131 protein-coding genes, 2 tRNA genes and 2 other annotated features (2 of these 135 running past the window's edge) are annotated in these 115,343 nt (G+C 37.5%); of the genes, 111 read left to right on the top strand and 22 right to left on the bottom strand.

The features are described 5' to 3' along the window. The 22 genes from CC204_RS07535 to CC204_RS07430 form a co-directional block, all read left to right on the top strand. Window positions 1-1,663 carry the 3' portion of a C39 family peptidase gene (locus tag CC204_RS07535; protein ID WP_088269627.1) on the top strand. Its footprint begins 719 nt before the window's first position, so only the last 1,663 of its 2,382 coding nucleotides appear in the window; its start codon lies off the left edge, out of view; the stop codon is at window positions 1,661-1,663. A 15-nt stretch (window positions 1,664-1,678) separates the two neighbouring features. After that, window positions 1,679-2,197, top strand: coding sequence for a hypothetical protein (locus CC204_RS07530; protein ID WP_088269626.1), 519 nt, complete (start codon window positions 1,679-1,681; stop codon window positions 2,195-2,197). Window positions 2,198-2,358: 161 nt separating this feature from the next. Beyond that, entirely contained in the window at window positions 2,359-3,321 is a 963-nt protein-coding gene (locus CC204_RS07525; protein WP_088269625.1) for an NAD-dependent epimerase/dehydratase family protein, read from the top strand. 126 nt (window positions 3,322-3,447) lie between these two features. Next, window positions 3,448-4,188: a glycerophosphodiester phosphodiesterase gene (locus CC204_RS07520; protein WP_088269624.1), complete on the top strand. Its 741-nt coding sequence runs from the start codon at window positions 3,448-3,450 to the stop codon at window positions 4,186-4,188. Between the two features lie 5 nt (window positions 4,189-4,193). After that, window positions 4,194-5,114 (top strand): tRNA (adenosine(37)-N6)-dimethylallyltransferase MiaA, encoded by a 921-nt coding sequence (gene miaA, locus CC204_RS07515; protein WP_162288331.1) that lies wholly within the window; start codon window positions 4,194-4,196, stop codon window positions 5,112-5,114. Window positions 5,115-5,117: 3 nt separating this feature from the next. Further along, a complete protein-coding gene (gene hflX / locus CC204_RS07510; RefSeq protein WP_088269622.1) occupies window positions 5,118-6,359 on the top strand; it encodes a GTPase HflX in 1,242 nt (413 codons plus the stop codon). Between the two features lie 119 nt (window positions 6,360-6,478). Continuing rightward, on the top strand, window positions 6,479-7,804 hold the full coding sequence (locus CC204_RS07505; RefSeq protein ID WP_088269621.1) for a DUF6056 family protein: 1,326 nt from the start codon (window positions 6,479-6,481) through the stop codon (window positions 7,802-7,804). A gap of 135 nt (window positions 7,805-7,939) precedes the next feature. After that, the gene (locus tag CC204_RS07500; protein WP_088269620.1) at window positions 7,940-8,323 is read left to right on the top strand and encodes a MerR family transcriptional regulator; all 384 of its coding nucleotides are present in this window, start codon (window positions 7,940-7,942) and stop codon (window positions 8,321-8,323) included. Window positions 8,324-8,366: 43 nt separating this feature from the next. Beyond that, a complete protein-coding gene (gene glnA, locus CC204_RS07495) occupies window positions 8,367-9,707 on the top strand; it encodes a type I glutamate--ammonia ligase (RefSeq protein WP_088269619.1) in 1,341 nt (446 codons plus the stop codon). 676 nt (window positions 9,708-10,383) lie between these two features. Beyond that, on the top strand, window positions 10,384-11,055 hold the full coding sequence (locus CC204_RS07490) for a type II secretion system protein (protein ID WP_088269618.1): 672 nt from the start codon (window positions 10,384-10,386) through the stop codon (window positions 11,053-11,055). Window positions 11,056-11,072: 17 nt separating this feature from the next. Then, the gene (locus tag CC204_RS07485) at window positions 11,073-11,795 is read left to right on the top strand and encodes a PulJ/GspJ family protein (RefSeq protein WP_088269617.1); all 723 of its coding nucleotides are present in this window, start codon (window positions 11,073-11,075) and stop codon (window positions 11,793-11,795) included. Further along, entirely contained in the window at window positions 11,779-13,815 is a 2,037-nt protein-coding gene (locus tag CC204_RS07480; RefSeq protein WP_088269616.1) for a hypothetical protein, read from the top strand. Before CC204_RS07485 ends, CC204_RS07480 begins: the two co-directional genes overlap by 17 nt. A gap of 28 nt (window positions 13,816-13,843) precedes the next feature. After that, window positions 13,844-15,589, top strand: coding sequence for a GspE/PulE family protein (locus CC204_RS07475; protein ID WP_227011242.1), 1,746 nt, complete (start codon window positions 13,844-13,846; stop codon window positions 15,587-15,589). 23 nt (window positions 15,590-15,612) lie between these two features. Further along, the gene (locus CC204_RS07470; protein WP_227011241.1) at window positions 15,613-16,743 is read left to right on the top strand and encodes a type IV pilus twitching motility protein PilT; all 1,131 of its coding nucleotides are present in this window, start codon (window positions 15,613-15,615) and stop codon (window positions 16,741-16,743) included. A 3-nt stretch (window positions 16,744-16,746) separates the two neighbouring features. Then, window positions 16,747-17,958: a type II secretion system F family protein gene (locus CC204_RS07465; protein WP_088269615.1), complete on the top strand. Its 1,212-nt coding sequence runs from the start codon at window positions 16,747-16,749 to the stop codon at window positions 17,956-17,958. Between the two features lie 94 nt (window positions 17,959-18,052). Continuing rightward, on the top strand, window positions 18,053-18,532 hold the full coding sequence (locus CC204_RS07460) for a prepilin-type N-terminal cleavage/methylation domain-containing protein (protein WP_088269614.1): 480 nt from the start codon (window positions 18,053-18,055) through the stop codon (window positions 18,530-18,532). Between the two features lie 64 nt (window positions 18,533-18,596). Continuing rightward, a complete protein-coding gene (locus tag CC204_RS07455; protein WP_162288330.1) occupies window positions 18,597-19,391 on the top strand; it encodes a prepilin peptidase in 795 nt (264 codons plus the stop codon). 28 nt (window positions 19,392-19,419) lie between these two features. After that, window positions 19,420-20,460, top strand: a complete 1,041-nt coding sequence (gene pilM, locus CC204_RS07450; RefSeq protein WP_088269612.1) for a type IV pilus biogenesis protein PilM — start codon at window positions 19,420-19,422, stop codon at window positions 20,458-20,460. Between the two features lie 6 nt (window positions 20,461-20,466). Then, window positions 20,467-21,099 carry a hypothetical protein gene (locus CC204_RS07445; RefSeq protein ID WP_088269611.1) on the top strand — a complete coding sequence of 211 codons (633 nt, stop codon included), beginning with the start codon at window positions 20,467-20,469 and terminating at the stop codon, window positions 21,097-21,099. Continuing rightward, window positions 21,096-21,683 carry a hypothetical protein gene (locus tag CC204_RS07440; RefSeq protein ID WP_088269610.1) on the top strand — a complete coding sequence of 196 codons (588 nt, stop codon included), beginning with the start codon at window positions 21,096-21,098 and terminating at the stop codon, window positions 21,681-21,683. Before CC204_RS07445 ends, CC204_RS07440 begins: the two co-directional genes overlap by 4 nt. A 28-nt stretch (window positions 21,684-21,711) precedes the next feature. After that, window positions 21,712-25,725 carry a pectate lyase-like adhesive domain-containing protein gene (locus CC204_RS07435; RefSeq protein WP_088269609.1) on the top strand — a complete coding sequence of 1,338 codons (4,014 nt, stop codon included), beginning with the start codon at window positions 21,712-21,714 and terminating at the stop codon, window positions 25,723-25,725. Window positions 25,726-25,833: 108 nt separating this feature from the next. Next, window positions 25,834-27,138: a hypothetical protein gene (locus CC204_RS07430; protein WP_088269608.1), complete on the top strand. Its 1,305-nt coding sequence runs from the start codon at window positions 25,834-25,836 to the stop codon at window positions 27,136-27,138. 127 nt (window positions 27,139-27,265) lie between these two features. Here CC204_RS07430 and CC204_RS07425 read toward each other — a convergent pair. Further along, window positions 27,266-28,350 (bottom strand): IS3 family transposase gene (locus CC204_RS07425; protein WP_120308903.1). Its coding sequence is split into 2 segments (ribosomal slippage): window positions 27,266-28,113 and window positions 28,113-28,350, totalling 1,086 coding nucleotides; the frame shifts between segments, so codons are not numbered across the junction. Between the two features lie 121 nt (window positions 28,351-28,471). Here CC204_RS07425 and CC204_RS07415 point away from each other — a divergent pair. From CC204_RS07415 to glmS, 12 genes are all read left to right on the top strand, one after another. Continuing rightward, the gene (locus CC204_RS07415; protein WP_157894257.1) at window positions 28,472-28,870 is read left to right on the top strand and encodes a hypothetical protein; all 399 of its coding nucleotides are present in this window, start codon (window positions 28,472-28,474) and stop codon (window positions 28,868-28,870) included. Between the two features lie 101 nt (window positions 28,871-28,971). Continuing rightward, window positions 28,972-30,087 (top strand): DUF3114 domain-containing protein, encoded by a 1,116-nt coding sequence (locus tag CC204_RS07410; protein WP_088269604.1) that lies wholly within the window; start codon window positions 28,972-28,974, stop codon window positions 30,085-30,087. A gap of 235 nt (window positions 30,088-30,322) precedes the next feature. Beyond that, entirely contained in the window at window positions 30,323-33,988 is a 3,666-nt protein-coding gene (gene nifJ / locus CC204_RS07405; protein ID WP_088269603.1) for a pyruvate:ferredoxin (flavodoxin) oxidoreductase, read from the top strand. Window positions 33,989-34,064: 76 nt separating this feature from the next. Beyond that, complete coding sequence (locus CC204_RS21150; protein ID WP_157894256.1) at window positions 34,065-34,238, top strand: hypothetical protein; 174 nt, start codon at window positions 34,065-34,067, stop codon at window positions 34,236-34,238. A gap of 145 nt (window positions 34,239-34,383) precedes the next feature. Further along, window positions 34,384-35,271, top strand: coding sequence for a diadenylate cyclase CdaA (gene cdaA / locus CC204_RS07400; RefSeq protein WP_088269602.1), 888 nt, complete (start codon window positions 34,384-34,386; stop codon window positions 35,269-35,271). Continuing rightward, window positions 35,268-36,416: a CdaR family protein gene (locus CC204_RS07395; protein WP_088269601.1), complete on the top strand. Its 1,149-nt coding sequence runs from the start codon at window positions 35,268-35,270 to the stop codon at window positions 36,414-36,416. Before cdaA ends, CC204_RS07395 begins: the two co-directional genes overlap by 4 nt. Before the next feature lie 77 nt (window positions 36,417-36,493). Next, window positions 36,494-37,849 carry a phosphoglucosamine mutase gene (gene glmM, locus CC204_RS07390; protein WP_088269600.1) on the top strand — a complete coding sequence of 452 codons (1,356 nt, stop codon included), beginning with the start codon at window positions 36,494-36,496 and terminating at the stop codon, window positions 37,847-37,849. 234 nt (window positions 37,850-38,083) lie between these two features. Further along, complete coding sequence (locus tag CC204_RS07385; RefSeq protein WP_088269599.1) at window positions 38,084-38,941, top strand: SAM hydrolase/SAM-dependent halogenase family protein; 858 nt, start codon at window positions 38,084-38,086, stop codon at window positions 38,939-38,941. Window positions 38,942-38,952: 11 nt separating this feature from the next. Next, window positions 38,953-39,504 carry an ECF-type riboflavin transporter substrate-binding protein gene (locus CC204_RS07380; RefSeq protein ID WP_087641134.1) on the top strand — a complete coding sequence of 184 codons (552 nt, stop codon included), beginning with the start codon at window positions 38,953-38,955 and terminating at the stop codon, window positions 39,502-39,504. A gap of 97 nt (window positions 39,505-39,601) precedes the next feature. Continuing rightward, window positions 39,602-41,311, top strand: a complete 1,710-nt coding sequence (locus tag CC204_RS07375) for an ABC transporter ATP-binding protein (protein ID WP_088269598.1) — start codon at window positions 39,602-39,604, stop codon at window positions 41,309-41,311. Then, entirely contained in the window at window positions 41,308-42,138 is an 831-nt protein-coding gene (locus CC204_RS07370) for an energy-coupling factor transporter transmembrane component T family protein (protein WP_088269597.1), read from the top strand. Before CC204_RS07375 ends, CC204_RS07370 begins: the two co-directional genes overlap by 4 nt. 651 nt (window positions 42,139-42,789) lie before the next feature. Continuing rightward, window positions 42,790-44,601 carry a glutamine--fructose-6-phosphate transaminase (isomerizing) gene (glmS, locus tag CC204_RS07365; RefSeq protein WP_088269596.1) on the top strand — a complete coding sequence of 604 codons (1,812 nt, stop codon included), beginning with the start codon at window positions 42,790-42,792 and terminating at the stop codon, window positions 44,599-44,601. Between the two features lie 117 nt (window positions 44,602-44,718). Here the strand turns inward: glmS and CC204_RS07360 are convergent, their stop codons facing one another. Continuing rightward, entirely contained in the window at window positions 44,719-46,218 is a 1,500-nt protein-coding gene (locus CC204_RS07360) for a sensor histidine kinase (RefSeq protein WP_088269595.1), read from the bottom strand. Beyond that, window positions 46,215-46,907: a response regulator transcription factor gene (locus CC204_RS07355; RefSeq protein WP_088269594.1), complete on the bottom strand. Its 693-nt coding sequence runs from the start codon at window positions 46,905-46,907 to the stop codon at window positions 46,215-46,217. The genes CC204_RS07360 and CC204_RS07355 overlap by 4 nt, the downstream gene beginning before the upstream one ends. A 122-nt stretch (window positions 46,908-47,029) precedes the next feature. Here CC204_RS07355 and CC204_RS07350 point away from each other — a divergent pair, with 122 nt between their 5' ends. Next, a complete protein-coding gene (locus tag CC204_RS07350) occupies window positions 47,030-47,242 on the top strand; it encodes a hypothetical protein (protein WP_088269593.1) in 213 nt (70 codons plus the stop codon). Between the two features lie 322 nt (window positions 47,243-47,564). On the opposite strand, the gene CC204_RS07345 is transcribed toward CC204_RS07350, so the two are convergent. Continuing rightward, a complete protein-coding gene (locus CC204_RS07345) occupies window positions 47,565-48,467 on the bottom strand; it encodes a C40 family peptidase (protein ID WP_088269592.1) in 903 nt (300 codons plus the stop codon). 368 nt (window positions 48,468-48,835) lie between these two features. Between CC204_RS07345 and CC204_RS07340 the strand changes: the two genes are divergently transcribed. The 5 genes from CC204_RS07340 (at window position 48,836) to CC204_RS07320 (ending at window position 52,879) form a co-directional block, all read left to right on the top strand. Beyond that, on the top strand, window positions 48,836-49,417 hold the full coding sequence (locus CC204_RS07340) for a TetR/AcrR family transcriptional regulator (protein ID WP_088269591.1): 582 nt from the start codon (window positions 48,836-48,838) through the stop codon (window positions 49,415-49,417). Between the two features lie 137 nt (window positions 49,418-49,554). Then, entirely contained in the window at window positions 49,555-50,646 is a 1,092-nt protein-coding gene (locus CC204_RS07335) for an ABC transporter permease (protein ID WP_088269590.1), read from the top strand. Between the two features lie 4 nt (window positions 50,647-50,650). Further along, on the top strand, window positions 50,651-51,322 hold the full coding sequence (locus tag CC204_RS07330) for an ABC transporter ATP-binding protein (protein WP_088269589.1): 672 nt from the start codon (window positions 50,651-50,653) through the stop codon (window positions 51,320-51,322). Between the two features lie 157 nt (window positions 51,323-51,479). After that, window positions 51,480-51,770, top strand: coding sequence for a hypothetical protein (locus CC204_RS07325; RefSeq protein ID WP_088269588.1), 291 nt, complete (start codon window positions 51,480-51,482; stop codon window positions 51,768-51,770). 131 nt (window positions 51,771-51,901) lie between these two features. Beyond that, window positions 51,902-52,879, top strand: coding sequence for a tetratricopeptide repeat protein (locus CC204_RS07320; protein ID WP_227011261.1), 978 nt, complete (start codon window positions 51,902-51,904; stop codon window positions 52,877-52,879). Between the two features lie 623 nt (window positions 52,880-53,502). Here the strand turns inward: CC204_RS07320 and CC204_RS07315 are convergent. The 4 genes from CC204_RS07315 to CC204_RS07300 form a co-directional block, all read right to left on the bottom strand. Next, window positions 53,503-54,639, bottom strand: coding sequence for a tyrosine-type recombinase/integrase (locus CC204_RS07315; protein ID WP_088269586.1), 1,137 nt, complete (start codon window positions 54,637-54,639; stop codon window positions 53,503-53,505). Window positions 54,640-54,825: 186 nt separating this feature from the next. After that, a complete protein-coding gene (locus tag CC204_RS07310) occupies window positions 54,826-55,110 on the bottom strand; it encodes a hypothetical protein (protein ID WP_088269585.1) in 285 nt (94 codons plus the stop codon). 95 nt (window positions 55,111-55,205) lie between these two features. Further along, entirely contained in the window at window positions 55,206-56,114 is a 909-nt protein-coding gene (locus tag CC204_RS07305) for an Rgg family transcriptional regulator (RefSeq protein ID WP_088269584.1), read from the bottom strand. Window positions 56,115-56,703: 589 nt separating this feature from the next. After that, window positions 56,704-57,075, bottom strand: coding sequence for a helix-turn-helix domain-containing protein (locus tag CC204_RS07300; RefSeq protein WP_088269583.1), 372 nt, complete (start codon window positions 57,073-57,075; stop codon window positions 56,704-56,706). Window positions 57,076-57,364: 289 nt separating this feature from the next. On the opposite strand from CC204_RS07300, the gene CC204_RS07295 reads away from it, so the two are divergent. Both CC204_RS07295 and CC204_RS21145 read left to right on the top strand, forming a co-directional pair. After that, the gene (locus tag CC204_RS07295; RefSeq protein ID WP_088269582.1) at window positions 57,365-57,547 is read left to right on the top strand and encodes a helix-turn-helix transcriptional regulator; all 183 of its coding nucleotides are present in this window, start codon (window positions 57,365-57,367) and stop codon (window positions 57,545-57,547) included. Window positions 57,548-57,559: 12 nt separating this feature from the next. Further along, window positions 57,560-57,706, top strand: a complete 147-nt coding sequence (locus CC204_RS21145) for a hypothetical protein (RefSeq protein ID WP_157894255.1) — start codon at window positions 57,560-57,562, stop codon at window positions 57,704-57,706. On the opposite strand, the gene CC204_RS07290 is transcribed toward CC204_RS21145, so the two are convergent. Next, window positions 57,687-57,878, bottom strand: coding sequence for a hypothetical protein (locus CC204_RS07290; protein WP_088269581.1), 192 nt, complete (start codon window positions 57,876-57,878; stop codon window positions 57,687-57,689). The two genes, CC204_RS21145 and CC204_RS07290, sit on opposite strands and share 20 nt — an antisense overlap. A gap of 109 nt (window positions 57,879-57,987) precedes the next feature. Between CC204_RS07290 and CC204_RS07285 the strand changes: the two genes are divergently transcribed. The 4 genes from CC204_RS07285 to CC204_RS21360 all read left to right on the top strand — a co-directional run bounded on the left by CC204_RS07285 (window position 57,988) and on the right by CC204_RS21360 (window position 59,954). Continuing rightward, window positions 57,988-58,704, top strand: coding sequence for a phage antirepressor KilAC domain-containing protein (locus tag CC204_RS07285; RefSeq protein WP_088269580.1), 717 nt, complete (start codon window positions 57,988-57,990; stop codon window positions 58,702-58,704). Then, window positions 58,704-59,357, top strand: coding sequence for a hypothetical protein (locus CC204_RS07280; RefSeq protein WP_088269579.1), 654 nt, complete (start codon window positions 58,704-58,706; stop codon window positions 59,355-59,357). Before CC204_RS07285 ends, CC204_RS07280 begins: the two co-directional genes overlap by 1 nt. 34 nt (window positions 59,358-59,391) lie before the next feature. Beyond that, the gene (locus CC204_RS07275; RefSeq protein WP_088269578.1) at window positions 59,392-59,649 is read left to right on the top strand and encodes a hypothetical protein; all 258 of its coding nucleotides are present in this window, start codon (window positions 59,392-59,394) and stop codon (window positions 59,647-59,649) included. 152 nt (window positions 59,650-59,801) lie between these two features. Next, a complete protein-coding gene (locus tag CC204_RS21360; protein WP_188634562.1) occupies window positions 59,802-59,954 on the top strand; it encodes a hypothetical protein in 153 nt (50 codons plus the stop codon). Here CC204_RS21360 and CC204_RS07270 read toward each other — a convergent pair. Together CC204_RS07270 and CC204_RS07265 are read right to left on the bottom strand one after the other, a co-directional pair. Beyond that, window positions 59,941-60,594: a hypothetical protein gene (locus CC204_RS07270; protein WP_088269577.1), complete on the bottom strand. Its 654-nt coding sequence runs from the start codon at window positions 60,592-60,594 to the stop codon at window positions 59,941-59,943. The genes CC204_RS21360 and CC204_RS07270 overlap by 14 nt on opposite strands. Window positions 60,595-60,692: 98 nt before the next feature. Next, window positions 60,693-60,908 carry a hypothetical protein gene (locus tag CC204_RS07265; protein WP_088269576.1) on the bottom strand — a complete coding sequence of 72 codons (216 nt, stop codon included), beginning with the start codon at window positions 60,906-60,908 and terminating at the stop codon, window positions 60,693-60,695. Window positions 60,909-60,981: 73 nt separating this feature from the next. Here CC204_RS07265 and CC204_RS21690 point away from each other — a divergent pair, with 73 nt between their 5' ends. Beyond that, on the top strand, window positions 60,982-61,116 hold the full coding sequence (locus CC204_RS21690) for a hypothetical protein (RefSeq protein WP_257790114.1): 135 nt from the start codon (window positions 60,982-60,984) through the stop codon (window positions 61,114-61,116). Here CC204_RS21690 and CC204_RS07260 read toward each other — a convergent pair. Next, a complete protein-coding gene (locus CC204_RS07260; RefSeq protein WP_088269575.1) occupies window positions 61,113-61,322 on the bottom strand; it encodes a hypothetical protein in 210 nt (69 codons plus the stop codon). The genes CC204_RS21690 and CC204_RS07260 overlap by 4 nt on opposite strands. A gap of 93 nt (window positions 61,323-61,415) precedes the next feature. Here CC204_RS07260 and CC204_RS21140 point away from each other — a divergent pair, with 93 nt between their 5' ends. The 52 genes from CC204_RS21140 (at window position 61,416) to CC204_RS07020 (ending at window position 97,057) form a co-directional block, all read left to right on the top strand. Beyond that, window positions 61,416-61,586 carry a hypothetical protein gene (locus tag CC204_RS21140; protein WP_157894254.1) on the top strand — a complete coding sequence of 57 codons (171 nt, stop codon included), beginning with the start codon at window positions 61,416-61,418 and terminating at the stop codon, window positions 61,584-61,586. Window positions 61,587-61,599: 13 nt separating this feature from the next. Further along, window positions 61,600-61,878, top strand: coding sequence for a hypothetical protein (locus CC204_RS07255; RefSeq protein ID WP_088269574.1), 279 nt, complete (start codon window positions 61,600-61,602; stop codon window positions 61,876-61,878). A gap of 214 nt (window positions 61,879-62,092) precedes the next feature. Beyond that, the gene (locus tag CC204_RS07250; RefSeq protein ID WP_088269573.1) at window positions 62,093-62,383 is read left to right on the top strand and encodes a hypothetical protein; all 291 of its coding nucleotides are present in this window, start codon (window positions 62,093-62,095) and stop codon (window positions 62,381-62,383) included. Beyond that, window positions 62,340-62,696: a winged helix-turn-helix transcriptional regulator gene (locus tag CC204_RS07245; RefSeq protein ID WP_088269572.1), complete on the top strand. Its 357-nt coding sequence runs from the start codon at window positions 62,340-62,342 to the stop codon at window positions 62,694-62,696. The genes CC204_RS07250 and CC204_RS07245 overlap by 44 nt, the downstream gene beginning before the upstream one ends. Window positions 62,697-62,710: 14 nt before the next feature. Beyond that, a complete protein-coding gene (locus tag CC204_RS07240) occupies window positions 62,711-63,496 on the top strand; it encodes a PD-(D/E)XK nuclease-like domain-containing protein (protein ID WP_088269571.1) in 786 nt (261 codons plus the stop codon). A gap of 11 nt (window positions 63,497-63,507) precedes the next feature. Then, window positions 63,508-64,212: an AAA family ATPase gene (locus tag CC204_RS07235; protein ID WP_088269570.1), complete on the top strand. Its 705-nt coding sequence runs from the start codon at window positions 63,508-63,510 to the stop codon at window positions 64,210-64,212. A 2-nt stretch (window positions 64,213-64,214) separates the two neighbouring features. Beyond that, the gene (locus CC204_RS07230; protein WP_088269569.1) at window positions 64,215-64,736 is read left to right on the top strand and encodes a hypothetical protein; all 522 of its coding nucleotides are present in this window, start codon (window positions 64,215-64,217) and stop codon (window positions 64,734-64,736) included. A 502-nt stretch (window positions 64,737-65,238) separates the two neighbouring features. After that, window positions 65,239-66,951, top strand: coding sequence for a hypothetical protein (locus CC204_RS07225; protein WP_157894253.1), 1,713 nt, complete (start codon window positions 65,239-65,241; stop codon window positions 66,949-66,951). Further along, on the top strand, window positions 66,948-68,408 hold the full coding sequence (locus CC204_RS07220; RefSeq protein WP_088269567.1) for an ATP-dependent DNA helicase: 1,461 nt from the start codon (window positions 66,948-66,950) through the stop codon (window positions 68,406-68,408). Before CC204_RS07225 ends, CC204_RS07220 begins: the two co-directional genes overlap by 4 nt. Further along, window positions 68,405-68,875, top strand: coding sequence for a crossover junction endodeoxyribonuclease RuvC (locus CC204_RS07215; RefSeq protein WP_088269566.1), 471 nt, complete (start codon window positions 68,405-68,407; stop codon window positions 68,873-68,875). Before CC204_RS07220 ends, CC204_RS07215 begins: the two co-directional genes overlap by 4 nt. 3 nt (window positions 68,876-68,878) lie before the next feature. Beyond that, window positions 68,879-69,271, top strand: coding sequence for a YopX family protein (locus tag CC204_RS07210; protein ID WP_088269565.1), 393 nt, complete (start codon window positions 68,879-68,881; stop codon window positions 69,269-69,271). Continuing rightward, entirely contained in the window at window positions 69,272-69,472 is a 201-nt protein-coding gene (locus tag CC204_RS07205; RefSeq protein ID WP_088269564.1) for a hypothetical protein, read from the top strand. It abuts the gene before it with no gap. A 115-nt stretch (window positions 69,473-69,587) separates the two neighbouring features. After that, window positions 69,588-69,785 carry a hypothetical protein gene (locus tag CC204_RS07200; RefSeq protein WP_088270639.1) on the top strand — a complete coding sequence of 66 codons (198 nt, stop codon included), beginning with the start codon at window positions 69,588-69,590 and terminating at the stop codon, window positions 69,783-69,785. Next, entirely contained in the window at window positions 69,772-70,296 is a 525-nt protein-coding gene (locus CC204_RS07195; protein ID WP_088269562.1) for a DUF1642 domain-containing protein, read from the top strand. Before CC204_RS07200 ends, CC204_RS07195 begins: the two co-directional genes overlap by 14 nt. Beyond that, window positions 70,293-70,487 (top strand): hypothetical protein, encoded by a 195-nt coding sequence (locus tag CC204_RS07190; RefSeq protein WP_088269561.1) that lies wholly within the window; start codon window positions 70,293-70,295, stop codon window positions 70,485-70,487. The genes CC204_RS07195 and CC204_RS07190 overlap by 4 nt, the downstream gene beginning before the upstream one ends. After that, a complete protein-coding gene (locus CC204_RS07185) occupies window positions 70,484-70,945 on the top strand; it encodes a hypothetical protein (RefSeq protein WP_088269560.1) in 462 nt (153 codons plus the stop codon). Before CC204_RS07190 ends, CC204_RS07185 begins: the two co-directional genes overlap by 4 nt. 496 nt (window positions 70,946-71,441) lie before the next feature. Further along, window positions 71,442-71,621, top strand: a complete 180-nt coding sequence (locus CC204_RS07175) for a hypothetical protein (protein ID WP_088271677.1) — start codon at window positions 71,442-71,444, stop codon at window positions 71,619-71,621. A gap of 31 nt (window positions 71,622-71,652) precedes the next feature. After that, window positions 71,653-72,081, top strand: a complete 429-nt coding sequence (locus CC204_RS07170) for a class I SAM-dependent methyltransferase (RefSeq protein ID WP_227011260.1) — start codon at window positions 71,653-71,655, stop codon at window positions 72,079-72,081. A 33-nt stretch (window positions 72,082-72,114) separates the two neighbouring features. Continuing rightward, complete coding sequence (locus CC204_RS07165; protein ID WP_088269557.1) at window positions 72,115-72,321, top strand: hypothetical protein; 207 nt, start codon at window positions 72,115-72,117, stop codon at window positions 72,319-72,321. Next, window positions 72,318-72,536 (top strand): hypothetical protein, encoded by a 219-nt coding sequence (locus CC204_RS07160; RefSeq protein WP_088269556.1) that lies wholly within the window; start codon window positions 72,318-72,320, stop codon window positions 72,534-72,536. Before CC204_RS07165 ends, CC204_RS07160 begins: the two co-directional genes overlap by 4 nt. A gap of 4 nt (window positions 72,537-72,540) precedes the next feature. Continuing rightward, window positions 72,541-72,984 (top strand): sigma factor-like helix-turn-helix DNA-binding protein, encoded by a 444-nt coding sequence (locus tag CC204_RS07155; protein ID WP_088269555.1) that lies wholly within the window; start codon window positions 72,541-72,543, stop codon window positions 72,982-72,984. A gap of 1,011 nt (window positions 72,985-73,995) precedes the next feature. Continuing rightward, window positions 73,996-74,163, top strand: coding sequence for a hypothetical protein (locus CC204_RS21135; protein ID WP_157894252.1), 168 nt, complete (start codon window positions 73,996-73,998; stop codon window positions 74,161-74,163). Beyond that, entirely contained in the window at window positions 74,160-74,363 is a 204-nt protein-coding gene (locus CC204_RS07150) for a hypothetical protein (protein WP_088269554.1), read from the top strand. Before CC204_RS21135 ends, CC204_RS07150 begins: the two co-directional genes overlap by 4 nt. Before the next feature lie 225 nt (window positions 74,364-74,588). Then, window positions 74,589-75,440, top strand: coding sequence for a phage terminase small subunit (terS, locus tag CC204_RS07145; RefSeq protein ID WP_088269553.1), 852 nt, complete (start codon window positions 74,589-74,591; stop codon window positions 75,438-75,440). Continuing rightward, entirely contained in the window at window positions 75,433-76,863 is a 1,431-nt protein-coding gene (locus CC204_RS07140) for a DEAD/DEAH box helicase family protein (RefSeq protein WP_088269552.1), read from the top strand. The genes terS and CC204_RS07140 overlap by 8 nt, the downstream gene beginning before the upstream one ends. A 12-nt stretch (window positions 76,864-76,875) precedes the next feature. Then, window positions 76,876-78,294 carry a phage portal protein gene (locus CC204_RS07135; protein WP_088269551.1) on the top strand — a complete coding sequence of 473 codons (1,419 nt, stop codon included), beginning with the start codon at window positions 76,876-76,878 and terminating at the stop codon, window positions 78,292-78,294. Continuing rightward, a complete protein-coding gene (locus tag CC204_RS21130; RefSeq protein WP_157894251.1) occupies window positions 78,284-78,424 on the top strand; it encodes a hypothetical protein in 141 nt (46 codons plus the stop codon). Before CC204_RS07135 ends, CC204_RS21130 begins: the two co-directional genes overlap by 11 nt. 25 nt (window positions 78,425-78,449) lie before the next feature. Then, a complete protein-coding gene (locus CC204_RS07130; RefSeq protein WP_088269550.1) occupies window positions 78,450-78,815 on the top strand; it encodes a ribosomal-processing cysteine protease Prp in 366 nt (121 codons plus the stop codon). 28 nt (window positions 78,816-78,843) lie between these two features. Further along, complete coding sequence (locus CC204_RS07125) at window positions 78,844-80,007, top strand: minor capsid protein (RefSeq protein ID WP_088269549.1); 1,164 nt, start codon at window positions 78,844-78,846, stop codon at window positions 80,005-80,007. 164 nt (window positions 80,008-80,171) lie between these two features. After that, entirely contained in the window at window positions 80,172-80,807 is a 636-nt protein-coding gene (locus CC204_RS07120) for a DUF4355 domain-containing protein (protein WP_157894250.1), read from the top strand. 21 nt (window positions 80,808-80,828) lie between these two features. Further along, window positions 80,829-81,212, top strand: a complete 384-nt coding sequence (locus CC204_RS07115; RefSeq protein ID WP_227011240.1) for a hypothetical protein — start codon at window positions 80,829-80,831, stop codon at window positions 81,210-81,212. Between the two features lie 11 nt (window positions 81,213-81,223). After that, window positions 81,224-82,312 (top strand): major capsid protein, encoded by a 1,089-nt coding sequence (locus CC204_RS07110; RefSeq protein ID WP_088269546.1) that lies wholly within the window; start codon window positions 81,224-81,226, stop codon window positions 82,310-82,312. 15 nt (window positions 82,313-82,327) lie between these two features. Beyond that, on the top strand, window positions 82,328-82,663 hold the full coding sequence (locus CC204_RS07105; protein ID WP_088269545.1) for a hypothetical protein: 336 nt from the start codon (window positions 82,328-82,330) through the stop codon (window positions 82,661-82,663). A gap of 15 nt (window positions 82,664-82,678) precedes the next feature. Beyond that, complete coding sequence (locus CC204_RS07100) at window positions 82,679-83,014, top strand: phage head-tail connector protein (protein ID WP_088269544.1); 336 nt, start codon at window positions 82,679-82,681, stop codon at window positions 83,012-83,014. Continuing rightward, entirely contained in the window at window positions 83,011-83,361 is a 351-nt protein-coding gene (locus CC204_RS07095) for a hypothetical protein (RefSeq protein ID WP_088269543.1), read from the top strand. The genes CC204_RS07100 and CC204_RS07095 overlap by 4 nt, the downstream gene beginning before the upstream one ends. Then, window positions 83,351-83,890, top strand: coding sequence for a hypothetical protein (locus tag CC204_RS07090; protein WP_088269542.1), 540 nt, complete (start codon window positions 83,351-83,353; stop codon window positions 83,888-83,890). Before CC204_RS07095 ends, CC204_RS07090 begins: the two co-directional genes overlap by 11 nt. Then, window positions 83,887-84,249 carry a hypothetical protein gene (locus tag CC204_RS07085; RefSeq protein ID WP_088269541.1) on the top strand — a complete coding sequence of 121 codons (363 nt, stop codon included), beginning with the start codon at window positions 83,887-83,889 and terminating at the stop codon, window positions 84,247-84,249. Before CC204_RS07090 ends, CC204_RS07085 begins: the two co-directional genes overlap by 4 nt. 17 nt (window positions 84,250-84,266) lie before the next feature. Next, on the top strand, window positions 84,267-84,710 hold the full coding sequence (locus tag CC204_RS07080) for a phage tail tube protein (protein ID WP_088269540.1): 444 nt from the start codon (window positions 84,267-84,269) through the stop codon (window positions 84,708-84,710). 49 nt (window positions 84,711-84,759) lie between these two features. Continuing rightward, window positions 84,760-84,996 carry a hypothetical protein gene (locus CC204_RS21125; RefSeq protein WP_162288329.1) on the top strand — a complete coding sequence of 79 codons (237 nt, stop codon included), beginning with the start codon at window positions 84,760-84,762 and terminating at the stop codon, window positions 84,994-84,996. Between the two features lie 17 nt (window positions 84,997-85,013). Further along, window positions 85,014-85,376, top strand: coding sequence for a DUF6096 family protein (locus CC204_RS07075; RefSeq protein ID WP_088269539.1), 363 nt, complete (start codon window positions 85,014-85,016; stop codon window positions 85,374-85,376). Window positions 85,377-85,411: 35 nt separating this feature from the next. After that, window positions 85,412-85,762: a hypothetical protein gene (locus CC204_RS07070; RefSeq protein ID WP_088269538.1), complete on the top strand. Its 351-nt coding sequence runs from the start codon at window positions 85,412-85,414 to the stop codon at window positions 85,760-85,762. Window positions 85,763-85,765: 3 nt separating this feature from the next. Then, window positions 85,766-90,148 (top strand): hypothetical protein, encoded by a 4,383-nt coding sequence (locus CC204_RS07065; protein WP_088269537.1) that lies wholly within the window; start codon window positions 85,766-85,768, stop codon window positions 90,146-90,148. Window positions 90,149-90,164: 16 nt separating this feature from the next. Continuing rightward, the gene (locus CC204_RS07060; RefSeq protein WP_088269536.1) at window positions 90,165-90,530 is read left to right on the top strand and encodes a DUF6711 family protein; all 366 of its coding nucleotides are present in this window, start codon (window positions 90,165-90,167) and stop codon (window positions 90,528-90,530) included. 15 nt (window positions 90,531-90,545) lie between these two features. Continuing rightward, entirely contained in the window at window positions 90,546-93,233 is a 2,688-nt protein-coding gene (locus CC204_RS07055; RefSeq protein ID WP_088269535.1) for a gp58-like family protein, read from the top strand. A 1-nt stretch (window position 93,234) separates the two neighbouring features. Beyond that, complete coding sequence (locus CC204_RS21120; RefSeq protein ID WP_157894248.1) at window positions 93,235-93,384, top strand: hypothetical protein; 150 nt, start codon at window positions 93,235-93,237, stop codon at window positions 93,382-93,384. After that, a complete protein-coding gene (locus tag CC204_RS07050) occupies window positions 93,384-94,712 on the top strand; it encodes a glycerophosphodiester phosphodiesterase (protein ID WP_088269534.1) in 1,329 nt (442 codons plus the stop codon). The genes CC204_RS21120 and CC204_RS07050 overlap by 1 nt, the downstream gene beginning before the upstream one ends. 75 nt (window positions 94,713-94,787) lie before the next feature. Beyond that, complete coding sequence (locus CC204_RS07045) at window positions 94,788-95,174, top strand: hypothetical protein (protein WP_157894247.1); 387 nt, start codon at window positions 94,788-94,790, stop codon at window positions 95,172-95,174. Beyond that, entirely contained in the window at window positions 95,174-95,488 is a 315-nt protein-coding gene (locus tag CC204_RS07040; RefSeq protein WP_088269532.1) for a hypothetical protein, read from the top strand. The genes CC204_RS07045 and CC204_RS07040 overlap by 1 nt, the downstream gene beginning before the upstream one ends. Beyond that, on the top strand, window positions 95,475-95,744 hold the full coding sequence (locus tag CC204_RS07035; protein WP_088269531.1) for a phage holin family protein: 270 nt from the start codon (window positions 95,475-95,477) through the stop codon (window positions 95,742-95,744). The genes CC204_RS07040 and CC204_RS07035 overlap by 14 nt, the downstream gene beginning before the upstream one ends. Then, window positions 95,737-95,931 carry a hypothetical protein gene (locus CC204_RS07030; RefSeq protein ID WP_088269530.1) on the top strand — a complete coding sequence of 65 codons (195 nt, stop codon included), beginning with the start codon at window positions 95,737-95,739 and terminating at the stop codon, window positions 95,929-95,931. Before CC204_RS07035 ends, CC204_RS07030 begins: the two co-directional genes overlap by 8 nt. After that, window positions 95,921-96,754, top strand: coding sequence for a lytic exoenzyme target recognition domain-containing protein (locus CC204_RS07025; RefSeq protein WP_088269529.1), 834 nt, complete (start codon window positions 95,921-95,923; stop codon window positions 96,752-96,754). Before CC204_RS07030 ends, CC204_RS07025 begins: the two co-directional genes overlap by 11 nt. A gap of 114 nt (window positions 96,755-96,868) precedes the next feature. Continuing rightward, a complete protein-coding gene (locus CC204_RS07020) occupies window positions 96,869-97,057 on the top strand; it encodes a hypothetical protein (RefSeq protein ID WP_373285315.1) in 189 nt (62 codons plus the stop codon). A gap of 99 nt (window positions 97,058-97,156) precedes the next feature. Here the strand turns inward: CC204_RS07020 and CC204_RS07015 are convergent, their stop codons facing one another. From CC204_RS07015 to CC204_RS07005, 4 genes are all read right to left on the bottom strand, one after another. Further along, window positions 97,157-97,444, bottom strand: a complete 288-nt coding sequence (locus CC204_RS07015) for a hypothetical protein (protein WP_088269528.1) — start codon at window positions 97,442-97,444, stop codon at window positions 97,157-97,159. After that, on the bottom strand, window positions 97,431-97,589 hold the full coding sequence (locus CC204_RS21355; protein ID WP_188634485.1) for a hypothetical protein: 159 nt from the start codon (window positions 97,587-97,589) through the stop codon (window positions 97,431-97,433). Before CC204_RS21355 ends, CC204_RS07015 begins: the two co-directional genes overlap by 14 nt. A gap of 17 nt (window positions 97,590-97,606) precedes the next feature. Continuing rightward, complete coding sequence (locus CC204_RS07010; protein ID WP_088269527.1) at window positions 97,607-97,933, bottom strand: hypothetical protein; 327 nt, start codon at window positions 97,931-97,933, stop codon at window positions 97,607-97,609. A 565-nt stretch (window positions 97,934-98,498) separates the two neighbouring features. Then, a tRNA-Arg gene (locus tag CC204_RS07005) sits at window positions 98,499-98,570 on the bottom strand. A gap of 59 nt (window positions 98,571-98,629) precedes the next feature. Between CC204_RS07005 and rpoN the strand changes: the two genes are divergently transcribed. Next, window positions 98,630-99,955, top strand: coding sequence for an RNA polymerase factor sigma-54 (rpoN, locus tag CC204_RS07000; protein WP_088269526.1), 1,326 nt, complete (start codon window positions 98,630-98,632; stop codon window positions 99,953-99,955). Between the two features lie 38 nt (window positions 99,956-99,993). On the opposite strand, the gene CC204_RS06995 is transcribed toward rpoN, so the two are convergent. The 3 genes from CC204_RS06995 to CC204_RS06985 form a co-directional block, all read right to left on the bottom strand. Further along, the gene (locus CC204_RS06995; protein ID WP_088269525.1) at window positions 99,994-100,482 is read right to left on the bottom strand and encodes a GNAT family N-acetyltransferase; all 489 of its coding nucleotides are present in this window, start codon (window positions 100,480-100,482) and stop codon (window positions 99,994-99,996) included. A gap of 84 nt (window positions 100,483-100,566) precedes the next feature. Further along, window positions 100,567-100,639 (bottom strand) — tRNA-Thr (locus tag CC204_RS06990). A 491-nt stretch (window positions 100,640-101,130) separates the two neighbouring features. Next, window positions 101,131-101,538, bottom strand: a complete 408-nt coding sequence (locus tag CC204_RS06985) for a DUF4234 domain-containing protein (RefSeq protein ID WP_088269524.1) — start codon at window positions 101,536-101,538, stop codon at window positions 101,131-101,133. 261 nt (window positions 101,539-101,799) lie between these two features. Then, window positions 101,800-102,031: a binding site (T-box leader), on the top strand. A gap of 70 nt (window positions 102,032-102,101) precedes the next feature. Next, window positions 102,102-102,351: a binding site (T-box leader), on the top strand. A gap of 64 nt (window positions 102,352-102,415) precedes the next feature. On the opposite strand from CC204_RS06985, the gene CC204_RS06980 reads away from it, so the two are divergent. The 11 genes from CC204_RS06980 to CC204_RS06930 all read left to right on the top strand — a co-directional run bounded on the left by CC204_RS06980 (window position 102,416) and on the right by CC204_RS06930 (window position 112,619). Next, a complete protein-coding gene (locus CC204_RS06980) occupies window positions 102,416-103,249 on the top strand; it encodes a MetQ/NlpA family ABC transporter substrate-binding protein (protein ID WP_088269523.1) in 834 nt (277 codons plus the stop codon). Window positions 103,250-103,251: 2 nt separating this feature from the next. After that, window positions 103,252-104,328 carry a methionine ABC transporter ATP-binding protein gene (locus CC204_RS06975; RefSeq protein ID WP_088269522.1) on the top strand — a complete coding sequence of 359 codons (1,077 nt, stop codon included), beginning with the start codon at window positions 103,252-103,254 and terminating at the stop codon, window positions 104,326-104,328. Between the two features lie 16 nt (window positions 104,329-104,344). After that, window positions 104,345-105,025 carry a methionine ABC transporter permease gene (locus CC204_RS06970; protein ID WP_088269521.1) on the top strand — a complete coding sequence of 227 codons (681 nt, stop codon included), beginning with the start codon at window positions 104,345-104,347 and terminating at the stop codon, window positions 105,023-105,025. A 53-nt stretch (window positions 105,026-105,078) separates the two neighbouring features. Then, window positions 105,079-105,912, top strand: a complete 834-nt coding sequence (locus CC204_RS06965; RefSeq protein WP_088269520.1) for a MetQ/NlpA family ABC transporter substrate-binding protein — start codon at window positions 105,079-105,081, stop codon at window positions 105,910-105,912. 15 nt (window positions 105,913-105,927) lie between these two features. Continuing rightward, window positions 105,928-107,127, top strand: a complete 1,200-nt coding sequence (locus tag CC204_RS06960) for an amidohydrolase (RefSeq protein ID WP_088269519.1) — start codon at window positions 105,928-105,930, stop codon at window positions 107,125-107,127. 550 nt (window positions 107,128-107,677) lie between these two features. After that, window positions 107,678-109,216: an ABC-F family ATP-binding cassette domain-containing protein gene (locus tag CC204_RS06955; protein ID WP_088269518.1), complete on the top strand. Its 1,539-nt coding sequence runs from the start codon at window positions 107,678-107,680 to the stop codon at window positions 109,214-109,216. A gap of 743 nt (window positions 109,217-109,959) precedes the next feature. Then, window positions 109,960-110,232: a TIGR04197 family type VII secretion effector gene (locus CC204_RS06950; RefSeq protein WP_088269517.1), complete on the top strand. Its 273-nt coding sequence runs from the start codon at window positions 109,960-109,962 to the stop codon at window positions 110,230-110,232. A gap of 15 nt (window positions 110,233-110,247) precedes the next feature. Continuing rightward, a complete protein-coding gene (locus CC204_RS06945; RefSeq protein ID WP_088269516.1) occupies window positions 110,248-110,613 on the top strand; it encodes a DUF3958 family protein in 366 nt (121 codons plus the stop codon). Beyond that, window positions 110,591-112,075: a hypothetical protein gene (locus tag CC204_RS06940; protein WP_088269515.1), complete on the top strand. Its 1,485-nt coding sequence runs from the start codon at window positions 110,591-110,593 to the stop codon at window positions 112,073-112,075. Before CC204_RS06945 ends, CC204_RS06940 begins: the two co-directional genes overlap by 23 nt. Window positions 112,076-112,109: 34 nt before the next feature. Beyond that, entirely contained in the window at window positions 112,110-112,334 is a 225-nt protein-coding gene (locus tag CC204_RS06935; RefSeq protein ID WP_088269514.1) for a hypothetical protein, read from the top strand. A gap of 48 nt (window positions 112,335-112,382) precedes the next feature. Continuing rightward, entirely contained in the window at window positions 112,383-112,619 is a 237-nt protein-coding gene (locus tag CC204_RS06930; RefSeq protein ID WP_088269513.1) for a hypothetical protein, read from the top strand. A 305-nt stretch (window positions 112,620-112,924) separates the two neighbouring features. Here CC204_RS06930 and CC204_RS06925 read toward each other — a convergent pair whose 3' ends face one another. The 3 genes in view from CC204_RS06925 to CC204_RS06915 are tightly spaced (each overlapping or abutting the next) and all read right to left on the bottom strand, a layout consistent with a single transcriptional unit that may run on beyond the window. After that, on the bottom strand, window positions 112,925-113,854 hold the full coding sequence (locus CC204_RS06925; protein WP_088269512.1) for a metal ABC transporter substrate-binding protein: 930 nt from the start codon (window positions 113,852-113,854) through the stop codon (window positions 112,925-112,927). Continuing rightward, the gene (locus tag CC204_RS06920; protein ID WP_088269511.1) at window positions 113,851-114,705 is read right to left on the bottom strand and encodes a metal ABC transporter permease; all 855 of its coding nucleotides are present in this window, start codon (window positions 114,703-114,705) and stop codon (window positions 113,851-113,853) included. The genes CC204_RS06925 and CC204_RS06920 overlap by 4 nt, the downstream gene beginning before the upstream one ends. Then, window positions 114,702-115,343, bottom strand: partial view of a metal ABC transporter ATP-binding protein gene (locus tag CC204_RS06915; protein WP_088269510.1) — the 3' portion only. The gene runs 114 nt beyond the window's last position; 642 of the gene's 756 nt are visible here — the last part of the coding sequence; its start codon lies off the right edge, out of view; its stop codon occupies window positions 114,702-114,704. Before CC204_RS06915 ends, CC204_RS06920 begins: the two co-directional genes overlap by 4 nt.

Here is a 115,343-nt window from a genome sequence, read left to right as displayed (position 1 = left end):
TATTCAGGACATCGGTTGGCAAGGTGTGAAGTCCAATGGACAATTGAGCGGAACAACTGGTCAGTCGAAACGGATGGAAGCAATGAAACTCACAGTCGATAATCTTCCTGTGTCAGGCGGAATTGAATATCGAAGTCATGTTCAGGATGTTGGCTGGCAGGACTATGTAGCAAATAATGCGGTGACTGGAACAGTGAAACAATCTAAGCGGATGGAAGCATTAAGCATTCGTTTGACGGGTGAGTTAGCTCAGCACTTTGATGTTTATTACCGTGTGCATGCGAGAAACTTTGGCTGGCTGGATTGGGCAAGCAATGGTCAAAACTCAGGGACAGCAGGATTCAGTTATCAATTAGAATCAGTTGCAGTCCAATTGGTGAAAAAAGGAGCGGTTGCACCTGGTTCCGTGACACGCTATTTCGTTCAATATAAACAACCGAATATTATTTACCAAAGTCATGTACAAGATAAAGGCTGGCAAACACCAAGCAAAAATGGACAAACAAATGGCTCGATGGGCCAAAGCAAACGAGTAGAAGCAATCAAAGTCAAAATTGAAAACGCCCCAGTTTCAGGCGGTGTTGAATATAGAACACATGTACAGGACAAAGGGTGGCAAAGCTATGTCTCCAACAACCAATTAAGCGGAACGACTGGGGAATCTAAACGTGTAGAAGCTTATGACATTCGCTTGACGGGTGAGCTAGCAAAACATTTCGATGTGTATTATCGAACACATGCTGAGTATTTTGGCTGGCTAGGCTGGAATAAAAACGGGGGAATTAGCGGGACATCAGGTTATCGTTTCCGAATGGAAGCCTTTGATATCGTTCTAGTCAGAAAGATGTTGAATGGTCCGGCAGTTTCAAACAACTATAAGAAGGCGCCAGCTGGTATGGGCAACTATTACATGGATGCGCCTAAACGAATCGAGTTAAAAACGAAACACTACTATACAGACCGTTCATTAAATAGAGGAAATGATATTTCTGCTGGTACAGTCATCGATGTGAAAAAACGAGTGCTTGATAAAAATGGTTACCCGATTTTAGAGACACCTTATGGCTATGTGACAGCACATAAAAACATTGTTGCTGCAACAAGTAAAAACCAAAAGACATTTATGGATGTTCCTTACTATAACCAAATGGCAATGGGCTATCCAAATGGGTGTGAAGAATTTTCGCTTTACATGGCATTAGCCTATTTGGGAGCGACCCGTGGCCAAAATATTCATCAGGTCACAGAGGCAGTACCGAAAGTCCCTTCTTGGGGCAATCCGCATGAAGGATTTAACGGACATCCAACGGATAAATACGGCTTCCACACGATATACCCAAGAGCATTTACACCGTATGCAAAAAGATATGCACCAAATTCAAGAGATATCAGTGGTGTTGGTACCGCTCAATTCAAAGAAGAGTTGATGAAAGGAAACCCGTTAGTTGTTTGGGGAACCTATCCATATTTAGCAGCACCGATCATTGACGGAACCTATTATGGTTCATTAAAAGTTGCTAATTTACACGTTTGGTTGATCACTGGGTTTGATGGAAATAGTTTCCATGTGACTGATCCTATCTACGGAACAATGTGGGTCAGTGAAGGAACGGTAGCTCTTTCATACAGTCCGAATAAAATGGCTGTTGCAATCGATAAATAGAATAGAGGGGCATCTATGAAAAATAAGAAAGTTCTCTTTTTAATTTCTGCGCTCATCCTTTTGGTAGGTATCATTTTTGTTATACAGCTGAATAACAAAAATGATACTGAGACTAAAGCCTCTACAACGAAATCAACTGAAACAACGGATGTGTATAGTAAATCAAGCGTGATCGATCATTCTGATGAAACAGATATCTCATATAGCTATGAAAAAGTTACGATGAGCATGGAAGAGCTGGGAAAATATCGCTCAGAAATCGAACAGGCAGGATTTGATAGTACGCAGTTTACAGATCAAGATGTACAGACCATGGCAGAGAAAATCAAAAAAAGCGGACAGTCTCTTAAGGACTATCTAAAAGATCTAGATATTGAAAAAATTGATGATGATGAGATCGAAAATGCTCGTGAATCACTTAGAGATGCAGGAATCGATCCAGATAAAATGCATAATAATGAGATCGTTGAGTTGCTTAAACAAGCGAAAAAAGAAAAGAAGTCAGTCGTAGATGTGGCAAAAGAAAAGCAATAAGTTTTTAGAATAGGTATCCTTTTAGGACTAGCGGAAGAATCATTGATCTTTCGCTAGTCTTTTTTAATTAAAGTAGACCACACTCAAAAAGAATGATAAACTAAGTACATCAAGAGTATCGTTTAATGATATTCTATATAAAAGCTAGGAGTTACGGATAAATGAATAATATATTGATTACAGGTGGTGCGGGATTTATTGGCTCGACCTTAGCAAATTTCTATTCTAAAAATCATCAGGTGGTCGTTGTGGACGATTTATCGATGGGAAATAAAAATAATTTAGATCATTCTGATAATATTCGTTTTATTGAAGGCTCTGTTACAGATTTTTCATTGATGGAAGAGTTGTTAAAGACAAACCAATTTGACTACATTTTTCATTTAGCAGCAGTTGCTAGTGTCGCTGATTCTGTCGAACGGCCAGTTGAGACACATCAGGTCAATTTTGACAGTGTCTTCCAATTGTTGGAATTGATCAGAGCCCACCAAGCTGGTTTGAAGCGTCTAGTTTTTACTTCTTCAGCCGCAGTGTATGGAGATGAACCTACTTTACCTAAAGCAGAAGAGTCAGTGATTCGTCCATTGACGCCTTACGCAATCGATAAGTTTGCAGCAGAAAAATATGTGGTAGACTATTATCATTTGTATCAAATCCCAACAAGTGCAGTTCGTTTCTTTAATGTTTACGGTCCAAAACAAAATCCTGAATCACCTTATTCTGGGGTAATATCAATTATCATGGATCGCTACAAAAAGCTACTCAACAAAGAAGAAACATCATTTACTATGTTTGGCGATGGCTCACAATCAAGAGATTTTGTTTTCATCGAGGATGTTGTTCAGGCATTGGATTTAGTTGCAACGTCAAATGCTTCTTTAGGGGAAGTATATAATGTTGGTACAGGTACAGCAATCAATCTTAATGATTTAGTCGCAACGTTAGATGAACTTTTAGCTAGCGAGTTGCCCGTTCAAAATCAACCGGAACGTTCTGGAGATATAAAGTACTCTTTAGCAGATATTTCAAAAATAGAAGCGATTGGTTATGAACCAAAGCATACGATCAAAGCTGGGCTTGAAAAATATGTTTCTTATGAATTAGCTCAAGAGAAAAACGATTAATAGGAAGAATTACGACGAATAAGCAAGCAAATGAAGACAGGCGGCTAGAATGCTCGTCTGTCTTTTTTTATTGTTTGATACTGATTAATAGGAATGATACAATGAGTGCGACTGGAGGGGATCGTTGTGACCAAGATAATTGCTCACCGAGGGAGTAAAGGAACACATCCAGAAAATACATTGATTGCATTCAAAGAAGCGGTTCGTGTGGGAGCGGACGGTATAGAGCTTGATGTTCATTTATCAAAAGACAAACAGCTAGTCGTGATCCATGATGAAACGGTTGATCGTACAACGAACGGTTCAGGTCTCATAGCTGATCTAACTGTTGCGGAGCTAAAACAGCTGGATGCTGGTCTATGGTTTACGCCATTTCCAGTTGAACAGAAGATTCCAATGCTAGAGGAAGTCTTACAGCTGCTTGAAGAGGAAAATTTTAACGGTTTATTGAATATCGAAATAAAAACAGATCAGATCCAGTATGAAGGAATTGAATCGCTGCTTATTCAGTTGATGCAAAGACGATCATGGTCGTTTGATTATATGTATTCAAGTTTTCATTATCCTAGCCTGGAAAAGGTTTGGGCGCTTGAAAAAAAGCGACCGGTTGCATTGATATTCAAGGCTTCGGAGCATAAAAAAGATCAAGCGGTGAAGTCGTCATTTATCGAGGGGATTCATCCAAATATTGAATGGGTACTTGAGCATATAAAAGAATTGAGCGATTTTCCTAAAGCGATCCGCCCTTGGACTGTGAATGATAAAGAGAAAATTAGGCGATGTATCGATTCGCAATTGGCAGGAATCCATACAGATTTTCCAGAAATTGCACTGCAGGTGCGTAAAGAAGTACAGACTAAAGGATGAAAAAATTGAAAAAAGTATTAGTTATTGCAGGTCCAACAGCAGTTGGCAAAACAGCGCTGAGTATTCAGCTAGCAAAACAGCTAGATGGTGAAATTATCAGTGGAGATTCAATGCAAGTTTATAAAGGTTTAGACATAGGAACAGCGAAAGCCACAAAGGAAGAGCAGGCTGGTGTCCCTCATTACTTGATCGATTGCCGTGAATTGTCAGAAACCTATTCGGTTGCTGATTTTCAAAAAGAAGGACGTCAAATGATCGATGAGATCATCAAAAAAGGCAAGTTACCGATCGTTGTGGGAGGAACAGGTTTGTATATCCAAGCGTTGCTATATGATTTTGAATTAGGTGCTAAAGATGAGTCAACTGACATTCGAGAAAAATATGAACGATTCGCTAAAGAAAATGGAAACGAAAAATTATGGGCATTGCTTCAAAAAAAAGACCCTAAAGCAGCTGAGACTATCCATCACAATAATCAAAAAAAGATCATTCGGGCACTCGAAGTATTTGATAAAACAGGATACAGTATCTTGACTCCAAGAGAAACACCTAAACCTTTATATGACTATTTTTTAGTGGGCTTAGAAACGGATCGTACATTGTTATACGAGCGTATCAATCAGCGAGTAGAACTCATGCTTGATTCTGGTCTTTTAAAAGAAGCCGCTCTACTTTATGAGGAACAACCGCAGCAATCGATCCAAGGAATTGGTTACAAAGAATTTTTCCCTTATTTTGAGGGAAAGGAAGACTTAGAAGACGCAGTTGCCCAAGTGAAACAAAACTCAAGAAGATATGCGAAAAGGCAGTTGACATGGTTTAAAAATCGTATGAATGCTAACTGGTGGGATTTAGTTCAGCATCCAGAAACACAGACGGAGCTGGAACAAGCGATAGTTGACTGGCTAGGCTCTTCGGAAGGATAAGAAATGGAAAAAAATATCGAAAAAGTTATATTAGTTGGTGTAGAAACCGAAGAAAATTATACTCGTTTTGAAGGTTCAATGCAGGAATTGAAAAACTTAACAAAAACGGCAGAAGGTGAAGTTGTCTTTTCTTTGACCCAAAAACGCCCTAAAATCGATCAAAAGACAGTCATTGGAAAGGGGAAAATAGAAGAATTACTTCAGCTGGTTGATGCTTATGAAGCTGATTTGGTTATTTTCAACCATGAATTAACGCCGAGACAGAATCAACTGATTGTTGAAGCGCTTGGTGTAAAAGTGATCGATCGTGTACAGCTGATTCTTGACATCTTTGCGATGCGGGCCCGTTCAAAAGAAGGCAAGTTGCAAGTTGAGCTTGCTCAATTAAACTACTTGCTGCCAAGGTTGATTGGTCAAGGAAAACAGTTATCTCGTTTAGGCGGAGGAATCGGAACAAGAGGACCTGGAGAAACCAAATTAGAATCAGATCGACGACATATCCGTAACAAGATCACTGCAATCAAGCGTGAGTTGAAAGAAGTGACCGCTCATCGTGAAAGAAGTAGGCAAAAGCGTCAATCTTCAGATTTGTTTCAAATTGGTTTGATCGGCTATACGAATGCTGGCAAGTCGACGATTTTGAACTTATTAACGACAGCTGGTACTTACTCAGAAGATCAATTATTTGCAACGCTGGATCCATTGACTAAAAAATGGCAGCTTCCGCAAGGGATGATCGTGACAATGACTGATACGGTAGGGTTCATTCAAGATTTGCCCACACAGTTGATCGAAGCGTTTCAATCAACACTAGAAGAAAGCCGTACCATGGATCTTTTGCTACACGTAGTTGACGCGAGTGCAGAAGATCGTCTGCAGCATGAACAAACGGTTGTTGAATTATTAAATGATCTTGACCTGGAACAAATTCCTGTTTTGACGGTCTATAATAAAAGTGACCAAATCGATCCGAATGACTTCACGCCGACCTTATTTCCTAACGTACTGATTTCTGCTAAAAGTACACGCGGCAAAGAAGATTTAACACGTGTTGTCAGAGAAAAAATGATGGAATTATTGGTACCTTATGAGTTTGACATACGCTCTGATCAAGGACAGCAATTAAGTGAAGTGACACGACATACATTGTTGCTATCAGAGAATTTTGATGAAGAAAAAAATGTCTATCATGTCAAAGGTTTTGCTAAAAAGGCTTCAAAGTGGCTAAGGGCTGAAGAGGAATAAATGGGAAAAGTTACATACAAAACGCTTTCTGTTTTGTATGTAACTTTTTTTGAACTGGTATAGTTATTTTGGAAGTGAAATGATATACTAGTTAAAAGTTTTGGTTAAGGTGGTATAGTATGTTGGTTGATTTTATCAAGAAAAATAAAAAGAATCTATTTTTTTATGGTGGCTTGTTCCTTTTGGTTTTTTTGTACCTCACAAATTTTAAGATCGATGTAAAAACGGATGATGGTTGGTTTATGACTGCTCCTAGAGAGTATAGTTTGTCCAGCTATCTTCAGTGGCGATATGAAGAGTGGTCGGCACGATTATTTCCGGAAACATCCCTCTACTTTATTTTCTTAGTGCCGCTATTTGTGCACCATTTCATTAGTGCTTGTGCCTGGTTCTTATACAGTTATTCACTCGTTCGGTTGTTCAGTGAGAAAATCTCGCAACAGAACTTTTTAGTAGCGTTCTTTTCCTTGGGATTTATGAATGTTTTTGTGTTAAAGGATGCATTATTTTGGCTCACTGGTGCGACTAATTATTTATGGCCGTTGTCTCTAGGCTTATTTGCATTGATTCCTTATGCAGATAACTTCTTTAGAAAGAAACAAACAGCTGTGTGGCCTTATTTACTACCAGCTTTTCTGTTTTCTTTATCGAATGAACAGCTGATTGCCTGTGTTATTGGTGTGGTTCTGATTTATCATGTAGCGATTTTTTTACGGAAACAACGAGAGAATCACTTTCTTTTGATTCCAACATCGTTTTTTATTGGTGGTGCCATTTTCATGCTTTCTGCACCAGGAAATGAATTACGTTTGCAGCAAGAAGTGAAAATGTGGATGCCGGATTATCATGACTTATCTATTTTTACAAAAGTTCTCAGAGGAAGTTCATGGCTGTTTGAGGGCTGGCAAACCAAGTTGTTATTGCTATTTATTGTTCTGTTTATTCTTTCTGCTCTTATTGATTTTACAAAGATGTTAACTAAAGTTACAGGAGCATATACAGCATTTTTATTATTGTTAATATATACGTTTCCTAATCGATTTACGAATTTTCAAGCGATAACCAAAATCGATTTGCTTTTAGAGATAAAGCAAGGTCACTTGGGGCATGGAGCTGTATTAGGGGCTATAGCGCCCTTTGTTTTATGGGGGCTGTTTTTCCTGTTGGTTATGGGGTGCTCAATTGCCGTATCCGAGCAAAAAATTTTTCTTGGGTTAAGTTATTGTGCGGCAGTTTTTTCTTCAATGATCATGTGGTTTTCGCCCACGATGTATGCGTCTGGTGCTAGAGTCTTTATGTGTGCATCTATTTTTTTGATCATCAATTTATATTTACTATATCAACAGCTTGTAAAAACGAAAAACAATGAAGCTGAATGGAAGATATCTGCTTATGTGTGGTTTTTGCCAGCTATTAACCTTCTTTTTGTTCTTTATTTACCCTAGTTTCAACCATGATCGATGCAAGAAAGGTATCCTCGCGGAGCCTTTTTTTATTTTATGTCAGAAAACCTTACATAAATCATTGACAAGAGAAAAAAGTATTGATATTCTATACCTATCTAAGAGAGGGGGGTGGATATGAGAGAGAAGGAACTGAGAAGATCGATGTCGGTTTTTCCAATTGGTACAGTTATGAAGCTGACCGATTTATCAGCACGTCAAATCCGTTATTATGAAGAGCAAGATTTGATTCATCCAGAAAGAAGCGAAGGAAATCGCCGTATGTATTCACTGAATGATATTGATGTTTTGCTTGAAATCAAAGATTACTTGTCTGACGGTCTAAATATGGCAGGGATCAAACGTGTCTATGAAATGAAGCTGGAAGAGCAAATGCACGCTCAAGAGTCGAACAGACCTTTGACAGATGAGGATGTTCGGAAGATTTTATACGATGAGCTTATTTCTCAAGGAGGGCTTACTCAACAAAATCCATTCCAATCCAGAGGACCAAAGTTATAATTGCAAGTAGGCTATAAAAAAATGAAGGACGTGAAGGAAGACAATGACGAAAAAACAAAACACAGTAGAAGATATCAAACGTATCGCCGATGAAGAAAATGTTCGATTTTTACGATTAATGTTCACAGACATTATGGGAACGATCAAAAATGTGGAAGTTCCAGTGAGTCAGTTAGACAAAGTATTAAGTAATAAAATGATGTTTGATGGCTCTTCTATTGAAGGTTTTGTACGAATTGAAGAAAGTGATATGTATTTATATCCGGATTTATCTACATGGCTGATTTTTCCATGGGAAAGCAATCATGGGAAGGTTGCTCGTTTGATTTGTGATATTTATAACCCGGATGGTCAACCATTTGCAGGAGATCCTCGCGGGAATTTGAAGCGTGCGCTGGAAGACATGAAGGAACTTGGATTTACTTCATTCAACTTAGGACCTGAACCGGAATTCTTCTTATTCAAATTGGACGAAGAAGGGAAAATCACGACAGATTTAAATGATCGCGGAGGCTATTTTGATTTTGCTCCGACTGATTTAGGCGAAAATTGCCGTAGAGATATTGTTCTCGAGCTGGAAAGCCTAGGTTTTGAAGTGGAGGCATCTCATCATGAGGTGGCGCCGGGGCAACATGAGATCGATTTTAAATATGCAGACGTGATCGAAGCGTGTGATAATATTCAAACGTTCAAATTAGTCGTAAAAACAATTGCCCGCAAGCATGGGCTGCATGCGACGTTTATGCCAAAACCACTTTATGGAATCAGCGGTTCGGGGATGCATTGCAATATGTCATTGTTTAAAGGCGATGAGAATGTCTTTTATGATGAAAATGGACCGATGCAGCTTAGTCAAACAGCCTATCACTTTCTTGGTGGATTGCTGAAACATGCACGTGCATACACGGCAGTCTGCAATCCGACTGTTAATTCATATAAACGTCTTGTACCTGGTTACGAAGCGCCTGTGTATGTCGCTTGGAGTGGTAGAAATCGCTCGCCACTTGTGCGTGTACCGGAATCGCGCGGCCTATCTACTCGTTTAGAATTGCGTTCGGTTGATCCTTCTGCAAATCCGTACCTATCAATGGCCGTTCTTTTGCAAGCTGGATTAAATGGAATCAAAAATGAAATTACGCCGCCTGAAGCCGTCGATCGTAACATCTACGTGATGAATGAGGAAGAGCGTAATGAAGCACAAATTCATGATTTACCGTCAACCTTGCATAATGCAATCAAAGAATTGCGTAAAGATGAAGTGATGATCAATGCTTTAGGCAATCACATTTATGCGAATTTTGTTGAAGCCAAACGTATGGAGTGGGCTGCGTTTCGTCAAACGGTCTCTGAATGGGAAAGAGAGCAATATTTAGAGCTATATTAATGTGGAGATGGATACTTTTTAACAGATTGAGTAGTTAGGTCAAAAATGCTTAATTCTGAGAACCAAGTCCTTCAAGTTCTAGTATTATTTTTGATACTCAGATTTTGATGTGGTCGAAGCGAAGGATTTGTTTCGATCACATCATTTGTTGCGTTTAAGAGTACAGACAAAACTGATTTTCAGTTTTGTCTGTACTCTTATTTTTTTGTTTTTGAAAAGAATTTATGGAGATGGATCTGGGATTTTGCGAGATAGCTAAAAATGAAAGTCTGAAATCACACTTTTATTTTCAAAATAACTTCGATATCTAATTTAAATTAGTTGTTATTTAATATAGATATTTAGTTTTCTTAAAAAAGAGGGTAGATTTATAATTATATAATATAAATATTATTTACGTAGAATTTCTATGTATGTTTTTTAGATAAAAACCATTTGATTCAATATTTAATGCTATTTTTGTAGAGTGTATATAGTTATGGTTTTGGAGGTCTTGGGAAAATCCGTTTCGGTTATAGTTATTTTAAAAGGTTTTCAATACAGTTTATATTTTTACGCAACGTTATTTTATATTGAAACGTCGTTATTTTTGTAGTATAGTAACTTCGAGCATTTCTTATTTTGGATGAAATCTAAATAATTTAGCGAAAAATTTTTGATAAAGGAGGAGTAATTGATGCTGGAAAATGAAGAAGGGCTGACTCTTGCGGAAGTTCTAGTCTCAGTAGTCATATTAGGAACGACTTTTATGCTGTTGGCATCAATGCTCATCAGAAATCAGCAATTGATAGAGCTGAATGAAAAAAAGAAAGAAGCTCAGTATGTTCGGGATGAGATAAAAGAATGGATGGGGTATCGTGGTCAAACACAAGATTTAGCTGGCTTGAATCCCTATGTTTTCAGTATAAGAGAGGATAGTCGTTTGACCGATCAACAAAAATCAAGGAGAGCGTATTTGATTCTCGATAATTCAGGCATTCAAATGAAAAATACTGGAAGTGAACAGATACCATTATATGGTGAAGAAAAAATCGATTATACGGGGAGAGTTAAAGATGGAAAAGAAAATATAGAAAGAAAAATAGAGTATCAATATTCTAAAAAGGAAGCAGAGCTGCCTGACCGTTGGAAAAATTCTGATGGGTCGATCAAAGAAGAAGCACTTTATTTGGGCAAGTACATAGGAGATCAGACGAAACATTTTTTTGTAGTCCTTTGCAGAGTAAATTACAAGGAAGGGACAAAGGATTTTCGTAAAGAGGGGATCGAGTTGAATTTAGAGATTTATGATGAAAAAACAGGGGCGTTTATGACAGATACTGTTTTTAATTGGGTCGTTGATTATTGATGGGAGATGACATGTGCATGAAAGAGCTTCTCAAAGATGAAAAAGGGTTGAGCTTGGTTGAGATGATTGCAACATTGGCGATCTTTTCGCTCGTGATTCTTTTTTTCGGTATGATCATCAGTAGTCTCGGCAAAGCCTTCACGATACAAGGACAGCAAGTTGAATTTCAACAAATGGCTAACGATATGGTCGTACAAATGAATGGAATCATAAATAAAAAAGGGCTTTACGAAAAAGCTGGTTATCTTGGTAAGTTTACTACAAATGGCACGACTGGGAAAAGCTCTTGGCTGGATCAGCAAGTCATTACTGTATTTGATCCTGAACGAGCTGATTTAAAAACGATCGATTGGATAGATGATGGAAAAAATAGAATAGGAATCACTGATGTTTTAGATGCTGAAAAAAGTTTGGGCAAAACCTATCAACTAAAAAATAAAGACTACAAAATCAAAGTGTTTCAAAAAAAGAATAAAAACGAATCATTAAAAACGCAATTTGAAACACCAAATTATCGTGATACATTTACGATTCAAACGAGTGTGACGATTCTTTTTTATAAAGGACAGATCGATTTTGGTGATTATCTTGATGCAGATGGAGAGGATATCGATCTTTCAGGAGAACATGGGATCGAGGAAAAAGAGGCTTCTAAGATTTTGTATGTAAGAAAAGCAGAGTTGACCTATCGAGATGAGATGAAAGCGAGAGGAGAGATTCCTGGTGAAGGACGCTGGTAAACAAATAAAACATGATGAAACAGGATATGCGTTGCTTTATACATTGGGAGCGATCATTTTGGTCAGCCTCGTGATGATGGGGATTTTTGTTCATGCGCGGAACAATTTTTTGCAAATCAATGCCGTCGATCAATTGACAAAAACGAAGGATATTAAAGAGTATGCGCTACAGGAAGCTTCATTTAAAGTAAATCAGTTGATCCAAGCCAAGGTTTCTGAAAATGCAAATCTTGGAAAAGGTCTTAGTAAACAAGAAGATGCGGCGAATTTAAGGGTGACGATGTTGGATGTCGCTGATGCGTTGGAAAATCAGATAAAACAAGAAAACATTGGTAAAAATCAGGATTTTTCTTATGAAGTAATAGTTGATAAGAGGCCAACTGTGACGGCAACAAATGAGGTATATCAATTTATCTCTGATGACGATACTGGTGAAAATGGCTGGGTAAAAACTCAAGCTTCTACTGATACAAAGGAGATCACGAATACTAAAACCACTTTTTCTTTGGAAGTAAAAGTGAAACAGGCGGGGAAGAATGGCCAGGAAAAAACGGCAGTATCAAGCGCTGATTACGTTTATGAGTTTCAGTGGGAGAAAAAACGTCAAGTTGATGAAGAGCAACGATTAGATTCATGGCGGTATGTTTATTATGAAGCTCCGTTGACAAGTGGCGATAAATACCTTTCAGCAGATACTTGGATTCGTAAGATGGATCGGATCTATCGTTACCAAAAACAACCGTTGGATTTTCCCTATGATGATTTTAATCATAGAACAGCTTCGACTTTTGGACGCGCAAATAATTTTCTGGTGGATTATCAGGATCATCAGCTACTGGATTTTTTAAATGCAAAGCCGGTCTCTAATGAAGTCACTTTTGATGGCTCATTCTTCTTAAATCAAGGAGTGCTCTTACGGGGCAAATCGAATGCTCAACTTAGCACAAATAACTTACTGTATCTAGGAAGCGAAACTGATCCCTCTGCTGGAAAAAATTTGATCAAAGAGCTCGATATTACCGCTGATACAGGTATTTATATTCACATGCCGGTGGAAAATGAGGAAGCAGGGCTTTACATAGATAATGATCGTCAGGAAATCAAAACACCAAACCTCTTGATCAATCATACAGGGAAAAATGAAAAAACGAATGGGTTCTTTTTGACGAAGGGAACCATTCTATTAGATAAAAGTACAACGAACAGTAACTTTGCTGAATACGCTGGAGACTCGAAAAAAAACAATCCGCAAGATAAATATTGGTCAGAATTTATGAACGGTGGACTAGTGATTGCTGGTTCACAGGTACACTTAACGCCTACTAATAACACGATAAAAATAGATGGTGTGTCTGTAAACTCCGGATCAAATGATACAAGAAAAATCCAAGTGAAAAATGGTCACTTCATGCTGACCAGTGCTGCGATGAAAGACGGAGGGGAATCTGATTTTGCTTACGCTGACCAGGGAGATTACACATCTAAGCCACGTCAGCCTGCGTTATTGGAATTGTCTGGAAGCAAAACAGCGCTAACCGTTGAAAATGGGGTAAGTTTCATTGATGCGCCTAAGATGAGACGAAGGTCTGATGGACAGAAAAAAGGCTCCTATTATAACGATAAAAAGTGGTGGAATACGATTCGTTTAAACGATAAAAGCAGACTGGATCTTGGAACAGTGGGTGTAGAGCCGTTCAATTTAGAGATGGACGAAGATACGGTGGTGACGATGGAACTATTACCGGATTTAACCCTTTTTGATCCGACGTTTATTGAAAAAGGGTTTGATAAAACAAAACCCTCGATCAAGGGAAAATTGATTTTAAAAACAGCTACAGCGGATGATACAACCAAGTTAAAAAGCTTGTTGGAAGGGCTTGGAGATATTCTGTTGAATGTAAAATCAGATGAACAAGATGCTGCCAACGGAGAAGTCACGATTATTTCGCCGACTGTACCTAAGAATTCCGACGCGGATTGGGTCGCACAACGTGTGTTTGACTATAGTGAACTAAAATAAACGAACGAATCAAAAGGAGGCTAGGAAAATGGACGAACGAAAGAAACGTAGAAGAAAAGTTCGAACAGTAGAACAAGCTGATCGCCATTCTAATGCAGCAGTAAGCAGTCTTGATAAAGCTGAACTTTTAGTCCTAGCAGTCCAATATAAAATGCTGACAAAAAAGCAAGCCAATGAAGTCTCAGCACAACTATCTCCCAAAATGACAGTAGAACGTCTTTTGATCGAGGGACATTATTTGAGCGAAGAGCAGTTGATGACATTGAAAAGTCGACAAACTGGGATTCGCATCATGGACTTGTTTAGTGTGGAACGAGATTCTGCTGTACTTGATTTAGTATCGAAAAAATTTGCTCAAAAAAATCAGTTATTTCCAGTTAAAAAGAAAAAAGGCCGCTTAGTAGTTGCTATGGTCAATCCCATGGATTATGACGTGATCAATGAATTACGTTTGCTGACGGGATTGTCGATTTTACCTTATTTTTCTTTAAGTGCAGATATCGATCAGATGATCACCGAGCATTATCCAGAAGATATGATGCTGGAAGAGTGGCTGCAGGATGCGTCAGACGATTTGCCTGGAGAAGTAGCCCAAGCGAATTCAGTTCTAGAGGATGATTCTCCCATTATAAAGCTGGTCAATTCTTTGCTGCAAACGGCTGTTGATAAAAAGGCTAGTGATATTCATTTTGATCCTCAGAAAAAAAGCTTGAATGTTCGGATTCGCGTAGATGGAGAATTATTGGATCTAAATCAATTACCGAAGAATGTTCAGTCAGCAGTGACTTCTAGAATAAAGATCATGTCTTCTTTAGATATCACGGAGACGAGGCTGCCTCAAGATGGACGAGCACGTATTCCAAATGGCAGACGGATGGTCGATTTGCGTGTATCTGTTTTACCAACGATCTATGGTGAAAAAATTGTTATTCGGATTATTGATATGTCTTCGGGGCTAAGGGGATTGGATGAGTTTAATTTCGATCCAGATGTTTTAAAAGGAATCAAACAGTTACTGAAACAGCCTCATGGGATTTTTTTAGTGACAGGTCCAACTGGTTCTGGGAAATCCTCTACATTGTACGCTGCCTTGAATGAACTGAATACGCCGAATGTCAACATTATTACTGTGGAAGATCCAGTGGAGTATCAGCTGGACGGCGTGAACCAAGTTTTAGTCAACAGCGATATCGGATTAGATTTTGCAGCTGGCTTACGTTCGATTTTACGTCAAGATCCAAATGTCGTCATGGTTGGAGAAATTCGGGATGGTGAAACAGCAGAAATCGCCATCCGAGCATCGATGACAGGACACCTAGTTTTAAGTACATTGCATACGAATGACTCGATCGCTACAGTTAGTCGTCTAATCGACATGGGAGTTGATTCTTTTTTAGTAGCGAATGCTTTGACAGGTGTTTTGTCTCAGCGACTTGTACGAACACTTTGCTCAAGCTGTAAAGTAGCTGAACCAGCCAGTCTAGAGGAAATCGAATTTTTAGAGAAGCACCATCTGTACACAGATACACTTTACAGTAGTACAGGATGTAAAAAGTGTAACATGACAGGATTTAAAGGCCGTATGGCTATTCAGGAATTATTTATTGTAACGCCGGATGCTCGACTGGTGATTTCTAGAAATGGAGAAGCCAATGAGTTAGAAAAAGTAGCAAAGAAAAATGGCATGAAAAAGCTTTTAGATGATGGGCTGGATAAAGTTGTTAGAGGATATACGACGATTGCAGAAGTCTTGAAAGCAACATCCAGTGAGTAAAATACTGGAATAAGGAGGAAATAATGAGTCAGGAAGTGGAAATAGAATTGCCGCTGCATTCAGCGATGAAAAAAGAAAAAGGCGGACGAGGAATAAATCCTAAGTTGAGACCATTCAAAGAACAGTTTGATGAGTTGTTACGTGAATCTGTTCGCCAGAAAGTATCTGATGTTCATTTAACGGTTGGGCTACCTCCGATTTTTAGATTGAATGGTGAATTGAATGAAGTAGCTTCAGAGGAAGTTTTAACGAATAAAACAATTTCTATGTATGGACGTGTGATGTGCAATTCAGATCAATGGGCTGAATTTAAAGAAAATGGAGAAGTCGATTTAGCTTATGAGGTGAAAAATGCCAGTCGTTTTCGTGTCAATATCTTCAAGCAAAAAGGGAATGTTTCGATTGCTTTACGGATCATTGCTACAAAGATCCCAGAATTAAGTTCTTTAGGTGTTCCCTCCGTTTTAAAAAGTATGATCCAAAAAAAGCAAGGGCTATTCTTAGTAACAGGTCCGACTGGTTCGGGAAAATCAACAACTCTTGCTTCAATGATCGACTATCTGAATCGAACGAAGAAGACCCACATCATCACGTTAGAAGATCCGATCGAGTATGTACACAATCACAATATGAGTGTCATCGATCAACGTGAAGTCGGTGTAGACACAGAGTCATTTTCAAACGGATTGAGAGCCTCCTTACGGCAAGATCCAGACATTATTCTCGTTGGTGAGTTGCGTGATTTTGATACGATCTCGATCGCACTGACAGCTGCTGAAACGGGTCACTTGGTTTTAGGTACTCTTCATACGACCAGTGCCGCAGCAACCATTGAACGGATCGTTGATGTATTTTCGCCTGAACAGCAGTCACAAATTCGGACACAGTTAGCCGGAGCCTTAGTTGGAATCTTAGCACAACGACTGTTGCCGACACGAGCTAACGATGGTCGAGTAGCGGCAACAGAAATGCTGGTAAACAATAAATCGATCGCTAATTTGATCCGTGGAAATAAAACTCATCAAATCGGCAATATGCTGCAAATCGGTAAAAGTGACGGTATGTATACGATGGAAAGTTGTATCAACCGCCTGGTGTCTGCCGGCAAAGTCGATGTTGATGCTGCTGAAGCGTTACTAGGCGAGGAGGAATAAGCAATGGCGATTTTTTCCTACGAAGCACAAACAATGTATGGCGGTATCAAAAAAGGTCGCTTAAGAGCAGAAAGCTCTTATGAAGCGAGTCAAGCTTTAAAGAAAAAAGGTCTGCGTTCTACGATTTTAGTGGAGCAGGAAGAAACCTTTGCGACAAAAGAAATTGAGCTATTTAATCGAGTCAGCGTAAAGTTGCTGGCGGAATATTTGCAAAAATTTGCGACGCTGATCGATTGTGGCATTTCGATCACTGCTGCTTGTGAAATGTTAGCAGAGCAAGAACAAAATAAAACCTTGAAAAAGATTTTGCTGCAGATTTGTGAAGATATTCGTGGCGGAGATTCTCTTTCTAATTGTTATAGCAAGCATCCAAATGCCTTTCCTTCTATGCTGATCAGCATTGTACGAGCAGCTGAAATGTCGGGAACGTTAGATGCAACACTCGTTCGGATGAGTACTTATTATGAGAAGAAAGCAAAAGCAAGAGGCGGAGTGATCACAGCGATGATCTATCCAATCATTATGCTGGTCCTTTCCTTATGTGTGGGGATTTTCCTGATCGTAAGTATCGTGCCGATGTTTGTGACTGTTTTTGAAAGCTTGGATGCAGAGCTACCGGCAATTACCAAAGTAACGATTGGTTTAAGTAAGTTTTTAACAAGTAAAGGCTGGCTGTTACTAGTCATGATCGTATCAGGTTTTGTCGGTTTTAAGCTGGCGATGAGAAATAATGAAATAAAGTTCAAATGGCATAGTTTTCTTTTACGCATGCCGATTTTTGGTGAGCTTGTTCAAAAAAGTAATTTGAATGTGATGCTCAGTACATTATCGACCCTATTAGAAAGCTCCGTTTCTATCTCTAAAGCATTAGAAATGTCAGCGGATGCGGTGGATAATTTATATATCAAACAGTTGATTTTCAGATGTCAGGCAGAAGTTGAACGAGGCGGCTCGATGAGTGGTGTATTCAGCCAAGATAAAATCATTCCGCCATTAGTTACACAAATGACAATTGTCGGAGAATCAACAGGTTCTTTAGAAAGCATGCTGAAAAAGCTAAGCAATATGTTTGAAGAAGAAGTAGAAATGCTAGGGGAACGAATCAAGCTGATCATGGAGCCGATCACGATCATTATTATTTGTGTGATCGTTGGATTGATCGTTGCAGCCATCATGCTGCCGATGTTCTCGATGTATGACGCCGTTCAAGGCTAATCAAAGGATTACACATAGATAACACCGGTGATCTATGTTGATCATATAAAAAACAACCGTACATATAGAATGTACAAAGAAAGGAGCACTAAAAATGTTTAAAAATGTAATGAAGGATGAGCGAGGACTTTCGTTAGTAGAGTTACTTGCAGTTGTGGTAATCATGGCGATTATTGCGGGGATTGGCGCGGTAGCGATTTCTAGCGTTATCCAGAAAAATAGAGAGGACGCTGGAATTTCAAATGTGCAGTCACTAGTAAGTGCTGCTAATTTATATCAAATGTCAGAAACTGGAGATGCGGCTATAGGTGGAGGAGCAGCTGCGGTAACTGCCGCAGATCTTGTAACAAAAAATTATATCTCCCAAGCTGGATTCCTGGCAACGCCAGCGAATGTAACGTTTGATGCCACTACAACAGGTAAAATTCTAATTACTGTACCAGCAAATATGTTAACCGCTGGCTCAAGAAAAAATAAAGAAATAAAATATTATAATGAAAAAGAAGTTGCAGATTTGACTAGAGAAATTCTTTGGGAAAGTGGAGCGACAGGAACAGATACACCAGCCCCATAATTTTAAGCATGTCAAGCGAAGTACTATTGATATGGTACTTTGCTTGATTAATAAAGGAGATCTTATGAACAATCAAGTACTATCTTCACCATCCACATACGAATACCTATTCTTTTACATATTCATCTTCATCCTAGGGGCTTGTCTAGGGTCTTTTTTTCTACTGATCGGTCAACGGATACCTCGAGGAGAAGACATTGTCAAAAAGCGCTCGCACTGTGAGCATTGCGATCATTCGTTGACTTTTCTAGAATTGGTTCCCATTTTTTCTTATGTTTTTTTACGAGGAAAATGTCGTCATTGCCACCAGAAAATCGGTGCTGTCTATCTTGGTTTTGAATTGCTGTCAGGAACCTTATTTTCTTTAGCTGCTTTTTTACTGCGGACGACGAATGAGACATTCGTTGCTTGGACCTTACTATCATTATTACTGATCATCACAGTCACAGATATCACAGCTCAAAAAATACCAAACAAAGTGTTATTGCCCTTTTTTATTCTTGCCATTATTGAACGAGTATTTCTGCAGCAGTTGAATCCTTGGTGGTTTCCGATTGCTGGCTTTGTTGCTGGTTTTGGCTGTTTATATCTGCTTGCTCTTTTTAGTAAAGGCGGGATGGCTGGTGGAGATATTAAATTGTTTGCTGTTTTAGGGGTATTTATTGGTCCGATCTATGTCATGATCACCTTGGTTTTAGCAAGTGTATTCGCATTGATCTACGCAATTGGTGAGATGATCGTTCGAAAAAAATTAAGAAGACATATCCCGTTTGGTCCGTTTATCGCTTTAGGAACATGGGTCGTCTACTCCTATGCAACGGGGCAGCTTCAATATCTCTGGTCAACAGTTTTCGGTTAGATTTTAGGAGTAGGATAAATAGATTGAAATGGAGGGAAAGATCATTTTAAAAAAAGGGTTAAAAACGATTGTCGGTTTAGATATTAAGAAGAATGTGATCCGTTTTGTAGTTTTAAAAAGTACAAATCCAGTCGTGATCCATAAAAAAGGAGAGTTGGTTTTAAAAGCCAGTATCTTCAAAAATGGAAAGTTTACAAACAAAAATTTGTTATATGAAGGATTGAAGAAGCTATTTAAAGAGCATCATATCAAAAATCCTCATGTGATATTTTCGGCGTTCAATCATGAGCTATTGATTCGTAGTATTCCCGATAATGGGATGCGTAATGAAAAAGAGGTCAAACAATTTTTGTTCTTGGAACTAGGTGAATCAATTTCTGTCCCTTTTGAACAGCCCATCTTTGATTTATTGATATTTGAAAAGCAAAATGCCAGACAAAAAAAGCAAGTCAAAAAAAAGGCTGCCAAAAAGAATACAAAAACAGTAAAACGCGATCGCATGGTCGTTGATGGAGAAATTTATTTTGTCGCAACATCAGAGAAAACCTTGACGGAAGTCGGTGATGAAATCCAGCGTGCTGGCGGTATTCCAAGTGCTGTAGATCTGAATTCTGTTGCTTATGCTAGAGCAATCAATCGAAATATCAAGTGGACAGACGTTCTACTTTTGATCGAGGTAGATTGTGGTGTGGCAACATTTACTATTTTTGAAAACCATATCCCGATTTATAGTCAATATGAAGATTACAATAGCGCAAACTGGAAGTACATTGCAAATGACGATGACACTTACCAAGCTGAGTTTAATAAGCCGAAGGAAATTGAGGAACTTGGGGAGTTGGCAGACATCACAAAAAATATTTTGTATTACTACACAAGTACCCTATCCAACGGTAAAAAATTAGACAAAATTTACCTAGTAGGAGAAAATCCGCTTTTATTTAAAAATGTACTTTCCTCTATCGAAAAGAGAGTGGAAATTCCTGTGATCGCAGTCAACACAGAAAAAAGATTTAGCATTCCTTCGCCTTATTTATTAGCTGCCGGACTTGCGATGAAAGGAGTGTAAGAAGCGATGAATATTAATCTATTGCCTGATAAATTTTATAAAAATCAAGCAACATTACTGATACTCTTTGTTTTTCTTTTATTGCTCTTAGTTGCAGGAGGTGGGTTGACGACGGTATATCTCGTTTCTCAACAGCAAGTAAAGACGCTGCAGCAGGCTGCTCAAAGTAAACAGGTAGAAAAAGCGAAGCTGACGGGGATGATCTCTAAGCAAAAGAAGGAACAATCAGAAGAGGTACAGACGTATTTGACGGAACTAAAAGGAGCACAGGTTCAATTTGCTGAAATGGCCAAACGCTTGGATGAAACTGTCATCAAGCATCAACAAGTGATCGAAAACTATCAGATCATTGTTCCGCTCAATGAGGGCATGGAAGAAGAGGAAGCAGCGCAAGCAAATGTCATGAAAACAGATGATGGACAAGAAGTGATTCAAATTGATTTATCGATCAAAGGTCAAAAATTAGCGAATATTGGTGCATTGACAGAAGCCTTAAATCAGATCGATTGGGTGTATCAAGCGATTTTTATTTCTTCATCTGCTGAGGAAGAGACATCTCAAGAATATAAATCAGTGATTCAGATTCAAGCATTGAAAGAAAAGTTACCAGCAATCAAACGTGGAGGAGAGCAGGAATGAAAACAATCATTTTTACTAAAAAGCATATTGTAATCACTATTGTTTTGATTTTTCTTCTAGCGCTCATGATCATAACTGTTTGGTTTACTGGTATTTCAGCAAAACAAGCTGAAGTAGGTAAAATTCAAAAAGATATTCATGGGCTGGAAAGTGAAGTTGCTGAACTTCGACAGACAAGTCAAACCTTGTCAGGTAAGAAAAACCTACTTGATTCAGCAATCGTTAATGAGCTTCCTCGTTTTTCTAAAGGTATTCAAATTCAAGAATATTTAAGCAGCCTTGAGCAAAAAGTGGCAAAGAATAAAATTCAGCTGAAACAAATCACTGCAGAAGATACTCTGTTGTTTTCTTCGCCAAGTGATCCCACGAAAAAAGTTTATTCCAGTAAAATCGTTTTGGATTATAGTGCAGCTGGCAAGAATGAGTTGTTTGCCTTTATCCAAGCGTTGGAGAATGATCAACGGTTCATTAAAGTAACGGATTATAGTTACACGTTTGGTTCAGGAGAAGGCGATCAAAGTATGTTTGAATCAACACTATTGTTCAATTTATATTATCTGAATGTCGCAGAAGAACAGGAATGAGCTAGAGCGTTCAAGGAGGACTCGATCAATGAAAAAGGGAGCAAGAAAAAATAAACTAGTTTTGAGTATTGGAAGTATTATTTTTCTGATGCTTATTTCTTTTTTAGTGTATCAAGGCTATTGGTTTATTAGAGATTTTGGGAAAAATAACTATCATTTAACGGTTGAAGAATACATTCAGCCGGAACTAAAAGAGCAGATCGGAGTACTGCTGGAAGTAGAGATAAAAAAGCCGAAGAAAGAAACAATAGTGCTCAAGTCAAAACTGGATCAAGTGATTTCACCAGAATCACTGGAGGGGCTGGATATCAAGGGGCTAAAGATACTTTCGGGAGAAAATGCCGCATCTGATGGTGTAAAAATCGAGATCGAAAAATCCGATAAAACAAGAACCTTTAAACTTCCGATTCCGATCGCACAGGATAGTCAGGATACCATTGAAATTTATCGAGAAGGTCGTAAAATAAAATCGACGAAAATCAACTATTCTTTGCCAAAAGAAAAGCAAGAAAAGAGCCGAAATACAGCGTTGGCATCAAAAGATACCCTTTATGCAACAACAGGAGCTATTACAAAAGCTAGTTCAAGCTATGATATGTTCCACTTGCCGCTAATGACACAGCTGCAAAATTTCAATCCAAGTAAAAAAAAGATCGTCTATAATTATCAGCAGTTGATCGATGCACTGAAAGATTCTTCGATCGATGCTATTGAATTTGGTGCAAATATATCTGGCACAGCTGAACTGCCTAAAGTCAATCGATCATTACGAATCGATGGTAAAAATTTTACATTTTCTTCTACAGCGACTTCAAATGCTAACAGAACCTTCCGCTTAGAACGCACAAAAACACCACAAACGTTTGCTTTCGTTAATGTGAAAGTCGACATTCGAAATTCAAGTGGACTCATACAAAGTGATAATTTGCTCTCAAATGATAATGAATGGGTAGTTTTGATTGAAAATGTCTCGAATACTTATCGAGGAGAAATCGGTTCTTTTATCAATATACCACGGGCTTCTTTGGTTATGAAGGGTGTCGTAAACTGGGTATCAGGGACGAGAACGGATGATGTGATCAATGCAACAGAAATCTTGATCACAGATGGTGCGAAGGTCGATCTTACAGGTGAACGAACAACGATTCGCCTCTATCCTCAAAACAATAGCATCACCACAACTTTTGTGGCTGAAAAAGGCTCAGTCTTGAATATCCATAGTAGAAAGCGTCAGGCGATCTATGCGAATGTAGAGGGCAGCCGTAATCGAGTCTATTTTGAAGCGCGAGGTCAAGATACTATAATCAATGCGACTTCTAATGGCAATGAAACCGGTGCGATTGGCGCAACCATTTCCTTATGCGGAAGTTCTGACAATAGCTCAGATGCGACAAAATCACTTACACAAGTAACGGCTGGGGCAAAAATCAATGTTCATAGCTTAGGATTGACTAATAACAAACAAAGAGCACAGCCAGCAATGATCAATCAAATCACAAATAGTAATTTTCACGTGGATGGTGAAGGCTCAGAATTAAACTTGATTTCAGAAGGTGAAGGGAACAACATTGGTGCTGTTTTACGTTTTCGTCTAGTTGGCGGTCAAACATTTCTAATCAAGAATAAAGGGAAAGTATCTATTGATAAAAAGTATGGTGAAGCTTCTGGTGTTCGATTATATGGACAGAATAATCAATTTCTGGTGCAAGCCGGCGGTAATATAACAATCAATAATCAAGCGGATAAATCGAATGGCGGCCGTCCAACAAACGGCGGTGATCTAGCAGGGAAACAAGGCGTGCAATTTCCTGTAGATGGAAGTGGACGAACCTCGGTTTTTGCTTTAGAGGGCAAAGGCAGCGAGGTCTATATCAAGGCAGATTTAGGTCCAGCGCTCTGGACACAATATGGAAATTTGCGCTTTTTAATTGGAAAAGATACGATTTTTAGAGCAGAAGGTACTACAAATAGTCAAACGAGCGGAATCGTTCAATCAGCAGGTACAGCTAGCTTTGAGATCGATCAGCCACGTTTCTATGATTTACGGAATAACCGTTCAAATGGAGGACAAGTATTTTCCAGCGGCTCAAATTCAGGAACTTTTGAAGCAACAAAATCCTATCTTTCAGTGTGGGAAATCAAAAATAATGTTGATTTAGATAAAGACCCAGATGCCTATTGGGCGCCGATCTCCTATAAATTGACCGGCTCGCATTTTGAAAGAATCGTGAGTACGGATTATCCTAATGAGTTTAATACATCGACTTATAAAGGAGCGAATCGCTATAGTCGGATGAGTGGAAACGGCTCAGCTCCAACAGTGGATGAACTTAGAGTTCCGACAAATGCAGACAAAAAAATCTATGGACATGTGAGTGTAAAAGTAGGTTATGGGGATGAGATGCGCGATGCTTGGGAAAATGAAGTTTGGGTCACTGTGCAGGTGAAAAGGGATGGAAAGATCATCTCAGAAGAAGTTTTGCCTACGAAAGGAATCAACAATAATTTACCAGGGGTCAAGCAATGGGACGAAGATAAAGCGAGAGGCGGCATTTTTGTGATGGACCGCGACGAATTTTTACGTACAGGCGATACTGTTGAAGTAATCGGCGCTCATCGTGGGAGAAAAAATCAAGTCGGTGAAGCCAGTGAAGAAAAAGAGACGATTTTGGTTAAACCAGTCACGACAGTCGATGTAACTCCACCTCAAAAATTAACTGTTACCAAAGATCCATTAGCAGAAAGTTCGAGCAAAATCACAAACGCAACAAAACAAATCAAAGGCACGATCGATCTGTATGACGAGCAGGAAGAAAAAATAATGGATGAAGTTTATCTTTTTCCTAAAATCAATGATCAGTTCGTAAAAGAAAGTATCACAAAAATAACGAGTAATGGAAAACAAAAAGGTGATTCGATCGTTGACTGGACGATCAATTTACCGAGCTATTTAACAGCTGGAAGTCAAATTGAAATATATGTAAAAGATCACAGTGACATTGGTGAGCTGCAAGACAAAGATAAGCTTTTGACTCATGATAAAGAACCAAATGATCTGTGGGGAAATCTAATGCCGACAGCACGCGGATATGAAAGCTATAAAGGCTATCATGATGCAGTGAAAACGAGTAAGAAGGATGAACGTTTTAAGCCGGCGACACTTTTGACTGTGGAAGATATTATTCCGGAAGGATTGCTTATTTTGCCTGATTCTGTAAAATCAAGTACGAAAGTGAAAGATTCTGTAACCAATCAAGAGATCGATATTACTAGAGTTGGCAGCCGTTTGACTTATACAGGGAAAATTAGAAGTGAAGACAATCTGTCAAATTCCAGAAAGGTTGTTCAGAACGTTTTTGCCCAAATAGTGATTCCAGAAGATCTAGCTGAGGAGGAACTAAATTTTACCTTCAAGAAAAAGAAAATCTCAGATTCAGAAGAGAAAGCAGTAGAAATCAATGCAGCATATGATCCGGGAACCAGAATGCTCACGACGGAGGCAGATAAAGTCAATCTATCGATAGATGACGAAATTCTTTTTTCATTCAGCAGTATCGTCACCAGGATTCCAGAAGGTTCTCCATCGTTTAGCTTATCGGTCAAAGCACAAGGCCGTTCACCAGAGGAAATTCCTTTCGTACCAGGAGACTTTATTCCTGAAAATCAGCGTGTTTTAAGCGCAGAAGTGACCATGGTCAGCCCGATGCCGGAAAATACGATGCCGACAGATCCTGATCCTATTATCGAAGACGGCAATGCGTATGTTCGACTTTCAGTGGTGAACAAACGACTGACCGCTTACTACCGCAATGTCAATAAAATCATCATCAAAATAGATGGGGACAAGTATAAAACATATACACCTCAACTAGCGACTGCAGAAAAATCTATTTTATTGGATATTCCGATCGATCAGCACCGTAGAAACATTACAGCAGAATATTATTACCCTGATCCAAATAATGCAGGGAATGTCGTTAAAAAAATTGCCAGCTGGAATAAAGATAAGTGGAATGATGCAGTAAATGATGCGTTGGATTAACAAAATGATTGACATAAAAAGGATTTTAGCTCTGCCAACTAGTGTGAATGAACCTTTGGTTGGTGGGGCATTTTTTTAATAGCTAAAAATAGTTGAGGAGTGTGGGGAATGAAAAATATAGTTAGATTGTTGGGATGTGTCTTTTTTATTTTTCTTTTGAATGGTTGTTCTCAAGCAGATCGAACATCAAATTTCAACGATACTGATGGAAATAGTCAGGTGACAGAGAATAGTAACAGTAAAAAGAATAGTCAAAAAGATACTGCAAAACAGACAGAATTAAATAAGCTGACGTTTGCTGGACAGGCGATCAAAGAGAATACGGAAAGTTTAAACGATCAAAAATTAGAGCTACACATTGGCGATAAGCTAATAGAATCTTTCAAAACAGATAAAGATGGATATTTGTTTACTCATTTAATTGTTGATCAAACGTATCGTTTGTCGGGGAAAGATTTTGAAGTAACAGTGACCGCTAAATCTGATGATGATATTCAAGTGAAAGAAACAAAAGGTAGTCTTCTTTTAGGAAGAACTATAAAGTCGAAGCAGGGAGAAATCGAGCTACTAAGCTCAACGATTTATTTCGACAAGAAAAAAGACTCTTACACACTTTCAGAGGATAAAAAAACACTTATAGTAGATGAGACACTCAATATCGAAGCTGGTGATAAAATTCTTTTATCACCAGATACAGAAAACCTTGGAGGTTTAGGTGTTGAAGTTGTTGAAAAAGAAGAAAAAAAAGAGCAAACAGTTTTAACTGTGGATCAGGTTCAAGCCAATCAAGTGCTGGAAAATACGCAATACAATGGTACAGTCAATGTTTCAGAAGGAAAATTTACCCCGGCAGAAGGCGTGGAGCTTGTGAAACAAAAAGCACGCAATGCTACTTTGAATGTTAAAACAAAAATAGGTTCTGAAAAATCTCCAATAAAAGGAGAAATTGAGTTAAAGCTGGATGGTGTAGTTGAGACGGATGTCGATGTCGATTTTTTAAATCTTGAAGCCTCCACGATTGTTGTTAAGCCGAAACTTAAAACTGAGATTAGTACGGGAATAGTTGTTAAGGGGAAGATAGAGACTGACAAAAATCAGTTTCCTTTGGGAACGCTGGAAATACCAACAGGTGGACCAACAACGATCAAATTTGTGATTTATGTTCATGCAGAGTTAGATGGAAAATTAGAAATAAGATATAAGCTAGTCAATTCTTTTGAAGCTGAAGCAGGATATAGAGACGGAAACTTGGTTCATACGGCATCCGCTAAAGTACTTGATAAAGAGGAAGTATTTGATGTGAAAGGTGAACTTACTGCTAAAGTTGGACCAAAATTGGCTACCACGGTGAATGGGCTCCTATGTCAATACTCCGAACAAAAAAAGGCGAAAGAATTGCTTAATGCTCATTAAAAATAATAAATAAAAGAGACGTGTGAACCAATGCCTCTAAATTAGACGGCACATTTCTCTACTGATCAAAAGAAGACGCACTTAAATAACCCCTTCAATCGTCTTTTTTTGAAAAAAGGGGACGTTACTAAGCAACAAGAGAAATTCGATCTGTATTGTACCAACGAATGTAACTGTCAATGCCAACGATGGCTTCCTCAAGTGTTTTAAAGGATTGGAAATTCACATATTCGCGTTTCAAAATAGAGTGGAAGCTCTCTATTCTTGCGTTGTCCCCTGGACAACCTTTTCTTGAATAAGAATGCTTTATTTTTTTATTCGTTAATGTCTGATTAAATAAGTCGCTTGTGTATTGGCTTCCCATGTCGCTGTGTACTATTTCTATTCCTTGTGCCTGTAAATTTACTTTTTCTAGCACGCTTGTTGCTAATTCTTTCGTCATGTGGGCACCAACTTTATGAGCAATAACCCGACGGGTTTCTGGATGATAGAGACTGGCTAAATACGCCCACTTTCCTCTCACTGGAATATACGTGATATCCGTTAAAAGAACCTTAGACCAATCACTCTTTTTTCTGATTAGATTAGGTAATTGAGCGACTTCAGTATAAGATTTAGGTTTTTTCATTTTCTTTATCATCCGAGAGTGAATCCCTAATTCACGCATTAAACGATAAATTAGGTAACGACTGACAGGGATATTCAGTTCTTCTTTAAAATATTTTGTCATTCTTGGATATCCATACATCGGATAGGCTAACCAGGATTTCAATACCTTTTCTTTTATCTGTTGGCGTCTGCGCATTCGATCGCTAGGCATCCAGTTTAAATACGCATAATAGGTGGTTCTTGGGATTTTAAGAACCCTTAAAATACGAGTAATGCGGTGCTTTGCTTCTAAATTGACACGAACGACTCGTAAGACAGTCGCTCGTCCTTTGGCCATCAACTCTTTGCCAAAAGCACCGCCGCTCGCTTTAAAATAGCATTTTCTTCTTTCAAGCGTTTATTTTCTTTTAGCAATTCTTGCTCTTTTATTGAAAGAACATTTCGATCCAATGGATCTGCCTGCCGTATCCATTTCGTAAGTGTAGAGACACTTACATTGTATTCTTTCGATAGTGAGTTCGCAGACCGACCGGTCTGACTTAATGAAATCATGGATTCTCTAAACTCTTTTGAATATCTTGTAGCTGTGTTTTTTGTCTGCATAATAAAAACTCCTTTAATAGATTATAGCGAACAACTTGTCCGTATTTCTAGTATAGGAGCCGTATCTAAAGCTAAAGAAGAGGAAAGATATGGAAGCAAGAACTATGTTTCAGGATTGAAGGTGTCAAAAGAAAGAAAAGATAACCCAGACGTGCTACTACCTCCAAAGATGAATGGGTATTCTTATTTTGATACGTTCAATAAGTATTATGTCATAGAAAAAACAAAGAACGGTGAATACCGCTATGCAAGTACTGGTTCATTAGCATTGCACAAAAGAGAGAACGAATATGAATTAGAATGGTGGTCAGGTAGAACGAATATTCCTAATCAATCAATAGAAGTTAAACCCGAGTATAATGAGTATTACCAAGATAGTATTGAGCACCCTTGGAAAGATAAAGACGCAAATTACATCATGCGTTGGCTGAACTATTGGACAACAGGTGAATTCAGTATCGTCTATTCAGAAAATATCAAAGAGTACGTGGATTCTTTGAATCAAGCAGGGATTTTTTAAAAAAGACTGGATTAGTAGAGTAGTCAGAAATGTTTCTGATTACTCTATTTTTTGATAAAATGGGAGTGTCAAAAAGAAAAATAGAAAGTCGGTGAGTTTCTATGCGAACGATGAAAGAGTTAGAACAAAGTCATTGCTTTGAAACTAAGCTGGAGAAACCGAAAAAGCTTTCAAAGGAAGAATTTCATACCTATAAAAAGAAAGTATTGAAACAAACCAACAATCTTCAATCAATGAACTGGGATAGTAAAGCTATTTTTGCATATATTGTTTATATAAAAAGCATGGTTGACTTGGCAGATGATCATTATACTGAAATTCTCAACAGTTCTAAAAAGAAACTTTCCCTTATTGGCTCTCCTTTGTATGAACAATTATTTATTCATAGCAACTTACCTGACAAAGAAAAGATCCACTTAGTCATACAACAATTAGGGGGCTTTCTGAATGAACAGAACGATCTGGAAATGGCTCATTCTGATCATTGCTTCGACCCTGAGATGGCTCCAGGCTCTTCTTTTTTAGATATTTTTGCAAAAACTGTTCAAAGAGCGTATCCGAATGGATTGGAAATCAAAGACTCAGATAAAAAGATAGACCGATCAACTCTCAAAAAAAATTATCCTGATGAAACCATGCTGCATCAATTTCGCCATCAATTAGACAAACATAATGTATTATACGTAAAAAAATACCGTGCAAAGCATAATCTTCCCACTGATGAAGCAGCAATCAAAAAGATCCTAAAAAACAAGTGGTTTTACGCAGACCCTCAGTATCACAATCGAGCCCTTTTAGGTATAGATGTGACTGCAGATGATATTCGTAGTGGGCAACGAGTGTTAACAAAAAGAGGATTGCTCAAAAAAATCAGAAAGCGCGGCTTCTATCGAAAAATTTTATCTGCTGATTATCATAGTGAATTTATTATTGATGAAGCAGGAGAGCTGATCAGCCAGTGGACGACGAAAACACAAGAAACAGTCTACCAGAAAATGCCGATCGCCAACGGTGAATCTTTCAATTACGGCGAACGCCCTCGGTATGATGCGACCAAGAGCCATAATCGATTAGATGGTACGCCACCTCATTATTTTGATCCAACTCAGCGGATGCAGATCAAAAAGAATTGGATTTCGCCAAAAGATGACTGGTTTTATCAAGTGATCCGCCGCTTAGCTGAAAAAGGTTGTCGATTTAAGAAAAAAGTAAAGTAATTATTTTTGAAGGATCTTCCCAAATTTTACTTACGCAAAAAGTAGAGTTTGTGAAGTCCTTTTTCTGTTTTTAGCTAAATATAGTCAAATCTTTCCATGTGAAAAGTAAGAAATGTGTAAAAGTTTGTGAAAAAGTTCGACAAACCGTTTCAAAATCAATTCGTTTCCGTTATAATAAACAAGAATATGCGTGCAACTATTCTACTTATATAATAGAAGGATGATGACGATCATAATGCGAAAAATGAAGACGATGGATGGAAATACAGCAGCTGCTTACATATCGTATGCTTTTACAGAACTAGCAGCTATTTACCCAATCACACCCAGCTCAACAATGGCTGAATTAGTTGATCAATGGTCAGCAGAAGGCAAAGAAAATATCTTTGGTCAACCGGTCAAAATTGTTGAAATGCAGTCAGAAGCTGGAGCAGCAGGAGTCGTACACGGCTCATTGAAAACAGGCGCTTTGACAACGACATATACAGCTTCACAAGGTTTATTATTGATGATCCCGAATATGTACAAAATCGCTGGGGAATTACTGCCATCAGTATTCCACGTTGCCAGTCGGGCTGTAACCACAAATGCGCTGAATATTTTTGGCGATCATGGGGATGTGATGGCTGCCCGCCAAACTGGATTTGCCATGTTGTGTGAGAGCAGTGTGCAGGAAGTGATGGATTTATCGGCCGTTGCTCATTTGGCTTCAGTCGAATCAAGCGTACCATTTATTAACTTTTTCGATGGCTTCAGAACAAGTCATGAAATTCAAAAAATCGAAGTACTTGAATATGAAGAGCTAGCACCATTATTAAATCAAGAAAAAGTCAAAGAATTCCGTAGCAGAAGCATGAACCCAAATCATCCTTCCGTTAGCGGAACGAATCAAAATCCAGATATCCATTTTCAACAACGTGAAACGATCAACCGTTACTATGAAGAAATTCCAACGATCGTGAAACATTATATGGATGAAATCAATGCTTTAAGAGGAACAGACTATGACTTAGTCACTTATTATGGTGCAGAAGATGCTGAAGAAGTGATCGTTTCAATGGGCTCTGCCGCTCAAGCAATCGAGCAGACGATCGATTATTTGGCAAAGCAAGGACGAAAAGTTGGATTCTTAAATATTCATCTATATCGTCCATTTCCAGTTGAAACCTTTTTAGAAAAAATGCCAAAAACAGTTAAGGCCATTGCGGTGATGGATCGTACCAAAGAGCCAGGTGCCGGTGGAGAACCGTTATTATTAGATGTTCAAAGTGCGATGTATGAATCAGAATTACGTCCAATGATCATCGGCGGACGTTACGGATTAGGTTCAAAAGATGTCTTACCAAATCAAATCGTCGCGATTTATGACGAACTAAAAAAAGAAAAGAAAGCAGCAAAATCACGCTTTACGATCGGGATCGTTGACGATGTCACTTATACTTCACTTGATTGTGGAGAGGCCCTTGATCTAACGAATCCCAAAACCTATCAGGCAAAATTCTGGGGCTTCGGTTCAGATGGTACAGTTGGTGCAAATAAATCAGCAATCAAAATCATTGGTGATCATACAGATAAATACGCACAAGGCTTCTTTTACTATGATTCAAAAAAATCAGGCGGTTTAACTGTCTCTCATTTACGTTTTGGTGAGACACCGATCCGCTCAACTTACTTGATCGAACATGCTGATTTTGTTGCTTGTCATACAGCTGCCTATTTGCATACGTATGATTTAGTGAAGGGCTTGAAAAAAGGTGGTACGTTTTTACTGAATACCGTTTGGAATGATGAACAATTAGAACGCTTCTTACCAAACAAACTGAAAAAATACCTTGCTGAAAATGAAATCAATTTCTACACGATCAATGCAGTTAAATTAGCGAGCGAAGTTGGCTTAGGCGGTCGCATCAATACGGCGATGGAAACAGCTTTCTTCAAACTTGCTGACATCATGCCATTTGACGAAGTGCTGCCGATCTTAAAAGAAGAAGCCCACAAAAGTTATGCTAGAAAGTCGATGGCTGTCGTAGAAAAAAATGTGCAGGCGATCGAACGTACAGTAGAGCTACTGCATAAAGTAGAAGTACCTGAGGCATGGAAGACAATAGAAGTTAAACCGAAAGTCCGCAAAGCGAACGTAACGGATTATGTTCATGAAATTGTCGAACCAATCAATCGTCAGGAAGGAAATGAACTTCCTGTTGGAGCGTTTATCAAAAACGATATGACTGATGGTCGGATGCCGCTTGGAACAACGGCTGTTGAAAAACGCGGCATTGCGGTTGAAGTTCCAGAATGGATCAGCGACCGTTGCACCATGTGTAATGAATGTGCATTCGTATGCCCCCATGCAGCGATTCGTCCGTTCCTCGCAGATGATGAGGAGATGGAAGAAGCCCCAGAAGGATATATCGTAAGAGAAATGCGCGGCAAAGACGGCTTGAAGTATCGTATTCAAGTTTCCGTTGAGGATTGTACAGGCTGTGGTTTGTGTGTCGATGCATGTCCAGCTAAAGGCAAAGCTTTAGTGATGAAACCATACGAAGAGCAAAAAGAACAAGCGATGAACTGGGCCTTTTCAATGACCTTGAAACAAAAAGAAAACCCTGCTAAACCAAATACGGTTTTAGGAACACAATTCAATAAACCATTACTGGAATTTTCTGGCGCTTGTTCCGGCTGTGGTGAAACACCGTACGTAAAATTACTAACGCAAATGTTTGGCGATCGTATGATGATTGCAAATGCCACAGGCTGCTCTTCCATTTGGGGCGGTGCCGCTCCTGTTTCACCTTATACGACAAATGATGAAGGTCAAGGACCTGCTTGGTCTAACTCTTTGTTGGAAGACAATGCTGAATTTGGCTATGGAATGCTATTGGCGAATCAAACACGCCGTGAACATTTAGCCTTGAAGATGACACAAGCGATGCCTTTTGCTTCTCCGGAATTAAAATTATTGATGGAAGACTGGATCGAGCATATGCATACTGGTGAGGGAACTCAGCAGCGTGCGGCGAAATTGAAAGCAGCATTATTGGATGAAAAAACGAACCAGCCTGCTTTAGAAACAGTATACGCTGATCATGATTTATTTGTGAAAAATAGTCAGTGGATGATCGGCGGTGACGGTTGGGCGTATGATATTGGGTACGGCGGGATCGATCACGTACTTGCCAGTGGGGCTGATGTAAATATGTTGGTTTTAGATAATGAGGTATACTCGAATACTGGCGGACAAACCTCAAAAGCAACACCCGCATCTGCAATTGCCAAGTTTTCTGCCAGCGGAAAATATGTTTCTAAAAAAGATTTGGGAATGATGGCGATGACCTACGGCAATGTCTATGTAGCGCAAATTGCATCTGGCGCCAATCAAATGCAAACGATCAAAGCATTTGAAGAAGCTGAACGCTTCCCTGGACCTTCGATCATCATTGCCTACACACCTTGTATCACTCATGGCTTAGCGGGCGGTATGAGCAAGACCTTACAGGAAGCGAAAGAAGCAGTCAATTCCGGCTATTGGTCGCTATATCGTTATAATCCTGAACTTAGAGAAGCAGGAAAAAATCCAATGACTTTGGATTATAAAAAACCGAATTTTGCTGAAATGAAAGACTTTATGCGTAAACAAGTTCGTTTCTCTTCTTTAGAATCCACTCAGCCGGAATTTGCTGGTAAGTTATTCGATAAGACAGTAGATGATGCGAAGAATCGTTTCTATAATTATGCGCGAATGGCTGGCCAAGAAGAAAAAATCAAGGCAAAACTGGAAAAAACAGATATAGACGTAGTTGCTGAAAAGGCTCCGCGTGTCAAAAAAGAACGTATGGTTGATCCAGAAGCGGAAGCTAGACGTGCAGAACGGGCAGCGAAACGAGCAAAAACAGAAGAATAATCAATGGAGTGGCTGGATGTAACTTTATGGTTCTATCCAGCCATTGCTGTGATTGCTTTAAAAATGGAGTGAGTATATGAAATTTTTTCAAGCGATGAATGCTTTGCTCGCTTTCTTTCTGGAGTTGCTGGCTATTTTCATTTTAGTCACGATCTGTCTAGTTCGTGTAAGCAATCTTTTGACTACCAGTATTTTTGCAGTTTTAGCAAGTATTCATTTAGCTGGCAGTGCATACTTAAAAAAACGCTGAACAAAAAAGCGTACGTTCATTTATTAATGTGTTATTTTACAATTCATTTCATAAATTTTTTCTATCTTTTATTCTCCTTTCTGTAACCGAATAAAAGAGTATGGTATACTAATAAAGAAATCTTCAGAGAGAAGTGAGGTTTATGATGTCTTTTCAACTTAGTCGATTATTCGACTTAAATTATTGGCAGCAATTGATATCATCAGATTTCTTATCCCGTGATTATATTATCAATATTATTGATATCTTAGTTGTTTGGTATCTGGTCTATAAGCTGATTATGCTCGTTCGAGGAACCAAAGCTGTTCAGTTGCTTAAAGGAGTCGCAGTTTTTATAGTCATTCGGATACTGAGTGAGATCATTGGACTACATACATTATCATGGTTGATGAATCAAGTAATCATGTATGGTGTGATTGCTGCTGTCGTTATTTTTCAACCAGAAGTCCGGCGCGGGCTGGAACATTTAGGTCGCAGTTCTTTTTTTAGAGCAACAAGATCTGAGCAGCAGGAAGATGAGAAGATGATCCTGGCTTTTGATAAAGCGATCCAGTATATGTCAAAACGGAAAATCGGTGCGCTGATCACCGTCGAGCGAAATACAGGATTAGACGAATATATCGAAACAGGGATCGATCTAGATGCAGATATATCAGGAGAATTGCTGATCAACATTTTTATTCCTAATACACCTTTACACGATGGTGCGGTGATCGTAAAGCAAGGAAAAATTGCTGTTGCAAGTGCCTACTTGCCATTGTCAGAAAGTAATTTGATCCCTAAGGAATTTGGGACCCGTCACAGAGCGGCGGTCGGAATCAGCGAAGTCAGTGATGCGATAACAATCATCGTGTCAGAAGAAACAGGCGATGTTAGCTTGACTTTGAATAATGATCTGATTCCGCGTTTGACTCAGGAAGAATATCTTAAAATTCTTCGAGCAGAACTAGTTCCAGAAGAAGGAAACAAAGATAAAAAGAATCTTTTGCAGCACTTTATCGATGGTGTAACGAAAGGGGCGAAAAAGAAATGAAACGACCCTCTCAAAGCAATTGGTTTTCTGCATTACTCGCATTATTATTTGCATTATTGCTATTTTTCAATGCAAATGCGTCAAACAATTCCTCTGTTTTAGTCAATACGAATCAAGTATATGATGAAATGCTCTACAATATTCCAGTTCAACTAGAATATGACCAAGATAAATACTTCGTTTCGGGGTATGAAGAAACAGTCAATGTTCATTTAAGTAGTGCAAACAGAATCCAGTTAAACCGCGAATCAAATGAAGATACTCGGAATTTTCAAGTAGTTGCCGATTTAACCAAGACCTCACTTGGCACTTCTGAGATCCAGTTGAGAGTCAAAGGATTGAGTACGGCAGTCACTGCTGAGATCGAGCCTAAAACAATCACTGTTACTGTCGAGAACAAAGTGACTCAAGCCTTTGATGTGCAGGTACAATTACCTGAATCCATTGAAGCAGAAGGATATACTGTAGAAAAAACGACGATCAGTCCTAAAAAAGTCGATATCACGACAGGTGAAGAAACAGCAAAAGCGATCGAACGAGTTGTTGCGCCGTTATCAAATGTTAAGCAATCCGTGGATACGATCAAACAAACGGTGAATGTCCAGGCACTTGACAATAAAGGGCAAGTATTAAGTATTGAAAACCCGGCGCCGCAGGTCAAAGTAGTAGTAGAATTGTCATTGCCATCAAAAGAAGTAGGATTGTCAGTAGTTCCTACAGGATCGCCGCCGTCAGGGGTAGCGAATTATACATTTAGTCTTTCGAAGTTGAAAGCAGAGATCAGAGGATCTAACTCTATTTTAGATTCGATCGATGCAATTGAAGTTCCCGTAGATATTAGCAATATAAGATCATCTACTAAGAAGAAAGTTAAGATACCAACGAGTTCAGATTATATTGTTTCACCTGAGGAAGTAGAAGTAACGATCAATCCGATTTTTACAGACAGTAGTGTTAATTATTCGGAAACGAATAGTAGCCAAGGAGCGACGGGAGTGGATCCAAGTCAGGAAACCCCGACTTCTACCCCTTCAAGTGGCTCTGTCAGTTCGTCGTCTAGTTCATCATCATCCAGTAGACCAGTCACAGAAACAACAACGAATGAAGCACCAAAAGAAAATGATACTACTGAATCAACAAGATAAATTGAGTGATTAAAGGATTTGTTTGGGCTTGTATCAAAAGAATAAACAAACCTTTATATAGTAGAAGGAGAGTTAAGATGGGTAAATATTTTGGAACAGATGGTGTTCGAGGAATTGCAAATAAGGAATTGACACCAGAATTAGCGTTTAAATTGGGCCGTTTTGGCGGATATGTACTTAGTCAACATGAAGATTCTACACGTCGTCCAAGAGTGCTGGTTGGTCGGGATACACGTATTTCCGGACAATTATTGGAGCAAGCGCTGATTGCCGGATTATTGTCAGTAGGAATTGAAGTATTCCAGTTAGGCGTTATCTCAACACCTGGTGTTGCTTATCTAACCAGACTGCAAAAAGCGTCTGCTGGGGTCATGATTTCTGCTTCTCATAATCCTGCTGAGGATAATGGGATCAAATTCTTTGGTTCAGATGGCTTTAAATTAGTCGACGATCAAGAGTTGGAAATCGAAGCATTACTTGATGCAAATGAAGATACATTGCCTCGTCCTTCTGCAGAAGGTTTAGGTTCATTAGATGAATTTCCGGAAGGCTTATTGAAATATTCACAATTCCTAGTTCAAACAATTCCAGGCGATTTATCAGGGATCACTGTTTGTATCGACGCTGCCAATGGAGCGACTGCAACTTCAGTTAACCGTTTATTTGCAGATTTAGAAACAGAGTTCTTTACTATGGGTACTAGTCCAAATGGACTGAATATCAATGATGGTGTTGGTTCAACACATCCCGAAAAACTAGCAGAAATGGTTGTCGAAAAAAATGCAGATGCAGGTTTAGCCTTTGATGGTGATGGTGACCGCATTATTGCAGTAGATGAACTTGGGAATATCATTGATGGGGATAAAATCATGTTTATCTGTGCGAAGTATTTGGCAGAAAAAAATCGTTTGAAAAAAGATACGATCGTAACCACTGTGATGAGTAATTTAGGTTTCCGTAAGGCTGTTGAAGCAGCTGGAATGAAAGATGTCATCACACAAGTAGGTGATCGCTATGTCGTAGAGGAAATGCGTAAAAACGACTATAATTTTGGTGGCGAACAATCAGGACATATGATCTTTTTAGATTACAATACAACAGGCGATGGGATGCTTTCCGGTATTCAATTGCTAAATGTCATGAAACAAACTGGAAAAAAATTATCAGAGTTAGCAGCAGAAGTGACCGTTTATCCGCAAAAACTTGTAAATATTCGCGTGACGGATAAACACGGTGCGATGGAGGTTCCTGCAATCAAAGCAATGGTTGAGCAGATGGAACAAGAAATGAACGGTGATGGACGTATTTTAGTTCGACCATCTGGAACTGAACCGCTACTACGTGTGATGGCTGAGGCACCAACACAAGAAAAAGTAGATTATTATGTGGATAAAATCGCCGATGTCGTGAAAGCTGAAATTGGTGTAGAATAGTTAAATAGAAACAACAAAAAAAGAGGCAAAGTGATAACAACTCAAGTTATTATTTTGTCTTTTTTTATGATTTAAAAACGAATGATTATTTATATTTCAGGCGGATCGTTCGATAATTTCGTTGACAGATTTGGGATAAAAAGGTAGTATTATTTGAGAATTGACAGATCTAGTTAGATCTATTGTTTCAATGCGACAATTTTTTGTGATTTTAGACATGAAAGGGGTAATGAGATGGGAAAATATTTAGTTTTACAAACAGATTTTGGTCTTGGTGATGGTGCAGTTAGTGCAATGTATGGCGTGGCACATATGGTCAGCGATGAAATCACCATTGAAGACTTGACCCACGAGATTCCCCCATATGATATTTGGGCAGCTTCTTATCGGTTGTATCAAACAGTCAAATATTGGCCGAAAGGAACTGTTTTTGTTTCAGTAGTCGATCCAGGTGTCGGTAGCGCCCGCAGAAGTATCGTTGCGAAAACAGGCTCAGGGCATTACATCATCACACCGGATAATGGCTCGTTAACACACATTTTACACTATCAAGGAATCGAAGAAATTCGGGCAATTGATGAAGTGACCAGCCGCTTACCACACTCAGAAGAAAGCCATACGTTTCATGGTAGAGATATCTATGCGTATAATGGTGCGCGTCTGGCTAGTAATGAGATTTCTTTTGAAGAATTAGGCAGTGTTGTTGATACAGCTTCGATTACAACGTTGCCGTTGATCGAAGCAACACAAAATGAGCATATATTAGAAGGCAGTATCGATGTATTGGACATTCGTTTTGGGTCACTATGGACGAATATTCCTTTAGCATTTCTAAAGGAAACAGCAATCAGTCATGGAGATCAGCTGCAAGTGACAATCTATCATAAAAAGAAAAAAGTATATCAAAATATTATGAAATTTGCAAAATCATTTGCAGATGTCAATATTGGGGAACCGTTGGTGTATGTCAACTCATTAGTTAATATCGGAGTGGCTGTTAACCAAGATTCATTCTCAAAATTATATCATATCGGAACAGGCACGGACTGGACGATCCAATTGAGAAAAGCACCAAAGATTATTTTTGAGTAGGAGTGGAGAAAATGAAAAAAGATTTTTCAGTAAAAACGATCGTAGCAATTGGCATTGGTTCAGCTGTTTTTGTTATTTTAGGACGATTTGTAGTGATTCCAACAGGATTTCCAAATACGAACCTTGAGACAGCGTATCCGTTTTTAGCATTGATTTCAGCTATTTTTGGACCAGTAGCAGGTGGACTGATCGGATTGATCGGACACACATTAAAGGATTTCACAACTTACGGCAGTGCTTGGTGGAGCTGGATCGTTTGTTCAGGAATCATTGGAGTTATCTATGGCTTTGCAGGAAGAAAGATCGATCTACAGCATGGCGAATTCACGAAAAGAGACATTATTCATTTTAATATATATCAAGTAGTTGGAAATGCTGTAGTTTGGGGATTGATCGCTCCGACATTAGATGTTTTGATTTACAGTGAGCCTGCCAGTAAAGTTTATACACAAGGTGTTATTGCAGTGGTCTTAAATATCATTGCTGTTGGAATTATCGGTACATTATTGATGGCAGCTTATGCTGCAACTCGAACGAAAAAAGGGAGTTTAACAAAAGATTAGTTATGTAGTAAAATAGAAATGAAGGACAAGAAAAAACGGCTGTTTTAGCTAATCGTCTTTTCTTGTCTTTTTTACATAGAAAAAAGGAGCGGCATCCATGAAAAAACCACTGATCACGTTTGATAAATTCAGCTTCCAGTATCATAGCCAAGCTGAACCGACATTACATACTATCGATTTAACAATCTATGAAGGGGAAAAAGTCTTGATTTTAGGGCCCAGCGGCAGTGGGAAATCGACATTTGCCCAGTGTATCAACGGCTTGATTCCATACTGTTACGAAGGCGAAATTACTGGAAGCGTGAAGATCAACGAGAAAGAGTTGACTCAAACCAGTTTATTTGACTTGTCATTTGACGTGGGAACTGTCCTTCAGGATACAGATGGTCAATTTATTGGTTTGACGGTGGGAGAAGATGTGGCTTTTGCACTAGAAAATGATGCGGTCGCGCAAGAAACGATGAAACAAGAAGTCAAAAAATGGACAGAAGTGGTCGAAATCAGTGATTTTTTACATCATCGGCCACAGGATTTATCAGGAGGACAAAAGCAACGTGTATCCATGGCAGGCGTTTTGATCAATGAAGCGCCTATCCTATTATTTGATGAGCCTTTGGCAAATCTCGATCCAAAAGCAGGAAAAGAAACGATTGCTTTGATTGACGACCTTCATCAGCAGGTGAAGACCACGGTTGTTATCATTGAGCATCGATTAGAAGATGTTTTATATCGTTCAGTAGATCGTGTCATCGTTTTTGATGATGGACGGATCGTCGCTGATTTGCCGGCAGATGAACTCTTAAAAACGAATATCCTTATAGAAAAAGGAATTCGTGAGCCGCTTTATGTAACTGCAATGAAATATGCTGGCGTGGATCTGACCACTGTCGAACATTTATCAGATAGTGAAAAGGTTCAAGCTCCTCAGTTAAAGGAACAAATGGAAAACTGGATGAAAGAGCAATCACAGGAATCTGAACAAAAGAAAATGGAACCGTTGTTGACGTTAGAAAAGATTACGTACCAGTATCAAAAAAATGGTCGATTAGTACTGAACGATGTGTCAGTGACGATCAATAAAGGTGAAATGCTTAGTATCGTTGGTAAAAATGGTGCCGGGAAATCCACATTGAGTAAAGCTATCTGCGGGTTTATTACACCTCAGAATGGAAAGATGAACTGGCAGAATGAAGACTTCACACAATTTTCGATCAAAGAACGGGCAGATAAAATTGGTTTTGTTATGCAAAATCCAAATCAGATGATTTCTAAAAAAATGGTTTTTGAAGAAGTAGCTTTAGGTTTAGTATTAAAAGGGCTGCCAGAGGATGAAATCAATCAGCAAGTTGAAAAAGTATTAAAAATCTGCGGCCTTTATTCATTTCGAAAATGGCCAATATCGGCACTTAGCTTTGGTCAGAAAAAACGAGTAACAATTGCATCAATTTTAGTATTAGAACCAGAAATGATTATTTTAGATGAACCAACAGCTGGACAAGATTTTAAGCATTACACAGAAATGATGAGCTTCTTGAAAAAGTTGAACAAGATGGGCATGACTATCGCGATGATTACGCATGATATGCACCTGATGCTGGAATATACTGAGCGTACATTAGTGTTGTCTGATGGGAAGATCCTCGCAGATACGACCCCTATCAACGTATTGACAAATGTTCAATTAGTAGAACAAGCATCATTGAAAGAAACGAGTTTATTCACATTTGCTAAGCATTTGAATTTAGCTGATCCATTTCTATTTACCAAAAACTTTATGACATATGATCAGGAGGTCCGTTTTACATGAATGAACATCAAATGCTAGGGTATATTCCTGATGATACAGTGGTTCATAAGATAAACGGTACGGCAAAATTGATCTTCTTGATTTTGTTGTCTGTAGCGTGCATGACAACTTATGATACGCGCTTTTTACTTGGGATGACGGTATTTTCACTCGTCTTATTCAAGTTCTCGCATATTAAATGGCACCAAATTTCGTTTGTCGTTACGTTTATTTTTGTTTTTTCATTGATGAATATTATTGCAGTCTATCTATTTTCTCCAGAATATGGCGTTGCGCTTTATGGCTCGAAAACATTGATCTGGCAAGGAATTGGACGTTTTACGATCACGCAGGAGCAATTATTTTATGAGTTCAATTTAGTCTTAAAATATTTTTGTACGATTCCGCTTGTTCTGATTTTTCTTTTGACGACAAATCCGAGTGAATTTGCCTCTAGTTTAAATCGAATCGGAGTTAGTTATAAAATTAGTTACGCAGTGGCCTTAGCGATTCGCTACATTCCAGATATCCAAGAAGATTTTATCAATATTTCATTGGCGCAACAGGCTCGTGGTTTTGAGATGTCTAAAAAAGGGAAATTGAACCAGCGATTGAAGGGGACTGCTCAAATTGTTTTTCCGTTGATTTTATCTAGTTTGGATCGAATTGAAACAATCAGTACAGCGATGGAATTACGACGCTTTGGTGAAAAGAAAAAACGAACTTGGTACGCACAACAACCGTTTCATTTAGCTGATCTTGTCGTAATTGGCTTGGCGCTGATCCTGACAATTTTAAGTTTTGCTTTATTTAAAGTGAATGGGGGAAGATTTTATAACCCTTTTTAATAGAATGGCTAACGGGAGAAAGGGCGTATTTCTTTTTCTAATAAGATCAAGCGGAAAGTACGTATATTTGAAACACACGAGATGATACGGAGGATAAAGTGTTAGTGTCCACTACTGGACGCCAGCAGATGCCTATGAACATTATTAAAAAAACAGTCTGAGCAGATACCGATCCAGCATATTTTAACCGTTGGTGCTGGCGAATAAATCATTATTTTTGTATATGATTGGTATACATAGATTCCTTTTTCTTAGAGGTTTCTATGTATACCAATTTTATTTTTATAATTAAAAGTTGACAGATATATTAGTTTAGTTATATTATTAATGCAGTTTCTATTGAAATTTATTTAAGGAGGATAGTTAGACCAATATAGGGATAGCGCCAGGCCTGTTGTTTCAGGTGACGAGGAAAGAGCTTATCGAAACATTCGGCGGATAGCTCTAGGGACTGCACTCTACAAGCTGGAAATAAAAAATAATTGCAAAATTATAACAAAGATTCAGCTAAGCAGAATAGAAACATATAATGATCGATCAAAAAAGACTCTGATGATTACAAAAATGAGATAAACAGGAACTCATTGATGTCCTCTTGACTGTTTTTTTGATCATGACCTAAGACAAATAAGAAAGTAGGAAATAGACATTATGTGTGGAATTGTAGGAATTGTCGGAAAAGAAAATGCAACGGATATTTTAGTTCAAGGGCTAGAGAAGTTAGAATATAGAGGATACGATTCAGCTGGGATTTTTGTGACAGGAGTAAATACGCAGGATTATCTAGTGAAATCACTCGGTCGAATCGCCGATCTTCAGGCTCAAATCGGTCAAGAAGTGCAAGGAACTGTCGGAATCGGACATACGCGCTGGGCGACTCACGGTAAACCGAGTGAGCGGAATGCTCATCCTCATACAGCAGGAAATCGCCAATTTATTTTGGTGCATAATGGTGTGATCGAAAATTTTGAAGAAATCAAACAGGAATATCTTCAAGGAGAACAGCTAGCTGGTGAAACGGATACCGAAATCGTTGTCCATTTGATTGCCCATTTTTCGAAAGAAACACAAAATACAAAAGAAGCGTTTAAAAAAGCATTGGCTGTTATTAAAGGATCTTATGCTTTTGCGCTGATCAATAAAGAGGATCCAGAGACGATTTATGTCGCAAAAAATAAAAGTCCGTTATTGATCGGTTTAGGAGAAGATTTTAACGTGATCTGTAGTGATGCGATGGCAATGCTTAGCCAAACCAATCGCTTTGTAGAAATCGCTGATGGCGAGTTAGTCACGGTCAAAGCAGATAAAATCGAGATCGAAGATGAAACAGGAATGCTCGTTTATCGTGATTCTTATGAAGCACAATTAGATTTGAGTGATATTGAAAAAGGAACCTATCCTTATTACATGTTAAAAGAAATCGATGATCAACCGGCTGTTATGCGCAGGATCATTCTGGAATATACTGATCAAGTCGGCAGAACAACGATCGATCAAACGATCATTGAAAAAATCAGGGAAAGCGACCGTGTCTATATCGTTGCTTGCGGGACTAGTTATCATGCTGGTTGGATCGGGAAAACGATCATTGAAAAGGTTGCGGGCATCCCAGTCGAAGTTCATTTGTCGAGCGAATTTAGTTATAATATGCCACTGCTTTCAGATAAGCCGTTCTTTATCTTTTTAAGTCAAAGTGGAGAAACAGCTGATAGTCGGCAAGTATTGGTTCAAATCAATGATTTAGGTTTTCCATCCTTAACACTCACAAATGTTCCAGGGTCTACGCTGTCTAGAGAGGCTATGTATACCTTACTGCTGCATGCAGGTCCTGAAATCGCTGTCGCATCTACTAAAGCTTATACAGCTCAAATCGCAGTTTTAGCGGTACTTGCTAAAGCAATCGGTGATAAGAATGCAAGTTCTGCCTCAAAAGCTTTTGATGTTGCACACGAGTTAAGTGTGATTGCATCAGTGATGGAAACGATCATTGATGATAAAATGACGATCAGTCAGTTAGTAGAAGATTATTTAGCTGTTACAAGAAATGCTTTTTATATTGGTCGTGGTACTGACTATTATGTTTCAATGGAAGCGGCACTAAAATTAAAAGAAATTTCTTATATTCAGGCAGAGGGATTTGCTGCGGGTGAATTAAAGCATGGTACGATCGCATTGATCGAAGAAGGGACGCCAGTTTTTGGTGTGATTACGGATGAAAAAACAGCTGCTCATACGAGAGGAAATTTGAAGGAAGTCGAAAGTCGCGGAGCACATAATTTTGTGATCTCTTTAGCTTCCTTAGCTAAAGAAACCGATCAAGTGATTTTACCGGATGTTCATCCATTACTGACTTCTTTGGTCAGCATTGTTCCAACTCAATTGATTGCTTATTTTGCTACGTTACAAAGAGGATATGATGTGGATAAACCGCGTAATTTGGCGAAAAGTGTAACTGTGGAATAAAGAGGATGAGATAAAAGTATTTAGCTCCGAAAAATAAGAAGAAACTAATTTTAGACCATCGCTTATTAAGAAGTAGAACCCTGAACAAAACTAAAGCTCCGTTTTGTTCAGGGTTCTTTATTTTAATGGAATCTTTAAATAAAAGGTTGTTCCTGCTTCTGTTGAGCTGTGAACACTTAGTTTAAATTGGTGACGGTCCGCGATTTCTTTGGCAATAGCTAAACCTAATCCAGTTCCATCTAACTGCTGCTTTGATTGTGAGCGGTGAAAACGGGTGAAAATCTGTGTTTGTTCTTTTTGAGGGATCGTTGGTCCCAAGTTATGAATACTAATGATCAATGAATCTTTTTTCAGTTCTGTGTCAATTGTGATCGCTGTTTGAACAGGTGCAAATTTAAGGGCATTTTCTATTAAAATAACCAAGAGCTGTCGAATACGACCATAGTCGCCCTGAATGATCACAGGTTGAGTTACAGTTGTTTTTAGTGTCAGAATCTGTTCTTTTTCAGCCGCTTTCAGTCGTAGGCTGCGTAAACTGTCTGATAATACATCGTTGATCGGCACCGGTTCTTTTGTGATCGAAAATTCGGGATTTTCTAAACGTGATAACTCAAGTAGATCATTGATCAATCGTTCCAAAACAATAGCTTCGTTCAATAATTGCTGATGGTACTCGTTTACTTTCTCTGGTTGTGTGACAAGACCATCAGTTAATGATTCAAGTGAGCCGCGAATGACAGTTACAGGGGTGCGTAATTCATGTGAAACAGTAGATAAAAAATCTTTTTGAGCTTGCTCTCTATTCTCCCGCTGATTTTTAGCAGTTAAGAGGCGCTCTCGTAAGATATTCAGTTTTTCTCCAAGTTGACCGATTTCATCTTTTTCTGAGATGAGCAATGGCTTTTGATAGTTTTCGATCACTAGGTCATCTGTAAAAGTACTCATCTTATTGATCGGTGCGATGAATTTTTTTGAAAGGATGACAGAAAGCAATAGACCGATGATCCATGCGATCAAGATACTAGCTAAAAGCAGCATATAGCCTTTTCTTTCTTCTTTGTGCACGCTTGATACAGCAGAATGGAGTAAGACAACGGCCAGTACATTACCATTTGTATCTTTGATTGGTTCGCCCACTGTTACGGTTGGTTCTCCAATAAAGTTACTAAAGGCATTACTAGTTGCTGTTTTTCCTGCATAGACCTGTTTGATGACTTTTTGCGCATCTTCAGGTAGTTCACTGTATTCTTTTTGATGCATCCCATGCCCCACAGTAATCGTTTGAGCATGTTCATCTACGATCCAAAGATCATCCATGGCTAATTGATCCATGAATTTGATAAACGAAGCGTAATGCATATCCATTTTCATAGAAGAACCAGAGCCCATCATGCCGTGCATGGATGAACTATTATCATTTTCTACAGAGTCTTGCTCAGAAAGATAGTCACTTAAGTTGTCTGCGATCACTGCTGCACGACGAGACATTTCTTCTGTATGGATCGTAATGGTCTGCTTTGAGAACAAGAAACGAAAGGCTAAACCGATCACCAGAGAAAACAGTAATAATGTCAAAGAAAAGTATAAAATGAGTTTTTTTGTTAGTTTATTTTTCATCTTTTTCCCTCGAATTTATAGCCTTGTCCCCAAACTGTCGCAATTTCCCACTGTGGATGAGCAACTTCATCCAACTTTGCTCTCAAACGTTTGATATGTGTATCGACCGTTCTGGCATCACCGTAATAATCAATGCCCCAAAGGCTATCCAACAAATTATCCCGTGAGAAAACTTTTTCCCGATGAGATAAAAGCAGCCAGAGCAGTTCTAATTCTCTTTTAGTCAATAGAATTTCTTTTTGGTCAATAGTGACTTTCTTTTCATCTAGATAAAGAGCGAGGTTATCATAAGTCAAATAGGCCATTGTATGCTGGTTTTCATCAGTCCGTTCAATCCGGCGTAAAATAGCTCGTATCCTGGCCATGACTTCACTTGGAGAAAAAGGTTTGACGATGTAATCATCTGCACCGATATCTAGACCCATGATGCGATGATAGTCTTCTCCTTTGGCAGTGATCATGATGATCGGGACATTAGATGTTTCGCGGATTTTTTTACAGACCTCAAACCCGTCAAGAATCGGAAGCATCACATCCAGTAAAATCAGTTCGATCGTATGTTCATAAAAGGCATTCAGTGCTTCTTGTCCATTAGAAACGACCACTGGTGTGAAACCTTCTTTTAAAACATATGCTTTTAAAACTTCAGTAATTTGCTGATGATCATCGACGATCAAAATCTTTTTCATAAGGGTTCCTCCTGCTTCTTCTTTCTATTATAGTCAATAAACAAAGAATTAGGGGAGTTTTTTTCGACACATATTCGACACAATTACTAGTTAGACTGAATAAAAATAGGAGGGATCAAACAATGAAAAAAAGCAGTCTATTATTATTTGGTATGATGATTTTGGGGTCGATCAGTTTTACACCGACAGTTGAAGCGATTGGACGTTTTGATGATGAAGCTATGTATTCAACTGAAATGAGAGAAAGACATATGTGGCAGCAAGAAAATAGTGAGCAGAGAAGGAAACGAAATACGCAAGATTCCCACATGAGAAGGGATGATCGAAGAGATTAAATGAGGCAAAAAAAGCAACAATATTCAACTCATCCTTGCTGGTCAGCTGAATAAAAAAAAGATTCCCCCATCGGGATCGATGGAGGGAACACAAATCAAATTACACACAACTATAAAATAGCATACTTTCTCATAATTCTCAAGAATTTAGCATTCTATCTAAAAAAATGAGAGAACAATCTGTTCAAATGTTTATTTTATTATTTAAATAAGGAATTTTTAGTGAAATAGGACAAAAAACTGCTTATCATGAACGTAAGCACCAAAAGTTAGAATGTTCAGGTCTAATTTTTGGTGCTCGCTACAATGACTGAGCAGTTTTTTATAGCACTCGTACAGCAAAATCTGGTGAATAAGAAGCAACAGTTGCGATCTGAACCACGTCTCCAGGAACGGGTGCATGAATATAGGAACCGTCTCCTGTTGAAATACCAACATGATACGTTCCGCCATGACTGCCCCAGAAAACTAAGTCTCCTGCTTGGGCTTCAGAAACGGCAATTGTAGTACCTGCTGTTTCTTGGTCAACAGTTGTTCGACCTAAAGAGCGACCGATCGAAGCAAAAGCAACTTGGACTAGACCGGAACAATCAAACGCATCAGGGCCGGCTGCGCCATAAACATATGGTTTACCTAAATGTGTTTTGGCTGCTGCTATGACTGCTGATCGTGTATCGATTTGCTTGTTTTGTTCCGCTTGTTGCTGTTTTGCTTGATCGATTTTTTTTGAGAGCTGATTTTCCTGATCGGTGAGATCTGACTGTTCTTTACTAAGCTCTTTGATAGTTGTTTGCAATTCTTTTTGTTGCTGGTTTAATTCAGCAAGACGTTCTTTTTTTTCGTCAAGTGGAGTACTGACCTCTCCTTTTGGAACTACAACAGAAGCAAAATCCAATGTCAAAGTAGGTGTACCTTTTTCTTTTGCAGATTCAGTAACCGTTCCGACCGTTTGAATGTCTTCCAATTGTTCAATCGCCGTTTGTGTTTTTTGGATTTTCATTCCTATGTATGATAATTGATCTGTCGTTTCATTTGTTTGCTCTACAGATTTCAGCTTTACTGTTTTTAATTGTGTCAACTTTTGTGAGGATTCACTAATGAGCTTTTCCACGGCAGTTTTGTTGTCGTCAGGAGTGGCAGCATGTGCCTGATCGCTGAGAAATAAACTAGTAGAAAAAGCAATGCCTGCAATCAATAATTTGGTCAAGGTAGTGGTTTTTTTCAAAAAAATTCTCCTTTAGTTTAAAGTTTTCTTATGTAGTAGATGGATCACCTAATCAAAGGCCATTAGTATTTAAACACACTCTAAAAAAATAGTCTGTAAAAGGGAGGTTAAATGTTTATTGCTTTTTTTACAAAAAATGCACTTTTATTGCACATTTTCTTTCTTATGTAATGTAACCGCTCTTAAATGTCAAAAACAAATCTATCTAAATTGTTTGACCATGGATTGTCATAAAAAAATAATCAAAGCTTATTAAATACTGTTACTCTCAGGGGTTCATTTTTCCTTACTATCTTTTTTCTTCAAATTGATTTAAAATAGTTTAGAAAGAAAAAAGGGTCAAAGCAGGATGAAATGGAGGGAAGAGGATGAAAAAAGAGACAGTATTTGATGTTACACATCAGTCGATTCTAGAAACGGCAAAAGAGCTTTTTTTAACGAACGGGTACAAAAATACATCCACTCGTGATATTGCTAAAGCTGCGAATATCACACAACCTGCTCTTTACTACCACTTCTCAACGAAGGAGCTTTTGTTTGTTGAGATCAACAAACAAATCGGCAGTCAGCTAAAAACGGAGATCGAACAAATCGTTCAAAAAAACGATTCTCTTGAAAATCAATTGATCGATTGTACACATGCATTGTTGAATGTTTATCATCGAGATATTTTTTCTTTTATCCATCAAAGTGCTGCAGAGATGGAGCCTGAGAATAAGCAGCAATTGTTTCATATTTTGAATGAGTATTACTTAGAACCACTTCAAAAAGTTTTTGAAACAAGTAAAGAACCGTTGAATAGTCATGTTTCTTCTCAAAAGGCAGCGCAGTTTTATCTGATGAGCTTGTCGTTATTATTTTCAACCGTTCATCAACTGAGAACAGAGAATGAACGATCAGAGCAAATCGCTGAATTGATGCAAATGGTCTTACATGGTGTTGTTGTATAAGGAATGGCCTTTTTTTATCGTTTGATAAAAAAGTTGTGCTATTCTTTTTTTTGTGATAATATTTTTATCAACCGATAGAAAATGAGTTTATTTTTTTTAGATGATTTTTTATCAGCTGATAAAAAGAGGTGGATGAGATGTTTTTAGGATTAGAAGAAATGAAGTATTTTAAATTACGCTATGCACTGGTTGTCGGAGTCATTGTGCTAGTAGCCTATGTTGCTTTTATGTTATCCGGTTTAGCGAATGGATTAGCTCAAGGAGTTAGAAAGGGTGTGGATAATTGGGGTGCTACGAGTATCGTCTTGTCGGATGATGCAAATAAGAGCTTGAATGCGTCCAGCTTAGTAATTGCTGATCTTGCACAAGTAGATGCAAAAATAAAAGAACCTTTAGGGCAATATGCTGGTGCACTTAATAAGACAGGGCAAAATAAAGAAGCAGATAAAATCAATATTTCTCTTTTTGGTGTGACTGAGAAAAGTGCAATCAAACCGGAATTGACTGAAGGTCGCTATTTTAATAAGGAAGGAGAAATCATCGTTCCTCAAAATTTAGTAGACAAAGGGATCAAATTAGGTGATACCGTAAAAATAGGAAAGCTGGATAAGCCGCTAAAAGTCGTGGGAATAACGAAACAAAATACCTTTAGTATTGTTCCATTGATTTATACATCGATCGACCAATGGCAAGAAATCAAATTTGGCCGAATCATTGAAGGAGAGCAGACGCCGATCAATGGAATTGTCGTAAAATCAACGCCTACGAGTAAAATCGAATTACACGCAAGTGATGATCATTTGGCAAAATATAAAATAGAAGATTTTATTGAAAAATTACCTGGTTATAGTGAACAGAATCTGACATTGAATGCAATGATCTATTTTCTATTTGTCATTACTGCAGCCATTATTGGTATTTTTATTTATGTGATGACTCTTCAAAAAACGAGTCTGTTTGGCGTGATGAAAGCACAGGGGATTTCGAATGGTTATATTATTCAATCGATTATTGCTCAAACCTTTATTTTGGGTGTGATCGGTGTTGCAATTGGCGTGATCTTGACATTGTTGACCAACTTGATATTGCCAGCAGCAATGCCCTTTGAATTAGATACGACGAACTTGCTCATATACAGTGTCGTATTAGTAATTGTCGCTGTGTTTGGCGGCGTCTTTTCAATTCGAACAGTTACGAAAGTTGATCCAATGAAGGCGATAGGAGGATAGAAAAATGGCTGATATTTTAGTGATGAATGATATTAGAAAGACCTTTGGGAAAGGCCATGCTGCAGTAGAAGCATTAAAAGGAGTCAACCTGAATGTTGAATCAGGGGAATTTGTTAGTATTATTGGTCCTTCAGGTTCTGGTAAAAGTACTTTTTTAACGATCGCTGGCGGTTTGCAAACACCAAGTGCCGGTACTATTCAAATCAATGGCAAAGATTTTACCCACCTAAGTGAAAAGAAACGGTCTAAATTACGCTTTGAAGAGATTGGTTTCATTTTACAAGCGTCTAATTTGATTCCGTTTTTAACTGTGGAGAAGCAATTCACGTTGGTAGACAAAATTGAAAAGAAAAAGCCGGAAAAAGCTCGTGTCAAAGAGTTATTGACATCACTGGACATCGCAGATCTAATGCAGAAATTTCCTAAGGATTTATCTGGTGGGGAACGTCAGCGTGTTGCGATTGCCAGAGCACTTTTCAATGAGCCAAGTTTGATTTTGGCAGATGAACCAACAGCGAGTTTGGATACAGAACATGCGTATGAAGTTGTTAAACTTCTAGCAAAAGAAGCACATGAAAAAAAGAAAGCTACGATCATGGTAACTCACGATCCAAGAATGATCGAATGGAGCGACAATGTTTACCGGATTGAAGACGGTGAACTGACAAAAGAATAAGGAATGTTAAAAAGAAGGAAATAAACCAAAAGTTTATTTTCCTTCTTTTTAATTTTAAGTATAATAAAATTGGATTTTAGGTTATGATGGAGGAGAGAAGTGAAGTAGGTGTTGTTTGGAAAAATAGTCAATTAAAAGTTGAAAGTGAGGTAAAATAATGGATAACAGAGTAGAAGTAATGACCTTTTCACAGTTGAAAAAACTAGTGGAAGAACTAGAAAAAAATAAAACGGTCACTGATGATACCAAGGTATTTATCGATACGGGCTGGGATAGTGTACAAGAGGTTGAACCGAATGCTTTTTATGTGGAAGAAGTTGTAGAATTCAAAGTTCAGGATGAATTGACAAAAGAATTCTATATAGGTTATTCTTTGATCGAAAAAGCCGAACGAATGAATGCTGAAGGGCAGGCTGAAGCAGCGATCATTATCCGAAATTTATATTAAAATCACCGATTTTTTTCATGTATAAATGTCTTTAGGTACAATATCTTGTTTTAAATGTACAGACTATTTATTTTTTGATATTATTTAGACATAAAGAAACAGCTACATGAAGAATGAGCACTAGGAAGGTGGTGTTATTTTTGTCGAATAAGATTCCATTTCCCAAAAATTACGAACGATATATTGAGATGGGACAAGAAGCGATCCAACTCGGAAATCAAGAAGCCGCACTCTTATATTTTGAAAAGGCCTATGCAATTAAACAGGATTTTCCTTTGAATCTGATCTTAGTGAAAACCTATTTAGACACAGAAAATTATGAAAAAGCTTTGTATGTCGCTTCAGAAATGAGGGAGAGGTATTTTGAATATCTGGACTATTTAGAGATCTATCTTCAGGTGCTGACTAAGAATCAGTTATTCCTTCAAGCGCATAGTATTATCAATGAGCGGATTTTGATGGAACAAAGCGGCGAGATGAGAAAACTTATTTCTTTGAAAAAGAAGATCAAGCATGTTGAGCTAAAGTATCAACAATTTGAATCCGTAAAGATCTCGGAAGTGAAAAAAGAACTAAATCAGCTGAATTTGTATGATTATTATGAGCAGTTGTCTGTGATCAAAAAATCATTGAATTTACCTCAGGATGATTTTATTAGGCTTGGGAAAAACTTATTACTTGATGGGCGGGTACATATTTTAGTTCGGTCGTGGATTTTAGAGGAACTTGTCAAGTTACATGTCAAAGAAGAAGTAAAGTTTTTGTGGAGAGATAATCAAACATATACAGTTGTTCCAGCAGCGGTAGGAACCCCACTGGATTGTGCAGCATATCAGCGAATTTTGCTCTTTTTAGAAAAAGAATTGATCAATGTTGCTCCAATCTTACTAGTGGATATTACCGAAGAAATTCGTTTGCATTTTACATTATTATACCCGCTAGCAGATCAAATCATCAAAAATCCCAGATTGTGGGCGGTAAGCTATATCATCTCCTACAATCATTTGATCGCTCAAAAATATCACATAGAAGAAGAAAAAGAAGAAATCAAAAAAATTCAAAAATTACAACATGAAATTCGTTTAGATTTAGAAACGATGGTTCAGTGATAAAAGATCGAGCGGCAGGAATAATACCATCCTGACCGCTTTTTTTAGTAAAAAACCATTTATTTTTTTGAGGTCAACTTTAAATAAATCAACAATAGAAATGAAAGTAGAAAATAGAAAAAAATGCCACCTTGAATGAAGGCAATAATCAGATAAACTGATACTGTATCAATAATGGTGCTTTGAGCGAAGTAACGATGAGTAATAAATTCCATAAACACTAAAAAAAGAGAGATAACGAATAACCTTGTATGAAGCCTTCCCAATATAACCCCTACCCTAACAAATATATTTTGAAGATTTATCATAACATAAAAATAAACGGGCGTTTTATCAAATTTTGGCTATATCTATCAGAAATATGAGAAATTTATTGGGGAAATAGTGTAGAATTATTTTTAGGGGATAAAAAAACATCATCTTTATGATGATGCTTAGATACAGTCATATTATAAAAGATGAAAAGCTGAGCCGCCATCTAAGAATAAACTGTGCTATAATGCTATTTGTAGCAGAAAATATTGGTTAGCTAGACGCGCCCTGAGCGCAAATAACCTATAAGCTGTATCCCTTGTCACGTAAGGGATACAGCTTTCTTATTTTGTTTTCCACCTAAAACGCACCTATAAACCACCATCAATACTCTTCAAAAATTCCTCAGTAATCAGTTTATTTTTATCTCTGATATCTTGATTTAAAGTACTGTAATATTGCAAAGTAACTGAAGCATCTTTATGACCAAGCTGTTTTTGTGTGTAAATCATATCACTACCAGCAAGAACTAACAAATCAACTCTTGCATGTCTAAATGCATGAGAAGTAATCTTTTGGATTTTGGCCAACTTACATTTTTTAGCTAGATATTTATTAATAGCAGCATTAGTAATAGGTTCACCAAAGTCATTTGTAAATAGATAGTCATTAGTTGGAGCATGTAATTTAATTACTTTTTTCGACTGATCTAATTTGGCGATATAATCGCGTAGGATGATTTCTAAGTCTGTTGGTAAGTCTACCACTCTGACGGAGTTTACAGTCTTTGTTGTGGTGTTCTTTTTGGTCCTCTTGTAATCAAATGCTTTGTTTATTGACAAAGTATGATTCTTGAAATCAAAGTCCTTTTTTGTAAGCCCGGTAGTTTCTTGGAATCTAGTTCCTAAATACATCATAATCAACGAGATATATTTTGAAGCACTTTCTTCTGAAGAAAGTATAACTTCTTTTAGTTTCAACCATTCCTCAATTGACAAGGTCTTTTTTCTTTCTCCGGTTGTATCCCGTCCAATAATCTTAGCTTTGTTTGCAGGGTTTTGATATAGATATCCTGAATCAATTGCTTCTGTAAACATTGCTTTTGCAATTTTATGTTTATCTGAAACAGTCTTTTTAGCATGATTAAGATCAATACCCATGTGATTGATCCACCGCTGATACTTAATTCTATCAATGGATTTCAGTGTGATATCTTTACCGAAAAAATCTATAAGGGATTTTCTAGTTGCATTAATTTTTCCCAAATGATCTGGTCCGACAATTCCTTTTTTAAAAGTGTCAACCCAAAGATCAAAGAAGGGGATTAAGAGCATTCTCTCAGGTGATATGCCCATTAGAGCATCATTTTTTGCTTTTATTTCAGCATCATAACATTGTTGCGCAGTGAATTGTGTTGTGTATTTATCAATCCATTTACCACTAATAGGACTTTTTACTTTATATCTATAAGAATACATACCGTTTTTTAACTTCTTTGGTTTAGCCATTATATCTATTCGTTCCTTTCAATACGTTAGCCAAAACATTATGAGGGTAGATATAGGGCTTTAATCATCACTCCTTTCAAATATCAAATTATATTTTTCCTTATTCATAAAACTATCCTTCGGCAACATTGAAAATGATAATAATTTTTTGAATGTCAATTTCAAGGGAACACTTGAAAGACAAGTCTATTTTGATTTGAATACTTTACCACATTCTGTGCAATAGAACTCCTTACTCTTATTATCAGCTAATCCAGTGACCATCGTGGATGTTCCACCAGTCATTATAGCCATAGCAATTTTACCTTTAGATTTTTTCTTAACTTTTTTCTCTTTGTGATTAAAAACAGTAAAAGGTTTTAGAGGATTTAAATTCAAGGAACTGGACTTTTTCGTTTTCTTAATATTAGCCTCATTATCAATTAACTGAACTTTGGATGATTTGCAACTTGGACATTTTAATCTAGCCATTTTCTGATTCCTCACTTTATAATATTTTTGTATTTATCTGTAGATTACAAAGAGATAAACTCTTATCTATGCTCCAACATAGTTTGTAGCATCTTTCATTGATCTTTCATGAGGGTATTGGGATATATCTCTCCGTCAGAAATTTTTTTAGATTTTAGAGCAAAATTTGATACTTCTTCTTTTAAAAGATTAGCCATTGAGCTATCTCCAGCATCCTCAACTAGTGAAATAAAATTGTAGATTTTATTTAAATATACTAAATCTTCAGTTTCGATAAATAGTATCATATTTTTTAAGTACTGTATTGAAAATTTGAAGAAATAGTTTGAGGATTTTATATCTTCTTTTTCAGCCATTTCGATGTAGAGTTTGGCTTCATCATATTCTTTATTGTATATTCTAGCAGTAATAATGTTTATATAAGCGGTATAAGCGTATTTTTTTGTTTCATGATCACGAAAACTTTCCCAAGCTATTGGTAGCATTCTAGTAGTCACATCTAGCGTTTGCCTTCTATCAAAATAGACAATAGAATTGGAAAAAAGGACATAATCATAATATGTATAAAATGATTTTTCCGTTAGATAGTTAATAATGTGTTCTTTTTCAGTATTGGAAAATGATTTAATATTAGGCCATTTTCCCAAGAAGTGTGATTTGATTGAATAATATTGAGCTAAAATCTTACTATTTTTACTATATGCCATTTCAATCGAATAATAGTGTTTTAAGAGATTTTCTTTTCGCATATGATCTTCAGGGTGAATAGAGCAGTCTCTAAATAAGTTCACGAACTCGCCATCAAATCCATCATCAAAATAAAAGAAAAACTCCGATGTTGTTAATTCTAGTCTATTGAGAACATTATTCAACTCATTTATTTTTATCGATGATCTTCCATTTTCAAGTTTAGAGTAATAAGATTTTGAATGATCTGGAAACATTGAAGAACTAGGAATGTTTTTCATTGTTCTAAAAAATTTGATAGTATCATTTATTAGCATATTAAGCCTTTCTGTTTCCGAAATAGAAACAAACCACTAGTGAATTGTATTTTTTTGATAAACAATTCTAATAAAAATGAACAATTGCTGTTAAATGGTTTCCGTTTCAGAAACTGTAAAAAATATATTATTTACAGTGGGAATTTTCTTCGTTACAATTAGATTGTAAAAACATATTGAGGGGGTGGTACTTATGTCATTTATCGCTATTGTTGCAGCTATCTCAATTTATATTATTCAAACAGGTGTATAAAAAATAGGAGCCGTTAATATTCGAGGGAAAGTCGACATATTAACGATATACACTATTCGCGTTAGTGTACTGCTCCTTGTGTGTAGCTTTTGCTACAACAATAATAGTATAACATTCAATAATCAATATAACAGCTATTTTCATCAATATGATTTGAAATATTTAATTATTGTTAGTTATTACAAAAAAAGAGCAGTGCACTCCATAAAAAAGGAGTGTCATCAATATGGAAGAACAAAAAGAACTCATCTATCAACTGGTCAAAGCGATACAGGATCCTAAAGCACTGAGTTTTATCATAAAGATAATAAAAGAGGTTTTACCTTAAGAGCTATTTTAGCTCTTATTTTTTTTTGCAATCATCACATCGGCCATATTCTCTAGAGCTTGAATCTCGTCATCATCTAGCTGCTGCAACTTTTCTAACAGAGTTAAATAGTTGGTGTCTGTTCCCTCATATATTTTTTTTATTGAATTAATAGAAGCATCACTAAAATAATAGTCTTGCGGCTGATTAGTACGTCCAAGAAGATAGTCTACGGATACATCAAAGTAATCAGCCAATATCTCTAATCTCTCCTTTGTAGGATTATCAGATTGCTTCATACGATACAAAACATTTTTTGACAAGCCGAGGTCCTCCTCAACTTCATTTAGAGATTTTCCACGTTTTTTAGATAAAAATTTTATCCTCTCAAATACTGTCATATCAATATTCTCCTTAAATTTCACAAGAAGAAATAAACATTTGTGTTAAAATTCTTGATTTTGGTAAACATAAATGTTAATATAATTCTTGTAAACAAGTTCAGCGACCAAAAAGACAACAAAAACTATATTGATCTAAATACGCTATCCGCCAAGAAAGTGAATAAATCAAAGTTAGTTAGTCTTATTTCGCTATGTAAAGATTTTAACATTCAGGTTAAAAAAAGTCAACGTAGTTAATAAACTAGTTGCTGAATTTGTTTAATAAAAAGTGTAAGGAGTTGAGGTCATGGCTAATATTCAAGAAACGAAACAGAAAATCTTAAACCATTTTGCTAAAAACGGCTGGGATATTCCAGATGTTGCTAGTGCTTTAGGTATAACGGAACAGTATCTTAGAAAAATATTGAAAAATCCAGATAAGCATTTAAAGCAAATGACTGACATTATCGCATATTACAAAATTCGATAGGGGTGAAGGGAAATGGAACAAAATAAACAAGAGAAGTTAGAACAAGCATTACTTGAATTTGTAGAAAGAGCAAGCAAAGAAGGTGCCACACGAGAAGAAATAAGCGTTCTTCCAGATGTGGCAAGAGTTTTAATAAATATTATTTATCCGAATTTGTAAATGATTTTTTCACTTCTTTGTGAATAGCTAAGAACATTTTTCCGATATGTTCGCCAACTTCTTCGGTGCTACTAGCAACAGAGGCGTTACTTAGTTTCGCAACAGTGAGTTCTTTTGCAATTTGGATAGCTTGCCATTCAAAGTCAACTTGAGTGTTAGTGTTTTCTTTCATTTTTTTAACCTCGCTTATTTTATTTCAGCAGACCACTTGCTGATAAATAAAGTATATCAAAGTGAGAAATTATTAACAATTGAAGAAAAAGGATAAAGGAGGGCAGAAAGTGAACAATTTAATCAAAGTAACGACAAATGAGAATGATGAGCAGCTTGTCAGTGCTAGAGATTTACATCGAGCACTAGAAATAAAGACACGCTTTAGTCAATGGGTTACACAAAATTTCAAGCCATTCAGAGAAAACGTTGATTTTAGCTCTGTAGTTGTAACTACACAGCAAAATCAGTATGGCGGATTAAAGGAATTACAAGATTATGCAATGTCAGTTGAAATGGCAAAACATATTGCAATGATGACTGGCACATCTAAAGGATTTGAAGTGAGAGACTATTTTATATCAGTCGAAAAAGCTTGGAACAATCCAGACATGGTGGTAAAGCGTGCCATGCAAATTCAACAAAAGAAAATAGAATCACTTCAACTCGAAAATCAAGAGTTAAAACCTAAAGCAATCTTTGCAGATGCTGTTGCTACAAGTAAAACTTCAATTCTAGTTGGAGAACTTGCGAAGATATTGAAACAGAATGGTGTAGATATTGGTGCAAATCGGTTGTTTGAATGGTTAAGAGACAATGGTTACTTGATCAAGAGAAAAGGTGCGGATTGGAATATGCCTACACAATATTCTATGGAGCTGGGATTATTCGAAATAAAGGAAACAGCCATTCCTCATTCAGATGGAACTATTACGATAAGCAAAACTTCAAAAGTTTCTGGACGTGGACAAGTTTATTTTATAAATAAATTTTCAAGGGGAAAGTGATGAGAGATTTAACTAATCAACGTTTTGGGCGACACATAGCAATAAAGCAAGTAGGTGTAAACAAATGGCGTAATTGCTTGTGGCTTTGCAGATGTGATTGTGGGAAAGAACATGTTGTATCATCAGGAAAATTAATTCAAGGTAAAAGTAAAAGTTGTGGATGTTTGGCTCATGATGTGCGTGTAGAGCAACTTGAAAAACACGGTATTACAACTGGCGGAAAACCTCGAACATTCATAATTTGGAATGGTATGAAGGCCCGCTGCTATAACAAAAAAGCAACATCTTATAAAACCTATGGAGCTAAAGGAATTGAAATATGCGATGAATGGCTTAGGTTTGAAAATTTTCACAATTGGGCAATTTCTAATGGTTATAAAGATAATTACGAGATTGACCGAATAGATGGGTACGGTAATTACGAACCAGATAACTGTCAGTGGATATCTAAAACAGAGAATCGACGTAAACAGCGTCATATGAGAATTATTGAAATATATGAAGAAAAACATAATGTTGCTGAATGGTGTAGATTGTTAAAAATGTCAAAAAGAACAGCATATAAATATTTGAATAAGAGCGATAAAGATTTTGTTGAGTACGCAAAAGGACAGCAATACTTTGTCAACAAATTATTAAATGAGAACAAATAAAAAATGTTAGCCAAAACATTATGAGGTAAAGAATATGAGCTTAGAAAACGAGATTGAAAAAATTGTTGATAGAAAGCTTGAAGAACATGAATCAAACATGCAGCCAACAGATTACCGTCCGTGGATATTTACATCCGATGTAGCAGAAATAATCGGGTACACCGAAGAATGGGTAATTAAGAAATACACTACCAAATCGATTTATATTAAAAAGAAACTTATTAAAAAAGACGGAGGAAAGTGGATATATAAACATCCAGAGTTTCTAGAATTTATTCATGAAAATTTTTAAGGAGGTTTTAAGATGATCATTTTAGGAAACTTGATACTCATCTTAATCTCAATTGTCAGTTTTTATGAAGGCGAGACTATACAGGGTATCACTTTTTTAGTAGTGATATGGATAGCATGTAGCTTATCAATTTTATGGAAGGAGGAAAAGGAATGAATGAATCAGTAAATATTGAAGTAGAAGTAAGTGGAATTGATGAAGCGACTAAAAAAGCTGAACGATATGTTGAATTGTTAAAAGAAGCCAAAACGTTGGCGGACGAATCGGCTTCGATAAAATTTGAAATAGGAACTAATCTTTCTTAGGAATCAGAATTCTTAGTAATGTAACAACTGAAATAGCTAAAATCAGTGGATCTAATTTACCGACAGAAGCTAACAGGACCCAATTATAAACAGACTGATGAATGAAGCTAATTGCTTCTTCTTGGAAAGTCTCTTTAGAAAATAATTTTTCCACAAAGGAGGGGTTACTATTTGGAAATTTGTCTACAACCTGTTTTTCATTTTCGGGGTTACCCGTTTCATTAAGTTCGTTACACCCATTATCTGCGTCTGCATCCTTGATTTCTGCGTTTGGATCGGCTGTAGCGATAGAGTTATCTCTAAGCTCTGTAGAGTTTTCCGAAGACTGGTTGCTAATGAATACAAGAGCCTTTTCGAGTAATTTTTGATCATGATCAGATAATTCTTGTTCCTTAGCAAGATCATGCAAACGATCCTCTAGAGAGATAATATTAGATTTTACTTGTTCAGTGTCATACTCTTCCGTATCTTCAGAAATAAAATTGGGTAATACAGGAGGAGAAATGTTGATTAGTCTTGTTATTGAGTTTAAGTGTTCAATGTAAGGTCGGAGGTTTTCTGATACAGCTTCAATAATTTGTCTATTTGGTTCTAATGCTGCATTAAGTAGCTCGTAACGTTCTTTTATTGGCGCGAACATTTCTTGTTGCTTCTTCATATACTCGAGAAACTGTTCGTCGAAGGGACTAATATAATCAACTATAATATTTCACCTACTCTAAATTATTTAAATTGAATTTAGTATGAGAATGGCTCTTCATCAAGTTGCTTGAGAGAGTCATCGAGTTTTACAGATTCTCTTTTGTTGTGCTTTAAAGCTGCTGAATAAGCATTTTGGTAATGCGAAAGTTTATCATCAATAACATCTCCACTTGTGAAAGAAGAATTATCATTTTGAAAACTTGCGACACATGCTAAAGCAAATTTTTCAGGATTAATTTTAATTTTAAACACCTCGCTTATTTTATTTCAGCGGACCACTTGCTGATAGATAAAGTATACCCAAAATTAGAAAGGAGTGACCGATATGAAAATCAATGATAAAGACATAAAAGAGATCATCGTAACTGACAGAGAAGGCAACTTATTAGCTAGTCTTAATGATGACAATCTAATAACTCATGATTCTATAAATGTTGAACTGGTCGAGTTTAAGAACTAATCTAAGTTGTTGTTTCTTGCTTTATCTGGGTTTGATACGGGGGTATCAATTCCATTAATGTTTCTAACGTGATAATTCTCGTAATTACCGTTTTTAATCTCTTTAACGAATTGGTTTCTAGTCATATTTGTACCTTTAAAATTGTCATGAAAATTTTGATTTCTTCCATTGCTGTCTTCTGAAGTAACTGAAATTCTTTTTGGCATAGAAGGACTCCTCTCTATACAACCAGTTCAACGTATTAAGTATACCAAGGTGAAACATTTACAACAATATGAATTTAAGAAAGGAGCACCAAAATGAAATCAAAACTAATTAACGCACTACTAGACGTTCCACTAGCATTGCTATTGGTTACAGTGCCTAAATGGGCAGGCTTACTCATGATCGCTGTATACGTGGTCAACAAGACGTTTGAACTGCCTAAGATGATCAATGTTAATGGCAGAAAACGAAAAATAATTAATTAAGGGAGGAAATCAAATGTCAGCACCAGAAAGAAAGCTACACAGATCAGCAAGTAGTATCTATTCAATCGGCTTTGTAAATAATACAAGGAAAGCACGTAAGAAAATACCTAATGATTTGGAGATTGGTGATCAAGCATTAATCGATTGTGATGTGGTAGTAAAAATTATCAATAAAGGTAATTGTGCAGCAACTGTGGAATTTAGCAATGGAGATCGTACGGTGATTAGTTATGATCGACTTTCTAAACTACAAAAAGAGCCAACTTCGTTTGCAGACGAAGAAGGCCAATAATATAAATCAATTTTATTAATTATACCATGAAAGGACGTGATCTGAAATAGAGACTACTATTGAACATTTAGACTGGATAATTTCGGAACTAGAGGAGCGAGGAACTGATGTAGTTTATGTAGATCACGAATTTTTTGATGATGTAATTGTATTCAGCCTAGAAAAGGCGAAACAGATGAGAAATAATTTAATCTCGAAAGGACGTGAGAGGTAAATGGCACAACTTTACTGGCATGATACGATACCTAATCGTTTGATTATGCATGAAAACAATGGACGTCCAGGTTCTTCACTAATTATGGATCTATTTTCAGGAAACGTCATTTCTGTTTATCAGGATTCGGATGTCCCAGTAGTGAGAGACAAATTCGAAGCAATGGATGAAAGTGTGAATTTCGAGTTAGATGATTACATTTTCTTATTACAAAGCCAAATAAACCTATTGGAGGGATGGAAGAAAAATGAATACAAGAAAGAAACGGGTAGCGAAATTCATTCAAGCTAATCCGACTGCGACCAATCAAGAAATTGCACAAGAATTGGACATTAATGAAAATTCTGTAAAAGCGTACATCAGCCAGTTGAAGCGAGATAACTTTATCAAGGTAAAACAAGATACAGATGGTCGTAAAATCGAAACGCTCGACGAATATGAGGCGGAAAATATAAATTCTGCTACCGCGCAGAAGATTGAGATCAAAAAAGAGGCATATACAAAATTATTAAATCGTTACATGGATGACTTTGATTTAACAGATGATATCGACATCCATTTAAAACTAGGTAATTCTATTTTGCGAATTTTAGATAATTTATAAGAGGATGTGGAAATATGACAACTTTGAATGATGAAAATTATTATGAGAAACAATGGGAGTTCATGTCCGCATCACAGTATAAAAGCTTCACAGTGTGCGAAGCAAAAGCGTTAGCAGAATTGACTGGTGAAATACCTAAAGAGAACACAGAAGCCTTTTTAGTCGGTAACTATGTCCACTCAGCATTTGAAGGTGATGAAGCACACGAGCAATTTAAAAAAGATCACGAACCCGAAATGTTAACGAAGCAAGGGAAGTTAAGAGCAGCTTTTATTGTAGCAGAAGAGATGGTGCAACGACTGAAAAAAGATACTTTTTTTAACAATCTATATCAAGGTGAGAAAGAAGTTATCATCACTGGAAAATTGCACGGAGAACATTGGAAAGGGAAAATCGACTGCTTAAATATTGAACAAGGGTATTTTGTAGATATAAAAACTACTGCAGATATTCATAAGAAAATTTGGTCTGAAAATCGTAGAGTTTGGATACCTTTTGTTGAAGCCTATGGCTACTACGAACAAATGGCCATTTATAAGAATCTTTTGGAGCAGAAATACAAAAAAGAATTCACACCATATATTATCGCGGTCAGCAAACAATCCCCTTGTGATTTAGAAGCAATCGAAATTAGGGAAGAGTTACTTGTTGTATCGTTGAATAACATCAAAGGGAATTTAGAACGAGTTTCAGGTGTAAAGAATGGTGAAATAAAACCTAGAATGTGCGGAAAATGTGATTATTGCAGGGGGCATAAAGAATTATCTGGGTTTGTATCTTCAGAAGAATTAATTAGTTAGGAGGGGATTTAATGGCTAAAATACTCAAATCAGAGAACATCAATCGGTTTGATCATTGGACTACCTTAGTTTACTCAGAACCTGGTAAAGGCAAAACGAGCATGGTTAAATCATTAACTGGTCGAACGATTCTGTTTTCAGTCGATGGAATGTATCACGTTTTAGCAAAATTAAAAGATATTGAAATCCATGTAATGGACAATAAGAAGCCATTTGATGAGTTAGGCGATTTTTATCGTTACTTATTAAAGCACAGTTCTGAGTTCGATAATGTAGTAATTGACAATTTATCAACTTTCCAAAAGTTTTGGTTGAATGAGAAATCAACTGAATCAAAAAGCGGAATGCCCGAAATTAAAGACTACGGTGTAATTGATCGTGTATTGCTTGATTTTATCGCGAGTTTAAAATCATTAGGTAAAAATATATTGATTTTCGCTCACGAAAAGAAAGTAGAAGTGACGATGGAATCAGGCAGAGTCTACACGCAGTTTCAACCAGACGTCAGGAACCTTGACGCTATTATGGGGATCGTCCCTTTGGTAGGTCGTTTAGTTATTATCAACAATCAAGAAACCCAAAAAGAAGAGCGAGTAATCGTTCTGCAGCCAACACAAACAACCCGAGCAAAAGATCAACTAATCGGTAATTTGCAAACCATTAATCAAATGGATTTGCTTCCAATATTACAAAATACAAATGAGAAGGAGAAATAAACATGGGACTATTAGACACTTTAAGCAACATCAAAAAAGAAGGATTTGATCCAAAGAAAGATAAGGTAGCAACAAACTCTAAGCTAGACTCAGGAACATACCCTGTTCGATTGAAATCAGCACAAGCGGACGTAAATAAACATGAACAAACGCAACTTGCGATTACTTTGGAGGTTGTTTCAGGGAAAGACAAGAATCGCTTAGAAGTGATTTATATTTCATTTGATGATGGACTTCCAGTTTTTGTATTAGAAAAAAATGGACGTACATTGCTCAAATTAGCAGCAATGGCAGGAATTGAATTTACAAAGAAAGATTTGGAAGATGAGTATACGGCGGCAATGGCATTGGAAAAAGTACTTGGTAGTCAATTCTTGATGAATTTATCAATCACCGAAAACAAAAAGAATCCCAATTATCCTTATCGAAATTACGATTTTGGACCAATGGAAGATGAAATCAATGATCCATTCGGTGGAACAGGATCGACTATTGACATTTCAGATGATGATTTACCGTTCTAAAAAGTGGTTACAAACATGGTTACAAACGTATTTTTCACAAAGTGCCAAAAACCTATTTGAGCTTTAGAGCCACATGAGATTGAGCGAGGTTACAAAAAAAGTTACAAAGTGGTTACACAGAGCAATAAATAACCTCGGATTTCAAAAAATACTAAAAACTTTTGTAACTGTAACCATGTTTGTAACTTTTCTGTAACCACTCTAAGTCTTACTCTCCCAAAGGATGTAGCGATTTGGTTACAAAGTTACACCTAGTATATTTAAATACTAATAATATAGATAAATAGAAAGATATACCCTTTTTTGTAACTTTTCACAAAGTTTTAAGGGTATATCTGATAAATTGCTATTCGAATGTTTAACTAAGTTTACCATGAAAGGAGTGATAAAACAAGTGGGAGAAATAATTTTCGACAAATCGAAAAAGAACCTAAAAAAGATATATAACAGAATTAATTCTACTAGTTTGACAAAACATACGAGAATGGACGAGGTTTTATTTGTGGCCATTGGAGGATACAGCAGAACGTTTGAATTGCTCCTTAAAATGGGCTTAGACAAAGAGGACATTGCAACATTTTCCAGTTTGAACTTATCGCAAAACTTTATTACTGAGACGCACAGAAAAAAAGTTGTTTATGTAAAAAAAATAAATTATGTGACTAGTGTTATCAAGGGAAGCACATTTTCAAGTAAAAATCTTGATTTGAATATTGCCGATGCTTTTGAAGAAAGCATGATGATCTATAAAAATGCTGAACGCACCCTTGTTATCGATAAACGAAGAGTGGTATGGAATAAACCATCTATAGTGGTCTTGGATGATCAATCACTCAATCTACAATATGATGGACATCGCTTTCTTTATCAAAGTGAAATTGGTTTCGTTCAAATCAGAAACAGAAATGCTGATCCAACAATCATTGTTAACGAGTTAGGTGACGTGGAAGAGGCAGATAGAATGATGTTTGCACTTTACCAAAAAGGACTTGTGGCAGAAGAAGAGATATTGAACGCTCTTACTAAATTACAAGCAACAGTTTTTCGCCAAGTCGATCAAGAATGGTTCATGAAGCCTACAGAATATAAAAGTATTGTAGGTTCTCATGATTTAGCGAATGCAATGAAAGATATCAAAGAATTAGGGATTTATCAACTAACTTCTAATAAAAAAATTGGGCGTGAAAATGCTCGCTGGATCGTTATCCCGAATGTTGCATTTGAATTTACTGGTTTTGAATATAAAGATGAGACAGATATATTCGAAGAGGAATTGCGAACAGAAGAACAACAAGAAGAGGCTTTGGCCTCTCAACAAGAACAATTATTGCAAAGTATTTTGTCAATAGAAATCCCTTTGAACATAAAAAAAGGATTTGTTGGAAGCGATATGCAACATAGTCCTTCGGAAACCTTACAATCATTCCTGGATGACGTCGACAATATAGAGGCTGAAAAAGTTGGTGGCATTGAATTACTATCAGGCGCTACCACCGAACAAGAATATAAACATATCAAGAAGTATCAGCTCGCGTATTTTATTGATGGAACTTTTAAAAACAACGAACGATCAGATAACAATTACATGGGAGGCCGTCGCTTAATTTCAATAGATATCGACAATGTTGAGTATACACGAGAAGAATTAGAAGAGAAATTAGAAGGTCAAGGATTATTCGGTTTAATTTACCCAACAGCAAAATACTACTTTGATCGATCTAACCGTTGGAGAATCATCTTGATGGCAGATTGTGAAATGAACAAAGAAGAATATAAAAATGTTGTTACTGGTGTAGCGAAAATGTTGGAACTAGAAATAGATGAGGCAAGTAAAAAAGTAGCTCAACTTATGGGCTATCCACTGGCAGTTTCAGACGTTTCGACAATTATTGGCACAATGGTCAACGTGGAACAGTTTAGACCTGCTAAACGAAAAACAATGAGTAATGTGGTCGATTTTTCTAATAGTTCTAAGTCATTGTTAACGTTTAATCACGCACAAGCTAGATTGTTAGCAGAGGTATTGGATCACGGTGTCCCAGAAGGTAGCCGAAATGAAACATACAGACAAGTATATATGTATTTAAAGGACACCTTAGACAACCCTGAAATGGAAAAATGGCATGACGAAGCGACTGAATTAATAGAGAAAACAAAAGCTCAAGCAATCTTAGACGGATTGCCTGAAAAAGAAGTGGAAGTGATATATCGATGAAGAACTATTCAAAAGCATTACAAGAAAATATTAAAAGTACGTATACTTATGCCTTTGTCAAGAACACAAAAAATTATAATGGACGAGCCGATCGATACAACCCGGTTGATTTCTTTGATCAGCTCTTGGAAGTAGAAAATCCGTTCATGGTTTTTATGGAACTTGACAGGTACGCGTTCAAAAATGCTAAAAATGCAATCGTGCGATATGGAATTAATTATACTGAAGAACAAGAAAGAGCAGCTAAAGTTTTCGTTGATGTTACTACAAAGATGCAACAAACAAGGAGTGATATCGTAGCCCTTCACATCGATGATTTGAAAGGAACTGGTGTTGTCTTATATGAAGAACCATATTATCTAACGACAAAAGACACACTTTATGTTGCAAAATCGATCCGGAGTCTTCCTCGAAACAAATTAACATTTAATCAGGTATATGACCAACACTTGAATATAAGTAAAGAACAACGAGAAGCTTTGGAAACTTGTGTAAAACATCAATTTTCATGTTTGGTTGGTGGAGCCGGAACTGGAAAGAGCTTTGTGACTGCAGAAATAATCAAGCAGTTGGAATTGAATGGAAAGCATGTGGCTGTGCTGGCGCCTACTCATAAAGCAAGAGAGGCATTACAGTCAAAAATAAAGGGGAGTAAAGTAAAAGTTCAGACAATCCACAGTTTTGTTTATAATCCCGCAAATTGTGATGCAATCGTAATCGATGAAAGCGGCATGTTATCAACCCCATTATTTGCTAAATTAATGCGAATCTATGATCAGCAGCAGCTAATTTTTGTTGGGGATAAAAACCAACTTGAACCAATTGAGTACGGTCGTCCTTTTGAACGTCTGCAAGAAATTTTCAAAACGGCTGAGTTAAAAGAAAACTGGCGGTCTGAATCTGCAGACATCATCGCATTGGGAAGAGAAATATTAGGTATTCCACAAAATTCCAATATGCCAATGCCAAATATAGAGGTCGTAAGTGATTCAGATGAAGCATTCAAAAGAGGGGCAGAAGTAGCATTATCCTTTACGAATCATAATGTCAAAGTGATCAATGAACAGCAACGAGTCAAACATGGTTCGGTCACTGTATCACCTAATTTTAGTATCAATGACATGATTGTTGCGAAAACAAACGAAAAAGACCGATTTTACAATGGCCAAATTTTCCAAATCATTTCTGCATATAGTGCCAAAAAGAAAGATAGTGAAGAAATTATCACTTTTAAGAATCAAAAAGATTTAGAAAATAATTTTGATTTAGCTTACGGCTTGACCATTCACAAATCCCAGGGGAGCGAATGGGATGTGGTTGCCTATCAACCAAGTGAAAATGACTATCAAAACTTGGCGTATGTTGCTGTCACTCGGGCTAGAAAAAAACTGATTATCATCGGTGATGCAATAAAAACAAATTATAAGCCTAATCGGGAATGGAGGCATATTGAATGAATCTTATTGCATTTGATCAATCAACAACAGCAACTGGTTGGTGCGTAATGGAAATGGATAGCTCTAAAATTGTAGCTTATGGAGTTATCCGTCCTTTGGGACCGACAAATGAGCGGATACGAGAAATTATAAAAAAGTGCATGACTTTGTGTAAAAAGTTTGAAGTAACGTTTGTTTACATCGAAGGTATTCAAGTACAACGGAATCCAGTAGTCTATGAAGTTTTAGCCAAGTTAAAAGGTACCCTAGAAATATGCTTAGAGGAAAAAGGCTATTTTGTAAATGTGGTCAAAGCAACAGAATGGAGAAAACGTGTTGGCATTAAAAATAAAAAAAGAGACCTTGTGAAACAAGAGGCCCTAGATATGGTAAAAGACATATACAAAATTGAGCCATCAGAAGACGAATGTGAAGCAATCCTTTTTGCCAAAGCATTTTCAGCATTAGATATTAGTAAAGGAGACTGAAGAATGAATAAACCGAAGTTTCGGGCGTGGGATAAGGAACGAGGAATGATGAAATGTCACGGATTGTTTCAAGGGTGTACTATAGCCCAATTATACAATGATGATTATCAAAATTACATGAGGTTTTTGGATGAGATCATCCTCATGCAATACACCGGACTAAAAGACAAGAACGGTGTTGAGATTTATGAGGGGGATGTGGTTAGGCAAGTGGCTGGCGAATATAGTTATATCGGTGCTGTAGAAAAAGACTGTTATCAATTTTATATTGATGGTATTGATCCACTTGATGCTTACAGTTTTGATGATGTAGCAGATACCAGTAATTGTACTGCGGATTTGGAAGTCATCGGAAACATCCACGAAAACCCAGAACTACTAAGTGGGGTGGAGTAAATGGAAAAAGCACATTACGTCATAGAATCAAAGCCAGTTAGAATAAGTGTTGTCTGCCCAAGTTGTGATGAAACTCAGTCATATGATTATGATTCGGTTTATAACAAATTTGGTGCCGATGCATATTACGGAAATTGTGGCAGCGTTGAATGCAAAAATTGCCAAAAAGATATTGAGCTAGGAAGCTGCGAATACGATTAAACAACAAAAAAGCCTAGAGCCACAACTCTAGGTCCGAGCGGTGATCGCTCGTAAATAGTGTATCAAAGATATAGCGTGATTTCAAATAGATTTTAGATGAGGTGGAGAAATGACAATGAAACGATATCTGCAATTTTATGATAATCATGAAATGGAAGTATCAGCTATAACAAAACTGAATGACTTTGCGGAGCGTTACAACAATCTAGAAGTAATAGGTTATCAAGTGGTATGGAACGAACAGATAAATAAAAAAGTAACTTATGTTTTAGTTAGTTATACAGTGGAGGACACAGCACATGGAAAAGATTGAGAAATTGATAGATGAAAAGATCAATGATTGGGATGATTGCTTAAACCGTCATTATGCTGGTGAGATACAGAATTCGGATGTATTAATCAGAGCTGCTTTATCGGATATGGAACAGCTCAAATCATCACTACCCAAACCAGTTGAGGTGCCGGAGTTTGTGGTGAAATGGTATGAACTCCATAAACGAGATTTAGAGCAGGAGATTTTTGACTTACATGTAGATTTGTATCAAAAAAATCTTGGCGATCGTACAGAGTTTGAAAAATGGGCTTCTTTTACCGAGAACAACCCAATCGAAACACTGATCCGCATGAAAGACGGCTACAAAGTGAAAAAAGAGCCGTTGTATTATATGCCAGTGCCGTGTCTTGATGAGACGTATTATGTGATTAATGAGAGTGGCATGGATGTCGCTTATGGTATAGGAGATAAATTTATGGGAAGTGAATTAGATAAATATTTTCCGGATATCAAGAAACTTGCTGTACCAGTGGAGGAGGATGCGGAATGAAACTAATTGTGACTAATCAAAATGGCGTAACGGAATATCAGCCGGATACAGAATCAATAACTTATGCCGATATCATTGATTGTCTTTGTTACAATAAACCTTTTGCTTTCCATGATAATAAGGAACAAGTATTTACGTTTATCAATCCGAATTTGTGTGGTGTTATCACCATTGAGGAGGAAACGCTATGACAGAGAAAACAAACATCGCAAAATTAAAAGAGACTGCAGAACAACTGCAAAATATCAAAAATGGTATTGGCACTAATGATAACAAAGTCAAGATGGATGCTTTTGTTGCTCTCAATAAGTTAAATAAAGTCATCGGACGATTAGAATCGGCTTGTGAAACAACTCCACCCTTTGCGGTCGGGGAGTATTACAGTTCTGATGGTGGCGAAAAAATAGTCAAAATATTAGGTAACGTAGCCAATCAAATTGAATATTGTGTATATGATGCTCAGTATGGCACTTTTAAAAAGTGGTACATTCCTGAAAAAGACATGACAGCTGTTTTTCCTAATTTAACACCAGCCACCGCCGAACAGATAGAAACGTTTAAGCGTGCCGAACAGTTTGCTGCTAAAGGACGTAAGTTGGATGAGTTTCGAGTGGGGATAGAATTGTCTTCGATGGAAAAGATGAAATAGTTGAAATCGATTCTTTAAGAGGAGATTGCGGTTTCAGCGGAACGTCTGATTTAGGAAATTATTACATCATATCAACACCGTCACATTTTGGAATAACCCTCATCCAAACAGCCGAAGAACTGCAGGAGGTAAATGATGAATCTATTTGATTTTATAGAAAAACATCCAGCTCTGACAATATTTATCGTATTAATGATTTATTACACAGTGGTTGATGGAATAAAAGCTCTTTATGGAAAGGGATGAGTAGGGATGACCGACAAATGCAAAAAATGCGGAACGGAAATACTGGAGTGCGATTGCCACCAGTGTCACGAATGTCATCCAGAAGAAATATGTGAAACGTGTGGTGGTTGCCACATAGACCACTGGGAAGCAGTAGATTGTTGGGCATCAGTAAATGATCCCGACTATGATCCGTGGGATATATAAACTAAAAGGGAGGAGTAGGAGATTTGTCCGGACGCAAAAAGCTTTTTACTCCTTTGTGATTATTATGGAATACGCAGTTTATAAAGGCGATGACCTTGTCGCTGTAGGCACTAAACAGGAATGTGCAAATCAACTAAACGTTAAGCAATCAACGATTGAGTTTTGGGCAACACCTAGTAATTTGAAACGTGATAAAGGCAAGAGGACGGTTGCAGTGAGGATGGATGGTGATATCTGTGACTAAGAAAATACTAGATGCCTGTTGTGGCAGCCGAATGTTTTGGTACGACAAACAGAATAAAGATGTCCTGTACATGGATAACCGACAACTTGATGACACTCTCTGTGATGGTCGAGCGTTAAAGGTTGAACCTGATGTGATAGCAGACTTTAGACAGATGCCATTTGAGGATAATAGATTTTATCATGTGGTATTTGATCCACCGCATTTAGTAAAAGCAGGCGAAAATAGTTGGTTGGCCAAGAAATACGGAAAGCTTGATGAATCAACTTGGCCAAGCGATATCAAACAGGGATTTGATGAATGTATGAGAGTTCTTAAGCCTAACGGAACGCTAGTCTTCAAGTGGAATGAAGATCAAATTAAACTATCAGAAATTCTAAAAGTGATTGACTGCGAACCCTTATACGGTAACAAAAGAGCTAAAACTCATTGGATTGTATTTATGAAACCCACCAACTAACAGCACAGTTGGCGGAGGATTGGAGGGGTGAGGATGTGTCAGTATTGCCAAGGTACAAGTTTTATCGATAATGATTTATTGATTGAGTTCGATGATAGCGAGGAACTCGTGGACACAGTAAAGGTTTATGTTACATCAGAAGCTAAACTATTTCTGCATAATGACTATGGAGCAGTAGCGGTACCAATTAATTATTGCCCGATGTGTGGCAGGAAGTTAGAAAGAGAGGGAAATGAATGATCAGAAAAATATATAAGCATTGGGAAGCAATTTTAATGGTTCTACTGTTTATCTCAGCAATAGTCCACATGTCATTTGGCTATGAGCTTAGAGCCTTGATATATGTAATCTTATTATTGGGTATAGGTCTGCAAACAAATTTAGAAGAACTGGTCAAATGGGTAAAGACTTTATGCAGTTTGCTTTACTGGAAAGAAAAAGGAAGAGAGGAGTAATGATTTGTACGAATGGTTGAGTAAATACCAGGAATGGGAACAGAAAATAGCTGTGCTCGATTGGGAGCTAGGTACCTATAAAAATGAGCTTAAACGTTGGAAAGATTCTAATGATCTTGGTAAATACTCTCTTGTTAAAGAGTCAAAAGCCAGTAAATTAGAAGATATCATCGAATCTCTTGAATATGATTTAGCTTTGAACATGAATAATCTATATGATTTGAAGAAAGTTATTCATTCGTTCAGAGGTATTGAACAGCACATCATTAGAATGAAATATGTAGAAGGATTGACTCTAAAAGAAATCGCCAGTGAATTAGGGTATACCTATGATCATATAAGAAGAAAACACAGTAAAATACTAGGGAAAGTGGAATTTAAAGAAAAATATGTGATTTTAAGGTCAAAAAGCCACAAAGAAGCCACAGACCCTATTGAAAAAACGTAATATAATAGTATTATCAAAAGTTTGCAAAATTTACCTACAGCAAACAATTACACAGCTATCTTCCCTATTTTAAAAGACGGTGATTATTGCTGTAGGTAGTTTTATAAGCACTCACAGGCTAACAACAAAAAAATTATAAAAGGATGGTGTAACATCTCCTCAAAAGGTTTACGCATTCTTGCCTGTGGGTGTATTACATAAAAGCTATGTAAAAGGAGGTAATAAAATGAATTGGTTTTGGTATTGGCATTATATCAATAAAAACGGTAAACACGGCATCATGTGTTAGTTGATTGAAACGAACAAAGCTTGCCTGTGGGTGTTTTACACAGGACCAATGCTCTGCAACTTTGAGTTGTAGGCAGCATCCGGCATCTACTGGATGTTAAGAAAAACTAGGGAGACGTTCCAGATACAGGCAGTTTGGTTAGTCCTGTATTGTCACTGTGGCGAAATGAGAAACGCTAAGGGCATTATCTCGGATAGTGAAACTTATAGTGCAAGGTTTGATTCCTTGTCAGTGGCAAATGCTAAGTGACGGAATAGGTAGACGTATTGCGGGAAAGATCAGATAAGGAACTAGAACGTAGGCTAATTCCTGAAGAATCCCTGATAAAAAATTAATCTGATCATGTGTGGTGCAAATCCACACCTTAGCAATTGGGAGGACTAAATTGCCCTTGGCTTTTAGTATCTGACCCATTAAACAGCGGGACGTATGCCCCCACAAATAGCAACCGAGGATGTGGTAGGGTTAGAGCCTGACGAGGTGGAAGCGGTGATACTGACGGAGTATCGTGTAGGTTGTTAAAAAATAGGTGAGGCGCTAGCACAATGGTAGTGCGCCAGATTGATAATCTGGAGATGTTGTTCGAATCAACGACTGAGCCGAAAAAAGAAACAATCTACTAATTAGGGTAAAAGACTAAATTAGTAGATTGTTTTATTAAAAAGACCAAGACATACATCTTATAGGTTTATAGAAATAGAGTAATGAAGGGACGATATTTGATGAAAAGCGAAGACCTTTTATTTGAGATGAAACAAAGAGAAAATCATAAAATAGTATTAATGAATCAGTATCCAGTTGACCATCCTTTTCATATTGTTCATTCAGCAGAAGCGGTTGTAATTGCCGAGCTTATTGATTGGGTATTAGAAAACGAGGAAAAAGAATGATTGCTAAAGTTGAATTGAAATGGAATCGAAAGCAATACACAAAAAAAGACATAGATTGCGAAGTTATTGATCAAGATCGCTTTTTTACTTATTTTAGAAGGCCAAAGCAATTTCTTGAAAGTCCAAAACAGAGAAACGATACAGATTTTAGAGTGGCCAACGATATGTTGCCACTTTATTTTTATGCTGAAGAAAATTAAGTGAATAGAAATCAAAAAAATGGAATTAGCAACTCTTAAAGGTTTAAATGAAGAAGGCTTTCTGTTGAAAGAAAATGATAGCTGAATTCGCAAAAAAACAAACAAATTAGAGGTTTTGGTAATCAGATTGAACAATTATGCTTTGGATGATTAAAACGCCTTAGATAACATCTTATAAGCTAAAACGAAACTCAACTGAAATGATAGCGAGGTGGTGTGATATGCATGGCTAGAAAAAGAGATCCACGTAGAGATAAAGCATTTGAACTATTTAAAGAAAATGCTGGAAATATTGCAAATAGAAAGATCGCTGAAATTTTAGATGTTCCTGAAAAAACGATATCCGGATGGAAATCAAAAGATCGATGGAATAATAAAATGAACGGAGTACTCCAAACAGATGAACGGAGTACTCCGAATAATAAAGGGAGTACTAAGAATAGAGGTGGCGCTCCTTTAGGCAATCAAAATGCTAAAGGCAACAAAGGAAATAGTGAGGCAGCACCGCCAGTTGGAAATAAAAATGCCGTTACTACTGGAGAGTTTGAAAGTTTGTATAGTGACTATTTAGATGATGAGGAAAAGGATTTACTTCAACTCGAAGTAGATCCTTTTTTGGTTCTCCAAAAAGAAATTAACCTTTTGAGAATTAGGCAATCACGTATGCTGAAAAGAATTGCTGAAGCTGAAAAAGATTTGAACACCAGAGAGCAAAACCTCTTATATGAACTGAGAGGGAGAAAGAAAATTGTTGAGTCAAAAGGAAAGCAAGTTGCAATAAATAATCCTGAGTTGATCATCACCGAAAAACGTGTAAAAGAAACGCCTAAGATTGAATTGATCCTAAGAATTGAAGATGCTCTGACACGAGTCAATAACTCACTGACTAAAGCGATCAAGCAGCTTAGTGATATCGATATGGACAAGACAAGAAAAGGTGTATACATCGCTCAAGAGAAGAAACTCAAAGCTGAAACAAATGAAATCGGCGGTGCATCTACCACAGATGAAGTGGAAGATTGGAAGAAAGCTGTTATTGATGCTGCAAATAAACGGGTGGTGAAAGACAATGGGTAGTGAGTTTATTCCTTTTACTGACATCGGTGCAGCCATTGATTATTACTATGATAAACCCGTTGCTTTTTGCCAAGACATTCTATTTTTAGATCCTGATGAATGGCAAGAGAATGTTCTAAATGATTTAGCCGAATTTCCTAAAGTCTCTGTTAGATCAGGTCAAGGTGTTGGTAAAACAGCATTGGAAGCAGGTGCCATTATCTGGTTCCTCACTTGTAGACCATATGCAAAAGTAATTGCAACAGCACCCACCATGAAGCAACTCTATGATGTTTTGTGGGCAGAGGTTGCAAAGTGGTTAAACAACAGTTTAGTTAAGAATTTACTTAAGTGGACCAAGACAAAGGTCTATATGGTCGGTGATTCCGAGCGTTGGTTTGCTACGGCAAGGACTGCAACTAAACCCGAAAATATGCAAGGGTTTCACGAGGATCACATGCTTATCGTAGTTGATGAAGCTTCTGGGGTCTCTGATTTGATCATGGAGGCAATTCTAGGAACGTTATCAGGATTTGATAATAAACTCTTAATGTGCGGTAATCCGAATAATATCGAAGGTGTGTTTTACGAGTCACACAACTCAGATAGAGAACAGTATCGTTGTCACAAAGTTTCTAGCTATGACAGCAAACGTACCAACAAAGACAATATCGAAATGATTTTGAAGAAATATGGTGAAGATAGTGATGTTGTACGAGTTCGGATATTTGGAGACTTTCCGAAAGGTGCGCTTGACTCATTTATAAGTCTTGAAATTGTTGAGTTTGCGAAAGAAATAAAAATTCCCAATTCCGTAATTGAATCATGTAGAGAAGGACACATTGGAGTCGATGTGGCCCGCTTTGGTGATGATTCAACAATCATCTTCCCTAGAGTTGGTTCTCAAGCATTGAAGTTCTCTAAATACAATAAGCAAGACACCATGCAGACAACAGGAAAGGTAATTAAAAAAGCTAAAGAGATGCTAGTTCAGTATCCACATTTGAAAAAAATATTAATTAAAGTGGATGACACTGGTGTCGGTGGTGGCGTAACTGACCGATTGAGAGAAGTGATCGAAGATGAAAAGCTTCCGTTTGATGTTATCCCCGTTAATAATGGGGAGTCATCTGATGATGATTATTATGCAAATAAAGGTACTCAGTTGTGGGGGAATCTCAAAGAGCTGCTAGAAAAGAACATCTCTAATTCTGTTAATGGAACGAGTCCAGAAATTGCTTTGCTTGATAATCCTACTCTGATCAAGGAATTAAGCACAAGAAAATTTAAAATGACCAGTACCGGAAAGATACGCCTAGAAAGTAAAGAAGACATGAAAAAGCGCGGGATCGGCAGTCCTGACGTTGCTGATGCAGCAGTGTTAGCATTTTACGAACCACCAAGACGTGTTGCAACAGTAACAAGCAGACCAAGTTGGATGTAAAGGAGGTAAATTATGGCAATTGCTATTGATCGTGAATTAGCTGGAGACATTAATAATCCAAGCTATGATGTAATTAATTATTGTATTGAAGAGCATGAAAAGGAAATTCCGAGACTGCAGATGCTTTTTGATTATTATGATGGAAAACCACATAAGATAAATGAACAGGCAACAAGTGCTACTCATGATAATGATGAGATAAATGTTAATAATGCAAGATATGTAACTGACATGATGACTGGTTTTACTGTCGGTAATCCTATATCATATGTAGCACCAAAAGATGGTCAAATTAAACCATTTACAGATGCATTAACAAAAATGAAAATAGCTAAACATGATATGGAAGTAGAGAAAGATTTATCAAGTATGGGGATTGGCTACGAGTTACATTATCTAAGTGTAAATCCTAAAACAAAGGAAACAATACCTAAAGTCTCGTCAATAGATCCACGGGGAATGATTTTAGTTGTTGATGATACTGTCGAAAGAAATCCGCTCTTTGCAATTAGGCCGAGAGAAAAGCAGAATCTAAAACGTGAAAAATATTGGGAACACACTATCTATACCCCGATGTGGACAATTACTTATAAGTCAAAGAGTAAAAAATTGATCCAGGAGCAATTAATGGAACCTCCAAAAGTGAAAGAAAACTTCTACGGGGATGTTCCAGTTGTTGAATTCAGAAACAACGAAGAGAAGCAAGGAGATTATGAACAACAACTTTCTCAAATAGATGCCATAAATATGTTGCAAACAGATCGAATAAAAGACAAGCGGAACTTTGTCAAAGCATTAATGATCCTATACGGGTTTAGTCTACCCGAAGAAAAACCAAATGAAGTTAACGGTAGTTTAGTAATTAATGCACCAGCTAAAGAAGCAGGCGCAAATGCTGAGTTTGTAACTAATACTTTCCAAGAGTCAGAGGTTCAGGTTTTGGCAGATTCACTCTTAGATGACTTTCATAAAACAAGTTATGTTCCAAATTTGAATGACGAAAACTTTGCTGGGAATATTAGCGGAGAGGCAATGAAATTCAAGTTATTAGGTTTACTATTAGCTCTGTCAGTAAAAACTGGCTATTTTGAAGATGGTGTCATCAGACGTTTAAAACTCATCGAAAACATTTTGAATGTAAAAGGTCAAAATGTTGATTCAGAAGGAATTGTTGTAAAGTTTAAGGTTAACTTACCATTTAACAGGAAAGATGTAATCGAACAAATTAAAGAGTCACAAGAGTTTATTCCGTTGCTGATTAGTCTAGGCTGGCTGGATGATGTTGACAACCCAGAGGAACTCATTGAGATGCTTAATGCTCAAAAAGAAGAAACTATGAAAATGAATGCTAAAGCAATTGGGGTACAGGCAGAAGACAGCCACAGCGATTTAGACGATGAACCAGAGGAGGAAGTAGATGATGAAAAATGAAAGACTTAAAAGAATAAGTTTTCTCCTTGTTTTAACGGTAGCCCTTTATAAATATGTCAATTTTGAGTATGCAGCTCTTTATTTGTTGGCTACCATAGCTGTTGATTTATCTTTTATAAACAAAGAATAGTCATAGAAAGTGAGATTGATTAATTATGATTACTGCAACGTTTAAAAAGCGGAGCAATCAGTTTGTAAGCTACTCTGTTAAAGGTCATGCAAACTACGCTCCAAATGGTCAAGATATTGTTTGTGCTGGTGTATCTGCTCTTTACACAGCTGTGACTAATGTATTGATAGAGCAACACGATGCAGCATTAGACGGCGACGATACAGTCCAATTAGGTAGTATTAAAGACTCTCAGTATATAGTGACTGTACTGCATATGAACTTGGTCGAAATTGCAAAAGAATATCCTGATTATGTAGAAATTATTAATGTTGTTGAAGAACCAGTAATTGATTTTAGTAGAATTACAGCTGGTGTCCTTAAGGCTGATGAAATCACTTCTCAGTTTTAAGAAAAGATAGAGAGTAGGAGCTGATTAAATGGCTCGTAAAAAGAAACAAACGGAATTAAACTACTGGCAACAACGTAATATCGCAGCCGAAAAAAGAGTTAATGATGGAGCAAAAGCTTTAGAGGAGACAGTAGTATCTGCTTATCGGCAAGCTCAAGTCTATTTGACTCGCAAAGTCAGGAAGTTGTTTGACCGATCCAGACAACGAACATGTTTGACAGCAGAAGAAGCAAAAGAAATCCTAAATGAGCGCTCAACAATCAGTGAACTAACTGAGTTAAAACAGTTATCCAATAAAATTGATGATCCGCTATTGCAACAAGAAGCTAAGAAAAAATTAACCTCCTTAGCTTTTAAAGAACGAATTACACGAGCTGAGGACTTAAAAGCTAAGTCTTTTTTAGTATCCAAACAAATTGCTAATGTCCAATTGGATAAATCAACAGAGTTTTACATTGATACAATCCATGAGTCTTATAGAGAGGCTACTGCTGAGTCTATTATTCGTCAAGCTCAACAAAACGCAAAGAATGGTGTAATCATAGAGGTTTGGAATAAAAAGGATTATCAATTTAATGAGCTATCTACAAGATATACTAAAAATATTCTTGATAGTCATTGGTTGGGATCAAACTATTCTGAAAGGATATGGGGTGATACAGATGCATTAGCCAAAAGGTTAGAGGAATTATTTACTGTTGAATCTATGACGGGAATGTCTGAGTTTGAAATGGCTAAGACTATAGCAAGCGAGTTTGACCGCTCTATTGGTGTTGCTAGGCGTTTGATTAGGACCGAGGCTAATTATATGGCCAATCAGGCAAAACTCAAAGCTTGGCAAGATAGGGGCGTTGAGCAGTATATGCTTGTCGCTGTGCTGGATTTACGTACCTCTAAAATATGTCAGGATAAAGATCACAAAATATATTTAGTTTCAGAGGCAGTGGTCAACGGTAAAGAGGGCACGTATCCACCTTTCCATCCGTGGTGTAGGACAATCGCTGTTGCATACTTTGGTAAACGTACATTGTCAGGAACAAGGGTTGCGAATGATCCTATAGGTGGAAAAACAATAACTATCCAGCAACAAGAGACATACAGTGATTGGATGCAAAAACTGAAAAAGATGTACTCAGACGAAGAGATCCAAAAACAGAAAAATAAAATAGTACAACTAAAGAAAACAAATTAAAAGCCCATTCTTGCTTGGGGCTATATAAATTAAGCGAAAAAATAAATCGTGTGTGGATTCTAAATTGAATAATAAAAGCAGTAAGCATCGTGTATGGGCTAGTAGTGTTTATGGGATGCTTTTTTATTATGCATTCAGAATGTGCGCGGGTGAGGAGAACAATTATGAAGAAATTTATTGATAGTAAATGTAAAGGCACTTTGTTAAAGATGAATATCCAATTATTTGCTAATGGAGGTGCTGGGGACGGTGGAGGAGACAATCCTGATGGAGGAACACCACCTGAAGGAGAGATCAAATTTGCCAGTCAATCTGAGTTAGATTCTTGGTTTGATAAAAAGATGGAGAAATCACTTTCTACAGCACGGAGTAATTGGGATAAAGAGACTAAAGAAAAACTAGAGGCAGCAGAAAGAAAAGGTAAAATGACTGCTGAGGAATTAGCTAAAGCTGAAATTGAAGAACAACGGACTAGCTTGGAAAAAGAAAGGCAAGAAGTTCAGCGTGAAAAAGATGAGGCAGCTATTATCAAAAAGCTCTCAGCAGATAAATTACCGGATACTTTGGCAAGCGCACTCCAACCATTATTTGGTCAAGGAGAAGATATTCTTAACTCTACCTATGATGCAATTTCAAAGTCTTTCCGGGAGTCGGTTGAATCAGCTGTAAATCTTCGATTGGCGCGCTCTGCTGAAACGCCTGCATATGGTCAACCTAATTCAGAAATTAAGGCAGGAGATACAGGGAAACGATTGGCAGAACAAAATACACCATCAAAAACAGAGAGCAGTTATTTTTAAAAAATTAGGAGGAAACTTATCATGAAAATGGGATCAGTAGTAACAAAAGGTAAAAACACTAAGCAAATTTTAGCGAATGCAACACTATTTCAGTCTTTCGGTGGACAAATCGGAGATACTGGTGTGGCAGCTTCTAATGGACGCAAGATCATTCCAGCAGGAACTCCTGTTGGTGGTGATAATAATTTTTATGCAGACGAACAAGCGGTGCTAGTAGTTTCAAATGATGAAAAAGCACAAGGAGTATTATTGCATGATGTTGATGTATCAGACGGAACTGCAAATGGAACTGTTCTTGTATTTGGTTTTGTAAACGAAAACCGTTTAGAAGATGGATTGACGGTATCCGCTGCTGCTAAAGCTGCTTTAGATGGAAAAGTAACTTTTGTCAAACGTAACTTATAGGAGGAGAAAAAATGAAAACTAAAAAATTAAAAATGAACTTACAATTATTTGCTACATCAATTTACGATTTAGTAACTGCGCCAGAAACGGCAGCATATTGGGAAACAAAACAAAAGTTTCAACCTCCATTTCTTGGAGAAGAATTATTTCCAAGTGTTAAACAGTTAGGTACAGAGATTAAATGGGCCAAAGGAGGCACAGGCGCTCCGAAAATGCTGAAACCATCCGGACTAGATGCTCCAGCGATTCCACGTGGTCGGAAAGAATTTGACACAGTTCTTACTAAATTGGGCTTCTTTAAAGAATCTCTCTATATTGATGAAGAACTACGTCAAAAATTGAATTTAGTACTAGCTAGCGGTAATACGGTAATGATCGATACAATTTTGAATAAAATTTTTGATGACAATGTAAATTTGATCAATGGAGCACGAGTTTCCCGTGAAATTATGCGTATGCAACTTTTAATGACTGGACAGGCGACAATCGAAGGAAATGGACAGAAGTATGAACTTGATTACGAGTTTAACCAAGATCATATGGCTAACGCAAAAGTCTCTTGGTCAGATACTAAAAATGCAAATCCTATTGAAGATATTTCAAAAATGTTAGATAAGGTCCAACTTGATACTGGCGAGCGACCAACTCGTGCTGTAACAAATCTAACTACATTTAACTATATTGTTGCAAACGAAAGAATCAATAAATCCATTTCAGTATTTGGTAATGGGCAAGTTATTGTTACAAATGAAGATGTTTTGGCATTTGTTCAAAATAAATTGAAACTTAAAATTGCTATCTATGATCAAATGTACGAAAACGAAGATGGTGTGGCAACTAAATTTGTACCAGATAATAAGTTTGCCTTGTTACCAGGTACTCAATTAGGTACGACTGCATTTGCTACTACTCCAGAAGAATCTGATTTAATGACTGGAAATACAGGGGCGGAAGTTTCTATTGTTGATACTGGAGTTGCTGTTACTAGCATGAAGAAAGCTGATCCAGTCCAAGTAGAAACGAAAGTGACTATGTTATCCTTACCTACATTTGAAAACATGGAAAAAGTCGGGATTATTGATGCTGTGGCTAAAGCATAAGGAGGTATAGGATAAATGGGACAATATAAAGTATTATGTGATTTCTACGATTCGAAAGACAACGACCGTCTCTATCATAGAGGAGAATCTTATCCGCACGAAACCTCCAACGCTGATGAAAAACGTATCAAAGAATTAGGAACAGAAAATAATGCAATCGGCATTAAGCTAATTGATTTACCAGATGATTTTAAGGATGAAGTAGAACTTAATCCAGAAGAAGATAATAAAACATCAGAAGTAGAGTCCGACAAGAAAAAGAAAACCGGAAATAAGAAGAGCAAAAAAGAAGATGCGGAATCTGCTGCAGAAGAAGAACAACCTGAAGCAGCTGGAGATGCAAAAGAATAAGATGGAGTGAAGCTTATGAATCAAACAAATAGAACCGCTCTAGATAAGCTACAAGAGCAACTAGAGCGGAAATTTAATATTACCGAAAACAATGACAAGCTAGTCTTAGCTGATGATCTAGAAGATGCTTTGGTGGATTGTCTTGATTATTGCAATCGTGATACTTTGATCGGTAATATGAGCTCATCCGTTAAGGATTTATACATGATTAGGTTCAATCAGGAAGGGAATGAAGGTGAAACATCAAGAACTGAGGGTGGTGTCTCGCAAACCTTTGAAACAGGAATCCCTTTAAAGATTAGAACTAAGCTCAATCGCTATAGAATTGCCTCTGTGAGGTCGTTAAAATGAGATTAAGAAAACATGACCTCACAACAGTATATTTAAAAAAGCGAGTCATTGAAGAAGATGACGAAGGAAATGATAATGTTACTTTTTCAGACGAATCAATTGAATTGACCATGAATGTACAATCAGCTGGTGGCCAAGTGGCAGCGGCAATATACGGCGAACGTTTACCTTATATTAAATCATGTAAGTATCAAGGTGAGTTGATCAAGCCAAAGCAAAATGAAAATGACGGCATATGCTTATATGTAAAATCAACAGAAGAACCAGACTTTTTTATCAAGTCAATTCAGCCTTTTTCAACTCATCTGAATGTGACTTTAGAAATGAGGGAACAAAATGAAAGTTGAAATAAAGGGATTAGATAGTCTTAAAGCTAAAATCAAAGCGGCGCCTAAGGTTATCGAAGAAGTGGTATGGGATGCTACGTTTGAGATTGTAGAAGAAATTGCATCAAGAGGAGCTAGTAAGGTCCAATCATCGGCAAAACACTCATCAGGTGAAGGCTCTGGCTCAATCAAGCATGAAGTTGTCATTGACAGTCAAGGTAAAGTTGTTGGGCGTGTTTGGTCCGATAAACAGCAAATGCTATTCCGTGAGTTTGGGACTGGTCCTGTCGGGGAAGCATCGCCTAAAGATTTACCTGAAGGAGTTAATCCGGTTTATTCTCAGGAACGTTGGTTTATTCCTGCTGATCTTGTAGCGGTAGACTTAGAAGCTGTTTACGGCATTCCCAAAGTGACGATACAAGAAAAGGATTTCTTCGTCACGAGCGGGCAACCTGCACGTCCTTGGCTGTATCCATCAGTTAAAGAAGTAGAGGAGAACACCCCTGAAATCTACAAGGATCATGTGCAAAAAGGACTGAGAAAACTATGACACGATATAACATTAAACCTGATGTTGTGACTAGCCTGAAATCAGTTACTGAGCTTAAGTTAGTTTCGGCTGATTATCCAAAGGATTGGACTAAAATGCCTGCAGCCATATACTCTACAAAAGCAAAGCCTAATAAAACAGACTTATCAAAAAATGAATTGTTAACAGAGTGGACAATCAAGATTGATTTGTATCACTCAAAATCATTATCAGACATACAACAAAAAGTCATTGACAGTATGAAAGCAATTGGGTTTAAAAATACTGCTACTGATGACGCAAATACAGATGCACTTAAGCGTGTGATATTGACTTTCCGAGGGATTGTTGATAATCAGACGCTATTTGTTTACCAATAAATAGGAGGAAGTAAACCATGAAAAAACAATTACTTAAAATGGACATCCAAATGTTCGGCGGTCTTTTATCAAAAGATACTAAATTGGGCATGAAATCAACTGGAGCAACTTACGAAGATTTACCAGGATTACAATCAGTTCCTGAAATTGGTGGAGATCCTGAACAAGTGGATGTTACTGTTTTGACAGATGCTACAAAGAAATATATTAAAGGGATTCAGGATATGGACTCATTAGAATTCACTTTCTTATATGAGAATGCTATCTTCAAAAAGCTACAAGCTGTACAACTATCTGATAAAGAAGCGGACTTCCAAATCACCTATCCAGATGGTTCAACTTGTACTTTTAAAGGTGGAGTTACAGTAAAAATGGGCGGTGCAGAAGTAAATGGCGCGTACCAATTCACATTATCCGTTACTGTTTCAAGTGGTCCTGATTTCACAGACGCAAAACCCTAAGCCTCCCCGCAATCTCATGTTTTACAGAGTCACTCAAAGCACGGTTTTATTGACATGGGATGGCGATTATGGGGATATATTAGTAAATGATGTTGTTAAAGAGACGCAACAGTTTTCACCGTGCTTATTGACTGGTTTGATGAGTACAACGGATTATCTAGTCAAAATTAGAAACATTAGTGGGGAAAGCAATGAGATATCTTTTACCACACTTAGCGAAGTTCCCTTAAGAATGAATTACAAAGACGAAACAGGAGAGTTAGCGAAATTTGTACTCCCTGAATAATAGGAGGAAATAAATATATGAAACCAATGAAAGTAGAATTTGGAAGCAAAACATTAGACTTGGTCTTGGATGGATCGACAATTATCAATATTGAGAAAGAATTACGATCATCTCTTTTGGGAATCATGGTTAGTGGTTCAGGCGGAATGAGAATGCCACGTTTAGGAGAAATTCTTACAATTTTGCATGAAGCAAATACGATTCACGGAATCAAGAAAGCAGATATGCCTGGTTTGTACGATGAATATATTGCAAGTGGTGGAACACAAACTAAACTATTTGAAATTATTCAAAATCTAATGGAAGCAGCTGGTTTTTTCGAGAGCGAGGACGAAAGCAGCGAGAAACAAGATGGGGAGAAAGAAGAGAGTCTGGTGTAGATGAGTATCAAACAATAACAGAACTCTTGTATGCCATGTATCCAAAAGCGGTTGAAGCTGGAATCTCTGCTGATCGTTTTTGGTCAATGACATACGAAGAAATCATCATACAAGCTGAGGCGAATGGAAAAATCAGGAAACGCGAACTTGAAGAACAGGCTTATCTCGATTATAAAGCGACTCAATTAAATGCGTATGCTTTTAATGATCCTAAGAAAATGCCTAAATTTGATGATTATTACAACTTTGATCAAGTGAGTACCACAGAAGAGGATAAAGCTCCAAAACAACAGGATTGGCGCATTATGAAGGCTCGAATGATGGAACGTGCCGCAATGATCAAAGATACAAAAGAAAGAAAAGCCAAGTCGGAGGAAGGGGGATAGCGTATGGAACTTGATCGTTTAGAGGTAGTCTTAGATGGCGACATTACACCATTTGAGGAAAAACTGAATCAGTTCACTGGAAAACTCGACGGTTTAATGGGCCGTATCCAACGATCATCTGCAGAAGGTGTGGGCGGAGTTGAGAAAAACCTTTCTTCTGATGCAGGTTTTTCAAAGTTTAATCAAAATATTGAGAAGTTAAATCAGAACCTTGAAAAGACATTTTCGAAAATGGAACAGACTGCCAAAAGCAATGGCACTAAGGTTGGTGACTCTTTAGCTAGTGGGGTTTCTAAAGGCTCAACTAAAATGACGAAGGATGTCGAGGACGCTGTTGCAAAGATTAACATCAAGATGCAGCAAGCTCAGGCAGCCCAAAAAAGACTTGCCAATCTTCAATCCGATCGTTCCGGTGCAAAGATTAGCGGTGATGGAAAAGCTACATCAAGATTTGATGAACAAATAGCTAAAGCACAAATAGCCATGAATAAGTCTCAGACAGAAGCTCAGAGTATCGTCAGAGGATTAAAACGAGAATACGATGCTATCCCTTCTTCTCTTTCTGCTATTTCTACTAAGATGGAGGCAAACGAAGCACAGATTGAAAAGATGCGTGCTAAAGTGAAAGCCTTAAATCAAGAGATGAAATCACAGGTCCAGCCTACAGGTAACTTTGAAACAGGTACTTGGAAGCAGACTGGTGTTAAAGGCACGAAATCATCTGCTAAGACTGCGGAAGCGATTGAAAAACAATCTGCAAAAATGGATAAAATGATTGCTGAAAATGATCGATTGCAACAAAGCTACGCTCAATTTGAAGATCGAGCGACCGCTTTAAAGTCTGCCTTAGGAAGTGTCAACACTGAATTGGGCAAGGTAAGCTCAAAGAGTAAGATGGCCACTAATGGCATGAATAACCTTTCAGGTAATGTTAAGAAAACAGAAGGAGTATTCAACCGGATGAAGGGTGCCATCAGTAATTCGGTTGGTAATTTAGGGAATATCTTCAGACGGCAATCTAGCTCTGTAAGTGGCAGTACGAATCAAATGTCCAACTCTTTAGGTGGTTTTAGTAGACGTCTCACAAGTATTGTCAAACAAGTTTTTGTTTTTGGATTGATCTACAAGGGACTTAGTTTATTGAGCAAAGGTTTATTTGGTGCTCTTAGTACAAATGCACAGTTTTCATCATCCTTAAATCAAATCAAAGTAAATTTACTAACTGCATTTTATCCAATCTATCAGGCGATATTACCAGCATTAAATGCTCTTATGAGCGCTTTAGCCACTGTTACAGGTTATATTGCAGGATTTATATCTACATTGTTTGGTGTAGATATTGGCTCTGCATTTGGCGGAGCACAAGGGTTGATGGATGCTACACAAGCATTAAATGATACAGGTGGAGCAGCTAGTGATGCATCAGATGATTACGATGAGATGGCTGACTCAATCCGCGAGTCTAACAAAGAAATGAAAAAACAACATGACAAGTCAGAAAAAGCGCGTAAAGCAGCTGAGAAACTTAAGCGAGCTTTAATGGGTTTTGATGAGATCAATGTTCTTGGGTTGGATACTAACGAGTTTGAGAAAGAAGAATTCGAACCACAAGAGATACCTAAGAAACCAAAGAACACAGGAGGTTCTTCTCCGTGGGCTAACTTTGGTAGTGCAGCAATTCCCGATACCCCAAAATGGTTAACAGATTTTGCTAAAAAATTCCAAGATGTTTTATCTAAGTTGTTTGATCCTATTAAGCAAGCTTGGGACGCGCAAGGTAAGAAAGTGATTGATGCGTTTAAGTATGCCTTATCAGAAGTCATCGGATTAATTCAAGCAATTGGCCGATCATTTATGGATGTATGGACCAACGGAACAGGTCAACGATTTGTTGAGAATCTACTCATCTTATTAGCCGATGTACTAAACATTATAGGTGATATAGCAGGAGCCTTTAGACGAGCATGGGAAGACAATGGACGAGGCACTGCACTAATTCAATCGTTTTTTGACATGTTTAATGCGATCCTTGAATTACTTCATGCAATAGCCACTGCTTTTCGTGATGCATGGAATGATAATGGATTAGGCCAAAGTATAGCCGCTAATATCCTTGAGATATTCACCAACATAAACAATATTATTGGCAACCTCGCAAACCAGTTTAAAAAGGCTTGGAATGAAGGTGGTAAAGGAGAATCGATCTTTAAAACGATTCTCAAAATGGTTGATGGCATTTTGGGTAATATCAACAATATTACTAAAGCAACTGCTGATTGGGCAAGAACACTTGATTTCACTCCGTTGTTGTCATCAATTGACGGTCTATTAAAATCAATTGAACCACTAACAAAGAACATTGGTGATGGTTTAGAGTGGTTTTACAAGAATGTTCTATTGCCTTTAGCTAGTTTTACAATTGAGGATTTAATTCCAGCATTCTTAAATGCTTTAGCAGGAGCCATTGACTTAATCAATGGAGTTATAGAAGGTCTGAAACCAGCTGCAGAGTTTCTATGGAATAGCTTTTTAAAACCTTTAGCAGAATGGACTGGTGGGATTGTTGTTGATGTCTTGAACGCAGTAGGAGATGCACTGTCCAGTATTGGTCAATGGATTTCTGAACATGCAGAAGGTTTTTCAAATTTTGTCCTTACTTTAGGAGCGTTTGCCACAATAATCGGTGGGGCAAGTATGCTAAGTGGGATTGCTGGATTTGTTTCTGGTGTGTTCAATATTATTACATCAATTAAATCTCTCTCAGGGCTTTTTACACTTGTACAATATGGGCTTTCTAGTTTAGTTGGATTGTTAGGCGGTCCAGTGGTTGTAGCAATCGCAGCGGTTGTTGCTGCTTTTGTCCTCGCTTATAAAAACTGCGAGCCATTCAGGACATTTATTAACAACTTACTAGGAGATATTAAGAATTTTGCTGAAAAAATATACAACGAATATATCAAACCAGCTCTAGATGAGGTCGTCAATGCTTTCCAAGCTGCTATGCAGAAAATAAAAGATTTTTGGGATAAGTATGGAGAACAATTTATCACAGCTGTTAAAAATGTTTGGAATGTTATTTATGGTGTGTTTAAAGCAGCTCTTGATCTAATTTGGAGCATTATCAAACCTTGGCTTGAAATGTTTGGTAATCAATTCAAAAATATTTTTGATGTAGTTGTGGGTATTGTAAAAGTTGGATGGGATCTTATAAAAGGTGTTTTTGATGGTGCATTCAAAATTATTACAGGTTTGATAAAAGTATTCACTGGCATTTTTTCTGGTGATTTTGAAACAGCTTTAGATGGAGTTAAAGACATATTTAGCGGTACTTGGAAAATCATTACAAGTGGCTTTGAAGCTTTTATTGATACAATTGTAGTGATAGCTAAAGGCATCGGTAACGCACTGATCAATCCAATCGCTGGAGCTGTAAATGGTGTGATCGGTGGAGTCAATTGGGTGCTTAGTGCAGTAGGTTCTGATTGGCGAGTTCCGACTTGGGATGCTCCTCATTTTTATGCTAAAGGCACTAACTATCATCCGGGAGGTCCTGCAGTAGTCAATGATGGTCAAGGCTCTAACTGGCAAGAAATGTATCGTTTGCCTAATGGACAAGTTGGTGCGTTTCCTCGTAAGAAAAACCTTATGGTCAATTTGCCAAAAGGGACCCAAGTTTTACCAGGTGACTTATCAGCAAAAGTATTGCCTAATTATGCTGGTGGGGTATTTGATACATTTAAAAACTTTTTCAAAAATGGATTTGATAAAGCAAAAGGTGTTGCTTCTGATATTTGGAATGTCATTTCTAATCCTGGAGTATTAGTCGATATGGCAATGGATAAATTTGTAAGTTTTACGGGTCTCTTTGAGCCAATCACCTCAATCGTCAGTGGTGTTGTATCTACCGCCAAAACCGCTGTAGTGAACATGGTTGTTGATTTTATCAATGGATTTACTGGCTTTTCTAATGGTGGTTTGATCGAGCAGTTTGGCTTGTATCAGATCGCGGAGGGAAATAATCCTGAAATGGTTATTCCTCTATCTAAACCTCAACTAGCATTTGACAGAATGAATGAGGCACTAGATTATATGGGATTTGATTTATCTATGCCCGATGTATTGAAGAGTGCTGATTCAGGTTCCACTGCAAGTGGATCATTTAGTAAAAATACTGCTAGTGCTAAATTTGATGGTGGTACAAACTATGATGGATTGGCGCAAGCAATCATTGCAGCTATCCAGAGCGGTCAAATGACTACGAACAGCAATGGCACGCAAACGTTTAATGTAACAGTTGAAGTAGAAAAAGAAGCTATTGGTCGCGCAGCAGTCAATTACATGAATGAACAGATAGAGAAAACGAATACAAGTCCGTTAAATCTGTAGGTGAGAAGGTGAAAATATGGCAGTTAGCTTTACTATTAATGGAGTAACAGTTAAAACGCCACAGGAGTTTAGTGTTGGCGTTCAGTCAATCGATGCAGATTCAAGTGGTCGGAATGCTGATGGTAAGATGGTGAGAGATATCGTAGCGGAAAAAGTTAAACTACAAGTGAAATGGGGGGCGTTAAGCCCCTTGGAAATGTCGACGATATTGAGAAATATTCAGTCGGCATTTTTTGTAATCAAGTATTTTGACCCAACTGAAGGTGGGATGCTATCAAAAACGTTTTACTGTGGAGATAGGACATCCCCTACTTATTCATGGCATGAAAAATACAAACAAAATATGTGGGAAAGTTTATCCGTGAACTTTATCGAACAGTAACGAGGAGAGGGTGAAATGCTTAAGGTTTCAGATGACTTTTTAACGGCTATTGCAGGTACTAGACGTACGATGTCAATACAAATCAAAATCAATGATATCATTTATACAAACGACGACATCACAAAATTTTCTTTAGATTCTGGCAGTATGGGTGGCAGTTCTTTTGGAATCGGAAGTACATTTGCCAACACTATTAAGATTGAATTTTGTAAAATCATCGAAGGATTAAAAGAAACCGATCCAATAGAAGTTTATATGGGAATAAAAGTCCGTGAAAATGGACCTATCCAACCTCTCAAATACCCTTTTAGAATGGGATCTGCAAAAATCGGCTTTGCACAATTGACTACATATCATGCCGATGAAACTGAGTTTGTTTCTCTTGGCAGATTCTTTATTAAAGGTAGAGTTGATCCTGATCGAAATGAGAATAAGACAACAGTTGAAGCGATGGATGCTTGGATGTTTATGGGAGGGCTATATGAAAGTCAACTAAAGTATCCGGCTCCATTGCGAAATGTTGCCTTGGAAATTGCAAATCTATCAGGTATGGAAGTAAATCTTCCTTCTTTTAATGCTCTAAGTCCAGTCTTGATTGATAAGCCGGAAGGATATACTTACAGGCAAGCATTAGGATTGCTAGGACAAATAGAAGGAAAGTATGCTAGATTTGATAGAGAAGGATTATTGGAATTTACAGCTCTGCAAGATCCTAATTATTTTATCTCAACAAATGAATACTACTTGAAAGGCCTTGTAAAAAACGAGGTTCTTTTTCGTATTGGTGGGATATCATGTAAAGTTGTTAAAAGGGATGCAGGTGGAACCGAAGTATCAGAGGTTTTACAGGCCGGTAGTGACAAAGGAGCACAGATCGCACTTGAGAGCAATATTATGACTCAAGCATTGCTTAACAGCCTGTATAACAAAATAAAAGATGTCAATTTTTATCCTTATACATTGAAATGGCGAGGAAATCCAGCACTTGAAGCAGGTGACTGGATCACGATGATTGACCGTAAAGGAAACAAGTTCAAAGTTCCCAACCTAAATTATCGATTGGAATATAGTGGTGGTCTGTCAGCAACGAGTTTGGCAGATACGACACCCGCATCAGATGTGGTATATAGCTATAAAGGACCAATCACCCAAACGCTTGATAACATGAATCAACGAATTGATGCAGCTGGAAAAAACACTGTCTATGAAGGTATAGATGAACCACCGTATCCAAAAGAAGGAGATATTTGGTTCAAACCTAATGGTCCTGACAAAGAAATTTGGATATATCGCCAATTAGATGATGGTAGTTTTGGATGGGTAAAAGAAGTATCTACGGCTCCAAATGACCAACTGTTAGCAGAAATCGAAGAATCGTCAAAGAATGCTCAGGAAGCTAAAGAGGCAGCAAATGATGCAGTAAGTAAAGCTGATCAGGCAATAAAAGATGCTGGATTCGCAAACGAAAATGTTGATTTTGCAAATGAAGAAATATCCAGTCTAAAAATAACCATAAAAGGGCTGCAAGTTACAGTTGCTAATAAGGCAGAGCAATCTCAAGTGACTCAGTTAGCTGGGCAAATCACGTCCGTAGTAGCTGATGTCGAAGGAAATAAGAGCCAAATTACACAATTATCTAATGATATTAATCTAAAAGTATCCACAGGTGATGTTATTAATCAGATCAACATTAGTCCGGAAAGTATATTAATTAGTGGGAAAAAAATACAAATCACTGGGGATACTTACATCGAGAACGGCATAATTACTAATGCAAAAATAAAAGATTTAAATGCAGACAAGATAAACGCTGGAACAATCAATGCTGCAAACGTAAATATCATCAATATGAATGCTAGTAGTATATCGACTGGAACTATATCAGGAAGTGATATGGCTATTAATCTCAATTCTGGGGAAGTTTTTTTTAGTAGAGGTTATATGGTTAGTCTGGATGATAAATTTAGATTAGATATTACCGAAAAATATTTAGAGATGTCCGGAAAGAATGTTTTTGGAGTTGATGTTACTACTAAATTAGATACTTTAGGTCTAGTATCCACAATAGCCTCTACTGGAGCTACTTCAAAATTCTCATTTGATAGATGGGAGTTCGAAGGTCAAAACACGAAAATAAGAACTGAAATGACAGTTCTAGGATTCAGAGTTACCGCTACGGATGCCCAAGGATATATAGGTAGACTACAAGCTGGTACTGGAAATATTTACTATGATGTAGGAAGAAACAGCACATTACAAATTGGTGGAGGAGCAACCAACAGTACCGTGCGGGTGACCGCAACCAATTTTACAGTTACTGGTACAAAAAATGCGGCTCATGTCACTAGAGATGGTGTCAGATTGACTCCAGCATATGAAACAGCTGAAAGTTATTTAGGTGACATTGGAGAGAGTAGAACAGACAGTAATTGTGAATGTATTATTGAAATTGAGACTTTGTTTGGAGATACGGTCAATACCGATATTCCATACCAGATCTTTTTGTCGTCCTATTCAAAAAGTAATGTTTGGGTAGAGAGTAGAACATCGTCTGCGTTTGTGGTGAAATCAGAGTTGCCTAACGCTTCATTTACATGGGAAATAAAAGCGAAGCGTAGAGGATATGAGATAGATCGTCTTGTTTTAGATAAAACATTTGATAATGAAAAAATAGATGAAACTTATAAAGAGGAGCTGATCTGATATGGAAAAAATTTCAACTGAGCAGGCAATAGTCAATCAAATGGCTTCCAATTTTGCTACTAAGATTGCCGAACTTGAGGTTGAAAAGGCCATTCTACAAGTTGATAACCAACTATTGAAACAACAGTTAGAAAAAGAAGGTGAGAAGTAATGGCATATGCAAAGCAAACATGGGTCCCTTATGATGAAAATAAATCAGAAGAAGAGAATATCAAGAGTGGAGCAGTAGGCACTGCAGAACGTATGAATCACATTGAAGATGGAATTAAGACTACCGACAATGATTTTACTTCTCATAAGAGTGATACTGTTAGCCATGTAACTAAAACCGATCGGGATAAATGGGATGCGAAGTTACAAGCAAGCAATGTAACGAATTATCAAAAAAAGAAAGTTACAAATGATGATGGAACAGCACTCTTTAAAGCTGGTGACACTGATACAATCCTTGCAAAAATTATTGAGATTGGTGCGGGCAACTATACTGGAGAAGGAACAGGGAAAACCTCTGATTCCCCGAATACTAACAATGTGCGATTGTTTGTCAATATGGTGGTGTCATCTGCTGGTAGTGTGATTGCGATTGACAGTCAAGGTAACTTATTTACACGTGCTGTTAGTGGAAGTGTATGGCGTGGAGAATGGCAAGAATATGTTCCCAAGACTATGTTTGATGACTTAAGTAGTAAAGTCAATGCGAACTCAAGTAACTTTAACAACAATCAATTAAAAGTAGTGTTACATCGAGGGTTTAATAATAATAGTCCTGAGAATGTAGCATACTCATTTAAGAAAGCCAAAAAACAAGGTGCTTTAATTGTCGAATCGGACATTTCTTATACTAAAGATAATGTACCTGTAATGTTGCATGATGAGACGATTAACCGGACAGCAAGAAATGACGATGGATCAGAAATTGCAACTCCTACTAAGATACTTGACCTCACTTTAGCACAAGCGAAAACTTATGATTTCGGTATTGCTTGGGGAACTCAGTATAAAGGACAACGTATCTTGACCTTAGATGAATTCATTCTGTTGTGTAAACGATTAGGTCTAAATATTTATCTTGAATTAAAAGAATCTGTTAATGGACCACGATGTCAGATGATACTTGATATACTAAACAAGTATGATTACTACAACAACATTGTGTTTGTTGGATCGTTCTACAACTTGAATATCATGAAATCATATGCTCCTGATGTTCGAATAGGTTATGTGACAAATGTCACTGATGCTGCATTAGAAAATGCTGCAAAATTAAGAACTGGAAAAAATGAAGTATTTATTAATACTAATATCAGTACTTTAACCGACGAAGGAGCGCAGAAAGTCGCTGACCAAGGGTTCGGTTTAGAAGTCTGGACAGCAGATACAGCAGCGCTAGTAGATAAAGCGTTGAATTACAACGTGTTAGGAATCGCTACAAATTTTTATGATGTAGTGGGGCACCTAATTGATCGTGATGGTATTTGATATGGAATTTAATAAAGGTTTTAGGAATGGCTGTTTAATGGTCATTCCTTTTTGGATTGTTGTAGGTTTGATTCTTTGGAAGTTGGTGAACTTATGAGAGATAAGAAGCTAAGTCTACTAGTTGCTATACAGTCTATTATTAATGGTCTATGGTTGCTTATCCATAATGGGAAAGTAAATTATACACGAGAAATTAGAGGTTTTGAGCACATGGAACTTTTAAATAGTGCTTTCTTTAGTCTACTAGTAATAGTTACCGGAATATTATTAATATATTCCATTGTTAAGAAAAGTAATAAAATACAACGTTGGGCTTTAGTAGCTATGAATGCGATATGGTCAGCATACACAGTCATTCTATTAATTAATGAATTCAATGGTGTGCCAAATATGAGCTGGGCTTTGTTTTTAGGATATAATGCAGCAATCTATTTAGCGGCAAGATATGAGGTGATTGATTGATGGAAAGTTGGATCACACCCACAGTAGTAGCAACTGTAATAACTGCGGTTTTTACTTATATGGGAACCAAAAGAACTAGTCGATCAGAGATTGATCAAATCTATTTACCACGTGTAGAGAACATGATTCAAGGATTTGAAAAGCAAATTGATCATCTCACAAAGAAAGTTAGCGAGCTTGAGAAAAAGTTAAATACTAAAGATGAATTGATCACAGAATTACGAAAAGAAAACAGCAGGCTTGAAGAGGAAAACAAAAAAATTAAGTCTGAAAATAAAGAATTGAAGGGGAGAGTTAACAATGGAATACATTAACGGAGCATTGGGTGCAACAATTTTAGGTTTGTACGTTTTGGGATTTGTCATTCGAGATACACCAAGAATTCCTTCATGGTTAATACCCTATATTTTGTTAGTAGTGAGCTGTGTGATTAGTCCACAAATCCTTGGTGGTTACAATGCAGAAAATATTGTCCAAGCAATCATTGCTGCTGGAATGGCAGTTTATGGTGATCAACTGATTAAGCAAGCTAGGAATGCGTTTAAAGAAAAGGATGATACTCATGAGTAAAGAAGCTGTAAAAAAAGAAGTCGAAAAAGTAGTAAATGAAATGTCTGAAAAAGATGTGCCTAACCAAGTAAAAAAACGAACTGCTGTTGCTACAATTAATCGATTTTTGAATGAGCACAAAGACTTAACTCTATCTGATAGAGAAATTGATGATCTAATTGAGGAGGTCGTTTCCGATGGCAGCTAATGATAAACAAGTTGTAGGATGGTTTGACGTTCGTAAAGGGCTTTTAACCTACTCAATGTATGGATCACGTAATGGAGCGGATGGAACGGCGGATTGTTCAGGGTCCATTACACAATCAATTAAAGACTCAGGTGGAGTGCCGTATGGCTATCTGTATAGCACCGTTACACTTGAACCATATTTAAAAGCAAACGGTTATGAAAAAATTGCAGTTAATCACGAATGGAATGCATTAGAGGGCGACATTGTGATGATGAGTTGGGGTCGAAGTATGGCTGATAGCGCTGGTGCTGGTGGTCATGTAGGGGTAATGAAAAATCCATATTACTTTATCAGTGTTGATTACTGGACAGGGGGACAAAAAGGAACTGCAGTATCTGAACACAATATCGACTATTACTTAAATGTCAATCGACCTAGCTATTTTGAAGTATGGAGATTAAAAAAAGATAGTGGGAGTAATAAACCGATACCACCAACACCCAACAAACGCCGCCATGGGTACAAGGTAGATGATATCCAATTTATCAATGGCTTGTGGCAAATCCGCTGCAACTCGTTGGCACCTGCGGGCTTTGATTGGACCGACAATGGCATCAATGCAACTGATGTGGATATGATCGATCCGAATACGGGAGCAATGCTAGCTGATCAAGAAACGATTAGACCTGGTATGTACTTTGCATTTAACGAGAGTAGAGTATCAGATACAGAGGAGGTCGTTAAAGATCACGGCTATAACTATCGTAAGTTTAACTTTGCATCACCTACAGGTGTTGTTTGGTTAGTTAGGGATAGCAAGCAGCAGTTGGTTTATGGGTAATTCAAGTAAGCTTCTTTCCTTCCAAACAGGGTGGGTTCTTTTGTTGAATATAATCAGTTGGAATCGGACTACTTTGATTTGTGCTATAATACCTCTGGGAGAGGGGAATACAATATGATAAATCCGTTTGAAGAACCATTGGAACAGCTATCTAAAGGGGAAATCCAGACACTAGAAGTAGCAAACAAAGACTTCTTTGTTTTTCGTGAAGCATGGCTAAAAAGAGAAGATAAGAAGTTTTTCAGAGGAGAAGCACATTTGGGTGGAAATGTCACTTACACATATGATACGATAGTTGTATAAAAAATAGCCCACCAAGGAGTAGTGGGCTAGTGAAGGAGGGGGAATGGATGAATTCCTCCTTCTTTATTAATATACGTAATTATTTCAGATTTCATTTTTCTAAGCAATATTTTTCATTGGTTTCACCACAAACTCATTAATAAAACTATCTGGGTTTCGAATAAAAAATTTTTCAATCACCAATTGATTTCTACTGTTATAGTAGCCATGAACTGATACTTCATATCTGTTTTCATCCAAGAATAAAATCAAATTAGCGAGCTTCTTATTTCTTACTATACAATTAATATCCTCGGAAGAATGCAGTGTGAAACGAATCTTAGTATCAGGGAACATGTTTATTACTCGTATTTTATCAACTACTCCTACATAGCTATTTTTCTTCATAAAATTCGCCCTCCTCGGCATTTAAGTAAAATATAAACTTATCCAATCCAACCTCATTTATCAGCCTTTGACCGCTGCCCCATAAATAGTGCTGAAAATCATCGTAGTGAAGTAGTCCTGCTTCATATTCCTCAATTATGTTCATATGTATATTCCTTTTTTTTAAAGTAACCAATCATCGAATGGATAATCAATTTTTCTTGTTCTCATCTTAAAATCTGTTAGCTTATAGACTTTGCTAGTAGATAGTTGTAAATACTGATCCGGATAGACATACTCAAAAACAATAAAATGATCTACTTTTTCCAGCGGAAATGCAGCAAGGTAATCTCTTTTCTTTACCGGAGGAAAAGACCAAAAATTGTAAACAGTTCCTTCGATGTTGATCCGTCTTGATGACACTTTGCGAAAAGGGACAAGATGCAGCGAGTAGAAATATTGAGCAGGGCGCACTTGATGTTTTAAATGTACGGTTTTTACATATCTCATTATTATCACCTACAAACATTATAGGAACATTCGTTCTCGTTGTCCAGAACTAGATACTTTACTAGTGGTAAAGTCAAAAACGACTTCTAATCAAATTTAGATTAAAAGCATAATAGTTTCTATGATCCATTTTGATAAGTTTAGTTGATTTCCTTAATAAGAAATGATAATATTAAGTTACACTTTTTCATTTTTATACTCTACCCGGAGTTATAAAGATGAGCCCCTTCTCTCCCACAGAGAAGGGGCATTTTTGTTTGCGAAGCTCACTCAAATTTTTGACGAACTGTAATGATAAAACGAAGTTGTTAAAAACGAAGGATATTGTAAAATAGTTGCAGAAAATAAAAAAACCACCCTGAAAACATCAGAGTAGTTCATTGCTTATATATGTTTTGACTAACGTTTTTTTACACCCAAAAATGTACCCAAATTATTGGTTATACACCCAAATCTACCCAAAAATTTAAAAATAAAATCATTATCAAACTATGTTATAATCGTTTGTAGATAGGAAATATTACCAAAAACACGATTAAACTATATTATTAATTGATAAAAAAAGCGCGCCCTGAGGGAATCGAACCCCCGTCTCAAGAACCGGAATCTTACGTGATATCCACTACACTAAGGGCGCAAGCACGATTACTAGTTTAGCTGATATTTTTATAAATTACAAGGGGGATGACGAAATTAATGAAATTTGAACAGCATTTGTCCCAACAGCAAAAACAAGTTCAAAAACTTGCTATGACCCAACAATTACAGCAGTCGATACAAATTCTGCAATATAACTCAGAAGAACTCAATGCTTACATAGAAACCAAGTCATTAGAGAATCCGTTGATCGATCTGCAATCCAATACGCATCACAGTGATTTTACGAGCTCTAGCAGCCGAACGTATACAAATGAAGAGCATAATTATTTAAATCAAATTCCCGACAGTCAAACCTCTCTATTTGAGTTTTTGATCGATCAGATTCATTTGAATTATCGAGATACTTATTTGAGAACGCTGGTATTGTTCTTAGTGGAGTTCATTGATTTGAATGGCTATTTGACCATCGATTTGGAGGAGGCAGCTCAGCAAACTGGAGCTACTGCTATTGAAATGTTGGATGCCTTGACTCTGATCCAACAATTAGATCCAGCAGGTGTTGGTGCACGAAATCTGCAAGAATGTCTGATGCTGCAGGTTGAACGGGATGATACAGCGCCGCCTTTAGCATATATTGTGATCGAGGAGGAGTTTGATCTACTGGCAAATCGCAAATGGCCCTTGATTGCTAAAAAGTTTAAGGTCGATTTATCTGATATTCAGAAAATTTTTGATTATATTCAAACTTTGACGCCTTCACCTGGAAGTATTTTTGAATCAACGTCGGGACTTTATATTCGACCTGATTTAACTATTCGAATCAAAAATCAACAGATAACAGTCCTTTCTAATAAGAAAGGAATGCCTAAGCTGCAATTTCAGCAAGCGTATTTTGAACGAATGCAGGCAGTCGAAGATAAAGAGGTCCAAGCATACATTCAGGAAAAGAAAAATGAATTTGAATGGCTGGAAAAAACGATCATTCAACGTGGAGATACGATTTTAAGAGTAGGGAAAGAAATTGTTGAACGACAGCAAGCGTTCTTTTTCAATGATGATCGCCCTTTAGTACCAATGACACTTAGAGAGATTGCAGAGATTCTTGATATTCATGAGTCAACCGTCAGCCGTGCAGTGAATGGAAAATATCTAGAAACGCCCTTTGGTGTTTTTGAGTTGCGCTCCTTTTTTTCTCATGGCTTAGCCAATGAAAGTACTGGAGAAGAGACCTCTACAAGTAGTGTAAAAAGACATTTGCAGCGACTTGTAGATAATGAAAATAAAGCAAAACCATTATCGGATCAAAAAATCGTCGACTTATTAAAAGAACAAGACATTGACATATCCCGAAGGACAGTGACTAAATACCGCGAAGCGCTGGGGATCCCTTCATCCTCTAAACGAAAAAGATATGATCAATAAAAAAAAGAGCTGATTTCAGCTCTTTTTTTATTAAAGAATCAAGGCTTCCAAATCAAATGTTCAGAAGGAAGGCCTTCTTCAATTCCCAGCCAGACAGCTTCAAAATGATGCTTTTGAAGCAGATGTCTCGATGCACCATTGTTTGGATCGATAATAGCGTAAACCACTGCTTGAGAAAGTTTATTTGATTGTGTGATTTTACTAAGTAAAGCGGTAATGATTTGATGCGCATATCCACGTCCCCAATACTCTGGTAACAACATATAGCCAATTTCAATTCTCTTTTTTTCATCCCACGATAGTTTAGCAAACCCAAGATAAGTGGATTGATCATACACTTTGTAATACCCAGTATGATCATTATGAGCTGTATTGTAGTCAAGGATTTTTTGAAAGTTTTCTGCTGCCTCAGTATCTGTTTCTGCTTTTTCTGTAATATAACGCATGACGCGAATGTCTTGAGAAAGCTGTGCATAAAGTAAGTAATCAGCTGTTGCATAAAAATGAAGTGTAATAGCATTTTTCACAAATAATAACCTCCTGGGCTGTAAAAATTTGTTAAGAAAAATAAAAAAGTAGTCACTCTTATGAAAAGAGTACTACTTACTAAAAGCCACCTGCCGGGCTTGAACCGGCGACCCCCACCTTACCATGGTGGTGCTCTACCAACTGAGCTAAGGCGGCAAAATTATTGGAATACAGATAACAGATTACCGTAGATTAGAATGTTTGTCAACGGTTTTTCAGTTTTTCAATAGCGTACAATCTAGTCACAGATAAGTTATTTATGTAAAGAATAAAAAGTACGATACAAAAGTTGTTTTTACTTTTATATCGTACCTCAGATTAGAATAGCTGTTATATTTAATTTAGTGTAAACTAGCTATGATCCAGCGAACTACTGCAGCACCCAACGAATGAGTATTGAAATCCATTGGTGCTGTAGTTGGAAAGAACAATCCTAATCGGATAATATACACGAGCAGAAATAATCCTAAAACACTGAAAATAATGCGATCGTTATGACAAATTCGATTAAACAAGGGAACCTTTTTTCGAAACACAATAATCCCAAAAATTAGCGGCACCAGCCAAAATAATGGATGATAATAAAACGCCCCTTTTAAATCGAACTGAAAAAAATGAATAAATGCTTAAAGATGCATAGCTCTATGTTATTCGTCCATTCCAGTACTGTAGCCATCACGATCACCTGTTTCAAGTTTGTCCCAGAAACGGTTTAAATCAGCCTGTAAAATACCCATAGAGATAATTGAAAAGCCAAAGATTGAAAGAAGCAGCAAAACGATTTTATTATCAACGATCGGTCGAATATTCTCTCTTGCCTGACTCTCTACGAACATGCTGCCGATCTTATACCACCAGTAAAGAGTATAAATTCCGCAAGTGATGATAGAAAGTAAGACAACTAAACCAGGGTTCGTTGTATGGTCTTCGTTGACTTCTGAAAGCTGACGCGTCACATCATACATCCAGAATAGGGAATAAATCCCGCACGTAATAAAAGATAATAAAATAACTAAGGGCACTGATTTTTTGTTTGCCTGATAAGAATAATTCATTTAATAAACCTCCATATTTTGTAGTGTGTTTTCCTTTTTTTCGGTCGATCATTAGAAAAATAATTGCACATTAAATGACTACACCCAACCTTTTTCCTCCCCTTGAGAAAAGTATAACAAAGTAAGAAACGTATGACTAGAAATTTTTTTGAAAAGAGACTTCATTTTTCTACTGTTTAGAAAAAAATGAAGCATGAATAAAAAAAGTATTTGACAGCCTCTTTTTTTTCCAGTAGAATACGATGTAACAAAAAGAAAATAGACAGTCCGTTGAAGAGAAGAGTAAGTTTGGACGCATTTCATAGAGAGTCTCGGTTGGTGAAAAGAGATAAATGCAGAAGAATTGAAGATGGCCTCTGAGGATAAGTTGCTGATACGTAAGCAGCTTCGGGAAGCGCCCGTTATCCTAGCAGCAAGTTGATCGACTTGATTTAAGAAAAGTAATGAAGATTACTTTAAAACAAAGGTGGTACCGCGATTATTCGCCCTTTACTAGCATAGGCTGGTAAAGGGCTTTTTTTGTCCTAAAGTAAAGCAAGAAAAGAAATCAAATAATTGAATAAAACAACGCAATGAAATGGAAAGTACAGATGGAATGTTATCTAACAGAGAGCTTGGACAGCTGAAAACAAGCGATAAACGAAATCTGGAAAATGGCCATTGAGCAGCGCTTCGAGTGAGAGTTTCATAAGACAGCGACGGGAGCACCCGTTATCGTGCTAGAGTATACTCAAAAATTTTGACGTACTTGATGAGGGTATCTATGTGAATGGATACTAAATAGAGGTGGTAGCACGCAAAAGCGTCCTCAAATGTATAGGTTTATGCATTTGGAGATGCTTTTTTTATGATTAAAAGCCAGAAGGAGGAAGGTTGAATGAAGAAAAAGATGTTGATGACATTAATGGTTTTGATAGGCATAGTCACTGTTTCAGCTTGCGGCAGTAATCGTGGCGCTACTGAAACTAAAAATAAAATCATTAGAGTAGGGACATCACCAGGTCCTTATAGCGAATTATTTTTAGAAGCTGTAAAACCTATTTTAGAAGAACAGGGCTATCAAATAAAGCAAAATGAGTTTACAGAATTGATTCAAGCGGATATTGCTTTGACGGAAGGCACAATTGATTTGAATGTAGATCAACATACTGCTTACCTCAATAACTTTAATGAAAACAAAGACGCTCATCTGATTGGCATCACACCGATTCCCACAGTAGCTGCTGGTCTTTTTCCTGGTAGAAGAAATAAACTCGATGATGTTCAGGAAAAAGACAAGATCGGCATTCCTGATGATCCATCGAATACAGCCCGAGCCTTTAACCTACTACAAAAAGCAGGCTGGATCGAATTAGAGAAAGGCATAGATCCCGTCAAAGCAACAAAAAATGACATTGTAAGCAATCCGAAAGAGCTAGAATTTGTAGAAATGACTTCCGCACAAATTCCGAGAAGTTTAGAAGATTTAGATTTTGCGGTGATTCCAGGAAGCATCGTCTACAGCGCAAAGCTAGATCCAAAAGAAAGCTTGCTTTCAGAAGATGTGTTAAAAGACTACGAACTAGTCGCAACGATCGATGAAAAAAATAAAGAGAGCGATTGGGCAAAAGCTGTTGTTGACGCCTATCATTCCAAAGAATTCAAAACCTATTTAAGTGAACATAACCAAGAGAATTATTGGTTTGTTCCAAAAGAATTACAGGAGGAATAAGGATGATCGAATTAAAAAATATTGATGTCACATTTTATCAAAAGAAAAAAGCTGTTGAAGCTGTAAAGGAGGTCACTTTGACAATCGAAAAAGAGGATGTCTTTGGGATCGTCGGATATTCAGGCGCAGGAAAAAGCACCTTGGTTCGGGTAATCAACCTATTGCAGCGGCCAACCTCAGGAGAAGTAATCATCAACGGGAAAAATATTCTTACCTTTTCACCGAAAGAATTACGAGCGCAGCGTAAAAATATCGGCATGATCTTTCAGCACTTTAACTTGATGAAGGAGCGGACGATTTTCGGCAATATTGATTTTTCTTTAAAATATTCTGGATTGACTAAAATCCAACGCAAAGAAAAAATCGACAAGCTGCTTGACCTAGTTGGTTTATCAGATAAAAAAGAAGCGTACCCCAGCCAGTTATCTGGAGGACAAAAGCAACGGGTTGCAATCGCCAGAGCGCTAGCCAATGATCCTGAGATTTTACTCTGCGACGAGGCAACCAGTGCACTTGATCCTAAAACAACGATTCAAATTCTTGATTTACTAAAAAAATTAAATAAAGAATTAGGGTTGACGATCGTTTTGATCACTCATGAAATGCAAGTGGTCAAAGAAATCTGTAATAAAGTTGCTGTGATGGAGGCAGGACGAGTCATCGAACAAAACGACATTGTTTCAGTATTCAGTCAGCCAAAAGAAGCCTTGACGAAGGACTTCATTCGAACAGCAACTCATATCGACCAAGCATTAGAAACAATCGTTCAGCATCCTAGCTTAACGGAATTAGGTGGAAATGAAGTATTGGTAGAATTCTCGTATGTAGGAGATCAAACGAGTGAGCCGCTGATCGCACAGCTTTACAGTCAATATCATGTGGTCACAAATATTCTTTACGGTAATGTCGAGATCCTGCAAAATGTGCCGATCGGCAATTTGATCGTGATTCTTTCGGGAGAAGAAACGCAACGGGAAAAGGCTTTGAACTTCTTACGGGAACAAGAAGTAAAAATCAAAATTTTAAAAGAAGCAGGTTCACCAAATAACGTCATACCATTACCAGCGGTATCACAATAATGAAGGAGCAGAAGTTATGCAGAATTTTTTACAGCAGTATTTTCCAAATGTCATCGACCTAAAACAAGAATTTATCACTAGTACCATTGAAACTTTATATATGGTTTTCTGGACAGCAATTATAGCAGGGATTTTAGGAACGTTGCTCGGCGTTATTTTAGTTGCAACTGGTCCCAAAGGTATCCTAAAAAGTCCGATTCTTTACAGTATCTTAGAAAAAATCATTAACGTATGTAGATCCATTCCTTTTATCATCATGCTGGCGCTGATTCAGCCGATCACTCGTTTTTTAACAGGAACAACGATTGGGACAACGGCTGCCTTGGTGCCGCTGGTGATAGGAGTGATTCCATTTTTTGCCAGACAAATCGAAAATGCTTTGCTTGAAGTCGATCCTGGGGTAATTGAAGCGGCTGAATCGATGGGGACGAGTCCTTTGGGCATCATTTTTAGAGTGTATCTCATTGAAGGCTTGCCAAGTATTATTCGTGTTTCTTCTGTGACAATTATCAATTTGATTGGTTTAACTGCGATGGCAGGCGCAATAGGAGCTGGAGGTTTAGGTAATTTAGCAATAACTAGAGGATACAATCGCTTCCAAACAGACGTGACACTTGTAGCGACATTGATTATTTTGGTCTTAGTATTTGCCAGTCAATTTATCAGTAATACGTTGATTCGAAAAACATCTCATTGATCATTCATCTAAATAAAATCACATAAAAAAACTACTTGAAAAGAGGAAATAGCATGAAAAAATTCGTAAAAATTATCGGTTTAGCATTAACACTTGGGGTTGTCCTGGCAGGATGTTCTTCGGGTACTGCAAAAAGTGAAAAAAATGAAGTCGTAAAATTAGGCGTGGTAGGTGCCAACAATGAAGTCTTAGAATCAGTTAAGGAACGATTAAAAAAAGAAGGAATCGATCTTCAATTGATCGAGTTTTCTGATTACACACAGCCTAATGCAGCCTTAGCCGAAAAAGAGATAGATTTGAATTCGTTCCAGCACCAAATTTTCTTAGACAACTATAACGAAGAACATAAAACAGATTTAGTATCGATCGGAAATACGGTCAGCGCACCGCTTGGCATTTATTCATCAAAAATCAAAGATGTGAAAGAATTGAAAGATGGCGCAGAAATCGCTATTCCAAATGATGCGACGAATGGCGGACGTGCCTTACTGCTTTTACAAAGTGCTGGCTTGATCAAAGTAGATCCAGTGAAAAAACAAACACCCACGGTCAATGATGTCACAGAAAATAAACTGAATCTAAAAATCACTGAACTAGATGCCTCTCAGACAGCGAGAGCACTTCAAGATATCGATGCCTCTGTCATCAACAGCGGTATGGCTGTCGATGCTGGTTTTGTACCAACGAAAGATGCCATTTTCTTAGAACCAGTAGATGAAACGTCAAAACCATACGTAAATATCATCGTTGCCCGTAAAGAAGATGAAGACAACGAAACATACAATAAAGTAGTCGACACTTACCAACAAGAAGAAACTAAAAAAGTAATTGAAGAAACATCAAAAGGCTCAAGTATCCCAGCATGGGAAACATTCGGAAGAAAATAAGAGGAGGAGTTCACTATGACAGTCACAACAAAACAAACGATCCAAGAAGAAATCAAGCAAAACGCAGAGGAAGTCATTGCTTTAAGACGGCATTTTCATCAATATCCTGAAGCGAGTTTAAAAGAATATGAAACGATCAAACGAATCAAAGAAGAACTGACCAAGTTAGGAATTCCTTTTGAAGCAGTGGGGGAGACAGGCGCATTAGGAACGATCGAAGGAAAAAAAGGGCAAGGGAAGACGATCATCCTGCGTGCAGATATCGATGCATTAGAATTGGAAGATGCCACAGAAAAACCGTACCAGTCTAAAAATCCCGGCTTAAATCATGCCTGCGGGCACGACGGCCATGCAGCAGCATTGTTAGGCGCCGCAAAAATTTTAAAGAATCGTGAAGAGGACTTTGCCGGAACGATCAAGCTTGCGTTTCAGCCGGCAGAAGAAATTGGTGCAGGTGCTTGTCAGTTTGTGGAGGGAGGATTTGTTGAGAATGTCGATCAGGTTTTCGGTATCCATTTAGATTCGAGTGTTCCAGTCGGTAAATTAGTCGCAACGAAAGGGGCAACAAATGCTTCCTGTGATATCTTTAAAATCGAAGTCGAAGGGTTGAGCAGCCATGTGGCGCAACCAAATGTCGGTCGTGATGCTGTTTTATCTGCTGCAAGTATCGTTGTAGAATTACAAAAAATCGCAGCTAGAGAAGTTAGCCCATTAGATCCAGTCGTTGTGGGCATCGGTGTATTAGATGCCGGTACAAGATATAATATTGTTGCAAATCACGCAACGATTGAAGGAACCGTGAGAGCCTTTAGTCATGAAACCCGTGCATTTGTCTTGAAACGTGTGGAAGAAATCGCGAACCAAATTGCAGAAGCACATCGCACAAAAATTTCATCTTTTCAAATTCACGATGCGGCAGGCCCATTGATCAATGATGATACAGCAACGGAGTTGGCTCAAAAGGTCGCTGCTGAAATCGTAGGAATCGAAAATGTAGTGACAGATCATACAAAGAGTCTAGGCGCAGATGATTTTGCCGACTTCTTACTCAAAGCACCTGGTGTTTATGGACGTGTTGGTACACGTAATCTAGATAATCCAGAAACTCAATATGGACACCACCATGAAAAATTTGATATCGATGAAGCAGGCTTGGCATTAGCGACTGAATTTCATGTGAGCTATGCTTTATCATACTTAGGCGGCGCTGAATAAAATGAAAAAAGGCTGGGCAGAAGCGTTTAATACCAAAAGGATGGCTTCTGTTCCTGCCGCTTGTTCGGTAAGACTTAAAGCTTTTTTTTCATTGAAAAGAATAGATGAATGATTATTTTGCTTTTTAAAATGAATATGCTAAAATATGGTTTGTAAAGAAAGGTGATCAAGAATGTTTGTTCTTTCAGATAAATTTGTCAAAAGAAGCAGCTCCCAACAAATGAATGTGATGAAGCATTGTTGCGGAGCTTAATAGAAGAAATCTTCATCGTTAGAATACGAACAAGTTTAGACTAAGCCTTAGTCTTATTTCGTGTTGTATTTGAAACGATGACCATGACTTTTAATAGAAGCAGAGGACAACGTGTTTCGTGCGTTGTCCTTTGTTGATTGTAAACAAGGGATGAGATAAGGGAGACTTATTTTTGATCGCTTGTTTTTTGTTTGCCTAAGATCTTACCGTGCGAAGCACCTATGTTCGATAGAAGAGACTGAACGAATGGATGCGTCACGTGATTTACAAAATAAAAGTTGAAAAGGAATGAAACACATGAGTTTATTAACGATCGAACATCTGACCCAACGTTTCGGGGAAAAAATACTTTATGAGGATGCCTCTTTGCGTGTGAACAAGGGAGACCATCTAGGACTGACTGGGCAAAATGGTGTAGGGAAATCAACGCTGATAAAAATATTAACAGGAGAAATTCTTGCAGATGACGGAGCAATTATCTGGCAGAATAACCTCAAAATAGGGTATCTTGACCAATATATGGAAGTGATCGGAGAAAGTACGATCAGTGAATTTTTACATCAAGCGTACCAACCTCTATATGCGATCGAAGCCAAAATCAATGAGCTGTATTCAGTATACGGTGAGACTGGCGAAGATAAATTATTAGAGCGGGCAGGCACGCTCCAAACACAGCTGGATGAAAGTGATTTTTATCAAATCGATCCGATCATCAATGATTTGGCGAATGGATTAGGGATCGAAGCCATCGGTTTGGATCGCCCAATGAAAGAGTTGAGTGGTGGACAACGGTCAAAGGTAATTTTAGCGAAGTTGCTTTTAGAAGAACCAGATATGTTACTGTTAGATGAACCAACGAACTATCTAGATGATACGCATATCCAGTGGCTGATCAGCTATTTGAACAATTTTACAGGAACGTTTATTTTAGTTTCCCATGATTATCATTTTTTGAATGCTGTAACAAATTGTATTTGTGATATTGAATTCGGCAAGCTGACAAAATATACCGGAAATGTCGAAAAATCCTTTGCTCAAAAAGAGCTGAATAAAGAAAGCTACTTGAAACAATATCACGCCCAACAGGCAAAAATAGAAAAAACAGAAGCGTATATTCGGAAATACAAAGCCGGAAATCGAGCAACCATGGCTAAAAGTCGCCAAAAGCAATTGGATCGTCTGGAAAGACTGACACCACCAGGCAGCCTAATGACGCCCCAAATCGCTTTTCCTTATCAGCCGATCGTTGCTAGTTTAGCGTTGATCACAGATCAATTAGTGATCGGGTACGAAAAACCATTACTGGCTCCAATCGATTTATCTGTTCACAGTGGTGAAAAGGTTGCGATCAAAGGCTTTAACGGAATTGGAAAATCAACGCTGATCAAAACACTGACAGAAAAAATCAAACCGCTCAGTGGCGAATTTCAATATCCTGCAAATACCAAAATCGCTTATTTTTCACAAGACTTGACGTGGGAAAATGACTACTTGACTCCATTAGCTTATTTAAGTGATCGTTTTCCTAAGAAGACAGTTAAAGAAATTCGAACTTTTTTAGCTAAATGCGGGTTGCCGGATAAGCTAGTCAATCAGCCGCTGCGCCTATTGAGTGGAGGGGAGCAGACAAAAGTCAAACTATGTGAACTGACCATGGATACTAGCAATCTGATTTTTCTCGATGAGCCAACGAACCATATCGATGCAGCTGCAAAGGAAAGCTTGCGTGAAGCAATTCAGGAATATCCGGGAACGATCATCATTGTTTCTCATGAAGAAGAATTCTATGCAGATATCACTGATCGGATCATCAATATTGAAGAAATGATAGGATAGAGGATACAAACACCTTTAATAATTTTTTTCGATTTTCAGCCATTTCTTCATATATAGTCGAAATATAAAACCTACTTTAAGTGATAATTATGTTGAAAAAGCATTGACTTTGGTTTGTCATTAAGGGTAGAATTAAGGTAGATAGAACGAATGAATTCTAGCATTGCTAGGCAAAATAAAAAGGCACTCTGCAGGAAGATTGGCGTCGACCTACAGAGCCTTATACAATCAGATAGAGCTGATCGTACAAGTTGCCCAAGTCAATTTTCATTGACTGTATTTATTTTACTCAATTTTCGTGTGAATTACTAGCTTTTTTTACACCTCAATTGCGTTTTTAAATAACAGTTCGATGCTTATTTATTGAACTTTTGCACGGTATCAGCGGGTAGCTGATACCGTGTTTTTTTCGTTCTATCGGTCAAGCAAGGAAGCAGTCGCGCCGAAAGAGTGAACAGCAAATAGCTTTTTTGGTGTATTTATCAGCAGTGAAAGCTGCTCTGACACCGACGAGTTGCCCTAGTCGATGCGCGCAAATGAAACAAATGCTCATTACCCAATTTTCCAAAAATCGACGGTTCCTTGCTTGAACTATAATGAAATCAATTACGTTGCCAATTGCTTCATGAGGAAGATAATTAATGTTTATTTTTAAATAGAATTATAATACATTTTGTAGATATCGTAATGCGAAGTATGTTATTCTAAAAAGATAATATTAAATAGCGAAATGAGGGGATTTTATGATCGATCTAAATGAAGCAGAAGCCCAGAAACAAGCTACTCAAATCGGGCTAGCGAATGATTGCTTGTCGCTTTCCAAAACAGTGACTTTTTCTTTGGGGACGACGGTTCCCGGCAACGCCATGGCTGAAAGTACCTTTCAACAGCTGAAGAAAAACCCGGCAACGATCCAGCAGCTACTCAACAGAGATGTAGCTTCCATCCAAACTGCTGTCGCCGCATTTAAGCGAGCGGATCAACAAGCGAAACAACTATTTACACGACTTCCGTAACAAAGGAGAGAAGGAATGACCCAAAAGGAGTTACAAGAAAAACGCAGAGAAAATGAAGAAAAACAAGAGGAAAATCGTACGCTCAACACGTTGTTGGAACGAAGCATGAGCGAGACAGAACATTTATTTGCCAGAGAACGTCACCATAACGACCAAGTTCTCACCTACTTTCATCGGCAGGAAGAAGGTCACTTTTTTGAAGAACTCACAGAAGAAACTCGCATTTCCGAACGCCACTTCTTTGATGAGCTGATGGACGGACAAGAAACATTACACAAAGAAAACCGTCGCCTAGAAGATGAAAGCGACCTTCTTTACGAAGCAGAGCTGCAACAGCTGAGAAAGGAGGATGAGGTTGATGGTCAAAATGATCATTGGTGATGTCCAAACCCAGACAGAAGAGATCAAAGCCTTCGGCCAATTCTACAGTCAAGCACTCGATGCCGTTTCAATTGCTACGCAAGGCATACAATTAGCAGTCGGACTAAGTGGCGCAGGCATGGAGTCGATCAAAGGCTACCTTTCCACTGTCTATCCAGCGCTTTGCAAAGCGGCGATCATGCACAGTGAAGCAGTTGTGCAGGCGAATGAACGGTATGTGCAAGGCTATCTTTCAACATGCGGTAGTGAAGATTTAGATTCCGAAGAATTACAAGCGCAAATCGATGAAGCCAACGCGCTGATTCAAGATTTCCAGCGTTCGAAAGAAAACTACGCCCAACAGAAAAGAAGCCTATCAGACGAAAAAGAGCAACTGCTAGGTGCAGTCTTTGAAGCGGCAATCGCCAGTATGGATGCGGGAATTACACGAAATCAAGCGAAAAAAGCAAAGATACAAGAAAAATTAGAGAAGTTCCTTGATTTTTGCGGACAGTCCACTAGTTATTTTACTGGGATAAAGGATACCGGATCGCTAGTGGCTAAAGGCATGCAGGCGTTGGGTGTCAGTGAAAAAGGACATGTTGGTCCAGGTGCTTGGAATGAAAAAGGCTTTTCCTTAACCGATCGAACTTGGATCAATAATGTCAATCAAAATTGGACCAAGCGTGAAAAAGCCATCGAAGTCAAGGATAGAAAAATACTCGATGGCTGCACGATCATCCACATTATCGATGCCGACCGCGGTGTGGATATATACATGTTTGAAAAAAATGGTCACCGTTATCCAGTAAGCGAGCAGGATTTGTCCGATAATCTAAGAAAGCTCATCAAAAAATACAACTTAGATGTGGTAGAATTAAGTCCGACAGAAATGGACCGCCGAGTGATCAAATTTCAAAAGAGCGGAAAAGATTATTTCAGTGGCGATACAGTCAATATACCTGGTTTTCAAAGATTGAATCATATACAAAGTACTGTAAATGATCTAAAAGAATCTGGATTTTGGGATGCGGCATGGGGTGTTGGTCTGACAGTGGCTGCGGTGAGAAATGCGCAGACAGCTGGTAAGAAATCTAGTGGAACGAATGATGCATTAATAGGTAGTAAAAATGAAAAAAATTATACATTAAATAAAAGTAAAAATACCGGAAACACAAGCTACAAGAAAGTCAGTGGGGCTAAAAATGTTATTAAAAATAACTTGGGTAAGGAACTAGACATAACTCCCTCTAAAGCTCACACCAAGGTCAATAAAAACCCGGGGCCATTTGGTAAACCTAATAGTAGTGTAGATATTTTAGATTCTAAAGGAGAACTTACTACAAGACGATTTTATGATGGAACAGGAAAAGCTGTGCGCGATGTTGATATGACAAATCACGGTAATCCCAAAAGGCATCCTGAGTATCCTCATGAACATAAGTGGAAGTATGATTCTAATGGAAAACCTACTAGAGAATAAAAAAATATGTATGAAATATGGAGGCTTGCAAATTATGGACTATAAAGAAATGGCAGAAAGCATAGGTTATGGAGAAGAATATAATTTTTATTATAAGGATAAAGAGTTTTGGATTAGTCAAAATTCTGATGGGAATTACTTAACTGAGGTTGGTGGAGAAACTCAAGAGTTTAAAAACTCAGAAGATTTGTTGAATAATGCTCGAATAAATGGGAAATCTATTCGTGAAATTTGGGAAGAAATAAACGATCAGTTTTAAGCCTAAACTCACCAATCAATTCACCAACACACTGAAAGGAGACACAACATGTTTATTTTTCCAAAATTTCTACTACAACATCTAGGAATACTCTTAGGTTATATTTTTAACATAGGATTGTCACTAATTTTCTTAAATATGGCAATCACAAGTATCTTTGAAAAAGACTACGAGTTATTTATTTTTGCTTTAATCGTCGGTATCCCACTTTCTGCATGGACCATCTATTTGATTCGATCAGGATATTTAGAGCATAAAAAACAAGAAGAACAAAAGAAGAAGTAATATGAAAAATTTGTGCATTCGGCGTACTTTTTGAAATTGATAAGTATACTTTTTTAGAGAAAAAAAGTGGGGATCTAAATGAGAGCTAGATATTTTGATGAAGATCGGTAGGTTCAAAGTCCTCGGGAGCCTCAAAATAATCAAGAAAGACACAAAAAGTGAGTCAATTGATTATTTACGTTATTTTGAATAGTTGCTTGAAGTACAATCAATTAAATTTCTACTAATTGAAACGATATCAGTGCGTACTTAGCCACTGATATCGTTTTTTTTATAGATTAAAATGGGTGCAACTAGTCCTGTTTTTATTGTGTCAAGCCTTCATGGATCTTGTCTAAATTCCATTTCATCATTGTATAGTAACTATCGCCATCTTCTCCTTTTTTCGCAAGCGAATCTGTGAAAATGGTACTGTAGATCGGTAGTCCGCTTTCCTTTGAAACACGTTCCATACTGCGCTTGTCAACACTAGTTTCAACGAAAAGTACAGGAACCTTGCTTTGCTGGATTTGATCGATGATCTGCTTCATTTGATCTGGTGTTCCTTGACTCTCAGTGTTGATTTCCCAAATGTAGGCGGCAGTTAAACCGTATGCTTTAGAAAAGTATTTAAAAGCCCCTTCACTAGTTACCAGCAACTTTTGATTTTCAGGAATATCAGCGAATTTTTCTTTTGCTTCTTGATCTAATGCTTCTAGCTTTTTGATGTAGTCTTCCGCATTTTTTTCGTAGCTTGTTTTATTTTCCGGGTCCTTATCAGCTAAAGTATCACGAATTGTTTCGACATAGGCAATACCATTTTGAATATCTAGCCAAGCATGAGGGTCCTGTTCATTTTCTTTCCCTGCGCTAGTTAGATACATAGGCTTGACCTTTTGGCTGACCGAAAAATAATCTTCATTTTCTTTTTTATTAGCTGTCTCCATCAATTTGTTGAACCAGCCATTTCCGCCAGTCTCCAAGTTTAAGCCATTGAAAAATAAAATATCCGCTTCTGAAGCTTTAGCGACGTCTTCTGGTAAGGGCTCATATTCATGTGGGTCCGTTCCTACTGGGACGATGCTGTGGATATTGACCAAGTCTTTCCCCACATTTTCTACCATGTCGGCAAGGATCGAGTTTGTTGCAACAATAGCCAGCTTCCCTTTATCCGATGAATTTTCTGATGTTGATTGACATGCGGCAAGTACGAGTACACTGACAAAAGCAGTAATAGCGATGAATACTTTTTTCATATTGAAACTTCCTCCTTTGGTTTATTTGCAAAAAATAATCCTTTTCTTGGTGAAAATAGAAAAGCTAAAATAAAGAATCCTGCAGCAGTTAAAACGATCGTAGCCCCTGATGCTAAATTATAGGAATAACTAAAGAACAAGCCGATGATTGAGCTCAAAATACCGAATAGTGAAGCAAGTCCGATCATCGTAGGTAAATGATTCGTCAAAAGATAGGCAGTAGCAGCCGGTGTGATCAACATCGCGATCACTAAAATCGTTCCAACGGTTTGCAAGGAAGAAACAGCTACTAAAGTTAATAGAAACATCAAGGCATAATGGAAGAACTGAACATTCAATCCGTAAGCTTGCGCCATAGTTGGGTCAAAAGAAGTGATCTGCAGCTCTTTATAAAAGACACCAACAAAAATCAATACGATGATCCCTACAATGGCAGTGATCATGATATCTGAATCACGAACAGCTAAGACATTTCCAAAAAGAATGTGATAAAGGTCAGTAGAGCTTTTAGCAAATGAGATCATGATGATCCCAAGTGCGAAAAAGGAGCTAAATACGACCCCAATTGCTGTATCATTTTTCAGCTGACTTTTCTGTGTGATAAATCCAATCAGTAACGCTGCCAGCACACCAAAGATCGATGCGCCAAAGATATAATTTGCCCCTAGCATATAAGACGCTGCAACGCCTGGTAATACGGCATGAGAAATAGCATCGCCCATCAAAGACATCCCTCTTAAGACGATAAATGAACCGATAATACCTGAAATAAGTCCAACAATGATCGAGGTGATCAGTGCATTTTGTAAAAACTGGTAACGGATCAAGCCGTCAATAAAATTTGTGATCATGCGTCAGCCACTCCTTTAATGATAATGTCACCCATCGAGTCGCCGTAAGCGAGCTGGATGTTTTTATTGGTAAAGGTTGTCGCTACTGGTCCATAAGCAATCAGTTTTTTCTTCAAGATGACTACTTCATCAAAATAATGAGCCACTTTATGCAAATCATGATGGACAATAACAATCGTTTTACCAACTTCTTTTAATGCTTTTAGAATATCCATAATAACCTTTTCACTGGTCATATCGATCCCGACGAATGGCTCATCTAAAACGATGATATCGGCATCTTGAGCTAATACCCGGGCAATAAACACCCGCTGCAGCTGACCACCGGATAATTCACCGATTTGCCGTTTGGCGAAAGCTTCTAGCTGAACCGTTTTTAAAGCAGCAAAGGCCTTTTCCTTTTCTTGTTTGCCAGGTCGATGAAACAAGCCTAGTTTAGGATAAGTGCCTAAGAGAACGACCTCCAACACATTGATCGGAAAGGATAGATCTAAGGCACTGCGCTGTTCAACATAAGCGATTCGTTTTTTCTGGGTATCGATCGGTATCTCGCCAGCTAAAACGGTTCGGGAATCTGTTTTGATCAATCCTAGGAATCCTTTTAGAAAGGTAGATTTACCAGCTCCGTTGGGACCGAT

The organism is Enterococcus wangshanyuanii (assembly GCF_002197645.1).
GTDB lineage: Bacteria > Bacillota > Bacilli > Lactobacillales > Enterococcaceae > Enterococcus_L > Enterococcus_L wangshanyuanii.
Note: the sequence above shows the minus strand (reverse complement) of the source record. Positions and strands in the feature narration are given on the sequence as shown.

Bases quoted from the DNA above. Each gene is read 5' to 3' on its own strand.
- CC204_RS07525 (WP_088269625.1), top strand. From the start codon at position 2,359: ATGAATAATATATTGATTACAGGTGGTGCGGGATTTATTGGCTCGACC.
- CC204_RS07505 (WP_088269621.1), top strand. From the start codon at position 6,479: ATGTTGGTTGATTTTATCAAGAAAAATAAAAAGAATCTATTTTTTTAT.
- CC204_RS07430 (WP_088269608.1), top strand. From the start codon at position 25,834: ATGAAAAATATAGTTAGATTGTTGGGATGTGTCTTTTTTATTTTTCTT.
- CC204_RS07330 (WP_088269589.1), top strand. From the start codon at position 50,651: ATGGCTGATATTTTAGTGATGAATGATATTAGAAAGACCTTTGGGAAA.
- CC204_RS07395 (WP_088269601.1), top strand. From the start codon at position 35,268: ATGAAACGACCCTCTCAAAGCAATTGGTTTTCTGCATTACTCGCATTA.
- CC204_RS06970 (WP_088269521.1), top strand. From the start codon at position 104,345: ATGCAGAATTTTTTACAGCAGTATTTTCCAAATGTCATCGACCTAAAA.
- CC204_RS07300 (WP_088269583.1), bottom strand. From the start codon at position 57,075: ATGACAGTATTTGAGAGGATAAAATTTTTATCTAAAAAACGTGGAAAA.
- CC204_RS07150 (WP_088269554.1), top strand. From the start codon at position 74,160: ATGATTGCTAAAGTTGAATTGAAATGGAATCGAAAGCAATACACAAAA.
- CC204_RS07410 (WP_088269604.1), top strand. From the start codon at position 28,972: ATGCGAACGATGAAAGAGTTAGAACAAAGTCATTGCTTTGAAACTAAG.
- CC204_RS07025 (WP_088269529.1), top strand. From the start codon at position 95,921: ATGGCAGCTAATGATAAACAAGTTGTAGGATGGTTTGACGTTCGTAAA.
- CC204_RS07040 (WP_088269532.1), top strand. From the start codon at position 95,174: ATGGAAAGTTGGATCACACCCACAGTAGTAGCAACTGTAATAACTGCG.
- CC204_RS21120 (WP_157894248.1), top strand. From the start codon at position 93,235: ATGGAAAAAATTTCAACTGAGCAGGCAATAGTCAATCAAATGGCTTCC.
- CC204_RS07440 (WP_088269610.1), top strand. From the start codon at position 21,096: ATGAAAACAATCATTTTTACTAAAAAGCATATTGTAATCACTATTGTT.
- CC204_RS07275 (WP_088269578.1), top strand. From the start codon at position 59,392: ATGAGCTTAGAAAACGAGATTGAAAAAATTGTTGATAGAAAGCTTGAA.
- CC204_RS06945 (WP_088269516.1), top strand. From the start codon at position 110,248: ATGACCCAAAAGGAGTTACAAGAAAAACGCAGAGAAAATGAAGAAAAA.
- CC204_RS06935 (WP_088269514.1), top strand. From the start codon at position 112,110: ATGGACTATAAAGAAATGGCAGAAAGCATAGGTTATGGAGAAGAATAT.
- CC204_RS07235 (WP_088269570.1), top strand. From the start codon at position 63,508: ATGGCTAAAATACTCAAATCAGAGAACATCAATCGGTTTGATCATTGG.
- CC204_RS07075 (WP_088269539.1), top strand. From the start codon at position 85,014: ATGAAACCAATGAAAGTAGAATTTGGAAGCAAAACATTAGACTTGGTC.
- CC204_RS07240 (WP_088269571.1), top strand. From the start codon at position 62,711: ATGACAACTTTGAATGATGAAAATTATTATGAGAAACAATGGGAGTTC.
- pilM (WP_088269612.1), top strand. From the start codon at position 19,420: ATGGAGGGAAAGATCATTTTAAAAAAAGGGTTAAAAACGATTGTCGGT.
- CC204_RS07435 (WP_088269609.1), top strand. From the start codon at position 21,712: ATGAAAAAGGGAGCAAGAAAAAATAAACTAGTTTTGAGTATTGGAAGT.
- CC204_RS07010 (WP_088269527.1), bottom strand. From the start codon at position 97,933: ATGAGATATGTAAAAACCGTACATTTAAAACATCAAGTGCGCCCTGCT.
- CC204_RS07340 (WP_088269591.1), top strand. From the start codon at position 48,836: ATGAAAAAAGAGACAGTATTTGATGTTACACATCAGTCGATTCTAGAA.
- CC204_RS07200 (WP_088270639.1), top strand. From the start codon at position 69,588: ATGAAACGATATCTGCAATTTTATGATAATCATGAAATGGAAGTATCA.
- CC204_RS07485 (WP_088269617.1), top strand. From the start codon at position 11,073: ATGAAAGAGCTTCTCAAAGATGAAAAAGGGTTGAGCTTGGTTGAGATG.
- CC204_RS07335 (WP_088269590.1), top strand. From the start codon at position 49,555: ATGTTTTTAGGATTAGAAGAAATGAAGTATTTTAAATTACGCTATGCA.
- CC204_RS07095 (WP_088269543.1), top strand. From the start codon at position 83,011: ATGAGATTAAGAAAACATGACCTCACAACAGTATATTTAAAAAAGCGA.
- CC204_RS07385 (WP_088269599.1), top strand. From the start codon at position 38,084: ATGGGAAAATATTTAGTTTTACAAACAGATTTTGGTCTTGGTGATGGT.
- CC204_RS07255 (WP_088269574.1), top strand. From the start codon at position 61,600: ATGTCAGCACCAGAAAGAAAGCTACACAGATCAGCAAGTAGTATCTAT.
- CC204_RS07080 (WP_088269540.1), top strand. From the start codon at position 84,267: ATGAAAAAACAATTACTTAAAATGGACATCCAAATGTTCGGCGGTCTT.
- CC204_RS07140 (WP_088269552.1), top strand. From the start codon at position 75,433: ATGGGTAGTGAGTTTATTCCTTTTACTGACATCGGTGCAGCCATTGAT.
- CC204_RS07370 (WP_088269597.1), top strand. From the start codon at position 41,308: ATGAATGAACATCAAATGCTAGGGTATATTCCTGATGATACAGTGGTT.
- CC204_RS07130 (WP_088269550.1), top strand. From the start codon at position 78,450: ATGATTACTGCAACGTTTAAAAAGCGGAGCAATCAGTTTGTAAGCTAC.
- nifJ (WP_088269603.1), top strand. From the start codon at position 30,323: ATGCGAAAAATGAAGACGATGGATGGAAATACAGCAGCTGCTTACATA.
- CC204_RS07290 (WP_088269581.1), bottom strand. From the start codon at position 57,878: ATGAAAGAAAACACTAACACTCAAGTTGACTTTGAATGGCAAGCTATC.
- CC204_RS07380 (WP_087641134.1), top strand. From the start codon at position 38,953: ATGAAAAAAGATTTTTCAGTAAAAACGATCGTAGCAATTGGCATTGGT.
- CC204_RS07470 (WP_227011241.1), top strand. From the start codon at position 15,613: ATGAGTCAGGAAGTGGAAATAGAATTGCCGCTGCATTCAGCGATGAAA.
- CC204_RS07490 (WP_088269618.1), top strand. From the start codon at position 10,384: ATGCTGGAAAATGAAGAAGGGCTGACTCTTGCGGAAGTTCTAGTCTCA.
- CC204_RS21690 (WP_257790114.1), top strand. From the start codon at position 60,982: ATGAAAATCAATGATAAAGACATAAAAGAGATCATCGTAACTGACAGA.
- CC204_RS06925 (WP_088269512.1), bottom strand. From the start codon at position 113,854: ATGAAAAAAGTATTCATCGCTATTACTGCTTTTGTCAGTGTACTCGTA.
- CC204_RS06950 (WP_088269517.1), top strand. From the start codon at position 109,960: ATGATCGATCTAAATGAAGCAGAAGCCCAGAAACAAGCTACTCAAATC.
- CC204_RS07230 (WP_088269569.1), top strand. From the start codon at position 64,215: ATGGGACTATTAGACACTTTAAGCAACATCAAAAAAGAAGGATTTGAT.
- CC204_RS21145 (WP_157894255.1), top strand. From the start codon at position 57,560: ATGGAACAAAATAAACAAGAGAAGTTAGAACAAGCATTACTTGAATTT.
- CC204_RS07105 (WP_088269545.1), top strand. From the start codon at position 82,328: ATGGGACAATATAAAGTATTATGTGATTTCTACGATTCGAAAGACAAC.
- CC204_RS07210 (WP_088269565.1), top strand. From the start codon at position 68,879: ATGAATAAACCGAAGTTTCGGGCGTGGGATAAGGAACGAGGAATGATG.
- CC204_RS07475 (WP_227011242.1), top strand. From the start codon at position 13,844: ATGGACGAACGAAAGAAACGTAGAAGAAAAGTTCGAACAGTAGAACAA.
- CC204_RS06985 (WP_088269524.1), bottom strand. From the start codon at position 101,538: ATGAATTATTCTTATCAGGCAAACAAAAAATCAGTGCCCTTAGTTATT.
- CC204_RS07085 (WP_088269541.1), top strand. From the start codon at position 83,887: ATGACACGATATAACATTAAACCTGATGTTGTGACTAGCCTGAAATCA.
- CC204_RS21140 (WP_157894254.1), top strand. From the start codon at position 61,416: ATGAAATCAAAACTAATTAACGCACTACTAGACGTTCCACTAGCATTG.
- glnA (WP_088269619.1), top strand. From the start codon at position 8,367: ATGACGAAAAAACAAAACACAGTAGAAGATATCAAACGTATCGCCGAT.
- CC204_RS21130 (WP_157894251.1), top strand. From the start codon at position 78,284: ATGAAAAATGAAAGACTTAAAAGAATAAGTTTTCTCCTTGTTTTAACG.
- CC204_RS07350 (WP_088269593.1), top strand. From the start codon at position 47,030: ATGAAAAAAAGCAGTCTATTATTATTTGGTATGATGATTTTGGGGTCG.
- CC204_RS06940 (WP_088269515.1), top strand. From the start codon at position 110,591: ATGGTCAAAATGATCATTGGTGATGTCCAAACCCAGACAGAAGAGATC.
- glmS (WP_088269596.1), top strand. From the start codon at position 42,790: ATGTGTGGAATTGTAGGAATTGTCGGAAAAGAAAATGCAACGGATATT.
- CC204_RS07305 (WP_088269584.1), bottom strand. From the start codon at position 56,114: ATGCTAATAAATGATACTATCAAATTTTTTAGAACAATGAAAAACATT.
- CC204_RS07270 (WP_088269577.1), bottom strand. From the start codon at position 60,594: ATGTTCGCGCCAATAAAAGAACGTTACGAGCTACTTAATGCAGCATTA.
- CC204_RS21135 (WP_157894252.1), top strand. From the start codon at position 73,996: ATGAAAAGCGAAGACCTTTTATTTGAGATGAAACAAAGAGAAAATCAT.
- CC204_RS07250 (WP_088269573.1), top strand. From the start codon at position 62,093: ATGGCACAACTTTACTGGCATGATACGATACCTAATCGTTTGATTATG.
- CC204_RS07215 (WP_088269566.1), top strand. From the start codon at position 68,405: ATGAATCTTATTGCATTTGATCAATCAACAACAGCAACTGGTTGGTGC.
- CC204_RS07165 (WP_088269557.1), top strand. From the start codon at position 72,115: ATGTGTCAGTATTGCCAAGGTACAAGTTTTATCGATAATGATTTATTG.
- CC204_RS07355 (WP_088269594.1), bottom strand. From the start codon at position 46,907: ATGAAAAAGATTTTGATCGTCGATGATCATCAGCAAATTACTGAAGTT.
- hflX (WP_088269622.1), top strand. From the start codon at position 5,118: ATGGAAAAAAATATCGAAAAAGTTATATTAGTTGGTGTAGAAACCGAA.
- CC204_RS06960 (WP_088269519.1), top strand. From the start codon at position 105,928: ATGACAGTCACAACAAAACAAACGATCCAAGAAGAAATCAAGCAAAAC.
- CC204_RS21360 (WP_188634562.1), top strand. From the start codon at position 59,802: ATGAATGAATCAGTAAATATTGAAGTAGAAGTAAGTGGAATTGATGAA.
- CC204_RS07030 (WP_088269530.1), top strand. From the start codon at position 95,737: ATGAGTAAAGAAGCTGTAAAAAAAGAAGTCGAAAAAGTAGTAAATGAA.
- CC204_RS07060 (WP_088269536.1), top strand. From the start codon at position 90,165: ATGGCAGTTAGCTTTACTATTAATGGAGTAACAGTTAAAACGCCACAG.
- CC204_RS07445 (WP_088269611.1), top strand. From the start codon at position 20,467: ATGAATATTAATCTATTGCCTGATAAATTTTATAAAAATCAAGCAACA.
- CC204_RS07190 (WP_088269561.1), top strand. From the start codon at position 70,293: ATGAAACTAATTGTGACTAATCAAAATGGCGTAACGGAATATCAGCCG.
- CC204_RS06930 (WP_088269513.1), top strand. From the start codon at position 112,383: ATGTTTATTTTTCCAAAATTTCTACTACAACATCTAGGAATACTCTTA.
- CC204_RS07195 (WP_088269562.1), top strand. From the start codon at position 69,772: ATGGAAAAGATTGAGAAATTGATAGATGAAAAGATCAATGATTGGGAT.
- CC204_RS07050 (WP_088269534.1), top strand. From the start codon at position 93,384: ATGGCATATGCAAAGCAAACATGGGTCCCTTATGATGAAAATAAATCA.
- CC204_RS07360 (WP_088269595.1), bottom strand. From the start codon at position 46,218: ATGAAAAATAAACTAACAAAAAAACTCATTTTATACTTTTCTTTGACA.
- glmM (WP_088269600.1), top strand. From the start codon at position 36,494: ATGGGTAAATATTTTGGAACAGATGGTGTTCGAGGAATTGCAAATAAG.
- CC204_RS21150 (WP_157894256.1), top strand. From the start codon at position 34,065: ATGAAATTTTTTCAAGCGATGAATGCTTTGCTCGCTTTCTTTCTGGAG.
- CC204_RS06955 (WP_088269518.1), top strand. From the start codon at position 107,678: ATGAGTTTATTAACGATCGAACATCTGACCCAACGTTTCGGGGAAAAA.
- CC204_RS07465 (WP_088269615.1), top strand. From the start codon at position 16,747: ATGGCGATTTTTTCCTACGAAGCACAAACAATGTATGGCGGTATCAAA.
- CC204_RS07500 (WP_088269620.1), top strand. From the start codon at position 7,940: ATGAGAGAGAAGGAACTGAGAAGATCGATGTCGGTTTTTCCAATTGGT.
- cdaA (WP_088269602.1), top strand. From the start codon at position 34,384: ATGTCTTTTCAACTTAGTCGATTATTCGACTTAAATTATTGGCAGCAA.
- CC204_RS07015 (WP_088269528.1), bottom strand. From the start codon at position 97,444: ATGAAGAAAAATAGCTATGTAGGAGTAGTTGATAAAATACGAGTAATA.
- CC204_RS07020 (WP_373285315.1), top strand. From the start codon at position 96,869: ATGATAAATCCGTTTGAAGAACCATTGGAACAGCTATCTAAAGGGGAA.
- rpoN (WP_088269526.1), top strand. From the start codon at position 98,630: ATGAAATTTGAACAGCATTTGTCCCAACAGCAAAAACAAGTTCAAAAA.
- CC204_RS07090 (WP_088269542.1), top strand. From the start codon at position 83,351: ATGAAAGTTGAAATAAAGGGATTAGATAGTCTTAAAGCTAAAATCAAA.
- CC204_RS07295 (WP_088269582.1), top strand. From the start codon at position 57,365: ATGGCTAATATTCAAGAAACGAAACAGAAAATCTTAAACCATTTTGCT.
- CC204_RS07260 (WP_088269575.1), bottom strand. From the start codon at position 61,322: ATGCCAAAAAGAATTTCAGTTACTTCAGAAGACAGCAATGGAAGAAAT.
- CC204_RS06920 (WP_088269511.1), bottom strand. From the start codon at position 114,705: ATGATCACAAATTTTATTGACGGCTTGATCCGTTACCAGTTTTTACAA.
- CC204_RS07100 (WP_088269544.1), top strand. From the start codon at position 82,679: ATGAATCAAACAAATAGAACCGCTCTAGATAAGCTACAAGAGCAACTA.
- CC204_RS07310 (WP_088269585.1), bottom strand. From the start codon at position 55,110: ATGGCTAGATTAAAATGTCCAAGTTGCAAATCATCCAAAGTTCAGTTA.
- CC204_RS07055 (WP_088269535.1), top strand. From the start codon at position 90,546: ATGCTTAAGGTTTCAGATGACTTTTTAACGGCTATTGCAGGTACTAGA.
- CC204_RS07135 (WP_088269551.1), top strand. From the start codon at position 76,876: ATGGCAATTGCTATTGATCGTGAATTAGCTGGAGACATTAATAATCCA.
- CC204_RS07220 (WP_088269567.1), top strand. From the start codon at position 66,948: ATGAAGAACTATTCAAAAGCATTACAAGAAAATATTAAAAGTACGTAT.
- CC204_RS07120 (WP_157894250.1), top strand. From the start codon at position 80,172: ATGAAGAAATTTATTGATAGTAAATGTAAAGGCACTTTGTTAAAGATG.
- CC204_RS07170 (WP_227011260.1), top strand. From the start codon at position 71,653: ATGTTTTGGTACGACAAACAGAATAAAGATGTCCTGTACATGGATAAC.
- CC204_RS07245 (WP_088269572.1), top strand. From the start codon at position 62,340: ATGAATACAAGAAAGAAACGGGTAGCGAAATTCATTCAAGCTAATCCG.
- CC204_RS07185 (WP_088269560.1), top strand. From the start codon at position 70,484: ATGACAGAGAAAACAAACATCGCAAAATTAAAAGAGACTGCAGAACAA.
- CC204_RS07065 (WP_088269537.1), top strand. From the start codon at position 85,766: ATGGAACTTGATCGTTTAGAGGTAGTCTTAGATGGCGACATTACACCA.
- CC204_RS21355 (WP_188634485.1), bottom strand. From the start codon at position 97,589: ATGAACATAATTGAGGAATATGAAGCAGGACTACTTCACTACGATGAT.
- CC204_RS07035 (WP_088269531.1), top strand. From the start codon at position 95,475: ATGGAATACATTAACGGAGCATTGGGTGCAACAATTTTAGGTTTGTAC.
- CC204_RS07455 (WP_162288330.1), top strand. From the start codon at position 18,597: ATGAACAATCAAGTACTATCTTCACCATCCACATACGAATACCTATTC.
- CC204_RS06975 (WP_088269522.1), top strand. From the start codon at position 103,252: ATGATCGAATTAAAAAATATTGATGTCACATTTTATCAAAAGAAAAAA.
- CC204_RS07315 (WP_088269586.1), bottom strand. From the start codon at position 54,639: ATGGCTAAACCAAAGAAGTTAAAAAACGGTATGTATTCTTATAGATAT.
- CC204_RS07280 (WP_088269579.1), top strand. From the start codon at position 58,704: ATGAGAGATTTAACTAATCAACGTTTTGGGCGACACATAGCAATAAAG.
- CC204_RS07160 (WP_088269556.1), top strand. From the start codon at position 72,318: ATGATCAGAAAAATATATAAGCATTGGGAAGCAATTTTAATGGTTCTA.
- CC204_RS07375 (WP_088269598.1), top strand. From the start codon at position 39,602: ATGAAAAAACCACTGATCACGTTTGATAAATTCAGCTTCCAGTATCAT.
- terS (WP_088269553.1), top strand. From the start codon at position 74,589: ATGGCTAGAAAAAGAGATCCACGTAGAGATAAAGCATTTGAACTATTT.
- CC204_RS07070 (WP_088269538.1), top strand. From the start codon at position 85,412: ATGTATCCAAAAGCGGTTGAAGCTGGAATCTCTGCTGATCGTTTTTGG.
- CC204_RS07530 (WP_088269626.1), top strand. From the start codon at position 1,679: ATGAAAAATAAGAAAGTTCTCTTTTTAATTTCTGCGCTCATCCTTTTG.
- CC204_RS07125 (WP_088269549.1), top strand. From the start codon at position 78,844: ATGGCTCGTAAAAAGAAACAAACGGAATTAAACTACTGGCAACAACGT.
- CC204_RS07460 (WP_088269614.1), top strand. From the start codon at position 18,053: ATGTTTAAAAATGTAATGAAGGATGAGCGAGGACTTTCGTTAGTAGAG.
- CC204_RS07175 (WP_088271677.1), top strand. From the start codon at position 71,442: ATGGAATACGCAGTTTATAAAGGCGATGACCTTGTCGCTGTAGGCACT.
- CC204_RS07205 (WP_088269564.1), top strand. From the start codon at position 69,272: ATGGAAAAAGCACATTACGTCATAGAATCAAAGCCAGTTAGAATAAGT.
- CC204_RS07110 (WP_088269546.1), top strand. From the start codon at position 81,224: ATGAAAACTAAAAAATTAAAAATGAACTTACAATTATTTGCTACATCA.
- CC204_RS07115 (WP_227011240.1), top strand. From the start codon at position 80,829: ATGAAAATGGGATCAGTAGTAACAAAAGGTAAAAACACTAAGCAAATT.
- CC204_RS07325 (WP_088269588.1), top strand. From the start codon at position 51,480: ATGGATAACAGAGTAGAAGTAATGACCTTTTCACAGTTGAAAAAACTA.
- CC204_RS06980 (WP_088269523.1), top strand. From the start codon at position 102,416: ATGAAGAAAAAGATGTTGATGACATTAATGGTTTTGATAGGCATAGTC.
- CC204_RS06965 (WP_088269520.1), top strand. From the start codon at position 105,079: ATGAAAAAATTCGTAAAAATTATCGGTTTAGCATTAACACTTGGGGTT.